The sequence below is a fragment of the Bradyrhizobium sp. STM 3561 genome (genome assembly GCF_045571455.1).
Taxonomy (GTDB): Bacteria; Pseudomonadota; Alphaproteobacteria; order Rhizobiales; family Xanthobacteraceae; genus Bradyrhizobium; species Bradyrhizobium vignae.
In genome coordinates, this window is sequence record NZ_CP120695.1 from 6,146,606 (window position 1) to 6,260,092 (window position 113,487).

The 113,487-nt window shown below is 64.8% G+C and carries 103 protein-coding genes, 1 tRNA gene and 2 pseudogenes (2 of these 106 only partly in view); 50 read left to right on the forward strand and 56 right to left on the reverse strand.

Features of this window, described 5'->3' with window-relative positions; genetic code table 11:
- The 7 genes from P6U28_RS29225 to coxB form a co-directional block, all read right to left on the reverse strand.
- A protein-coding gene (locus P6U28_RS29225) for a DUF983 domain-containing protein (protein WP_122400703.1) crosses the window boundary here: on the reverse strand, positions 1-24 show its 5' portion. Its footprint begins 378 nt before the window's first position; the window shows 24 of its 402 coding nt (coding positions 1-24); its start codon is at positions 22-24; the stop codon falls past the left edge of the window.
- A 196-nt stretch (positions 25-220) separates the two neighbouring features.
- On the reverse strand, positions 221-1,117 hold the full coding sequence (locus tag P6U28_RS29230) for a cytochrome c oxidase subunit 3 (RefSeq protein ID WP_407120313.1): 897 nt from the start codon (positions 1,115-1,117) through the stop codon (positions 221-223).
- A 78-nt stretch (positions 1,118-1,195) separates the two neighbouring features.
- Positions 1,196-1,852: a cytochrome c oxidase assembly protein gene (locus P6U28_RS29235; RefSeq protein WP_407120314.1), complete on the reverse strand. Its 657-nt coding sequence runs from the start codon at positions 1,850-1,852 to the stop codon at positions 1,196-1,198.
- A gap of 5 nt (positions 1,853-1,857) precedes the next feature.
- The gene (locus tag P6U28_RS29240; RefSeq protein WP_122400700.1) at positions 1,858-2,022 is read right to left on the reverse strand and encodes a CoxF protein; all 165 of its coding nucleotides are present in this window, start codon (positions 2,020-2,022) and stop codon (positions 1,858-1,860) included.
- A gap of 7 nt (positions 2,023-2,029) precedes the next feature.
- Positions 2,030-2,974: a heme o synthase gene (locus P6U28_RS29245; protein WP_407120315.1), complete on the reverse strand. Its 945-nt coding sequence runs from the start codon at positions 2,972-2,974 to the stop codon at positions 2,030-2,032.
- 61 nt (positions 2,975-3,035) lie between these two features.
- Positions 3,036-4,661 (reverse strand): cytochrome c oxidase subunit I, encoded by a 1,626-nt coding sequence (gene ctaD / locus P6U28_RS29250; RefSeq protein WP_122400698.1) that lies wholly within the window; start codon positions 4,659-4,661, stop codon positions 3,036-3,038.
- An 86-nt stretch (positions 4,662-4,747) separates the two neighbouring features.
- Positions 4,748-5,602 (reverse strand): cytochrome c oxidase subunit II, encoded by an 855-nt coding sequence (gene coxB / locus P6U28_RS29255; RefSeq protein ID WP_122400697.1) that lies wholly within the window; start codon positions 5,600-5,602, stop codon positions 4,748-4,750.
- Positions 5,603-6,049: 447 nt separating this feature from the next.
- On the opposite strand from coxB, the gene P6U28_RS29260 reads away from it, so the two are divergent.
- The 4 genes from P6U28_RS29260 (at position 6,050) to P6U28_RS29275 (ending at position 9,473) form a co-directional block, all read left to right on the forward strand.
- On the forward strand, positions 6,050-6,583 hold the full coding sequence (locus tag P6U28_RS29260; protein ID WP_027574305.1) for an invasion associated locus B family protein: 534 nt from the start codon (positions 6,050-6,052) through the stop codon (positions 6,581-6,583).
- Positions 6,584-6,694: 111 nt separating this feature from the next.
- Positions 6,695-8,122, forward strand: a complete 1,428-nt coding sequence (tldD, locus tag P6U28_RS29265; RefSeq protein WP_122400695.1) for a metalloprotease TldD — start codon at positions 6,695-6,697, stop codon at positions 8,120-8,122.
- Positions 8,119-8,895, forward strand: coding sequence for a signal peptidase I (gene lepB / locus P6U28_RS29270; RefSeq protein ID WP_122400694.1), 777 nt, complete (start codon positions 8,119-8,121; stop codon positions 8,893-8,895). The genes tldD and lepB overlap by 4 nt, the downstream gene beginning before the upstream one ends.
- Before the next feature lie 11 nt (positions 8,896-8,906).
- Complete coding sequence (locus P6U28_RS29275) at positions 8,907-9,473, forward strand: nucleotidyltransferase family protein (protein ID WP_407120316.1); 567 nt, start codon at positions 8,907-8,909, stop codon at positions 9,471-9,473.
- Positions 9,474-9,617: 144 nt separating this feature from the next.
- Here the strand turns inward: P6U28_RS29275 and P6U28_RS29280 are convergent, their stop codons facing one another.
- The 3 genes from P6U28_RS29280 to P6U28_RS29290 form a co-directional block, all read right to left on the reverse strand.
- On the reverse strand, positions 9,618-10,184 hold the full coding sequence (locus P6U28_RS29280) for a PAN domain-containing protein (protein WP_122400692.1): 567 nt from the start codon (positions 10,182-10,184) through the stop codon (positions 9,618-9,620).
- A 180-nt stretch (positions 10,185-10,364) separates the two neighbouring features.
- Positions 10,365-11,735: a glutamate--cysteine ligase gene (locus tag P6U28_RS29285; RefSeq protein ID WP_407120317.1), complete on the reverse strand. Its 1,371-nt coding sequence runs from the start codon at positions 11,733-11,735 to the stop codon at positions 10,365-10,367.
- Between the two features lie 100 nt (positions 11,736-11,835).
- Positions 11,836-12,330, reverse strand: a complete 495-nt coding sequence (locus P6U28_RS29290) for a MarR family winged helix-turn-helix transcriptional regulator (RefSeq protein WP_122400690.1) — start codon at positions 12,328-12,330, stop codon at positions 11,836-11,838.
- A gap of 127 nt (positions 12,331-12,457) precedes the next feature.
- On the opposite strand from P6U28_RS29290, the pseudogene P6U28_RS29295 reads away from it, so the two are divergent.
- Positions 12,458-12,687: pseudogene (locus P6U28_RS29295) on the forward strand (glutathione transferase GstA); the annotation flags it as partial.
- 286 nt (positions 12,688-12,973) lie between these two features.
- Entirely contained in the window at positions 12,974-13,282 is a 309-nt protein-coding gene (locus P6U28_RS29300; protein ID WP_407120318.1) for a hypothetical protein, read from the forward strand.
- 378 nt (positions 13,283-13,660) lie between these two features.
- Here the strand turns inward: P6U28_RS29300 and P6U28_RS29305 are convergent, their stop codons facing one another.
- The 4 genes from P6U28_RS29305 to P6U28_RS29320 all read right to left on the reverse strand — a co-directional run bounded on the left by P6U28_RS29305 (position 13,661) and on the right by P6U28_RS29320 (position 19,515).
- Entirely contained in the window at positions 13,661-15,874 is a 2,214-nt protein-coding gene (locus tag P6U28_RS29305; RefSeq protein WP_407120319.1) for an FAD-dependent oxidoreductase, read from the reverse strand.
- Positions 15,875-16,030: 156 nt separating this feature from the next.
- Positions 16,031-17,239, reverse strand: a complete 1,209-nt coding sequence (locus P6U28_RS29310; RefSeq protein WP_407120320.1) for an acetyl-CoA C-acetyltransferase — start codon at positions 17,237-17,239, stop codon at positions 16,031-16,033.
- 57 nt (positions 17,240-17,296) lie between these two features.
- On the reverse strand, positions 17,297-19,087 hold the full coding sequence (locus tag P6U28_RS29315) for an acyl-CoA dehydrogenase C-terminal domain-containing protein (protein WP_122400686.1): 1,791 nt from the start codon (positions 19,085-19,087) through the stop codon (positions 17,297-17,299).
- A gap of 41 nt (positions 19,088-19,128) precedes the next feature.
- Positions 19,129-19,515 (reverse strand): nuclear transport factor 2 family protein, encoded by a 387-nt coding sequence (locus P6U28_RS29320; RefSeq protein ID WP_407120321.1) that lies wholly within the window; start codon positions 19,513-19,515, stop codon positions 19,129-19,131.
- A gap of 198 nt (positions 19,516-19,713) precedes the next feature.
- Between P6U28_RS29320 and P6U28_RS29325 the strand changes: the two genes are divergently transcribed.
- The 4 genes from P6U28_RS29325 (at position 19,714) to P6U28_RS29340 (ending at position 26,081) form a co-directional block, all read left to right on the forward strand.
- Complete coding sequence (locus P6U28_RS29325; protein WP_407120322.1) at positions 19,714-20,304, forward strand: PadR family transcriptional regulator; 591 nt, start codon at positions 19,714-19,716, stop codon at positions 20,302-20,304.
- A 366-nt stretch (positions 20,305-20,670) separates the two neighbouring features.
- Complete coding sequence (locus P6U28_RS29330) at positions 20,671-24,069, forward strand: hypothetical protein (RefSeq protein ID WP_407120323.1); 3,399 nt, start codon at positions 20,671-20,673, stop codon at positions 24,067-24,069.
- Positions 24,070-24,396: 327 nt separating this feature from the next.
- On the forward strand, positions 24,397-25,314 hold the full coding sequence (locus P6U28_RS29335; RefSeq protein WP_122400682.1) for a sulfite exporter TauE/SafE family protein: 918 nt from the start codon (positions 24,397-24,399) through the stop codon (positions 25,312-25,314).
- On the forward strand, positions 25,311-26,081 hold the full coding sequence (locus P6U28_RS29340) for a TIGR02186 family protein (RefSeq protein ID WP_407120324.1): 771 nt from the start codon (positions 25,311-25,313) through the stop codon (positions 26,079-26,081). Before P6U28_RS29335 ends, P6U28_RS29340 begins: the two co-directional genes overlap by 4 nt.
- A gap of 101 nt (positions 26,082-26,182) precedes the next feature.
- Here the strand turns inward: P6U28_RS29340 and P6U28_RS29345 are convergent, their stop codons facing one another.
- Both P6U28_RS29345 and P6U28_RS29350 read right to left on the reverse strand, forming a co-directional pair.
- Positions 26,183-26,956 (reverse strand): MBL fold metallo-hydrolase, encoded by a 774-nt coding sequence (locus P6U28_RS29345; protein ID WP_407120325.1) that lies wholly within the window; start codon positions 26,954-26,956, stop codon positions 26,183-26,185.
- Positions 26,957-26,968: 12 nt separating this feature from the next.
- Positions 26,969-27,880, reverse strand: a complete 912-nt coding sequence (locus P6U28_RS29350) for a DMT family transporter (protein ID WP_407120326.1) — start codon at positions 27,878-27,880, stop codon at positions 26,969-26,971.
- A 110-nt stretch (positions 27,881-27,990) separates the two neighbouring features.
- Here P6U28_RS29350 and P6U28_RS29355 point away from each other — a divergent pair, with 110 nt between their 5' ends.
- The gene (locus P6U28_RS29355; protein WP_162500538.1) at positions 27,991-28,854 is read left to right on the forward strand and encodes a LysR family transcriptional regulator; all 864 of its coding nucleotides are present in this window, start codon (positions 27,991-27,993) and stop codon (positions 28,852-28,854) included.
- 21 nt (positions 28,855-28,875) lie between these two features.
- On the opposite strand, the gene P6U28_RS29360 is transcribed toward P6U28_RS29355, so the two are convergent.
- Entirely contained in the window at positions 28,876-29,121 is a 246-nt protein-coding gene (locus P6U28_RS29360; protein WP_407120327.1) for a hypothetical protein, read from the reverse strand.
- A 203-nt stretch (positions 29,122-29,324) separates the two neighbouring features.
- Between P6U28_RS29360 and P6U28_RS29365 the strand changes: the two genes are divergently transcribed.
- Both P6U28_RS29365 and P6U28_RS29370 read left to right on the forward strand, forming a co-directional pair.
- Entirely contained in the window at positions 29,325-31,841 is a 2,517-nt protein-coding gene (locus P6U28_RS29365; RefSeq protein WP_407120328.1) for a glycogen/starch/alpha-glucan phosphorylase, read from the forward strand.
- Positions 31,842-32,075: 234 nt separating this feature from the next.
- Positions 32,076-32,891 carry an acyl-CoA thioesterase gene (locus tag P6U28_RS29370; RefSeq protein ID WP_407120329.1) on the forward strand — a complete coding sequence of 272 codons (816 nt, stop codon included), beginning with the start codon at positions 32,076-32,078 and terminating at the stop codon, positions 32,889-32,891.
- 157 nt (positions 32,892-33,048) lie between these two features.
- On the opposite strand, the gene P6U28_RS29375 is transcribed toward P6U28_RS29370, so the two are convergent.
- The 3 genes and pseudogenes from P6U28_RS29375 to P6U28_RS29385 all read right to left on the reverse strand — a co-directional run bounded on the left by P6U28_RS29375 (position 33,049) and on the right by P6U28_RS29385 (position 38,363).
- Complete coding sequence (locus tag P6U28_RS29375; RefSeq protein ID WP_129143440.1) at positions 33,049-34,665, reverse strand: phosphoenolpyruvate carboxykinase; 1,617 nt, start codon at positions 34,663-34,665, stop codon at positions 33,049-33,051.
- A gap of 292 nt (positions 34,666-34,957) precedes the next feature.
- Positions 34,958-37,551, reverse strand: a pseudogene (locus P6U28_RS29380) (CHAT domain-containing tetratricopeptide repeat protein).
- Between the two features lie 62 nt (positions 37,552-37,613).
- Positions 37,614-38,363: a HugZ family protein gene (locus tag P6U28_RS29385; protein WP_407120330.1), complete on the reverse strand. Its 750-nt coding sequence runs from the start codon at positions 38,361-38,363 to the stop codon at positions 37,614-37,616.
- A gap of 240 nt (positions 38,364-38,603) precedes the next feature.
- On the opposite strand from P6U28_RS29385, the gene P6U28_RS29390 reads away from it, so the two are divergent.
- From P6U28_RS29390 to P6U28_RS29410, 5 genes are all read left to right on the forward strand, one after another.
- Positions 38,604-39,305: a response regulator transcription factor gene (locus P6U28_RS29390; protein ID WP_008542552.1), complete on the forward strand. Its 702-nt coding sequence runs from the start codon at positions 38,604-38,606 to the stop codon at positions 39,303-39,305.
- 121 nt (positions 39,306-39,426) lie between these two features.
- Entirely contained in the window at positions 39,427-41,223 is a 1,797-nt protein-coding gene (locus P6U28_RS29395) for a sensor histidine kinase (protein WP_122400669.1), read from the forward strand.
- Positions 41,220-41,744 carry an HPr kinase/phosphorylase gene (locus P6U28_RS29400; protein ID WP_407120331.1) on the forward strand — a complete coding sequence of 175 codons (525 nt, stop codon included), beginning with the start codon at positions 41,220-41,222 and terminating at the stop codon, positions 41,742-41,744. The genes P6U28_RS29395 and P6U28_RS29400 overlap by 4 nt, the downstream gene beginning before the upstream one ends.
- A gap of 133 nt (positions 41,745-41,877) precedes the next feature.
- Positions 41,878-42,279, forward strand: a complete 402-nt coding sequence (locus P6U28_RS29405; RefSeq protein WP_007597752.1) for a PTS sugar transporter subunit IIA — start codon at positions 41,878-41,880, stop codon at positions 42,277-42,279.
- Positions 42,276-42,593, forward strand: coding sequence for an HPr family phosphocarrier protein (locus tag P6U28_RS29410; RefSeq protein WP_122400667.1), 318 nt, complete (start codon positions 42,276-42,278; stop codon positions 42,591-42,593). The genes P6U28_RS29405 and P6U28_RS29410 overlap by 4 nt, the downstream gene beginning before the upstream one ends.
- A gap of 117 nt (positions 42,594-42,710) precedes the next feature.
- Here the strand turns inward: P6U28_RS29410 and P6U28_RS29415 are convergent, their stop codons facing one another.
- Entirely contained in the window at positions 42,711-44,336 is a 1,626-nt protein-coding gene (locus tag P6U28_RS29415; protein ID WP_407120332.1) for a glycosyltransferase family 39 protein, read from the reverse strand.
- A 114-nt stretch (positions 44,337-44,450) separates the two neighbouring features.
- Here P6U28_RS29415 and lepA point away from each other — a divergent pair, with 114 nt between their 5' ends.
- A complete protein-coding gene (gene lepA, locus P6U28_RS29420) occupies positions 44,451-46,262 on the forward strand; it encodes a translation elongation factor 4 (RefSeq protein WP_407120333.1) in 1,812 nt (603 codons plus the stop codon).
- Between the two features lie 396 nt (positions 46,263-46,658).
- On the opposite strand, the gene P6U28_RS29425 is transcribed toward lepA, so the two are convergent.
- The 4 genes from P6U28_RS29425 to P6U28_RS29440 all read right to left on the reverse strand — a co-directional run bounded on the left by P6U28_RS29425 (position 46,659) and on the right by P6U28_RS29440 (position 51,861).
- A complete protein-coding gene (locus tag P6U28_RS29425; RefSeq protein WP_122400664.1) occupies positions 46,659-47,075 on the reverse strand; it encodes an SRPBCC family protein in 417 nt (138 codons plus the stop codon).
- Positions 47,076-47,370: 295 nt separating this feature from the next.
- Entirely contained in the window at positions 47,371-47,889 is a 519-nt protein-coding gene (locus P6U28_RS29430; RefSeq protein WP_407120334.1) for a hypothetical protein, read from the reverse strand.
- Between the two features lie 6 nt (positions 47,890-47,895).
- Entirely contained in the window at positions 47,896-48,123 is a 228-nt protein-coding gene (locus P6U28_RS29435; RefSeq protein WP_407120335.1) for a tetratricopeptide repeat protein, read from the reverse strand.
- Between the two features lie 1,572 nt (positions 48,124-49,695).
- The gene (locus tag P6U28_RS29440) at positions 49,696-51,861 is read right to left on the reverse strand and encodes an EAL domain-containing protein (RefSeq protein WP_407120336.1); all 2,166 of its coding nucleotides are present in this window, start codon (positions 51,859-51,861) and stop codon (positions 49,696-49,698) included.
- A 451-nt stretch (positions 51,862-52,312) separates the two neighbouring features.
- Between P6U28_RS29440 and mepA the strand changes: the two genes are divergently transcribed.
- From mepA to modC, 4 genes are all read left to right on the forward strand, one after another.
- The gene (gene mepA / locus P6U28_RS29445; protein ID WP_129143436.1) at positions 52,313-53,257 is read left to right on the forward strand and encodes a penicillin-insensitive murein endopeptidase; all 945 of its coding nucleotides are present in this window, start codon (positions 52,313-52,315) and stop codon (positions 53,255-53,257) included.
- Between the two features lie 403 nt (positions 53,258-53,660).
- Positions 53,661-54,446 (forward strand): molybdate ABC transporter substrate-binding protein, encoded by a 786-nt coding sequence (modA, locus tag P6U28_RS29450; RefSeq protein WP_122400659.1) that lies wholly within the window; start codon positions 53,661-53,663, stop codon positions 54,444-54,446.
- Between the two features lie 13 nt (positions 54,447-54,459).
- The gene (modB, locus tag P6U28_RS29455; RefSeq protein ID WP_122400658.1) at positions 54,460-55,155 is read left to right on the forward strand and encodes a molybdate ABC transporter permease subunit; all 696 of its coding nucleotides are present in this window, start codon (positions 54,460-54,462) and stop codon (positions 55,153-55,155) included.
- A gap of 2 nt (positions 55,156-55,157) precedes the next feature.
- A complete protein-coding gene (gene modC / locus P6U28_RS29460) occupies positions 55,158-55,820 on the forward strand; it encodes a molybdenum ABC transporter ATP-binding protein (RefSeq protein WP_407120337.1) in 663 nt (220 codons plus the stop codon).
- A 48-nt stretch (positions 55,821-55,868) separates the two neighbouring features.
- Here the strand turns inward: modC and P6U28_RS29465 are convergent, their stop codons facing one another.
- Together P6U28_RS29465 and P6U28_RS29470 are read right to left on the reverse strand one after the other, a co-directional pair.
- Positions 55,869-56,129: a PepSY domain-containing protein gene (locus P6U28_RS29465; protein ID WP_260387703.1), complete on the reverse strand. Its 261-nt coding sequence runs from the start codon at positions 56,127-56,129 to the stop codon at positions 55,869-55,871.
- A gap of 234 nt (positions 56,130-56,363) precedes the next feature.
- Positions 56,364-58,157: a potassium/proton antiporter gene (locus P6U28_RS29470; protein ID WP_407120338.1), complete on the reverse strand. Its 1,794-nt coding sequence runs from the start codon at positions 58,155-58,157 to the stop codon at positions 56,364-56,366.
- A gap of 207 nt (positions 58,158-58,364) precedes the next feature.
- Here P6U28_RS29470 and P6U28_RS29475 point away from each other — a divergent pair, with 207 nt between their 5' ends.
- Positions 58,365-59,681, forward strand: a complete 1,317-nt coding sequence (locus P6U28_RS29475) for a mechanosensitive ion channel family protein (protein ID WP_122400654.1) — start codon at positions 58,365-58,367, stop codon at positions 59,679-59,681.
- 186 nt (positions 59,682-59,867) lie between these two features.
- Positions 59,868-60,689 (forward strand): type I methionyl aminopeptidase, encoded by an 822-nt coding sequence (gene map, locus P6U28_RS29480; protein WP_122400653.1) that lies wholly within the window; start codon positions 59,868-59,870, stop codon positions 60,687-60,689.
- Here map and P6U28_RS29485 read toward each other — a convergent pair.
- Positions 60,646-61,296, reverse strand: coding sequence for a bifunctional transcriptional activator/DNA repair enzyme AdaA (locus P6U28_RS29485; RefSeq protein ID WP_407120339.1), 651 nt, complete (start codon positions 61,294-61,296; stop codon positions 60,646-60,648). The genes map and P6U28_RS29485 overlap by 44 nt on opposite strands.
- Positions 61,297-61,428: 132 nt before the next feature.
- Between P6U28_RS29485 and P6U28_RS29490 the strand changes: the two genes are divergently transcribed.
- From P6U28_RS29490 to P6U28_RS29500, 3 genes are all read left to right on the forward strand, one after another.
- Positions 61,429-62,349, forward strand: coding sequence for a DMT family transporter (locus P6U28_RS29490; RefSeq protein ID WP_407120340.1), 921 nt, complete (start codon positions 61,429-61,431; stop codon positions 62,347-62,349).
- 412 nt (positions 62,350-62,761) lie between these two features.
- Positions 62,762-63,475 carry a DNA repair protein RadC gene (gene radC / locus P6U28_RS29495; RefSeq protein ID WP_122400649.1) on the forward strand — a complete coding sequence of 238 codons (714 nt, stop codon included), beginning with the start codon at positions 62,762-62,764 and terminating at the stop codon, positions 63,473-63,475.
- A 112-nt stretch (positions 63,476-63,587) separates the two neighbouring features.
- Positions 63,588-63,812, forward strand: a complete 225-nt coding sequence (locus tag P6U28_RS29500; protein ID WP_122400648.1) for a DUF4926 domain-containing protein — start codon at positions 63,588-63,590, stop codon at positions 63,810-63,812.
- 61 nt (positions 63,813-63,873) lie between these two features.
- On the opposite strand, the gene P6U28_RS29505 is transcribed toward P6U28_RS29500, so the two are convergent.
- A complete protein-coding gene (locus P6U28_RS29505) occupies positions 63,874-64,248 on the reverse strand; it encodes a hypothetical protein (RefSeq protein WP_122400647.1) in 375 nt (124 codons plus the stop codon).
- Between the two features lie 247 nt (positions 64,249-64,495).
- Between P6U28_RS29505 and P6U28_RS29510 the strand changes: the two genes are divergently transcribed.
- On the forward strand, positions 64,496-65,890 hold the full coding sequence (locus P6U28_RS29510) for a peptidoglycan-binding protein (RefSeq protein WP_407120341.1): 1,395 nt from the start codon (positions 64,496-64,498) through the stop codon (positions 65,888-65,890).
- On the opposite strand, the gene P6U28_RS29515 is transcribed toward P6U28_RS29510, so the two are convergent.
- From P6U28_RS29515 to P6U28_RS29545, 7 genes are all read right to left on the reverse strand, one after another.
- Positions 65,887-67,167, reverse strand: coding sequence for an RNA polymerase sigma factor (locus tag P6U28_RS29515; protein ID WP_407120342.1), 1,281 nt, complete (start codon positions 67,165-67,167; stop codon positions 65,887-65,889). The genes P6U28_RS29510 and P6U28_RS29515 overlap by 4 nt on opposite strands.
- A 31-nt stretch (positions 67,168-67,198) precedes the next feature.
- The gene (locus tag P6U28_RS29520) at positions 67,199-67,600 is read right to left on the reverse strand and encodes a YciI family protein (protein WP_122400644.1); all 402 of its coding nucleotides are present in this window, start codon (positions 67,598-67,600) and stop codon (positions 67,199-67,201) included.
- A 125-nt stretch (positions 67,601-67,725) separates the two neighbouring features.
- A complete protein-coding gene (locus P6U28_RS29525) occupies positions 67,726-68,418 on the reverse strand; it encodes an AprI/Inh family metalloprotease inhibitor (protein ID WP_122400643.1) in 693 nt (230 codons plus the stop codon).
- Positions 68,418-69,407: a 2-hydroxyacid dehydrogenase gene (locus P6U28_RS29530; protein ID WP_407120343.1), complete on the reverse strand. Its 990-nt coding sequence runs from the start codon at positions 69,405-69,407 to the stop codon at positions 68,418-68,420. The genes P6U28_RS29525 and P6U28_RS29530 overlap by 1 nt, the downstream gene beginning before the upstream one ends.
- Complete coding sequence (locus P6U28_RS29535) at positions 69,407-70,225, reverse strand: ABC transporter permease (protein WP_407120344.1); 819 nt, start codon at positions 70,223-70,225, stop codon at positions 69,407-69,409. Before P6U28_RS29535 ends, P6U28_RS29530 begins: the two co-directional genes overlap by 1 nt.
- Complete coding sequence (locus P6U28_RS29540; RefSeq protein ID WP_407120345.1) at positions 70,222-71,037, reverse strand: ABC transporter ATP-binding protein; 816 nt, start codon at positions 71,035-71,037, stop codon at positions 70,222-70,224. The genes P6U28_RS29535 and P6U28_RS29540 overlap by 4 nt, the downstream gene beginning before the upstream one ends.
- A gap of 209 nt (positions 71,038-71,246) precedes the next feature.
- Positions 71,247-72,269: an ABC transporter substrate-binding protein gene (locus tag P6U28_RS29545; RefSeq protein WP_122400639.1), complete on the reverse strand. Its 1,023-nt coding sequence runs from the start codon at positions 72,267-72,269 to the stop codon at positions 71,247-71,249.
- Positions 72,270-72,407: 138 nt separating this feature from the next.
- Here P6U28_RS29545 and P6U28_RS29550 point away from each other — a divergent pair, with 138 nt between their 5' ends.
- The 3 genes from P6U28_RS29550 (at position 72,408) to P6U28_RS29560 (ending at position 75,978) form a co-directional block, all read left to right on the forward strand.
- Positions 72,408-73,214, forward strand: a complete 807-nt coding sequence (locus P6U28_RS29550; protein WP_129143428.1) for a creatininase family protein — start codon at positions 72,408-72,410, stop codon at positions 73,212-73,214.
- Positions 73,215-73,354: 140 nt separating this feature from the next.
- Positions 73,355-73,618 (forward strand): hypothetical protein, encoded by a 264-nt coding sequence (locus P6U28_RS29555; protein WP_407120346.1) that lies wholly within the window; start codon positions 73,355-73,357, stop codon positions 73,616-73,618.
- Positions 73,619-74,049: 431 nt separating this feature from the next.
- Entirely contained in the window at positions 74,050-75,978 is a 1,929-nt protein-coding gene (locus P6U28_RS29560; protein WP_407123123.1) for a carbohydrate porin, read from the forward strand.
- A gap of 8 nt (positions 75,979-75,986) precedes the next feature.
- Here the strand turns inward: P6U28_RS29560 and P6U28_RS29565 are convergent, their stop codons facing one another.
- Positions 75,987-76,718, reverse strand: a complete 732-nt coding sequence (locus P6U28_RS29565) for a sulfite exporter TauE/SafE family protein (protein WP_407120347.1) — start codon at positions 76,716-76,718, stop codon at positions 75,987-75,989.
- Positions 76,719-76,801: 83 nt separating this feature from the next.
- Positions 76,802-77,203 carry a hypothetical protein gene (locus tag P6U28_RS29570; protein ID WP_407120348.1) on the reverse strand — a complete coding sequence of 134 codons (402 nt, stop codon included), beginning with the start codon at positions 77,201-77,203 and terminating at the stop codon, positions 76,802-76,804.
- Positions 77,204-77,388: 185 nt separating this feature from the next.
- Here P6U28_RS29570 and P6U28_RS29575 point away from each other — a divergent pair, with 185 nt between their 5' ends.
- Positions 77,389-78,672, forward strand: coding sequence for a hemolysin family protein (locus P6U28_RS29575; RefSeq protein WP_407120349.1), 1,284 nt, complete (start codon positions 77,389-77,391; stop codon positions 78,670-78,672).
- A 27-nt stretch (positions 78,673-78,699) separates the two neighbouring features.
- Here the strand turns inward: P6U28_RS29575 and P6U28_RS29580 are convergent, their stop codons facing one another.
- The 3 genes from P6U28_RS29580 to P6U28_RS29590 form a co-directional block, all read right to left on the reverse strand.
- A complete protein-coding gene (locus P6U28_RS29580) occupies positions 78,700-78,951 on the reverse strand; it encodes a PilZ domain-containing protein (protein WP_122400634.1) in 252 nt (83 codons plus the stop codon).
- Positions 78,952-79,052: 101 nt separating this feature from the next.
- Positions 79,053-80,750, reverse strand: coding sequence for an FMN-binding glutamate synthase family protein (locus tag P6U28_RS29585; RefSeq protein ID WP_407120350.1), 1,698 nt, complete (start codon positions 80,748-80,750; stop codon positions 79,053-79,055).
- Between the two features lie 302 nt (positions 80,751-81,052).
- Complete coding sequence (locus P6U28_RS29590) at positions 81,053-81,826, reverse strand: ferredoxin--NADP reductase (protein ID WP_129143424.1); 774 nt, start codon at positions 81,824-81,826, stop codon at positions 81,053-81,055.
- A gap of 372 nt (positions 81,827-82,198) precedes the next feature.
- On the opposite strand from P6U28_RS29590, the gene P6U28_RS29595 reads away from it, so the two are divergent.
- Positions 82,199-83,002: a RimK family alpha-L-glutamate ligase gene (locus P6U28_RS29595; protein ID WP_407120351.1), complete on the forward strand. Its 804-nt coding sequence runs from the start codon at positions 82,199-82,201 to the stop codon at positions 83,000-83,002.
- Between the two features lie 95 nt (positions 83,003-83,097).
- Here the strand turns inward: P6U28_RS29595 and P6U28_RS29600 are convergent, their stop codons facing one another.
- Together P6U28_RS29600 and P6U28_RS29605 are read right to left on the reverse strand one after the other, a co-directional pair.
- Positions 83,098-84,027: an amino acid ABC transporter substrate-binding protein gene (locus P6U28_RS29600; protein ID WP_129143422.1), complete on the reverse strand. Its 930-nt coding sequence runs from the start codon at positions 84,025-84,027 to the stop codon at positions 83,098-83,100.
- A gap of 9 nt (positions 84,028-84,036) precedes the next feature.
- The gene (locus P6U28_RS29605; protein ID WP_407120352.1) at positions 84,037-85,335 is read right to left on the reverse strand and encodes a dicarboxylate/amino acid:cation symporter; all 1,299 of its coding nucleotides are present in this window, start codon (positions 85,333-85,335) and stop codon (positions 84,037-84,039) included.
- Between the two features lie 212 nt (positions 85,336-85,547).
- Between P6U28_RS29605 and P6U28_RS29610 the strand changes: the two genes are divergently transcribed.
- The 5 genes from P6U28_RS29610 (at position 85,548) to P6U28_RS29630 (ending at position 90,801) form a co-directional block, all read left to right on the forward strand.
- Positions 85,548-86,549, forward strand: coding sequence for an NADP-dependent oxidoreductase (locus P6U28_RS29610; RefSeq protein ID WP_407120353.1), 1,002 nt, complete (start codon positions 85,548-85,550; stop codon positions 86,547-86,549).
- Positions 86,550-86,717: 168 nt separating this feature from the next.
- Entirely contained in the window at positions 86,718-87,560 is an 843-nt protein-coding gene (locus P6U28_RS29615; RefSeq protein ID WP_407120354.1) for a cysteine rich repeat-containing protein, read from the forward strand.
- A gap of 85 nt (positions 87,561-87,645) precedes the next feature.
- The gene (locus P6U28_RS29620; protein WP_129143418.1) at positions 87,646-87,861 is read left to right on the forward strand and encodes a hypothetical protein; all 216 of its coding nucleotides are present in this window, start codon (positions 87,646-87,648) and stop codon (positions 87,859-87,861) included.
- Positions 87,862-88,051: 190 nt separating this feature from the next.
- Positions 88,052-89,191 (forward strand): FAD-dependent monooxygenase, encoded by a 1,140-nt coding sequence (locus P6U28_RS29625; protein WP_162500088.1) that lies wholly within the window; start codon positions 88,052-88,054, stop codon positions 89,189-89,191.
- Positions 89,188-90,801, forward strand: a complete 1,614-nt coding sequence (locus tag P6U28_RS29630) for a benzoate-CoA ligase family protein (protein ID WP_407120355.1) — start codon at positions 89,188-89,190, stop codon at positions 90,799-90,801. The genes P6U28_RS29625 and P6U28_RS29630 overlap by 4 nt, the downstream gene beginning before the upstream one ends.
- A 274-nt stretch (positions 90,802-91,075) precedes the next feature.
- Here the strand turns inward: P6U28_RS29630 and P6U28_RS29635 are convergent, their stop codons facing one another.
- Positions 91,076-91,588 (reverse strand): MarR family winged helix-turn-helix transcriptional regulator, encoded by a 513-nt coding sequence (locus tag P6U28_RS29635; RefSeq protein WP_162500087.1) that lies wholly within the window; start codon positions 91,586-91,588, stop codon positions 91,076-91,078.
- Complete coding sequence (maiA, locus tag P6U28_RS29640; protein WP_129143415.1) at positions 91,578-92,210, reverse strand: maleylacetoacetate isomerase; 633 nt, start codon at positions 92,208-92,210, stop codon at positions 91,578-91,580. Before maiA ends, P6U28_RS29635 begins: the two co-directional genes overlap by 11 nt.
- A 176-nt stretch (positions 92,211-92,386) precedes the next feature.
- On the opposite strand from maiA, the gene gtdA reads away from it, so the two are divergent.
- On the forward strand, positions 92,387-93,427 hold the full coding sequence (gene gtdA, locus P6U28_RS29645) for a gentisate 1,2-dioxygenase (RefSeq protein WP_407120356.1): 1,041 nt from the start codon (positions 92,387-92,389) through the stop codon (positions 93,425-93,427).
- 113 nt (positions 93,428-93,540) lie between these two features.
- Here the strand turns inward: gtdA and P6U28_RS29650 are convergent, their stop codons facing one another.
- From P6U28_RS29650 to P6U28_RS29665, 4 genes are all read right to left on the reverse strand, one after another.
- Positions 93,541-94,359 (reverse strand): ABC transporter permease, encoded by an 819-nt coding sequence (locus P6U28_RS29650; RefSeq protein ID WP_407120357.1) that lies wholly within the window; start codon positions 94,357-94,359, stop codon positions 93,541-93,543.
- A complete protein-coding gene (locus P6U28_RS29655; RefSeq protein ID WP_407120358.1) occupies positions 94,352-95,125 on the reverse strand; it encodes an ABC transporter ATP-binding protein in 774 nt (257 codons plus the stop codon). The genes P6U28_RS29650 and P6U28_RS29655 overlap by 8 nt, the downstream gene beginning before the upstream one ends.
- 109 nt (positions 95,126-95,234) lie before the next feature.
- Entirely contained in the window at positions 95,235-96,239 is a 1,005-nt protein-coding gene (locus tag P6U28_RS29660) for an ABC transporter substrate-binding protein (RefSeq protein WP_407120359.1), read from the reverse strand.
- A 34-nt stretch (positions 96,240-96,273) separates the two neighbouring features.
- Positions 96,274-97,638 (reverse strand): FAD-dependent oxidoreductase, encoded by a 1,365-nt coding sequence (locus P6U28_RS29665; protein WP_407120360.1) that lies wholly within the window; start codon positions 97,636-97,638, stop codon positions 96,274-96,276.
- Between the two features lie 110 nt (positions 97,639-97,748).
- Here P6U28_RS29665 and P6U28_RS29670 point away from each other — a divergent pair, with 110 nt between their 5' ends.
- Together P6U28_RS29670 and P6U28_RS29675 are read left to right on the forward strand one after the other, a co-directional pair.
- Positions 97,749-98,633 carry a LysR family transcriptional regulator gene (locus tag P6U28_RS29670; RefSeq protein WP_407120361.1) on the forward strand — a complete coding sequence of 295 codons (885 nt, stop codon included), beginning with the start codon at positions 97,749-97,751 and terminating at the stop codon, positions 98,631-98,633.
- 177 nt (positions 98,634-98,810) lie between these two features.
- Positions 98,811-99,083 (forward strand): hypothetical protein, encoded by a 273-nt coding sequence (locus P6U28_RS29675; RefSeq protein WP_407120362.1) that lies wholly within the window; start codon positions 98,811-98,813, stop codon positions 99,081-99,083.
- A 3-nt stretch (positions 99,084-99,086) separates the two neighbouring features.
- Here P6U28_RS29675 and P6U28_RS29680 read toward each other — a convergent pair whose 3' ends face one another.
- Positions 99,087-99,890, reverse strand: a complete 804-nt coding sequence (locus P6U28_RS29680; RefSeq protein WP_407120363.1) for an enoyl-CoA hydratase-related protein — start codon at positions 99,888-99,890, stop codon at positions 99,087-99,089.
- A 155-nt stretch (positions 99,891-100,045) separates the two neighbouring features.
- On the opposite strand from P6U28_RS29680, the gene P6U28_RS29685 reads away from it, so the two are divergent.
- Entirely contained in the window at positions 100,046-101,020 is a 975-nt protein-coding gene (locus P6U28_RS29685; protein ID WP_407120364.1) for a ketopantoate reductase family protein, read from the forward strand.
- Between the two features lie 3 nt (positions 101,021-101,023).
- Here P6U28_RS29685 and P6U28_RS29690 read toward each other — a convergent pair whose 3' ends face one another.
- Positions 101,024-101,701, reverse strand: coding sequence for an alpha/beta family hydrolase (locus tag P6U28_RS29690; protein WP_407120365.1), 678 nt, complete (start codon positions 101,699-101,701; stop codon positions 101,024-101,026).
- A gap of 19 nt (positions 101,702-101,720) precedes the next feature.
- Positions 101,721-102,389, reverse strand: coding sequence for a TetR/AcrR family transcriptional regulator (locus P6U28_RS29695; protein ID WP_145986947.1), 669 nt, complete (start codon positions 102,387-102,389; stop codon positions 101,721-101,723).
- A gap of 59 nt (positions 102,390-102,448) precedes the next feature.
- On the opposite strand from P6U28_RS29695, the gene P6U28_RS29700 reads away from it, so the two are divergent.
- Entirely contained in the window at positions 102,449-103,393 is a 945-nt protein-coding gene (locus P6U28_RS29700; RefSeq protein ID WP_407120366.1) for an SDR family NAD(P)-dependent oxidoreductase, read from the forward strand.
- A gap of 148 nt (positions 103,394-103,541) precedes the next feature.
- The gene (locus tag P6U28_RS29705) at positions 103,542-104,687 is read left to right on the forward strand and encodes an acyl-CoA dehydrogenase family protein (RefSeq protein ID WP_407120367.1); all 1,146 of its coding nucleotides are present in this window, start codon (positions 103,542-103,544) and stop codon (positions 104,685-104,687) included.
- 11 nt (positions 104,688-104,698) lie between these two features.
- Here the strand turns inward: P6U28_RS29705 and P6U28_RS29710 are convergent, their stop codons facing one another.
- The 4 genes from P6U28_RS29710 to P6U28_RS29725 form a co-directional block, all read right to left on the reverse strand.
- Complete coding sequence (locus tag P6U28_RS29710) at positions 104,699-105,838, reverse strand: amidohydrolase/deacetylase family metallohydrolase (protein ID WP_407120368.1); 1,140 nt, start codon at positions 105,836-105,838, stop codon at positions 104,699-104,701.
- A gap of 124 nt (positions 105,839-105,962) precedes the next feature.
- Positions 105,963-106,030 (reverse strand) — tRNA-Ser (locus P6U28_RS29715).
- A 246-nt stretch (positions 106,031-106,276) separates the two neighbouring features.
- Positions 106,277-107,302, reverse strand: coding sequence for a histone deacetylase family protein (locus P6U28_RS29720; RefSeq protein ID WP_122400611.1), 1,026 nt, complete (start codon positions 107,300-107,302; stop codon positions 106,277-106,279).
- A 70-nt stretch (positions 107,303-107,372) separates the two neighbouring features.
- Positions 107,373-108,077 (reverse strand): GntR family transcriptional regulator, encoded by a 705-nt coding sequence (locus P6U28_RS29725; RefSeq protein ID WP_407120369.1) that lies wholly within the window; start codon positions 108,075-108,077, stop codon positions 107,373-107,375.
- 146 nt (positions 108,078-108,223) lie between these two features.
- On the opposite strand from P6U28_RS29725, the gene P6U28_RS29730 reads away from it, so the two are divergent.
- The 5 genes from P6U28_RS29730 to P6U28_RS29750 all read left to right on the forward strand — a co-directional run.
- Positions 108,224-108,997 (forward strand): class II aldolase/adducin family protein, encoded by a 774-nt coding sequence (locus tag P6U28_RS29730; protein WP_122400609.1) that lies wholly within the window; start codon positions 108,224-108,226, stop codon positions 108,995-108,997.
- Between the two features lie 59 nt (positions 108,998-109,056).
- Complete coding sequence (locus tag P6U28_RS29735; protein ID WP_122400608.1) at positions 109,057-110,607, forward strand: ABC transporter substrate-binding protein; 1,551 nt, start codon at positions 109,057-109,059, stop codon at positions 110,605-110,607.
- Positions 110,608-110,685: 78 nt separating this feature from the next.
- On the forward strand, positions 110,686-111,657 hold the full coding sequence (locus tag P6U28_RS29740) for an ABC transporter permease (RefSeq protein ID WP_122400607.1): 972 nt from the start codon (positions 110,686-110,688) through the stop codon (positions 111,655-111,657).
- The gene (locus tag P6U28_RS29745) at positions 111,654-112,493 is read left to right on the forward strand and encodes an ABC transporter permease (RefSeq protein ID WP_162500086.1); all 840 of its coding nucleotides are present in this window, start codon (positions 111,654-111,656) and stop codon (positions 112,491-112,493) included. Before P6U28_RS29740 ends, P6U28_RS29745 begins: the two co-directional genes overlap by 4 nt.
- Before the next feature lies 1 nt (position 112,494).
- Positions 112,495-113,487, forward strand: the 5' portion of a protein-coding gene (locus P6U28_RS29750; protein ID WP_129143402.1) for an ABC transporter ATP-binding protein. 630 nt of this gene lie beyond the right edge of the window; the window shows 993 of its 1,623 coding nt (coding positions 1-993); the start codon lies at positions 112,495-112,497; its stop codon lies off the right edge, out of view.

A 113,487-nucleotide genomic window follows, 5' to 3' on the forward strand; every position in this document is an offset into this window, starting at 1 on the left:
GGGTGTGCCGGCGCTGTCGTTCATGATGGCGGACTCTATCACAGTTTCCGCCGAAACATCCGGCGGCCGGAAAGCGAAAGGGCGGCCCTGCGGCCGCCCTTTCTGATCAGTTCGATACGGCTGAAGCGCGATGAGATTTGGAGACTCGTCATCGCGCTTTAGCTTGTTGTTTACGCATGATCTTTCCGGAAAACCGCTTCGCACTTTTCCGGATCATGCTTTAGTGCGCGCCGTGGGCCATGGTCTCGGCGCCGTGTCCCCAGACGTAGATGCAGAGGAACAGGAACAGCCAGACCACGTCGACGAAGTGCCAGTACCAGGCGGCGAACTCGAAACCGAGATGCTGCTTCGGCGTGAAGTGGCCGGCATAGGCGCGGGCAAGGCACACGATCAGGAAGATGGTGCCGACCAGCACGTGGAAGCCGTGGAAGCCGGTCGCCATGAAGAAGGTCGCGCCGTAGACGTTGCCGGCGAAGGAAAACGCCGCGTGACTGTATTCATAGGCCTGCACACAGGTGAAGGCGGCGCCCAGGAGGACGGTGAGGATCAGCCCGTATTTCAGGCCCTGGCGGTCGTTCTCGAGCAGCGCGTGGTGCGCCCAGGTCACGGTGGTGCCCGACGTGAGCAGGATCAGCGTGTTCAGCAGCGGCAGATGCCAGGGATCGAAGGTCTCGATGCCCTTCGGCGGCCAGGTGCCGGGGACGGAGCAGGCACCGGGCTGGGTGCCGAGACCACAGCCGAACACCGCATCGCGGGTGGCGTGGACGGCGTCGGCCGGAAACAGCGCCGCGTTGAAATAAGCCCAGAACCAGGCGACGAAGAACATCACCTCGGAGGCGATGAACAGGATCATGCCGTAGCGGTGATGCAGCTGCACGACGCGGGTGTGGTCGCCCTTGTACTGGGCTTCCTTGATCACGTCGGCCCACCAGCTCGTCATGGTGTAGAGCACGCCCACGGTGCCGACACCGAACACGATCGGCGCCGCGGAGAACATTTGGTGCATCCAGGCGATCGCGCCGACCGCCATGATGAATGCCGAGAGCGAGCCGACAGCCGGCCAGGGCGAGGGATCGACCAGGTGATAGTCGTGATGCTTGGTATGCGCCGTGGCCATTTCCGTCTCTCTCCTCAATCCCGTGCCTATCAGGCACTTATCCCCTTGTTTCCGACCGCCCGAGCGTGAGCCCGGCGGTCAAAGATTTCCCTTGCGTTTGTCGTTCTCGCCGGCGGCGAGCGGCTTCACCACCGGATCCTTCACCGGGTAGAACGTGTAGGACAGCGTGATCGTATTCAGCCCGTCATTCTCGTGGTCCTCGGCGATCGAGGGATCGACGTAGAACACGACCGGCATCTCGCGCTTCTCGCCGGGCGCCATGGTCTGCTCGGTGAAGCAGAAGCAGTTGATCTTCTGGAAGTAGGAGCCGACCGTCAGCGGCGCGACGTTGTAGGCGGCCTGGCCCGCAGTGGTGCGCGCGGCCTGATTGGTCACGGTGTAGAAGACGGTCACGACCTGGCCGATATTGACTTCGATCTCGCTCTGCTCCGGCTCGAACTTCCAGGGCAGGCCGGGCGCGACGTTGGAATCGAAGCGCACCGAGATCTTCCGCGCGATCGGGCCATTGGCCGGCGCCGCGGTCGCAACCTGCGTCGTGCCGTTGAAGCCGGTGGCGCGGCAGAACCAGTTGTAGAACGGCACCGCCGCGTAGGAAGCTCCGACCATCAGCGCGACCACGCCGCCGCAGATCGAGGCGACCAACGCGTCGCGGCCAAGACCACTGAACCGGCCGCCGCGGCGGCCTTTGGCGGCTGTCCGGCTCTGATCCCGCGATATGGTCGGCTCGTGACCCATCTTCCCTACATCGGCCGCACTAGTACTGCCGGCCCCTTGACCATGGTGACGGCGAAGAACAGCACCACGAGCACGCCCAGCGCGAGCGCGATTGCGATCGAACGCTGACGACGGCTCTTCTGCTGCGCCTCGGTGAGGACGATTCCATTTGGCTCGGGTTTGTCAGCCATTCCTGCCTCATGCGCCCCCAACCATCGGAGCAAGCGCCCGATACACGACCTCGGCCAGCAGGGTCGCGAACAGCGCGAACAGATACAGGATCGAGAAGGCAAACAGCTTGCGGGTCGCGCGCAGCGACTGGCTGCGTTCGCGCCGCATATAGACGTTGATCGCGAGCACCAGCATGCCGGCGCCGAGGATCAGCGAGACGATGCCGTAGACGGCGTCGAAATAGCCGAGCGCCCAGGGCGTCGCGGCCACCGCGATCAGCACGATCGTGTAGAGCAGGATCTGGAGGCGGGTCGCGTCGGGACCGGCGACGTTGGGCAGCATCGGAATGCCGGCGCGCGCATAGTCGTCGGAGCGGAACAGCGCCAGCGCCCAGAAATGCGGCGGCGTCCAGAAGAAGATGATGGCGAACAGCAGCAGCGGCTCGACATCGACCGTGCCCGTCACCGAGGCCCACGCCACCACCGGCGGCAGCGCGCCGGCGGCGCCGCCGATCACGATGTTCTGCGCGGTCCAGCGCTTCAGCCAGAGAGTGTAAATCACGACGTAGAAGAAGATGGTGAAGGCGAGCAGCGCGCCCGCGATCCAGTTGACGAGGATGCCGAGCGTCATCACCGAGAAGAAGGCGAGCGTCATGCCGAAAGCCATGGCCTCGGGACGGGTGATGCGTCCGCGCGGAATCGGCCGGTTCGCCGTGCGCGACATCTTGGCGTCGATGTCGCCTTCGAGCGCCATGTTGAGTGCCCCGGAGGCGCCGGCACCGACAGCGATGCAGAGCAGCGAGGTGATCGCCAACACGGGATGGAAATGCCCGGGCGCCATCGCCATTCCGACCAGCGCGGTGAAGATCACCAGCGACATCACCCGCGGCTTGAGCAGCGCGATGTAGTCGCCGACCTCCGCTTCGGAGATGCGGGGATTGATGTCGATGGCATTATGGTCGAGGACGGACACTTAGATCTACTCGTTTCGTTATAGCGCCGCGGCGCCCGTCACGGGCGCCGCGGGAGATTGCTTACTGCACGCGGGGCAGCACTTCGAATTGGTGGAACGGTGGCGGCGAGGACAGCGTCCACTCCAGCGTGGTCGCGCCGGCACCCCAGGGGTTGTCGCCCGCCGGCACCTTGCGGGCGAAGGCGTCGATCACGCAATACAGGAAGATCAGCACGCCGAAGCCGGAGATGTAGGAGCCGACCGACGAGACCAGATTCCAGCCCGCGAAGGCATCGGGATAGTCGACGTAACGGCGCGGCATGCCCGACAGGCCGAGGAAGTGCTGCGGGAAGAACACCAGGTTGACACCGATGAAGGTGACCCAGAAGTGCAGCTTGGCGAGGCTCTCATTGTACATGTAACCCGACATCTTCGGGAACCAGTAGTACCAGCCGGCGAAGATCGCGAACACCGCACCGAGCGACAGCACGTAGTGGAAGTGCGCGACGACGTAGTAGGTCTCCTGGAGCACGCGATCGACACCCGCGTTCGCCAGCACGACGCCGGTGACGCCGCCGATCGTGAACAGGAAGATGAAGCCCACCGCCCAGATCATCGGGGCGCGGAATTCGATCGAGCCGCCCCACATCGTTGCGACCCAGGAGAAGATCTTCACGCCGGTCGGAACGGCGATGACCATCGTGGCCGCGACGAAGTAGGCCTGCGTCGCCGAGGACATGCCGACCGTGTACATGTGGTGCGCCCACACCACGAAGCCGATGCCGCCGATCGCGACCATGGCGTAGGCCATGCCGAGATAACCGAACACGGGCTTGCGCGAGAAGGTCGAGACGATCTGGCTGATCATGCCGAAGCCCGGCAGGATCAGGATGTACACCTCGGGGTGACCGAAGAACCAGAACAGATGCTGGAACAGCACGGGGTCGCCGCCGCCGTCGGGCGCGAAGAACGTCGTGCCGAAATTGCGGTCGGTGAGCAGCATGGTGATCGCACCGGCGAGCACCGGCAGCGACAACAGCAGCAGGAACACCGTCACCAGGATCGACCACACGAACAGCGGCATCTTGTGCAGGGTCATGCCCGGCGCGCGCATGTTGAAGATGGTCGTGATGAAGTTGATGGCACCGAGGATCGACGAGGCGCCCGCCAGATGCAGCGACAGGATGGCGAAGTCGACGGCCGGGCCCGGATGGCCGGAGCTCGACAGCGGCACGTACATGGTCCAGCCGGCGCCGACGCCGTTGGCGCCCGGCTCGCCCTCGACGAAGGTCGACATCAGCAGCAGCGCGAAGGACGCCGGCAGCAGCCAGAACGAGATGTTGTTCATGCGCGGGAACGCCATGTCGGGCGCGCCGATCATCAGCGGCACGAACCAGTTGCCGAAGCCGCCGATCATCGCGGGCATAACCATGAAGAAGATCATGATCAGGCCGTGAGAGGTCACGAACACATTATAGGTGTGCGTCTCATGGAAGATCTGCACGCCCGGATACATCAGCTCGGCCCGGATCGCGATCGACATCGCGGCACCGATGATGCCGGCGATGACCGCGAAGATCAGGTACATCGTGCCGATGTCCTTGTGGTTGGTCGAATAGACGTAGCGCCGCCATCCGGTCGGATGGGCGTGCTCGTCATGTCCGTGGGCTTGCGCGTGATCGCCGTGTGCCGCTGCGCTCGTTGCCATTTTCAAATCCTGCCTTGCGTCCCATTCGGACCTCTGGAGGTCCCGCCCTTTTGTCGCTTTCAGTCCCTCAAGCCGTCATCCGACGCTTACTGCGTCGGGCCGGCCGCGGAGGCGTAGGTGCTGGTGCCGCCGCTCGCAAACTTCTTCTTCGCCGTCTCGATCCAGGAGGCGAACTCCTGGTCGCTCACCACGCGCACGGCGATCGGCATGAAGGCGTGATCCTTGCCGCACAGTTCCGAGCACTGACCGTAGTACATGCCGGTCTTGGTGGCCTTGAACCAGGTCTCGTTCAGACGGCCCGGAATGGCGTCGATCTTGATGCCGAAAGCCGGCACCGCAAAGGCATGGATGACGTCGGCGCCGGTGGTCTGGACGCGAATCACCTTGTTGACCGGCACCACCATCTCGTTGTCGACGCCGAGCAGACGGGGCTGCTTGTCCTGCGCCATCAGCGAGTCGAACTCGAACTTGCCGTTATCGGGATAGGCATACGACCAGTACCACTGCTTGCCGGTCGCCTTGATGGTCAGATCCGCCTTCGGCACGTCGAGCTCCAGGAACAGAAGCCGGAACGACGGCACCGAGATTCCGACCAGGATCAGCACCGGAACGAGCGTCCAGGCCACCTCGATCAGCGTGTTGTGGGTGGTCCGCGACGGCACCGGATTGGCCTTCGCGTTGAACTTGACGACCACGATCACGAGCAGCGCCAGGACGAACAGCGTGATCAGGGTGATCAGCACGAACAGGAAATTGTGGAACCAGACGATGTTGTCCATCACCGGGGAACCGGACTGCTGGAGCGTCCACTCCCACGGAGCCGGCTGCCCGAGCTCGGCGAATGCCGCACCACCCGTCGCCAGCGTGACGCCAGCCGCCACCAAGGCGATGGTGGCCAATCCCAGCAATTGCCGGCCCACCCGACCCATCGACATCCTCATGCCGTTCGCGCTCCCCTTACGAAATCACCCCAAGTGCGTTCCCCTGTTTCCGGGAAACGCTTATTCGATCCGCCAGTCCGACAAACCGCCACGCAAGAATACCTCTAAGAGGAATCGGGGCCAGATCGCTAGAACGCGAAATCAAGCCTCTCAAACCATAATTCTTGATCTATCGCAATGCAGTCTTGAGCCTGGTCTGCCAGCCATCACCGGCAGGATATTTCCCAGCAACATCAGACAAAAATACCGCTTCCCGGGAAGCTGCGGCTTGACAGCGGAATTGCCCGCGTTAGGCACTGGCAGGCAGCCGCGCAGGAGCCTGATTCGAGCGGGCGATGGCGGTGTGGGCGGCGCGGAATTTGCTTGGGAATCGCCTTCAAGACGCCGTCATTCCCGTATCAGTCCGCCAGGGTGCGAGTGACCCAGGCGAGCAGAGGGACCGACCCGATGGGGCTTTCGAGATCGATGGCAAGGCCGGCGAACGGCCTCCCGGCGCTGGCCGCCCTCGTGGCTGCGATCGTCCTCCTCGCGCTGCCGGGCCTTGCCCATGCGCAGGGCGCGGTACGCTCCGTCCATGGCGACTGGCAGATCCGCTGCGACACCCCGCCGGGCGCCCAGACCGAGCAGTGCGCCCTGATCCAGAGCGTGGTGGCGGAAGACCGCTCCAATGCCGGCCTGACCGTGATCGTGCTCAAGACCGCCGACCAGAAGAGCCGCCTGATGCGCGTGGTCGCCCCGCTCGGGGTCCTGTTGCCCTCCGGCCTCGGCCTCAAGCTCGACAACCAGGACGTCGGTCGCGCCGGCTTCGTCCGCTGCCTCCCCAACGGCTGCGTCGCCGAGGTCGTCCTGGAGGACAAGCTGCTCGGCCAGCTCCGCAGCGCCAAGACCGCGACCTTCATCATCTTCGAGACCCCGGAAGAAGGCATCGGCTTCCCGCTCAGCCTGAACGGGCTGGGTGAGGGGTACGACAAGCTGCCGTAGGGGCGGCTGAACTGGCAATCCTATTGTTTCCGTAATGTGAGACCTGGCGCCCTCGCGGAACCGGTCCGAAACCATTATCTTGCCCCACATCTTCCGATAATGGACGGACGAATGACCAACCCTGCCACAACCTCCCTGCTCGACCGTGCCAATCTCGACCGCGACCAGGTTCGCCACGAGATCGCGCGCGGGCTTTCGGGCGCTGACGACGGCGAATTGTTCCTGGAATACAGCCAGACCGAAGCGCTGATGTTCGACAATGGGCGGCTGAAGCAGGCGACCTACGACACCTCGCAGGGGTTCGGCCTGCGCGCCGTCAAGGACGACGCGGTCGGTTACGCGCATTCCTCCGACGTGTCGCTGCCGGCGCTGATTCGCGCCGCGGACGCCGTCGCTGCCGTGCGCGGCGGCTACTCCGGCAGCTTCGCCGCACCGCCGGCGCACACCAATGTGCGGCTCTATGGCGACGACAACCCGCTCGATGCGCCGGGCTTCGAGACCAAGGTCAAGCTGCTGGCCGAGATCGACGCTTACCTGCGCGACAAGGATCCGCGGGTGCGGCAGGTCAGCGTGAGTCTCGGCGCGACCTGGCAGGTCGTCGAGATCCTGCGGCCCGACGGCGAGAGCTATCGCGACATCCGTCCGCTGGTGCGCGTCAACATCTCCGTCGTCGCCGGCCAGGGCGACCGCCAGGAGAGCGGCAGCAAGGGCTATGGCGGCCGCGCCGGCTATGCCGAGTTCATCGCGACCAAGTCCTGGCGCGAGGCCGCCGACGGCGCGCTGCGCGAAGCGCTCGTCAACCTGGAATCGATTCCCGCCCCCGCCGGCGAAATGGACGTCGTGCTCGGCGCCGGCTGGCCCGGCGTGATGTTGCATGAAGCGGTCGGCCATGGCCTCGAAGGCGACTTCAACCGCAAGAAGACGTCGGCATTTGCCGGCTTGATGGGCCAGCAGGTCGCGGCCAAGGGCGTCACCGTGGTCGACGACGGCACCATTGCCTCGCGGCGCGGCTCGCTGTCGATCGACGACGAGGGCACGCCGACCAATCGCACCGTGCTGATCGAGGACGGCATCCTCGTCGGCTACATGCAGGATCGTCAGAACGCACGGCTGATGAACATGAAGCCGACCGGCAACGGCCGTCGCCAGGGTTATGCCCATGTGCCGATGCCGCGCATGACCAACACCTACATGCTCGCGGGCGACCGCGAGCCGGGCGAGATCATCGCCTCGGTGAAGAACGGCGTGTTCGCCGCGAATTTCGGTGGCGGCCAGGTCGACATCACCTCGGGCAAATACGTGTTCCAGTGCACCGAGGCCTACAAGATCGAGAACGGCAAGATCGGTGCGCCTTTGAAGGGCGCCATGCTGATCGGCAACGGGCCGACCGACCTGCATCGCATCCGCATGATCGGCAACGACCTCGCGCTCGACACCGGGATCGGCACCTGCGGCAAGAATGGCCAGGGCGTGCCTGTCGGCGTCGGCCAACCGTCGCTGCTGATGGAACGCATTACGGTAGGTGGAACAGGCGCATGAGTGTTGAGAAAGTAACTGCGCCCGCCAAGCGCAAAAGCAGCGGCTGGGGTGGACAGATCGCTCAGCTCGCCGGCATCGTCGCCGCGGTCTTCATCGCCAAGGGCGCGCTTGCCGAGCCGTTCTACGTGCCGTCGGGCTCGATGGAGCCGACGCTGTTGATCGGTGATGCGCTGCTCGCCTCGAAATTCCCCTATGGCTACGGCACCTCGTCGCTGCCGATCCAGATCAGCCTGCCCGAGAGCGGCCGCGTCTTCGCGGAGACGCCGAAGCTCGGCGACGTCGTGGTCTTCCGCTGGCCCGGCGATCGCTCGCAGGCCTGGGTCAAGCGCGTCGTGGGCCTGCCCGGCGACCGCATCCAGATGCGGCAAGGCCAGCTCTTCATCAACGACCGCCCCGCCGAGCTGAAGCCCGATGGCGTCGGCGCCGCCGAGGACGACCATGGCGGCAGCGAGCCCGCCTATCGCTACGTCGAGACGCTGCCGAACGGCGTCTCGCATCTGATCTTCAAGATGCGCGACAGCGGTCCGCTCGACAACACGCCCGAAGTGACGGTGCCCGCTGGTCACCTCTTCGTGCTCGGCGACAACCGCGACAATTCCGCCGATAGCCGCGTGCCGCTGCGCTCCGGCGGTGTCGGCCTCTTGCCGATCGACAATCTGATCGGCCGTGCCGATGCGGTGCTCGGCTCCTGGGATCTCGGCATGCGCGGCCAGCCGGTGTGGACCTGGCTGTCCGGGTTCAGGCTGGCGCGGTTCTTCACCGCCGTGCATTGACTGGTTATTGGGTGAGAAGAGACGAATTCCTCGCTCTTGCCTTGCGCAATCCGGTCAACGCCACGATTCTAGACGAGCTCCATCGCCTCGCGCTGCCGGATGCGTGGCTGGTTTCGGGATGCCTGGTGCAGACCGTGTGGAACATGCTCACGCGCCGCGCGATCGATCACGGCATCGCCGATTACGACGTGTTCTATTTCGATCCTGATACGTCATGGGAGGCCGAGGACGCGGTGATCCGCACCCTGCACGCGCGGCTCGCGCATCTCGGTGCCAAAATCGAGGCCCGCAACCAGGCGCGCGTGCATCTATGGTACCCCGCCAAGCACGGCCTGCCCTACCTGCCGCTAAGCTGCACGGCAGACGGCATCGATCGCTTCCTGACGCAGAACACGCAAATCGGAGTGAGGCGCGCTGCCGATGGTCACGAGGTCTACGCCCCGCACGGCTTCGACGACGTCGGGAGATTGATCGTGCGGCCCAACCGGGCGCAAAATTTTTCAATCGCCAATTACGAGGCGAAGGCCGCGCGATGGAAGGCGCTCTGGCCCGAGCTTACGGTGATTGCCGCGGAGTGATGCTCGTGTCCCGGACAAGTCGCATCGTGAAACGACGCGGCGCAGAGCCGGGACCCATGGCGCAGCGGATCCCTGTGTGGCGTGGGCCCCGGTTCAGCGGCACATCACTTCGTGCTCCGCCGCGCCCGGGGCACGTGACAACGACTACCGCACCACGCCCGACGTGAATCCCGCCTTCCTTCGCGGCGGCTTGATCTCCTTCTTCAGGAAACAGCGCGCCTCACGCCCGGTATAGCCGGGGCGGGCATAGGTGAAGGCACGGCATTTGTTGTCGGCGGTGCAGGCGGCCTTGCAGGCCTCGACGCTTTCACCGTCCTTGAGCTCGAAATTGCGCAAATCGCCGCCAGGGCGGTCGATCGAGCTCTCGACGCCCTCGACGCGCGGCTCGATCACGCCGGCGCCGCGGACCCCCGAGATACAGCAACTTCCCGGCACGCGCGCCGGCACGCTGTTCTTCAGCCAGCACACCGCCGCGGCACCGTCGACGTCGGGATAACTGAAGCTCCAGGAGCGGCAGCGGCGATCGCGCTCGCACAGCAGCGCGCAATCCTCGGGATCGCCCGAGGTGACCGGCGTGCTGAAATAGTCGCCGCCGGGCCGATCGAACGCCGTCTGGGCAGGCGCCGGCACACTCGCAAATGCGAGCGAAAGCAGCGTGACACATGCCGCGACGCTGGCCATGACGGCCCCGGACAGGCGGCCCTTCCCCATCAGAACAGCTTTCGAGTTATTGACGACGCTCAGGTTTTTCGGCCGGTCATTTGATCGCCGCAAACCTGTATGGGCGATGAACGGCTGAAATCCGGATCGTTGGCCTAACGCATGACCCCAACGGCCGCGTTAGCGCAAAGTGTGACGCGATTATCCGAGAAGATCATACTCAAACAAGGTCTAGAACGCATACTCCGCGTAGGCCGGTTCCACCGAGCCTTTCCAGGGACCGTTGAACTTCTCCAGCATCTCCTCGGCCGGCGTCCGGCCGGAATCGATGATGCGATCGAGCGGCTCGAGGTGCCGGGTCTCATCGCGGCCAAGCTGGTCAATTCGGCCGCGGCGGCGCAGGCCGGCATGAGCCAGAACGAGGCACTCCTTGGCGATCTCGAACAGATAGCGATCCTTGATCCGCGCCTTGAAGCCGAAGCGCGGCACGTCATCGCGCAAGGCCTGACGCTCATGCGCACTCCAGTGCTTCACCATGTCCCAGGCGGCATCGAGCGAAGCCCCATCGTAGAGCAGCCCGACCCAGAATGCCGGCAGCGCCGGCAGACGGCCCCACGGTCCGCCGTCGGAGCCGCGCATCTCGAGATAACGCTTGAGCCGCACTTCCGGGAAGATCGTCGAGAGATGGTTGGCCCAGTCCGACAGCGTCGGACGCTCGCCGGGAAGATTGTTGTTGCGGCCATCGAAGAACGCGCGGAACGAGGAGCCCGACACGTCGATGTACTCCTCGCCGCGCTTGACGAAATACATCGGCACGTCGAGCGCGTAGTCGACATAGCGCTCGAACCCCATGCCGTCCTCGAACGCCCACGGCATCATGCCGGCGCGCGCGTTGTCGGTGTCGCGCCAGATCTCGGACCGGAAAGAGAGGAAGCCATTCGGCTTGCCCTCGGTGAACGGCGAATTGGCGAACAGCGCAGTCGCGACCGGCTGGAGCGCGAGCGAGACGCGCAGCTTCTTGACCATGTCGGCTTCGGAGGAGAAGTCGAGATTGGTCTGCACCGTGCAAGTCCGGTACATCATGTCGAGGCCGTACTGACCGACCTTCGGCATGTAATTGGTCATGATCTTGTAGCGGCCCTTGGGCATCACCGGGATATCGGCGCGCGACCAGGACGGCGTCATGCCGAGCCCGAGGAAGCCGATGCCGAGCGGCGCTGCGATCTCGCGCACCTGCGCAAGATGCGCCATCAACTCGCTCTGGGTCTGGTGCACGTTCTCGACCGGCGCGCCGGAGAGCTCGAACTGTCCGCCGGGCTCGAGCGAGATCGCACCGCCGCCCGTGACATCGTAGAGGCCGATGATGTTGCCCTGCTCCATGATCGGCTCCCAGCCGAGCAGGAGCTTCATGCCTTCGAGCAGCGCACCGATGCCGCGCGCCCCCCCGTAAGGCACCGGAAGGTGGCCGTCGAGCGTGAACGGCGTCTTCTCGTGCTCGGTGCCCATGCGGAATTCGGACGGGTCCTTGCAGCCGGCCTCGAACCACGCGACGAGCTCGTCGCGTGATTGCAGCGGCGTCATATCGATCTGGTCTCGCGCCATATCAAACTCTATTCAAAAAGCGCTTCGACCGAACGCGCGCGGGTGACAGGGATGGCCCGCGAACCCACCGGTTGCGCGGATGAGCGGGTTTGCCGCGCAATCATCGCGACGGCATGCTTTCGTTGACGCCCGCGGGCGGCAGTTTCATCTCGCCGCACGAGCAGCCCAGGCGGTCGAGCAGACTGCTGAGCTTGACGGCATCGGCATCCGACAGTTTCGAACCGACATATTTCTCGATCGCAGCCGAATAGGCGCCCCACATCCGCTTCTGCAGCTCGCGGCCGGCTTCCGTGATCTCGACGAACTGGCCGCGCTTGTCGATCTTGCATTCGCGCCGCGAGGCAAGGCCCTCGTCGACCAGGCGGTCGATCAGCCGCGAGGTAGAATATTGCGGGATCAGCATCTGCCGCTCGAGTTCGACCGGCCGCAGCTCGCCCGAGGGGGCCCGCGACAATTCGAGCAGCGCGTCATACCAGGCCAGGGGTGGGAAGCCGGCCTTCTTCAAGTCCTGCTCGACGCAGTCGAGCACGCGGCTCTGGACCCGCATCAGGCGGATCCAGGCGGCTGTTGCCTCGGTCGATGGTCTGCGTTTCATGGTCCCGCTCAAGCTCGTCGCCCGTCTCTTACTCCATTCGATGCACCTGCATCAATCTTGACTATTTCAAGCAGGTGCATGTAGTCGTCCTTTCGGCCGAACCAAGCTTCAGGCGGAGGAAATTTCCGTGAAACCGTACGCTTCGCCCGGTGCCTGTCCACTATCCCCGGATCGCGGTCCTGGAAGCCCGCCTGGCCGATGAGCTGGTCGAGGTCGAATCGGCGCCAAGAAGCTCGAAAATGGTGAGGATGACCTGAAGCTGAACCCCTTGGGGGCCAGGTCCCTGCGCTGGGCCTCGACTGCGATGAGATCGTGACCGAAGGCCGTGTGATTGTCCAGATGACCGGCGATCCGGCTTGAGCCGAGGCGCTGGCGCCCGCCCGCGCCAGTTCCAAGAAGGTTGGTCCGCCTTTCACGGAGCGGGACGGGCGGGACGCCGAAGAGCCGGACCGACGATCGGGCTCCTGTCGCTTGCGGAATCCGAAATTTCGAGGCGCTCTGACGTCAATTTTACGAGCATTGTCAGGGTTAACAATAACTCTGCGTTGTGCGCTCCGCGGTCGTCACCATCCTTGTGGGAGCAATCCGCTTGGCTCAGCTTCAGCGCGGGACACGACGCAGACCGCTGGACCGGACAGCTATCGTGACGACCGTACTCCTCCTGCTGCTCGCGAGCGCAATCACTGGCTTGGCGACGGGGCTATTCCTCCGAGTCTGGGCTCTGTTGCTGGTCTCGCCGGTGACCGCGATCCTTGCCGCAACGGTGCTTCAGACCTCGGGCTTTGGCTTTTGGACGGGCGTTCCAATCGTCGTCGGCTGCCTGATGGCCGGCCAGGTCGCCTATCTGGCGGCGACGTTCTACGTGCACAGAGGGGAGCTTTCAGTACAGGACGAGACCGACGGCGAACCAGGCAAGCACGGCCAGCGCCATGTCAAAGGCGAGGACGAGTAGGGCCAGGCCGACCCCCGACGGAATCTTTCTGCGCAGCCGGGGCAGCCTGCGGCGCGGCCACGGCCGAACCAGCAGCAATAGGGGAGCGCATCTCACCGCAACGCCGGCTGCGCTGCCTTGAGACACCGGGGGGATCATTGCGGGACACCTTCAATGCCAATGGGTCATCCGGTGGATGATCAGCAAGAGTGGTGCCGAGCGAGCGTGGCCGGAACGACGAAGGCGGCTGGAACGCCAGTCCCGCCGACGAGACGGTATCGGGCCGCGCATTCGCGCCGTTCTGAGATGGAAAATAAAAAATGCCGGATCAATGATCCGGCATTTTTGTTTCTGCGTAACCCGGATTTCGCTCACGCTCCATCGGGCTACAGGCCTCTCTCAGGCCGCCGCCTTCTTGGGCGCGAATCGTCCGTAGAACGTCTCGCCCTTCGCTGCCATCTCTTCCAGGAGTTTCGGCGGCGTGAAGCGCGAGCCGTATTTCGCCTCCAGCTTGTGGCAAAGTTCGAGGAACTTCTTCGTGCCCATGAAGTCGATATAGGACAGCGTGCCACCGGTGAACGGCGCGAAGCCGAAGCCGAGGATCGAGCCGACATCCGCCTCGCGCGGATCGGTGATGACGTGATCCTCCACCGTGCGCGCGGCTTCCACGGCCTGTACGACCAGGAAGCGCTGCTTCAGCTCCTCGATATCGAGCGTATCGGGGTCGAGCTGCTTCGGCTGCAGCGCCGAGAGGCCAGGCCACAGGCTCTTCTGGCCCTTGCCCTTCTCAGGATAGTCGTAGAAGCCCTTGCTGTTCTTGCGGCCGAGCCGGCCCTGCTTCTCGACCATCTCCACCATCAGCTTCTTCTGATCGGGATTGATGGCGTTGGGGCCGAGATCGGCTTCGGTCGCCTTCATGATCTTGAGGCCGAGGTCGAGCGCGACTTCGTCCGACAGCGAGAGCGGGCCGACCGGCATGCCGGCCATCTTGGCGCAGTTCTCGATCATCGCCGGCGGCACGCCTTCGAGGAACATCTCGTTGCCTTCGGCGACATAGCGGCCGACGCAGCGATTGGCGAAGAAGCCGCGAGAGTCGTTCACCACGATCGGCGTCTTGCCGATCTGGCGGACATAGTCGAGCGCGGTCGCCAGCGCGACCTCGCCGGTGTTCTTGCCGAGGATGATCTCGACCAGCATCATCTTCTCGACCGGCGAGAAGAAGTGAATGCCGATGAACTTGCCCTGATCCCTGAAACTCTCGGCCAGCGAGGTGATCGGCAGCGTCGAGGTGTTGGACGCGAAGATCACATCCGGCTTGAGATATTGCTGCGCCTTGGCGAAGGTCTCCGCCTTGACCTTGCGATCCTCGAACACCGCCTCGATGACGAGATCGACATCCTCGAGCGCGGCGTAATCCGCCGTCGCCGTGATGCGCGCGAGCAGCGCTTCAGCGTCGGCCGGCTTGGCGCGGCCCTTCTTGATCTGGTCCTCGATCACCTTCTGCGCATGCGCCTTGCCCTTGTCGGCGCTCTCCTGGTCGCGATCGATCAGGATGACGTCGAGGCCGGCACGGGCCGAGACATAGCCGACGCTGGCGCCCATGAAGCCGGCGCCGATCACGGCGATCTTCTTCACCTTGGTCGGCGGCACGTCCTTCGGGCGGCGCGCGCCCTTGTTGAGCTCCTGCATCGACAGGAACAGGCTGCGGATCATCGCGGCCGCCTCCTTCGAGCGCAGCACCGAGGTGAAGTAGCGCGACTCCACGCGCAAAGCGGCGTCGATCGGCAGCTGCAGGCCCTCATAGACGCAGCTCATGATGGCGCGCGCGGCCGGATAATTGTCGTAGGTCTCGCGGCGATAGATCGCGTTGCCGGCCGGGAACATCATCATGCCGGCCTTGGAGAACACCGGACCTCCCGGCAGCTTGAAGCCCTTCTCGTCCCAGGGCGCGACCGCCTTGCCGCCGCCCTTGATCCAGTCCTTCGCGGCCTTGATGAGGTCGGCGGCAGGAACGATGGCGTGAATCAAATTCAGCGCCTTGGCCTTCTCGACCGTGACGGGGTCGCCCTTGAGCAGGATGGTCATCGCGTCCTGCGGCGGCACCAGGCGCGGCACGCGCTGCGTGCCGCCGGCGCCCGGAAACAGGCCGACCTTGACCTCGGGCAGGCCGAGCCGGGTCTTGGGATTTTCCGCCGCGACGCGATAGTGGCAGCACAGCGTGATCTCGAAACCACCGCCGAGCGCGAGGCCGTTGATCGCGGCGGCCCACGGCTTGCCCAAGATCTCGATCGAGCGCAGCACCTGCGAGAAGCGCCGGCTCTGGTCGAACAGCATCTGGTTCGCGGCGGTTTCGCCCTGCTCCTTGAACACCTTGGCGTAGGCCTGGTTCATGCCCTCTAGCATGGACAAGTCGGCACCGGCGCAGAACGCTTCCTTGGCAGAGGTGATGACGATGCCCTTCACGGCCGCGTCAGCGGTGGTTGCCTTGACGATCGCATCGAGCTCATTGGTCGAGGTCTCGTCGAGCACGTTCATCGAACGGCCCGGGATGTCCCAGGTGACGAGCGCGATGCCGTCGGAATCGGTCTCAACCTTGAAGTTCTTGTAAGACATGGTGGCTGCTCCTCGGTGCCGCAGCCGATCTCAGGCGCGGCGGTTGACTTGAGATCTCGTCGGGTGGGCAAAGGCGCTCTTGCGCCGTGCCCACCCTCATTCGCGAAAGGCAGCAGTGGTGGGCACGCTTCGCTTTGCCCACCCTGCGGCAGCTCGTTACACGCGCTCGATGATGGTCGCGGTGCCCATGCCGCCGCCGATGCACAGCGTCACAAGGGCGGTGGACTTGTTGGTGCGCTCGAGCTCGTCGAGCACGGTGCCGAGAATCATCGCACCGGTCGCCCCTAACGGATGGCCGAGCGCGATCGCGCCGCCGTTGACGTTGATCTTGGCGTTATCGATGTCGAAGGCCTGGATGTAGCGCAGCACGACGGAGGCGAAGGCCTCGTTGAGCTCGAACAGGTCGATGTCCGACTTCTTCATGCCGGAGCGCGCAAAGAGCTTTTCGGTGACGTCGACCGGACCCGTCAGCATCATCGCCGGCTCGGAGCCAATGTTGGCGAAGGCGCGGATCTTCGCACGTGGCTTCATGCCGTATTTCGCGCCTGCCTCTTTGCTGCCGAGCAGCACCGCGCCGGCGCCGTCGACGATACCCGACGAATTGCCGGCGTGGTGCACGTAGTTGACGCGCTCGATCTCGGGGTGCGACTGCACCGCGACGCCGTCGAAGCCGCCCATCTGCGCCATCATCGTGAACGAGGGCTGCAGCTGCGCCAGCGACTGCATCGTCGTGTTGGGGCGCATATGCTCGTCCTTGGCGAGAATGGTGAGGCCGTTGACGTCCTTCACCGGCACGACCGACTTGTCGAAGCGGCCCTCGTCCCAGGCCTTGCCGGCGCGCTGCTGGCTCTGCACGGCGTAGGCATCGACGTCGTCGCGGGAGAAGCCATACTTGGTGGCGATCAGATCGGCCGAGACGCCCTGCGGCATGAAATAGGCCGGCACTGCGATCGAGGGGTCCATCGGCCAGGCGCCGCCGGAGGCGCCGATGCCGACGCGGCTCATGGATTCGGCGCCGCCGCCGATCACCAGATCGTGTTGGCCGCTCATGATCTGCGCGGCGGCGAAGTTCACGGCATCGAGGCCGGAGGCGCAGAAGCGGCTGATCTGCACGCCCGGCACGGCTTCGCCGAGGCCCGCCTTCAGCGCGGCGAAGCGCGCGATGTCGGAGCCGGCTTCGCCGACCGGATCGACCACGCCGAGCACGACGTCGTCGACGGAGTCCTCGGGCAGGTTGTTGCGGTCCTTCAGTGCCTTCAGCGGCACCGTGGCGAGTGCGAGCGCCGTGACTTCGTGCAGCGCGCCATCCGGCTTGCCGCGGCCGCGCGGGGTGCGGACGTGATCGTAGATGAATGCCTCAGGCATGACGCCCTCCTGATGTGATGTTCGAAAGCTGTTGGGAAACGCCGGCGGAAGCAGGCTTCAGAACGCTTCCGCCGGCAATTCCATGATGGTGGCGCAGCCGGCCTGGATGCGCGCGAGATTGGCCGCGGTCTCCGGCAGCATCCGCTCCATGAAGAAGCGGCCGGTGACGAGCTTGGTCGAGAGATAGGGCGTGGCGCCCGACTCGGCAATCTTCGCCTGCGTCACCTTGGCCATCTTCGCCCACATGTAGCCGAGCGCGACGAAGCCGAAGAGGTGCAGGTAGTCGGTCGCGGCTGCTCCCGCATTGTCCGGCTTCGCCATCGCGTTTTGCATCAGCCAGGTGGTGGCTTGCTGGAGATGGCCGAGCGAAGTCGAGAGCGGGGTGATGAAAGGCTTCATCGCCTCGTCGCCGCCGTTCTCCTTGGCGAAAGCCATGACCTCGCCGAAGAACGCCATGATGGCACGCCCACCGTCGCGCGGCAGCTTGCGGCCGACGAGGTCGAGCGCCTGGATGCCGTTGGCGCCTTCATAGATCATCGCAATACGGGCATCGCGCACGAACTGCTCCATGCCCTGCTCGGCGATGTAACCGTGGCCGCCATACATCTGCTGCGCCTGCACCGCGTTGGCGAAGCCGTAATCGGTGAGGAAACCCTTCAGCACCGGCGTCATCAGGCCCATGTGGTCGTCGGCGGCCTGGCGATCCCTGGGGTCTTCGGAACGATGGGCGACGTCGCTCTTCAGTGCGGTCCAGATCACGAATGCGCGCGCGGCTTCGTTGAAGGCACGGATCGAGAGCAGCGTGCGGCGCACGTCGGGATGCACGATGATCGGATCGGCCGGCTTGTCAGGTGCCTTGGCACCGGTGAGGGAACGGCCCTGGATGCGCTCGCGGGCATAGGCGACCGCGTTCTGATAGGCGACCTCCGACTGTGCGAGGCCCTGCACGGCGACGCCGAGCCTGGCTTCGTTCATCATCACGAACATGCCTTGCATGCCCTTGTTCTCTTCGCCGATCAGCCAGCCGGTGGCGTTGTCGTAGTTCATCACACACGTCGAATTACCGTGGATGCCCATCTTGTGCTCGATCGAGCCGCAGACGACGCCGTTCCGTGCCCCGACCGAACCATCGGCATTCACGAGGAATTTCGGCACCACGAACAGCGACACGCCCTTGATGCCGGCGGGCGCGCCCTCGATGCGGGCGAGCACGAGATGGATGATGTTTTCGGCGAGATCGTGCTCGCCGGCCGAGATGAAGATCTTGGTGCCCGTGATCTTGAAGCTGCCGTCGGCCTGACGCACGGCCTTGGTGCGGAGCATGCCGAGATCGGTGCCGCAATGCGGCTCAGTGAGGTTCATGGTGCCGGTCCATTGGCCCGCCACCATCTTCGGCACGTAAGTCTTCTTCTGCTCAGGGCTTCCATGGACGAGCAGCGCCGCGGTCGCGCCCATGGTGAGGCCGCCATACATCGAGAACGCCATGTTGGCGGAGATCTGGAATTCGTTGACGGCTTGCGAGAGCGTCACCGGCAGACCCTGGCCCCCGAACTCGGTCGGCGCCGACAGGCCGAGCCAGCCGCCTTCGGCCACTTGCTTGAAGGCGTCCTTGAACCCCTTCGGCGTGGTGACACTGCCGTCGTCGGCCCGCTTGCAGCCTTCGAGATCGCCCACGCGATTGAGCGGCTGCAGCACTTCTTCGGCGAGCTTGGCGGCTTCGCCCAGGATCGCCTCGCGCACGTCGCTCGACGCATCGGAGAAGCCCGGCAGATTGTCGTAGCGGTCGATCTGGAAGACGTCGTTGAGCAGGAAGTTCACGTCTTCGACAGGGGCTTTATAGATCGGCATGATGGTCTCCCGGCATGGGCCCTGAAGGGATGATGTTGGGCTTATGATTGGGCGGCGGCAAGCTGCTCCGCCATCAGGCGGTGCAGCATGTTGATGGCCTTGAGCGGCCGGACCATCACCTTGAAATGGGTGATGCGTCCCTCGGCATCGAAGCTGATGATGTCGACGCCGTTGATCTCGATGCCGTCGATCATGGCCTTGAATTCGAGCACGGCGCCGCGCTCGTTCGTCCACTCGCCGACATAGGTGAAGCCGGGGCCACCGAGCACCTTCTCGGCGCTGGAGAGGTATTTGAAGGTGATGTCGCGGCCGCGCTGCGGTGTGTGAACGACGGGGCTTTCGAACACCGCGTCGGGATGCAGGAGGTCCCAGAGCGCGGCGCGATCATGAGACTTCATGTAGGAGTACCAGGAATCGAGGCCGGTCATTCTCAGGTGCCTCCCTAGGGCAAGGGCAAAAGTTACGAAAACAACCCCATGCACAGTAGCCAGAAGGTTGATTCCGCTGGATTTTTCAGCCGGGATTTTGGCCCGCCTGCACGCTCCCTCATATGCACATTGACGCATATGCGCCGATGCGCATAAAGTCAAGCAGATTGGTCGGAGATCAAGAACAGGAGGCCGGTGATGGCGCTGGGCGACGCAATCCTCGCATGCCTGACGGAACGTCCGATGACGGGCTACGAGCTCGCCAAGACCTTCGATTCCTCGATCGGCTTCTTCTGGAAGGCCGACCACCAGCAAATCTACCGCGAGCTCTCCAAGCTGCGCGACCGCGGCTACATCCAGGGCCGCGAGGTCGTGCAGACAGGCAAGCCCAACAAACTGATCTATACGCTCACTCCCGAGGGCCGAACAGCGCTGCGGCACTGGGCAGCGCGGCCAAGCACGCCGCCCTCGATCAAGGACGACCTGCTGGTGCGGCTGCATGCGCTCGACAGCGTCGACATCGAGCCCCTGCGCACCGACCTGATGGCCCGCCTGGAGCACCATCGCGACCGCCATGCCAATTACGAGCGCATCCTGAAGAAGCGTTTTCCGGACGGCACGGCGGAAGGCCGGCTCGATCTCGGCAACCTGCTCCTGCTCCGCTTAGGGGCCCGTCACGAGCAGATGGTGGCGGATTTCTGCGAAGAGGCTCTGTCGGCGCTGTCGACGATGAGCGGCAAGGCCGCGGTGGTGCCGATCGAGGATGGCAAGCGCGAGGGGAAGGGCTGAGCCCGACGCGACAGGAGACTGTCACCACACCCACCGGTGTCATGCCCCGCGAAAGAGGGGCATCCCGTACTCCGGGGCGGCGCGGCTGGAATCGAGCCGCCGCGGCGTACTTCGCGGGCGATGACAGCGGAGTATCTGGCGGCAGCAGGCCACCTGGATGCAGTGGCGCCGCTCGGGTGCCCGAGTTCCTCCCGCCCAACTTTAAGACAGCCGCGCCGCATTCCTTAACTCGTTATTTACCGTAACAGGAAAAAGTCGGTTTTCGAGGCAGACGACCCGCGCCAAATTCGATTGTCTTTGCAACCGGCACGCGTGGGGAAGCTGAAGGCGCCGGGTGGGGCGCCGGAGTCGGAACCGGACAGAGTCATGAATTCGCGCGTATCGTGGAGTGTTGACGGCATCGATCCCTCCGTCAGGGAGCGGGCCGAAGCTGCTGCGCGCAGAGCCGGCATGTCACTCAACGACTGGCTGAACTCCACGCTCGGCGAGACGACCCCGCCGAACTTTCGCGGACCCTACGACCAGCGTCCGCACCACATGCCGAGTCAGGAGAGCCGCGAAGTCGCCGACATCCACCAGCGGCTCGACGCGATCACCCAGCAGATCGAACGGATTTCAAAGCCCGCCCCGCGCCAAGACTCTTCTCGTGAACGAGACGTCTCGCGCGAGCAGGGCGTCGCGCGCCAGCTCAATGATGCGATCTCGCGGCTCGATGCGCGCCTGTCGCAAATCTCCCGTCCGCAGCGGCAACCGCAGCAGGCGCCACGCCCCGCCCCGGCCGACACGCGCCAGCGCCAGGCCGATGCGGTCGAGCGCGCGGCCGCGCAGGTCTATCGCAGCTCACCACCCCTGAGCCCGGCGTCGTTCGACGTCGCGGTCGCCGAGATCACGGCGCGCCAGAGCGAGCTCGACGGCTTTACGCCCAGGCAGATGCCGCCGCGTGCCGCCCCGTCGCTTGCGCCCGCGGCTCCTTACGCGCCTCCGATGGCGCCGCCCGCACCTGCCTACGCGCCGCCGCCCCCGCAGCCGGGGCCGGATTTCTCCTCGCTCGAACGCCATCTGCTCAAGATCACCAGCCAGATCGAGTCGCTCCAGCGTCCCGACACTACCGAGCAGGCGATCGCCGCTTTCCGCAGCGAGCTTGCCGAAATCCGTGCCGCCATCACCGAGGCGATGCCGCGGCGCGCGATCGAATCGATCGAGAACGAGATCCGCTCGCTGCACCGTCGTATTGACGAGACCCGCTCCAACGGCACCGACGGCCAGATCCTCGCGGGCATCGAGCGCGCATTGTCCGACACCAAGCAGGTGCTGCGCACGCTGACCCCGGCCGAGCAGCTCACCGGCTACGACGAGGCGATCCGCAATCTCGGCGCCAAGCTCGACCTGATCCTGCGCGCCAATGACGACCCCTCGACCGTGCAGCAGCTCGAAGGCGCGATCTCCGCGCTGCGCGCCATCGTTTCCAACGTCGCGTCCAACGAGGCGCTCGCGCGTCTGTCCGAAGACGTGCAGCTGCTGTCGTCCAAGGTCGACCAGATCACCCGCGCGTCCGGCCACGGCGACAGCTTCGCGGTGCTGGAACAGCGCATTGCGGCGCTCACCGCCGCGCTCGAAACCCGCGAGCGGCCCCAGCCATCCGAGAGCACCGAGCATCTCGAAGCCGCGATCCGCGCGCTGTCGGACCGTTTCGACCGCATGCAGGTCGGCAACGACTCGGCCTCGACCTTCGCCCATCTCGAACAGCGCGTCTCCTATCTGCTGGAGCGGATCGAAGCCGCCTCCGATCCGCGCAACAACAATTTGAGCCGCGTCGAGGACGGGCTGCACGACATCCTCAGGCACCTGGAGCGGCAGCAGGCGACCTATGCCGCGCTGGCCGAGAGTCGCAACTCCGCCCCGCCGCCCGATTCCGGCATGGTCGATCTCGTCAAGCGCGAGCTCTCCGACATCCGTTTCAGCCAGGCCGAGACCAACCGGCACACCCAGGACTCGCTCGAGGCCGTCCACAGTGCGCTCGGCCACGTCGTCGATCGCCTCTCCATGATCGAAGGCGATCTGCGCGCGGTGCGCACCGCGCCGCCGGCCCCCGCCCCTCAGCCGATGCCGATGGCGGCACCGATCGAGCCGGCGCCGATGGCGCGCGAGCCGCGGCCGCAGCCGCAGCCGCCGAAATACGATCCGAAGCCTGAGCTGCCCAATCCCGCTGCCGCGCAGGCTGCACCGGCCGCCTTCGTCGCCGCGCCGCGCGAATTCCACGCTGCCAGTCCGGCCGCCCCACCGCCGGTGCCAGCGGCACCGCCCATTCCGCCGCGCGCGATCAGCGAAATCCTGGAGCCGCATACGGCGCCGGCGCGCGCTGCGATCGTGCCAGAACTGCCGCCGGATCATCCGCTCGAGCCGGGCACGCGGCCGGGCGGGCGCGTCGCCACGCCCTCGGAGCGCATCGCCGCCTCCGAGAGTGCGATCAGCGAAATTCCCGCGGCTCCGAAGGAGCCGGTGTCGTCGTCGAGCTTCATCGCAGCCGCACGCCGCGCCGCGCAAGCTGCCGCCGCGCAGCCACCCGAGAAAGCCGGCCGCGCCGCCAAGACGGCGGCGAGCCGCGGCAAGGACAAGGGCCAGGAAGGTGGCTCGACCATCACCTCGAAGATCCGCTCGCTGCTGGTCGGCGCGAGCGTGGTCGTGATCGTGCTCGGCACCTTCAAGATGGCGATGAACCTGCTCGATGGCGGCAGCGCACCGCCGGCGCCGCAGGCGATGCAGAATGTTCCGAACGAGCCGGCACCGCAGGCCGCGCCATCGCCGGTCGAGACCAAGCCGGCCGTGCCCGAGCAGGTCACGCCGTCGATGACCTCGCCGACGCCGATCGGACGGCAATCGCAGAACAATACTGCGCCGCCTCCCACGCCCAATTCCGGCAGCACCGCCTCGGTCGAAATCCCGCAGGCGCCCGCCGCGACCGTGCCGCCGCCTACTTCCAGCAGCGACGTCACCGGCGCGCTGTCGGGCACCAGCCGCGCCAAGCTCGGCCTCGTCCAGGTGCCGCCGAGCGAGAAGCTCCCTGATGGCATCGGCGGTCCGGCCCTGCGCACCGCTGCGATGAAGGGCGATGCGACCGCGGCCTACGAGATCGGCGTGCGCTTTGCGGAGGGCAAGGGCATCGCCACGAATTATGACGAAGCGGCGAAGTGGTACGACCGCGCGGCGCAGGCCGGCGTCGTCCCTGCGACCTTCCGCCTCGGCACCCTGTACGAAAAGGGCCTAGGGGTGAAGAAGGACGCCGACATCGCGCGCCGCTATTACACGCAAGCCGCCGAGCGCGGCAACGCCAAGGCGATGCACAATCTCGCGGTGCTCGATGCCGATGGCGGCGGCCGCGGCGCCAACTACAAGAGCGCGGCGCAGTGGTTCCGAAAGGCTGCCGATCGCGGCGTCGCCGACAGCCAGTTCAACCTCGGCATCCTCTATGCCCGCGGCATCGGCGTCGAGCAGAACCTCGCCGAATCCTACAAATGGTTCAGCCTGGCCGCCGCGCAGGGCGATGCCGATGCTGCCAGCAAGCGCGACGATGTGGCGAAGCGCCTCGACCCGCAATCGCTCGCCGCTGCCAAGCTCGCGATCCAGACCTTCAGCGCCGAGCCGCAGCCCGACGACGCCGTCAACGTTGCGACCCCGAACGGCGGCTGGGACAGCGCGCCGCAGGCAAGCGCAAAGCCAGCGCCGAAGCCGGTCGCCGCCAAGCGCTCGGCGTCAGCGGCGCATTAAAGCGCGATGGGATCAGGATGAATCACCATCGCGCTTCAGGTTCTTGTTTGAGCATGATCTTTTCGGAAAACCGCTGCACACTTTTCCGGATCATGCTTTAGAACTTACTGCTCGTCGACGGTCTCGGTTCACCTCTCCCCGACGGGGAGAGGTGGACCGAGCGCCTGGCTGGCATCGTCCCCCCAACTGGTCGCGGCGATTCCCCATGCCAAAAATTCCTGATCCGCCTGCCGCCAAATTCCGCTATTGAGGGACGCGGCAATCGTTCCGACCGTCCGGCGAGCATTCCGCGATAATTGATCCGTCTCGCCGGAGCGTGGTCCCTCAATGCAGCTTTACCTCCCGATCGCCGATCTACCAGTCAACGTCTTCCTGGTGCTGGCGATGGGCGCGGCCGTCGGCTTCGTCTCCGGCATGTTCGGCATCGGTGGCGGCTTTCTGATGACGCCGCTGCTGATCTTCATCGGCATCACGCCGGCGGTGGCGGTCGCTTCCGTGGCGAGCCACATCGCGGCCTCCTCTTTTTCCGGAGCGCTCTCTTACTGGCGGCGGCGCGCGATCGATCCGGCGCTGGCGAGTGTATTGTTATGCGGCGGCGTGACCGGGACGGCGCTCGGCGTGTGGACCTTCACGCAGCTGCGCGCGCTCGGCCAGCTCGATCTGATGATCGCGCTCTCCTACGTCGTGCTGCTCAGCACCGTCGGCAGCCTGATGTTCTCCGAGGGCCTGCGCGCATTGATGCGGACCCGGCGCGGCGCGCTGCCGCCGCGCCGCACGCACAACTGGATCCACGGCCTGCCGCTGAAGATGCGGTTCAAGCGCTCGAAGATCTATCTGTCCGTGATCCCAGTCGTGGTCGTCGGCATCATGATCGGCTTCATCGGCGCCATCATGGGCATCGGCGGCGGCTTCATCCTGGTGCCGATCATGATCTATCTGCTGAGGGTACCGACCTCGACGGTGATCGGGACCTCGATGGTGCTCACGCTGGTGACGATGCTGTTCGCGACCCTGCTGCACGCCGTGACCAATCACCTCGTCGACGCCGTGCTGGCGCTGATCCTGATGGTCGGCGGCGTCACCGGGGCGCAGTTCGGCGCACGCGCCGGCCAGAAGATCCGCGGCGAGCAGCTGCGGCTGCTGCTCGGCCTCTTGATCCTCTCGGTCGGCGTCCGCTTCGCGATCGAGCTGGTGATCCAGCCCTCGGATCTCTTCACCATTCGCGAGCTTGGAGTGAACGGATGATGCGCGCGCTTCTCGCCATCGTTCTCGTCCTGCTGCTCGGCGGCGCCGCGCGGGCCGAGCGGCTGATCGTCTCGGTCTCCAACCACCGCGTCACGGTGACGCCGAACTATTCCGGCGAGGAGCTGGTGCTGTTCGGCTCGGTCGAGAGGGATGCGACGACGCCGGCGGACCGCACGGCTTACGATCTCGTGGTCACCGTGATGGGCCCGCGCGCCGACATGGTGACGCGGCGCAAGGAGCGCACCTTCGGCATCTGGATCAACACCGATTACCGGCAGTTCCTGCAGGTGCCGAGCTATCTCGCGCTGTTCGCCAACCGCCCCTTCGACGCCATCACCTCGCCCGAGATCGCGCGGCGGCAGCAGATCGGGCTCAACAACGTGCTGCTGACGCAGCGGGTCGGCGGCGACTACGCCGACGTCGTGCCGAACGATGCGTTCCGCTCGGCCTTCATCCGCCTGCGCACTCAGGGCGGGCTCTATCGCGAAGATGCGAGCGCAGTGACGTTCCTGACTCCGACGCTGTTCCGCACCGGCATTCCACTGCCGGCGGAGGTGCCGATCGGCACCTATGAGATCGAGATCAAGCTGTTCGCGAACGGTGGCTTCATCGGCAAGACCGAGACCGCATTCGAGATCGTCAAGGTCGGCTTCGAGCAGTTCGTCGCGACCACGGCGCGGCAGAACGGCCTGATCTACGGCCTCGCTACCGCGGCCATGGCGCTGATGACGGGCTGGATGGCGTCGATTGTGTTCAGGAAGGATTAGCCGCACACTCCGTCATTGCGAGCGAAGCGAAGCAATCCAGACTGCCGCCGCGGAAAGACTCTGGATTGCTTGGTCGCTCCTCGCAATGACGGGTGGCGCGATCACGGCGCCTCGACCACGGTCGGCACGCCCGGCTCCAGCAGGCGCAGCCGGGGTCCGAAGCCGAGCACGTCGAAGGTCTTGCGCAGGTCCTCGCCGTTCTGGCGGAAATGAGCCCAGCCTTCGGTATGCAGCGGCACGATCATCGCATCGGGAAAGGCGCGCGCGGTCTCGATGGTGTCGTTGGTGTCCATGGTGAGATGGAACGGCCCGCGCGTTTGCGCCGCGCCCGCGAAGGGCAGCACCACGCCGCATTTGAAGCGGCGCGCGACCTCGGCGACGCCATCGAACCAGGTGGTGTCGCCGCTGATATAGACCGGACGCGTGTCCTTCCGGCTCGATGACACCACGAAACCGATGACGTCGCCCGACAGCGGCTCGATGCCGGCGGGGCCGTGACGCGCGGGCGTCGCGGTGATGGTCAGCGTGTTGCCGTCGCTATCCTCCAGACGTGCGGTCGCCCAGGGCGCAAGGCCCTCGACATGGCCGCCGAGGCGCTTTGCGCCCGCCTCGGTCGTCAGCACGCGCTTGACCTTGAACAGATAGTCGCGGCCGGAATTGTCGAGATTGTCGGAGTGCTGGTCGTGGCTGAGCAGCACCGCATCGACCGGGCCGATCGCGTCAGGCCTCACGGCAGGCCCGATCGTCTTCTCCAGCTTCACATGCGGCAGCTGGTACGCGCCGGGCGCGTCGAAGGTCGGGTCGGTGAGCAGGCGGAAGCCGTCGATCTCGATCAGCGCGGTAGGACCGCCGATCAGGGTGATGGAAACGGGCATGATGAACTCCTGTCATGAGGCGGGCTTTGCCGGCCGCGTCACCAGGTAAATGCCGAGCGCGACCGGAATGATCCCGAGCAGGTCGCGGGCCTCCATATGTTCGCCGAGCACCAGGAAGGCGAACAGCATGCCGAGCGGCGGCATCAGGAAATGATAGGCGCTGGCGGCAGTGGCGCCACACACTTTCAAGAGATGAAACCAGAGCCAGTAAGCGAGAATTGAGCCGCCGAGCACGAGGAAGGCGAAGGCGCCGATCAGGCTCGGCGTATAGTCGATCGCGTCGACATCGGCGAAGGTGAGCGCGATCGGCGTCAGCGCTACGCCGGCAGCCAGGTTCTGCACGCCGTTGCCGATCCACAACGACCCCTTCGGCGCCAGCAGCTTGAACAGGATGGTGCCGGCGACGATCGAGGCGAGCGAAGCCAGCGTGAAGACGATGCCATGCAGGGAATCGGTGCCGACCGACAGGCGATGCCAGACGATCGCCGTCACGCCGATGACGCCGAGCAAGAGGCCGCTCGCCTTGCGCCAGGTCATGCCTTCGCCGAGCAGAAGCGCGGCGAGCGCCGCCGTGAACACCGGATTGGCCGACACGATCAGCCCGCCGAGGCCGGCGGAGACCGATTGCAGCCCGGTGTAGCCGAGCCCGAGATAGAGCGCGTTGTTGGCGATGCCGAGCACCGCGAAGACGGCGGCATCGCGCCATGACAGCGACCAAGCCTCGCCGCGGATCAGCGTCGCACCCAGGATCAAGATGCCCGCGAGCGAGAAACGCGCGGCGAGCAGGATCAACGGCGGGCAATGGGTGACGCCGATCTTGCCGGCGACGAAGGCATAACTCCAGAGCAGACAGAACAGGCCGATGGCAAGCGGCAGCGTATTGAAGCGGCTGCGGGGCGCGGGAAGCGAGGTGGCGAGGGACATGAGGGCATTCTCGGATGTTTTTCTTCTGGCCCTCGATCTAGGGGGGCAGCTTGCCATTTGGAAATTAAATGATTAACTCGATACCAGTGGATTTTCGAATGGAGGCGCCGATGCTCGATCTGGAGCTCCTGCGCAGCTTCGTCTCGGTGGTCGAGGCGGGCGGCTTCACCCGCGCCGGCGCGCGCGTTCACCGCACGCAGTCGACCGTGAGCCAGCAGATCAAGCGGCTGGAGGATGATGTCGGTCAGGTGCTGCTGCACCGTGACGGCAAGGACGTCCGCCCGACCGAGGCCGGCGAGCGGCTGCTCTCCTATGCGCGACGGCTGCTCTCGCTCGCCGAGGAGGCGCGCGACGTGCTGCGTCAGCCCGGCGGCGAAGGCGCGATCCGGCTCGGCATTCCCGAGGATTTTGCGGCCTATCGACTGGCCAAATTGCTGGGCGCGTTCTCGCGCTCGCATCCGGGGTTGCGGCTCGACGTGCGCGCCGATCAGAGCAAGCATCTCGCCCGCGATCTCGAACGCGGCGAGCTCGATCTTGCGCTCTACAAGCGCGAGGCCGGCGCGAAGGACGCGATCGCGGTGTGGCCCGAGCGGGTGCACTGGGTCACCAGCAAGAGCCACCCGGTCGACGTCAACGTGTCGTCGGTGCCGCTGATCGGCTTTCCACTCGGCTGCATCTATCGCGCCGGCGCCATCCATGCGCTGGAAAGCGCGGGCCGCGCCTGGCACACCGCCTACACGTCATCGAGTCTGGCCGGCATCCAGGCCGCGGTCGCCGCCGGCATGGGATTGAGCATCCTGTCGGAGATGGCGATCCAGTCCGATCACCGCGTGCTGACGGCAAAGGATGGCTTTGCACCGATCAACAAGACCGAGGTCGCGCTGATGGCTTCGCCGGATGCGAGCCCGGCAACGCTTCGGCTTGCGGATCGTCTCGCCGAATTTTGCGATGCGGTGCAGAGCAAGGCGGCCTGAATTCGCTGGACGTCAGGGCGCTCACCTGGCCGCGGACATCAGCTTGTCGCCGCACGCATTTGCGTAGAACTTGCCGCCGCATTGGCGCTTGATCGCGGCGCAGCGGGCTGCGGGCGACGCATTCTGCGGGACCGTAAAGCCGCAACTGAGGCCGTCGGCGCTGCGAGCGGATCTGCCATCGGCAAACGCCGCGGTGGTGACGCTGATGCAGACGACGAGCAGGGCCGCAGTGGCGAGTTCGATCAGCAGTCGCGTCAGCAGTCTCATGGGGCGTCTCCACACTGATGGCTGAATCTTCCCTAATGTAGCACCGAATCCCGGGTTTCTCCGTGCTCGTCCGGGTTCCCAACTCGGCCCGTTCCTTGCATAAATTTGCGCCAGCGCAGTGCACGACCGCTCGGGCGACAGTTCCGGTGCAAGGGCAGGACGCGTAGATTGGTAAGAGTTCTTCGACCTAGGAAGTGACGGCTTTGCAAGATCAATCGTTCCAGTCCAGTTTTCCGCCCCCCGGGCAGCCCATCGACGAACTCGCGCTGGCTGAGATCAAGGGCGCGATCCTGGCAAAGCTGCGCCTTGCCGTTGGCAAGGACGCGGGGATGGCGACCAGGCACGACTGGTATCAGGCCGCGGCGCTCGCGCTGCGCGACCGCATCGTGCATCGCTGGCTCACGGCCGAGAAGCAAAGCTACGATGCGGGGCGCAAGCGCGTCTATTATCTCTCGCTCGAATTCCTGATCGGCCGGCTCTTCACCGACGCGCTCAACAACATGGGCCTTCTGAAGATCTTCGAGGTCGCGCTCGGCGATCTCGGCGTGTCGCTGCCGGAGCTGCGCAAATGCGAGCCGGACGCGGCGCTCGGCAATGGCGGCCTCGGCCGGCTCGCCGCCTGCTTCATGGAGAGCATGGCGACGTTGTCGATTCCCGCGATCGGCTACGGCATCCGCTACGATTACGGCCTGTTTCGCCAGATCATCAATCAAGGCTGGCAGCAGGAATATCCGGACGAATGGCTGAGCTTCGGCAACCCCTGGGAATTGCAGCGGCCCGAGGTGATCTATCACGTCCATTTCGGCGGCGGCGTCGAGCACATCGACGACAAGGGCCGCGACCGCGCGATCTGGCACCCGGCCGAGACGGTGCAGGCGATCGCCTACGACACGCCGATCGTCGGCTGGCGCGGCCAGCACGTCAACGCGCTGCGGCTGTGGTCGGCGCGCTCGCCCGATCCGCTCAAGCTCGATGCCTTCAACAAGGGCGATTATGTCAGCGCCAGCGCCGAGCAGGCGCGTGCGGAGGCGATCTGCAAATTCCTCTACCCGAACGACGAGAGCCCGGCGGGCCGCGAGCTGCGGCTGCGCCAGGAATATTTCTTCGTCTCCGCCTCGCTCCAGGACCTGGTGAAGCGGCATCTCGCCTCCGACGGCCAGCTGCGCAGCCTCGCCGGCAAGGTCGCGGTGCAGCTCAACGACACCCATCCGAGCCTTGCCGTCACCGAGCTGATGCGGATCCTCGTCGACCTCCACAATTTCCGCTGGGACGAGGCCTGGAAGATCACGGTCGCCACGCTCTCCTACACCAACCACACGCTGCTGCCGGAGGCACTGGAGACCTGGCCGGTCGAGCTGTTCGAGCAGCTGCTGCCGCGGCATCTCGAGATCATCTACCGCATCAACGTGCAGCATCTGGCGCTCGCCGAGGCGCGCTGCCCCGGCGACATCGACTTCCGCGCCTCGGTCTCGCTGATCGACGAGAAGAGCGGCCGCCGCGTGCGGATGGGCCAGCTCGCCTTCGTCGGCTCGCACCGCATCAACGGCGTCTCGGCGATGCATTCCGACCTGATGCGCGAGACCGTGTTCCACGATCTCAACCATCTCTATCCCGGCCGCATCACCAACAAGACCAACGGCATCACCTTCCGGCGCTGGCTGATGCTGGCGAACCCGAAGCTGACCGACCTGTTGCGCGAGACCTGCGGCGATGCCGTGCTCGACGATCCGACCCAGCTCAGCCTGATCGAGGCGCGCGCCAGTGACGTCGCGTTCCAGCAGAAATTCCGCAGCGTCAAGCACCACAACAAGACACAGCTCGCCCGCCTGATCGGCGAGCGGCTCGGCATCAAGGTCGATCCCAGCGCACTGTTCGACGTCCAGATCAAGCGCATCCATGAGTACAAGCGCCAGCTGCTCAACGTCGTCGAGACGGTCGCGCTGTACCAGGCGATCAAGGACGACCCCAACGGCAATTGGGTGCCGCGGGTGAAGATCTTCGCCGGCAAGGCGGCGGCAAGCTACCGCTACGCAAAGCTGATCATCAAGCTGATCAACGACGTCGCCGACATCGTCAACAACGATCCCGCGATCGGCGGCAAGCTCAAGGTCGTGTTCCTCCCCGACTACAATGTCAGCCTCGCCGAAGTGATCATTCCCGCGGCCGATTTGTCCGAGCAGATCTCCACCGCCGGCATGGAGGCTTCCGGCACCGGCAACATGAAGCTGGCGCTGAACGGCGCCATCACCATCGGCACGCTCGACGGCGCCAATATCGAGATCCGCGACCATGTCGGCGCGGAGAACATCGCGATCTTCGGCATGGAAGCCGGCGACGTGATGATCCGGCGCAAGCAGGGGCTGGATGCCTCCGACGTGATCCGCAATTCGCCGAAGCTGCAGCGCGCCATCAATGCGATCGGCGCCGGCGAATTCTCGCCCGGCGATCCCGGCCGCTTCGAATCCATCGCGCACGCGCTGCGCTATCTCGACCATTACATGGTCAGCGCCGATTTCGATTCCTATTACGAGGCGCAGCGCGCGGTCGATGCGCGCTGGCTGGTCGCGCCGGCCTGGACGCGCGCCTCCATCCTCAACGTCGCACGCATGGCCTGGTTCTCCTCCGACCGCACCATCCGCGAATATGCCGAGGAGATCTGGAACGTGCCGGTCAACCCGACCACGCCGCGGCTGCCGGATCTGCGCGACGCCGCGGGCTGATTTTCCGCGGAGCGAAATCCAGCGTTACCTGCGGGGTTATTGCATCCCGCGAAGGGGATGATGATATGACTATCATCATCGCCCAGGGCGGCGTCAGCGATACCGACGCCGTAACCTCAAACACCGTCATTGCGAGCGCAGCGAAGCAATCCAGAAAATGCATCCGCGGCGGCGCCTGGATTGTCGTCGCGAGGGCTCCTCGCAATGACGGCGGGGAGACACCGAGGACCAACAATGCACGCCAGACTCCCGCACCCCTTCGACGACGCCACGCGCGTCACCGCCGGTGATAGCAGCTGGCACGGGCACACCAGCGACGATTACTGGGCCTTTGTCGGCCCGTTCGGCGGCGCCACTGCCGCGACGATTCTGCGCGCGCTGATCGAGCATCCGCAAGCCGCCGGTGATCCGCTCGCACTCACCGTCAATTACTGCGCGCCGATCGCCAAAGGCCCGTTCGATCTCGACGTGCGCCTCGTGAAGGCCAACCGATCCAGCCAGCACTGGAGTGTCGAGCTCAGCCAAGGCGGCGGCGAGGTCGCAACGCTCGCCACCGCCGTGTTCGCCGAACGCCGTCCGTCCTGGGAGCTCAGGGTGGCGAAATGCCCGGACGCCAAGCCGTTCGAGGAGACCCTGCCATTCCCGAAGATCTCGGCGTCCTGGGCCAACCAGTACGAATTCCGCTTCGTCGAGGGCGAGATGCGGATCGGCCCGCCGCAAACCGAGCCCGCCAGCACCTATTCGAAGATCTGGATCAGCGACCGCACCCCGCGCAAGCTCGACATGCTATCGCTGATGTCGATGTCGGACGCCTTCTTCGGCCGCATCTTCCACGCCCGGCGCGAGCTGGTGCCGTTCGGCACGGTGTCGCTGACGACCTATTTCCACACCGATGCCGAGGAACTCGCGACTGAAGACATCACGCGCGTGCTCGCGACGGCGGACGCAAAGATCTTCCACAGGAGCTATGGCGACCAGAACGGCGAGCTGTGGTCGCCGAATGGACGGCTGCTCGCGACCACGACGCAGATCGCGTATTTCAAGGCGTAGGTGCTCCCACGTCATTGCGAGGAGCGTAGCGACGAAGCAATCGCGGATGGATTTCTGGATTGCTTCGCTCCGCTCGCAATGACGAGTGGAGAGGTCGTGCCCACAAACGAAAAGGGCGGCCTTGCGGCCGCCTTTTTGCATTTCATACGATAAAGCCTTACTCCGCCGCCAGCTTCACATCCGGAGCTGCTGCGCGCACTTCGGCGTCGACCTGGGCTTCGAACTTGGCGAAGTTCTTCTGGAACATGCCGACCAGTGCGCGGGCGGTCTTGTCGAACTCGTCCTTGTCCTTCCAGGTGTTCACCGGGTTCAGGATCTCGGCCGGCACGCCCGGCAGCGCGGTCGGGACCGCGAAGCCGAAATACTTGTCGGTGCGGAATTCGACATTGCGAAGCGAACCGTCGAGCGCGGCGGTCAGCAGTGCGCGCGTCACCTTGATCGGCATGCGCGAGCCGACACCATATTTGCCGCCGGTCCACCCCGTGTTGACGAGCCAGCAATCGACATTGTGCTGGGCGATGAGGTCGCGCAGCATGTTGCCGTAGACGGATGGGTCGAGCGGCAGGAAGGGCGAGCCGAAGCAGGTGGAGAATTCCGGCTGCGGCTCGTTGCCGAGGCCGCGCTCGGTGCCGGCGACCTTGGCGGTGTAGCCCGACAGGAAGTGATACATCGCCTGCGCCGGCGACAGCTTTGCGATCGGCGGCAGCACGCCGAAGGCGTCGGCGGCGAGCATCACCACGTTCTTCGGCTGCGGCGCGCGGCCGGTGCGGGAGGCGTTCGGAATGAAGTCGAGCGGATAGGCCGAGCGCGTGTTCTCGGTCTTGGAGCCGTCGTCGAAATCGACCACGCGGGTGTCATCGTCGAGCACGCAGTTCTCGAGTACCGCACCGAAGCGGGTCGATGCCGCATAGATCTCCGGCTCGGCTTCCTTCGAGAGCTTGATGCACTTGGCATAGCAGCCGCCCTCGAAATTGAAGACGCCGTTCGGGCCCCAGCCGTGCTCGTCGTCGCCGATCAGCGTGCGGTTCGGGTCGGCCGACAGCGTGGTCTTGCCGGTGCCTGACAGCCCGAAGAAGATCGCCGTGTCGCCCTTGGAGCCGATATTGGCCGAGCAGTGCATCGGCATCACGCCGCGCTCGGGAAGGTAATAGTTCAGCGTGGTGAAGACCGACTTCTTCATCTCGCCGGCATAATAAGACCCGCCGATCAGGACGATCTTGCGGGCGAAATCGATCGCGACGACGTTCTCCGAACGCACGCCGTGGCGTTTGGGATCGGCGCGGAAGCTCGGCATGTCGATGATGGTGAGCTCCGGCACGAAGGTCGACAGCTCGATCGCCTCGGGGCGGATCAGAAGCGTGCGGATGAACAGCGAGTGCCAGGCGAGCTCGGTGAAGACGCGTGTCTTGATCCGGTAGGCCGGGTCGGCGCCGCCATAGAGGTCCTGCGCGAACAGGCGCTTGCCTTCGGCGTGCTTGAGGAAGTCCTGGTAGAGCGTCTCGAACTGCTCGGAGGTGATCGACTGGTTGCCGGCCCACCACATCTTCTTGTCGGTGGTGGCGTCACGCACCGTGAACTTGTCCTTCGGGCTGCGCCCGGTGAACTCGCCCGTGTCGGCGCAGAGCGCGCCGTCAGCGGAGAGCACCGCCTCACCCGCCGAGAGCGAGTATTGATAGAGTTGTGGCGCACCGAGGTTCCAGTGAACCTGCTTGAGGTTCTTTAAGCCGAATTTGTCGGCGCCGAAGGCACCGTTACGCACGCCCGTCTCTTGCACGAAAAAATCCTCCTAGAACCCGCGACACCCAGCGCGACCAAGTTTGGCGCCATCGCGGTCACCGTGATTAATGGGCCGTTCGTTCGGCCTCGGCTGAACGACGTAATACTGATGAACGCTGGCCTTGCCAAGCTGATCCCGCAGGATTTGGTTTATTCAAGGACCGCGCCAAACGTCGCGCATGTCAGCTCTGAGCAAGCGCATCGAAAAAAAATGCGAATGATCGCGCAACCAAATGCGCGTTGGCGCGTTATGTCCCGTTATTGCGACGCACAATCCGTGTAGCTGCTTCCTATCGTACCTCGCCCTCGCCGATCAGCGCGAACGGTCCCCACATCGCGGGATAAGCGTTGCGTGGTGACGAGGCGTCGTCGAGATAAGTCAACATCGCGCGGCGCAAGGCTTCGGCACGACCGATCTTCGGTTCGTTCTTGAGCAGCTCGAACGTCGATGTGGTCAGGCGGGTCGCAGCTTCGGAATCCACGGCCCAATGCGAAACCAGCAGTGCGCGGGCACCTGCGTAGAAGAACGAGCGCGCCAGTCCCGACAGTGCCTCGGCGCCGGGCTTATCGCCGGCGATGGTGTTGCAGGCGGACAGCACCACCCAATCGGCGTTGAGCTTGAGCTGAGCCACTTCGCTCGCGGTCAGAAGACCGTCATCGAGCTCCGATGGCTGATCGGGAATCGAGAGCGCAAGCGAGGGTTCACCCAGTCCCTTGACGTCGCCGGCGACGAGGCCGTGGGTGGCAAAGTAGATGATGCCGTATTGGGCAAGCGCTGCACGCTTGAGCGTCGTTTCGCTGGCATCGCGTCCGAGATGAATATCGGCATCAGTGGCGCCGACGTTCCTCGCCACCGCGTTCAGCTCATCGGCAGTATCGGGCAGTTGCGGCAATGCCTGCGCCAGCCGCGCGCGATCGACACCTGCGCCGCGCCAGAAGTCGGCATAGGCAATGGTCGCGATGTTGCGCGCGGCGATCTTGCCGCTGGCGGCGCGCCGGTCGGCAGGCGCTTCGGCTGCAGGGTTGAACACGGGATCGCCGAAACCGGTCATCGGCTTGACCCCTTGGTCCCTGCGGGCAAAGGCGCGCAGCGATTTCAGGCCGATCACCGACGGCAGCACCGAGACGGCCTGACGCCGCAGCAGCCAGGCGGCATCGCGATAGCCCTCGAGCCGGTCCGGGATCGCAGCCTGCGGCTTCTCCGTGACCAGCAGATGAAACGGCAATGCGGTCAGCGCCGCCGACGGCACGACCAGCAGGTTGCGCTTGTCCTTCGTCAGCGCCTCGACCGGGCCGAGCAGCGCGACATAGAGCTCGCTCGCGAGCGCGAGATCGAACAGGCCCGATTTGCCGGAAGCGTCGTGCGCCTTGCCGACATCCAGCCCCTTGCGGAAAGCGGCCACCTTCTGCGCCAGCGCATCCGCTCCGAGAGAAATCTCCTTCCAGTCGACGCCCTCGCGCGTGATCGCGACGACATAGCTCTGCTTGTCGACGACGCAATAGATCACCATCGCCTCGTCGGCCGACAGCAGCGGCTGGATGTCCTTCACCGCCAGCGGCAGCGGGTTGGAGAGCGAGGAATAGTCGGGAAACTCGATGGCGAGCGTCTTCTGCAATCCGTCGCGCGCGCTCCCGATCGCCGCGATCCGCGCGCGGCTGCGCTGCTCGGCCGCAACGTCGCGCTGGGCGGATTGCTTCGACACCGCAGCGATGATCGCCTTGTCGAGCGCTTCGGACTCGGCCGCGAGATCCTGATCCTTCCGCACGAGCTCAGCGAGCCGGTCGCTGCCGGCGGCTAGCCGCACCGCGAGCTTGTTCACCGCAGAAGCGGCCGAAGATTGCGTGCCGCGCTGGATCGCACCGAGCGCATCATCGAGTGCCTTGTCGCTCGCCAGCAGCGATTGCTGCCGCGCCGCCAGCAGGATCGGCAGCACGACCCGCAGCTGCGCACGATTGGCAGCGAGCGTCTTCTGCGCGAACGGCAAGGCGTCGGCAGTCCGTCCCGTCGCCTGCAGGAAATGGGCGAGATTGCTCGTCGAGGTCGCGACGTCAGGATGATCTGGTCCGAGTGCACGCTCACGGATCGACAGGGCGCGGCGATAAAGCGGCTCGGCCTCGGCATAGCGCTGCTGGTGCTCGTAGAGCCCGGCGAGATTGTTGAGCGAACGCGCGACATCGGGATGATCTGGCCCGAGCACTTTTCGCGGATGGCGAGCGAGCGCTTGATCGGCGCTTCGGCATCGGCGTCGCGGTTGAGGTCGCGATCGACCTGACCGATGTTGTTCAGGACGGTCGCAACCGCGGGATGCTCGGGCCCGGCGGCTTTCTGATAGATCGCGAGCGCCCGCTGAAACAGCGGCTCCGCCTCGGCAAAGCGCTCCTGCTTCACATAAAGCGTGGCGAGATTGTTGAGGGCCCGGCCGACATCGGGATGCTCGCGCGACAGGCTCCTTTCGCTGACGGTGAGCGCGCGCTTGAACAACGGCTCGGCTTCAGTGAAGCGGCCCTGCCGCTGATATAGCACGGCGAGATTGCTCAGCTCGGGTGCGATCAAGGCGGTGTCGAGGCCGAGCGACTTTTCCAACAGCGCGATGGCCCGCTTGTAGATCGGCTCGGCCAGATCGTCGCGACCCTGGCCGGCATAGACCTGGCCGAGATTGTTGAGCGCGGCGGACAATTCGCGGCCGTCATCGCCCTTCTCCAGGCTCGTGACCATCGCCTGCGCGAGCGGAAGCGCTTCCGCATATTTGCCGGCGCTCATGAGCGCATTGATCCGCGCGCCCTGTGCGGCGGGACTGACCTTCTGGGCGAGAGCAGGCGCAGCAAAGGACGTGGTGATGGCGAGTGCCAGGCCCGCGGCCAGTGCCAAACGACGATGCGTCATGAACCCCCTCGCTGCCGACCCGGACCGGTTACGATCTGGGTCGCAGCGACGGGCGGCGGCGTTCAATCTGTTGCGCTCTGGTCCACCTTCATGCGCGCTTCGCCAGCGAGGCGGACCAGCATCTTCCGCAAGCCCGTGCCATCCGTCACCCGCTCCGGGAACTCCAGCCGCAGTGTCGTTCGGCCGTCCTGCATGTCGAGGCCTTCAGGGTCACAGCCGGTGCAGCGCCAATCCCCCGCGGCGCCGCCGAGGAGCTTTGTTGCATAGAGGTTCATGGCATCGCGATGGTCGGCGTTCATGTGCTCCACGGCGCCCTCTTCCGCGGCCAGCAGGTCCTCGGCGCCGGTGAGGTCCGTCAGGAATTGCTCAGGCTTGAGGTCGATGATCCGGCCGAAACCCGCGACCAGATGAGTTCCCGTGGGCCGGATCAGGAAGAAGGAGAAATCCTTAAAGGAAACAAAGCCCTCTGCCGACGGATGGGCACTGAGATACCGTCGCTGGAGCAGATCCTTGTTCGCGGCGGCCTGTTCCGCGCGGCCTGACAGCATGATCCGGGCACCTTCCAGGGGATCGCCGGCCGCGCGCTCGTCCAGCATCAGCGAGACCCGGCCGTCTGCGAGGATGTTCCGGGTGTGCACGGCGAGGCGCGAGATAAGGAGGATCGGCGAGCCATCGGGGTGGCTGGCGAGATTGACCAGGGAACAATAGGGATCGCCGCTGCCGGCCATCAGCGTCGCCAGCGCGCCCTGCCGGGATCGCCTCAGCAGCGATTTGGCGAGCTTTGCGGGGTCGAAATCCGGGGTCGGTTGCATCGGCTTTCTCGGGTCAGGTGGTTGCATGGGGGGCCTTGTTTCGGGTAAACGGGGGCCCGGTTACGGGTCGAGACGCGGCGAATCTGCCGTGTTTCGTGGAACTTGGTCACACTTCAGCCCAGCTTGCATTGCTCGGTGACAAGGTTCGAATGCCGAGTTCGGCACCCATGTATGCGGCGCATCACTGATTGCTCGCCGTTTCAAGCCACGACCCAAACGGAAAGCAGAAAGCAGAGGCTCATGCCCACAATCGCTTTGGTCGACGACGACCGCAACATTCTCACATCCGTCTCGATCGCGCTGGAAGCCGAAGGCTACCGCATCATGACCTACACCGACGGTGCCTCCGCGCTCGACGGTTTTCGCACCACCCAGCCCGATCTTGCCATCCTCGACATCAAGATGCCGCGCATGGACGGCATGGAGACGCTGCGTCGTCTCAGGCAGAAATCGGACCTGCCGGTGATCTTCCTCACCTCCAAGGACGAAGAGATCGACGAGCTGTTCGGCCTCAAGATGGGCGCCGACGACTTCATCCGTAAACCGTTCTCGCAGCGCCTTCTGGTCGAGCGCGTCAAGGCGGTGCTGCGCCGTTCGGCGCCGAAGGACCCGACCGTCGCGCCCAAGGAGAACGACGCCAAGGCGCTCGACCGCGGCCTTTTGCGCATGGATCCGGAACGCCATACCTGCACCTGGAAGAACGAGCCGGTGACGCTGACCGTCACCGAATTCCTGATCCTGCAGGCGCTCGCGACCCGGCCCGGCGTGGTGAAGAGCCGCAACGCGTTGATGGACGCCGCCTATGACGACCAGGTCTATGTCGACGACCGCACCATCGACAGCCACATCAAGCGGCTGCGCAAGAAGTTCAAGGTGGTCGACAACGAGTTCGAGATGATCGAGACGCTTTACGGTGTCGGCTACCGTTTCAAGGAAGCCTGAGGCGGCGGGGCCCCTCCACGACGATCGAGAGAGCATCTCCGGTTCTCGTTCCATCGGGGCCAGGATCGCTCTAGGATGCCGGGGGACCTTCGCACGGCCTGTCCTAACGCGGGCGTAAGCATTGCTTGACCGAACGCAGCCTGACCCAAACCAGAGCGCCGGGGATCTCGTATCCGACGGCGTTCCGGACCACGTCACCGACGATAAGCCGCAGGGCTGGCGGCCGCTGAACTGGCTGAAGCGCGCCGGGCAGTTCTTCTTTGCGCTGTCCTTCTCGAGCCTGACCCGCCGCATCGTCTCGCTCAACCTCGCCGGCCTCGTCGCACTGGTGGCGAGCATCCTGTACCTGTCGCAATTCCGCGCCGGCCTGATCGACGCGCGCGCGCAGAGCCTGCTGGTCCAGGCCGAGATCATCGCCGGCGCGATCGCGGCCTCCGCCACGGTGCAGACCAACGCCATCACCATCGATCCCGACAGGCTGCTCGACCTCAAGCCGGGCGAGACCTATGGCGGCTCGGACGAATATTCGCCGCTGGACTTCCCGATCAATCCGGAGCGCGTGGCGCCGGTGCTGCGCACGCTGATCTCGCCGACCAAGACGCGCGCCCGCATCTACGATCCGAACGGCAGCCTGCTGCTCGACAGCCGCAACCTCGAAAACGTGCTGCGCTACGACCTGCCGCCGCCGGCCGAGAAGCCCGGCATCGTCGAGCGCGGCATGGTCGCGGTGCGTACCTGGCTGAACCGCGGCGATCTGCCGCTCTATCGCGAGCTCGGGCCCGAGAACGGCAACGGCTATGCGGAGGTGGGCGACGCGCTTCAGGGCCAGAAGCGTTCGATGGTGCGGGTCAATGCGCGCGGCGAGGTGATCGTGTCCGTCGCGGTCCCCGTGCTCCGCTCGCGCGCAATCCACGGCGCGCTGATGCTGTCGACGCAAGGTGACGACATCGACCAGATGGTCACGGCCGAGCGTCTCGCGATCCTGAAGGTCGGCGGCGTCGCCGCCGCCGTCATGATCATGCTGTCGCTCTTGCTGGCGAGCACGATCGCCGGACCCGTGCGCCGGCTCGCCGACAGCGCCGAGCGCGTCCGCCGCCGCATCAAGGCGCGCATCGAGATTCCCGATTTCACCCGCCGCCGCGACGAGATCGGCCACCTCTCCGGCGCGCTGCGCGACATGACTAGCGCGCTCTACAGTCGCATCGAGGCGATCGAGATGTTCGCCGCCGACGTCGCCCATGAATTGAAGAACCCGCTGACCTCGTTGCGCTCGGCGGTCGAGACGCTGCCGCTGGCCCGCAACGAGAGCAGCCGCGCACGCCTGCTCGAGGTGATCGAGCACGACGTCAAGCGGCTCGACCGGCTGATCTCCGACATCTCCGACGCCAGCCGACTCGATGCCGAATTGCAGCGCCAGGACGCCATCCCGGTCGACCTGCGCCGCCTGCTGACGACGCTGGCGTCCGTCGCCAATGAAACCAAGCTCGGCCACGACGTCGCGGTCGAGACGCGCTTCGAGGGCCGCAGCCCGACCGACACTTTCTCCGTGATGGGTCACGATTCTCGGCTCGGGCAAGTGATTTCCAATCTGCTCTCCAATGCACAATCCTTCTCGGAAGCCGGCAGCAAGGTGCGCCTCACCTGCCGCCGCGTGCGCGGCGAGATCGAGATCGTGGTCGACGATGAAGGCCCCGGCATTCGCGACGACGCGCTGGAGCGCATCTTCGAGCGCTTCTACACCGACCGTCCGCATCAGGGCTTTGGCCAGAATTCCGGCCTCGGCCTGTCGATCTCCAAGCAGATCGTCGACGCCCATGGCGGACGCATCTGGGCGGAGAACCGTCCTGGCCCGCTCGATGCCGACGGAGCTCCGACGGTTGCCGGTGCGCGCTTCGTGGTGAGGCTGCCGGCCCTATGAGCGACGGCGGGCCCAGCGTTCACGCCTCCGCCGTCAAGGTCGGGACTTTTGCCGTGCTGATCCGCGGGCCCTCGGGATCCGGCAAGTCGCGCCTTGCCTTCGATTTGATCATGGCAGGACGGTCGGGCGTTGTGGACAGGGCCGTTCTGGTCGGTGATGACCGTGTCAATCTGGCGACAGTCGGCCATGAAATTGAGGTCCGCCCTGTGCCGGCATTGGCTGGCCTGATCGAGATCCGGGGCTTAGGAATCCGCCGCTGCGACTTCGTGGAGCGTGCGACCATCGGCCTCGTGGTCGATCTGAATGCGGCGGATGCGCAGCGCCTGCCTGCGGCCGAATCCCTGAAAACCAGCATTTCTGGTGTCGAAATACCGCGAATCCCGGTCCCCCGCGACTATTCGCCCCTCCCCTTGGTTGTTGCGGCCTTGACCACTACCAAGAGTTCATCTTCGGTTAACCCTTCTGGCGATTGTTTGAAGGGAAATGGTAACCATATGAAGCCCACTATCGCGACCGAATAGACCGGCGCAGCTCCCCTTATCCATCCGTCTATATTCAGGGAGATACGCAACATCCCCTCTTGCGCGGGGGCTCTGGATGGTCAAAGTGGCGCGTTCGTGCGGTGCACCAAAAGCGCCCGCGAGGAGTTTTCCGATGATTGGTCTAGTACTTGTGACCCACGGGCGCCTTGCCGACGAATTCAAGGCAGCGCTTGAACATGTCATGGGCCCACAAAAGCAAATCGAAGCGATCACGATCGGCGCCGAGGATGATTCCGATCTCTGCCGAAGCGACATCATCGAGGCGGTTAACCGCGTCGATTCCGGCGACGGCGTTGCGATCCTCACCGACATGTTCGGCGGCACACCGTCGAACCTCGCAATATCCTGCATGAGCCGGCCCAAGGTCGAAGTGCTCGCGGGCATCAACCTGCCCATGCTGGTGAAGCTCGCCAAGGTGCGCGAGGAACGTCCGCTGCCGGACGCGATCGCGATGGCCCAGGAAGCGGGCCGCAAATACGTCACCATCGCCAGCCGCGTGCTCGCCGGCAAATGAGCGACGAGGCGCCACAAGCGGGGACGGGCGCGCCCGCGGGCGCGATCTCCAAGGAGCTTCTGATCATCAACAAGCGTGGCCTGCATGCGCGCGCCTCGGCGAAGTTCGTCCAGGCGGTCGAGCGCTTCAACGCGCAGGTGTGGGTGACGCGCGGCGGCGAGACCGTCGGCGGCACCTCGATCATGGGCCTGATGATGCTGGCCGCTGGTCCTGGCACGACGATCACGGTGTCGGCGGCAGGTACTGACGCCGAAGCCGCGCTCGCGGCGATCACCGAGCTCGTCGAGAGCAAGTTCAACGAGGAAGGGGTTTAGGACCCCAACGTCATTCCGGGATGGTGCGACAGCACCAGACCTCAGGTGCGCAATTGCGCACCGAGGAATCGCGAGCTTCCGGGTTCACGCTTCGCCTGCCCCGGAACGACGACAGGCTCACTTCCCCGGCGGCGCGATGTAAATGTTCCAGCTCATCGACGGGCCGGCCTTGCCGTGGGTGAAGCGGCGCGTCGACATCACCATGCGCTCGGCGTTCGGCGCGGTCTCGGATATCCATTTCTCGAACTTGGGCAGGCGTTCGTCGGTCGGATCGAACACGCCGATGAATCCATACGTCCTGACGTGGTCGAGTGACGTCAGACCCGAACTCCACGGCTCGTTCGGCGTGAACGCGGACGGATGATCCGGGCTGTAGAACACCATCGGCTGGATCGACTCCATGGTGCCGGCGACGACGGCCCAGCGTGAGGCAAAGCGCATGTGCCACTCCTGCGTCAGTTTGCGCGCCAGCTCGGAGCGCGCGCCATAGGTCGCGGTGTTGCCGGCATTGGCCGCCATCTCGCGCGCGGCGATCCAGGGCGAGGCGGCAAGCGTCGCGACGCTGAGCACGAGCCAGATCGCGGCGATGTTGAACAGCACCGCGCTCTGCACCCGCAGCGCGGGGATCGCGACCAGCGCCAGCGGCACCAGGAAGAACAGCGAGATGCCCCAATCGGTCTTCAAGTAGATGCTGAAGGCGAGCGCGCCGAGCGGCGGGCCGACCGCGACGATGACCTGGACAATCCAGACGTTCAGCGCCTGCGAGAGATCGACGCCTGCATTGGCGCCGCGCGCCCAGGCGCGCGTGACGATGCGCGTGGGCGCGCGCAGCAGCAATTTGACCCAGGGCGGCACCAGCGCCATGGCCAGCGCCGCGAGCGCCACCGGCAGTGCCAGCAGCGCGACGTTATGCAGAGCATAGCCGGCGACGAGCTGATGCACCTGGCTCTTGTCCTGAAGGCTGTAGGTGTCCCCGGCATAGATCAGCGGCACGAAATGCGCATCCGCCAGCCAGACGATGTGCGGGATCATCGCCACGACCATCGTCGCGATCGCGACCCATGGCGCCGGCGACGACAGGAAGCGCAGCCGGTCGGGATGGATCAGCGCGGCAAGGCCGATGGCGCCGATCATGGTCAGCACCCAATATTTGGTCATCAGCGCCAGCGCGCCGGCAAGGCCAAGCAAGACTCCGGATTGCCAGCTCCGCTTCTCGAACGCATTGAGATAAGCGAGCACCAGGAGCGGCAACGTGACGAGCTGGAGCAAGTCCGGATTGTACTTGAAACCCTTGAAATTGAAGATCGGGTAGAGTGCGATCATCATGACGACCAGGAACGCGCGCCGCGCGTCCACCACGCGCAAGCTCACGAGCCAGCAGATCACCATGCCGACGCTCACCGTCGCCATCGCCAGCGCATAGGTCGCCCAATCCGCCGCCGGGAACGCCTTGAACCAGAGGCCGGCGACCCAGCCCGACAGCGGCGGGTGCTTGCCGTAGCCCCACAGGAATTTCTGGCCCCAGCCCCAGGCTTCTGCGACGTCCATGTGAACGTCCTGCGCCGCCTTGAGATTGACCAGGATGAAGGTCCAGAGCACCGCATGCAGGATGGCGAGCTGGATCACCAGCCACAGACGGGCCTCGGGACGGATCGCGCAGGCAACCAGCCAGGCGCGGAAGCGGTTGTAACCCAGGCGGGTCTTCGCCCGCGCTCCGGCAGTGGGAAGAGAGGTCGTGGACATGGGCCGCTTGCTAGCGCGTTTTGGGCGTCCGTGGAATCAGCTTGGCGTGAAGAAAGGCCCTGAAAATACAGCAATATGGTTGCCGCACGGGGATGTGAGTGGTATCCCGCGCCCATGACGACCGTCCCCATTTCCAACATCCGCAACTTCTCCATCGTCGCCCATATCGACCATGGCAAATCGACGCTGGCCGACCGCCTGATCCAGATGACCGGCGGTCTCTCCGACCGCGAGATGGCGGGCAAGGAGCAGGTGCTCGATTCCATGGACATCGAGCGCGAGCGCGGCATCACCATCAAGGCGCAGACGGTGCGCCTGCAGTACCGCGCCAAGGACGGCAAGGATTACATCTTCAACCTGATGGACACGCCCGGCCATGTCGACTTCGCCTACGAGGTCTCGCGGTCGCTGGCGGCCTGCGAGGGTTCCCTGCTCGTCGTCGACGCCAGCCAGGGCGTCGAGGCGCAGACGCTCGCCAATGTCTACCAGGCGCTGGACAACAATCACGAGATCGTCCCGGTCCTGAACAAGGTCGACCTCCCCGCGGCCGAGCCCGAGAAAGTCAAGCAGCAGATCGAGGACGTCATCGGCATCGATGCCTCCGACGCGGTGATGATCTCGGCCAAGACCGGCCTCGGCGTCCCCGACGTGCTGGAAGCCATCGTCACCCGTCTGCCGCCGCCGAAGGGCGACCGCGACGCGACGCTCAAGGCGCTCCTGGTCGACAGCTGGTACGATGTCTATCTCGGCGTCGTCGTGCTGGTGCGCATCGTCGACGGCACGATGAGGAAGGGCCAGCGCGTGCGCATGATGGGCACCGGCGCGGCCTACGATGTCGAGCGCGTCGGCTTCTTCACGCCGAAGATGCAGCAGGTCGACGAACTCGGTCCCGGCGAGATCGGCTTCATCACCGCCGCGATCAAGGAAGTCGCCGACACCCGCGTCGGCGACACCATCACCGACGACAGGAAGCCGGTCGCCGAGATGCTGCCCGGCTTCAAGCCGGCGATCCCCGTGGTGTTCTGCGGCCTGTTCCCGGTCGATGCGGATGACTTCGAGACACTGCGCGCGGCGATGGGCAAGCTGCGCCTCAACGACGCCAGCTTCTCCTTCGAGATGGAGACGTCAGCCGCGCTCGGCTTCGGCTTCCGCTGCGGCTTCCTCGGCTTGCTTCACCTCGAAATCATCCAGGAGCGGCTGTCGCGCGAATTCGATCTCAACCTGATCGCGACCGCGCCGAGCGTCATCTACAAGATGAAGCTCACCGACGGCCGGGAGATCGAGATCCACAATCCCGTCGACATGCCCGACGTGGTCAAGATCGCCGAGATCGACGAGCCCTGGATCGAGGCGACGATCCTCACGCCCGACGAATATCTCGGCAGCGTGCTGAAGCTGTGCCAGGACCGCCGCGGCTCGCAGAAGGAGCTCACTTACGTCGGCTCCCGCGCCATGGTGAAATACGACCTGCCGCTCAACGAGGTCGTGTTCGATTTCTACGACCGCCTGAAATCGGTCTCCAAGGGCTACGCCTCGTTCGACTATCACCTGACCGACTACAAGCCGGCCGATCTCGTCAAGATGCAGATCCTGGTCAATGCCGAGCCGGTCGATGCGCTCTCGATGCTGGTCCACCGCACCCGCGCGGAAGGGCGCGGCCGCGCCATGGTCGAGAAGATGAAGGAGCTGATCCCGCCGCACATGTTCCAGATCCCGATCCAGGCGGCGATCGGCGGCAAGGTGATCGCCCGCGAGACGGTGCGCGCGCTGCGCAAGGACGTCACCGCAAAGTGCTACGGCGGCGACATCACGCGCAAACGAAAACTTCTGGAGAAGCAGAAGGAAGGCAAGAAGAAGATGCGGCAGTTCGGCAAGGTCGACATCCCGCAGGAAGCCTTCATCGCCGCGCTGAAGGTGGATAGCTGAGGCGACGGCCGGCCGCTTTGGACACCGACGAGGTCGGTCCGTCATCGGGGGCCCGCAAACAAAAACCGCGAAAACAACCCCATGCACAGTAGCCGACTCCTTGGTGGCATTGCATTTTTTGATTTTACGAAATCGATTTGACCCGTCGGGCAAAACAGGGGTATGGTGGCATCGTCGCAGCCCGTGTGAGACAGGCACGCAGCATCTGATCTCGACATCCAGGCGCGATAATAGGTGGCGGCTTACGGGGCCTCAATCCAGTTGAGCTCTTGCGAACCCATCGCCAACGCGAGTGCAGCCCGAACCGACATGTGAGAATGAGGTTTGATGGGCTTCGCTTCCGCCTTCGCTCTTCGAGCTACGGCGGACAAGTCGCTCGAACGTCCCTGCACACCCCTACGACGGCTTCTGCTTCGCCTCGACGTACCGTGCAAAATTGTCGAGGATCGCCTGCCAGCCACCTTTCTGCTGCTCGACCGAGTGCATCGTTTCGGCATCGAAGACGACGCGGACGACGACCCCGTTCGGGCCGGGCACGAACTCGACTTCGGCCTTGCGATCGCCGAACGCATATTCGATCAGCTTGTGTTCGACGATCGTCGTGTAGGTGCCGGCGAAGTCGAAGCCCATGCTGCCGTCCTTGGCTTCCATCCGAGACGAGAAAGTGCCGCCTTCCCGCAGGTCGACCGTCGCCTTGGTCGTGTGCCAGTCGTCGGACGCAGCATTCCACTTCACGATGTCGGCAGGCGTCGTATAGGCACGCCAGACCCGATCGATGGGGGCGGCTACGCTGGTTTCGACGGTGATCCTCATGGGCATTTGCTCCAGTTCCGACTTTGACGGCTCGAATCGACGAAATCACGTCGCATGAGTCGGGTCCATCTCACGGCTCATCCGGACGTGTCCACCCAAGGACGATCGAGACCGGCCCAAGCCGACATGGTTCGGCCGTCAGCGCGCAAAAAAGTTGGAAAAGTGTGGCCAGCATGGCTTTTGGCTCGTCCAGCGGGAACGATCGGCCCTTGGCAGATCGGCCGCCAGGACGTCATTTCCGCGTGGGACACTGAGCTTTGAGCCTATCGGGACGCGCCGCGCGCCCCCGGCAAAGCTATCGACGGGGCGCCGAAAGCTCGTAGTTTACGCAATCCATCTTGATATCGTAGGGCCCCTGATAGGTGCCGTCGCTCACCCACCGATAGACCTTGCGGTAGGTGGTGATTTGCTCGGAACGCGGTTGCCTTCCAGCCGGACGGTGAACATCCGAGATCGTCTGTGACGATTTTTCGGTCAGGGTCAGCTTCTCGTCGGGATGATCGTCGCGCGCGAACACCATCTTCGGGACAAGCCCCGAATTGTTATCGGCTGCGCGAAAGCTCGAGCTCAAGAGCTGACCGTTGACCGAACCGAGCAGCGATCCGCGGACCCAGGCCTTCGGCAACATGATGAGCGAGGAGCGATTGAAGATGATGACCGGCTCATCGCCGCTGGGCAGCACGCCCCGACACCCGTAACGCCACTCGCTGGCGACACAAGGCGAGGCAATCGCCGCGAAGGCAAATGCGATCAGGCCGGTGAGAAAGGAGCGAACCGGGCGATTTTCGGCGGCGGCGGGGATCAAGTCGCGCATGGGACGTCAGATCGGTCTTGTCTTCTCTCGGATGGCCATCGACCGTTTCAGGACCTGCCGGGCATCAGCATAGCGGCCCTGATCCTTATAGAGACCGGCGAGGTTGTCCAGGACGCCGGCGAGATCCGGATGGTTGGGGCCGAGGGTTTTCTCGAATGTGGCCACCGAGCGCTTGAACAGCCGCTCGGCCTCGGCGTTACGCCCCTGACGCGCATAGAGCGCCGCCAGAAGCAAGCGCTGTGACTGCAACACGGATCGATGCTTTCACGGCCTTCATCGCGCCTTCCTTCGTCGCTGATATCACGGACCTACGCGCCGTTGGTGCAGGCGGAAGCCGAACAGGTTCAATTCAGGCACGACGATGACGGACCAATCCACCATCCGGTCGCCATGTCCCGGCCAGGAGGACGAGCGCGCCCGCAAGATGGATTGAGCCCTTCGCGAAACCGCTTCGCCCTAGCGGGCGGGACGCAGGTTCGCGTTCTTGCCCGTTCCAATTCGCAAGAATGAAGTTTGATGGGTTTCGCTTCGCTCCGCCAATCCCACCGGCTGGATTGCGCCCGTTGTGCTCGAAGCGCGATTTAAAGCGTAACGAAAATCAAAACGCGCTTCGAGAGGTGAAAATTAGTTTTATGTCATAATCGTAATGACTCCGACGCAAAAAATGAAAATACTGTGCAATCAACAAGAATAATCGACGAGAATAACGGGAGGAGTAGATGGATACTGCGGGTCGCCTGCGCGCGATGGCAGTGTTGTGCCGCCAGACAGCCGCGCGTCATCCTGATCGAAGTTGGAAACTGCTCGCCGAAGCTGAATATTGGGAGCATTTGGCCAGGGATGCGCCGTTCGAGGATTTCGAACGTTGCTCGGTTGGCTCGCCGCCCGATCGAGAGCCCGACATCACGAAACCGGCCGCGGCCCTCACGGGGTGAGTGCGGAATAAAATGATTTGTTAGCTTCCGTGTGTCTAAGCTGAAGAGTGCCGCCCGCCGCCGTGCGGCACATTGGAATGGGAATGCCGGCCCCGGCTGTTACCCCCATCCTGCGGCTGGGGCCGTTTTGAACTTTCGCAGCATCGTTCAAACCCGGTCCACAACCATGCTTAGAGGCATCGCTATAGCGCTATTCGGAATGGGCATCTTTTCTCAGCTCGATCGAGCGCTCTTCTATGGTCGCAATACCGAGGCTGCGCTCAGTCTTATGCGCGACATCGGCCGAGGCTTCGGGCTGTAGAGCCACGTCCGCGCGCCTCCTCGATCAGGCAGCGCCCTACCCGGCGGCTACTTCTTCAACAGTAGTCCCTTCGTTCGTGCCATTCGCCTGACTGATCCGGCGTGGCGACCCAGTTCCGCGGCTATCTTCGATACTCCAACGCCCCGCCGGGCGAGCGCGACCAGCCGCCGAATCTCCTGCTCGGCCCATTGCTTTGGCTTCGGTGTCTTCATGGTGCGGCCCCCAAAGCGGAGATGGACCGAACTGTCGGCTTCCGATGGCGAGCGGCTTACCTGCACCGACATGGCTCACCCGTCTGCGCATTCATGTTCAAACTACAACGGCCGGAGATCAGGAGCCACACCGCGATCGATTGCGGCGAGCGATATCAGCAGGGCGCTCATCAGGCCCAGCCCTGCGAAAGTGAGCAGCGTCTAGGATGCCAGGCTGTTCCAGCATGCTGAGCAGTGCATGAGCCGCGAAGGACAGCAAGACACTGCGCAATCGCGCAGCAGATCCAACCGCGCGACACGCATTATGAGACGTGGGGAAGGTGATTTTGGCGGGAGGCAACAAGCGGCCAGCGCCGACTCACGCCACCAGCGCAGCGTCCTCGTCGCCATCGATGCCGCGCTGTGCGGCGAGCAGGCTGATGATCTCGGCATTCGGCCGGGCCTTGCTGAACAGAAAGCCCTGCCCCTCATGGCAGCCTTCGGCGCGGAGACAGCTCAGCTCGGCTTCGGTCTCGACGCCTTCGGCGGTGATGGTGACGCCAAGGCCCTTGCCGAGGCTGACGATGGAGCGGATGATCGCCTGGGCTTCGCGGTTGGCCGCCAAATCGCGCACGAACGACTGGTCGATCTTGATCTTGTCGAAGGGAAAGCTGCGTAGGTAGCTGAGACTGGAATAGCCGGTGCCGAAATCGTCCATGGAGATGCGCACCCCCAGTGCGCGAAGCGCGTGCAGCGTCGCCAGCACCTGCGCGCTCTTCTCCAGGAGCAGCGTCTCGGTGATCTCGAGCTCGAGCCGGCGCGGCGGCAGGCCGGAATGTTTCAGCGCGTCCATCACCATCGAGAGCAGATTGCCGCTGCGGAACTGCAGCGGCGACAGGTTGACGGCGACGCGGACGTCGTCGGGCCAGGCCGCGGCATCGAGGCAGGCCCGGCGCAGCATCAGCCCGCCGAGCGGATTGATCAGGCCGGTGTCCTCGGCGACCGGGATGAACTCGGCCGGCGAGACCATGCCGCGCTCGGCATGCGGCCAGCGCACCAGCGCCTCGAAGCCGGTGATGCGGCCGCTCTGGAGGTCGATCAGCGGCTGGTAATAGGGACGCAGCACGTCGTTCTGGATCGCATCGCGCAGCTCGACCTCGATCTTGCGGCGGCTCTGCGCCTTCGCATCGAGCGCGGCCTCGAAGAAGGCGAAGGTGCCGCGCGCATCCGCTTTCGCGCGCGACAGCGCCATGTCGGCGCTCTTGAGCAGCTTCTCGGGATCATCGCCATCGCCCGGCGCCATCGCGATGCCGATCGAGGCGCCGATCACCACGGAATGGCCGTCGAGCAGATAGGGATCGGCAATGGCCTCCAGCAGGCGTTTTGCGAGACCCACCGCGTCTTCCGGCCGCGCCAATCCGCTCTGCAGAACCGCGAACTCGTCGGAGTTAAGGCGCGCCAGCGCGTCCTCCTCGCGCAAGGTCGAGCGCAGCCGCTTGGCGACGCCGCGCAGGAGCTTGTCGCCGACCCCATGCCCCAGCGTGTCGTTGACCGCCTTGAAATTGTCGAGCCCGAGGATCAGCAGCGCGACCTTCTCGGCGCTGCGCCGCGTGTGCAGCAGCATCTCGTCCATCTGCTGCCGCAGCAGGCTGCGATTGGGCAGGCCGGTCAGCCCGTCATGCTGGGCCATGAAGGCGAGCCGCGCCTCGGCGCGCTTGCGCTCGGTGATGTCCATCAGCGCGAGCAGCACTGCCGGCCGCTCGGCATAGGTCAATTCGCGGGAATAGATCGCAAGATCGATCAGCGCGCCGTCGGCCTTGACGTGCTTCCAGGTGCGGCCGGCCTGCTCCTCGCCGGTCGGATCAGTGGTCCAGGGCGGCTCGCTGTCGAACGCCTGCAAGGAGCGGATCTTCAGTCGCTCGAACTCGGCCCGGCTATAGCCGTAATGCGCGATTGCGGCCTCGTTGACACCGATGATGCGCTCGTCGTCCAGCGCGCAGATGATCATGGGCACGGGATTGCCGTCGAACAGCAGGCGGAACGAGGCCTCGCGCTGCTTCAATTCGGTGATGTCGACGCGCAGGCCGACGACGCCGCCGTCATCGGTCAAGCGCTCGTCGATCAGGATGACGCGGCCGTCCGACAGCTTCTGCTCGTGGCGCGCGCCGGGCTGATAGAGCTTTTGCAGCCGGTCGGCGATCCACGCGTCCTCGTTGCCGATGGCGTCGGGATAGTCGCCGCGGGCAACGCCGATGCGCAGCGTGTCTTCGAGGCGCGCGCCCTCCTTGAACAGATCGGCGGTCTTGCTGTAGATCTCGGCGTATTTCTTGTTCCAGAGGACGTAGCGGCCTTCGGCATCGAGAAACACGATGCCCTGCGGCAGAATGTCGATGGCCTGACGCAGGCGCTCATGGGATTTGCGCGCTTCGGCGATCGCGGCTTCCGCCTCGGCACGGCTGCGCAGGACTTGGTCGCGTTCGGAAAGGGCACGCGGCGCGCGCGCGAAGCGCGGCTTGCGCGCCTTTTCGCCGGCGCGGGCAAGCACGCTTTGCTTTCGCTTCTTCGTTGTTCGAAACCCCAAACTCAACGTCACTCATCCCAGTCGCGCCCAGCGGCCGCAAGTGTTGGGGCAAGTGTCTGAAAAAAAAGTAATCTTGACCGGCCGCCGTCAGCCCGCGGCGGAGCTTGCTGCCTGTTTGCGCGGCGCGGCCGCGGCGGCAGGCACCGTCAGACTGAGTCCTGCACAGCAATCGATGATCAATCTGGCACAAAATTGCGCGGGCGCTTGAATCAGTTCCGAAATCGCGCGTGATTGCATGCGAGCTGCAGATTTTCCTCACGCCGCGCACGAATTTTGGTCAATGCAGGATAGGGTTATTGCACCGTTAAGAAACCGCGAGCTCGAGACGCGATTTGGGCGAGCTGCGATGAGCCGATAGCCGGCTCACGGCCTCATTCTTAACCCTGATGCAGCATTGGGCTATAAGGACGCCAGCATGAGTCGCCGCTGCATCACCCTCCTCCTGCTCTCGCTCGCCTGCCTGAGCGCCGGCGACGCGCCGGCCCAGGACAAGGGCAGCATCAACCCGAAGCCGCTGCCGCCGCTCGCCAACCCGAACGATCCCGATCTCGCCGCCAAGGAGCTGTTCGCGCGAAAGCTGTTGCCCTCGAAAGGGCCGGCCCATGTCATCGGCTCCTACACCAAGGGCTGCATCGGCGGCGCGGAGCAGATTCCGATCAACGGCGAGTATTGGCAGGTGATGCGGCTGTCGCGCAACCGCAGCTACGGTCACCCCGACATGATCGCGCTGATCAAGCGGCTCGCCGCGAAAGCCCACAAGGACGCGGGCTGGCCCGGCATCCTGGTCGGCGACATCGCCCAGCCGCGCGGCGGGCCGGCGCTGTCAGGCCATTCCAGCCACCAGATCGGTCTCGACGCCGACATCTGGCTGACGCCGATGCCGGACCGCCGGCTCTCGCGCGAGGAGCGCGAGGACATGTCGGCGGTGATGATGGTGCGCCCGGACCGGCTCGATGTCGACCCCAGGGTGTTCACGCCAGGTCACGTGCTGGTGCTGCGCGATGCGGCGCAGGAGCCCGCCGTGCAGCGCATCTTCGTCAACGCCGCAATCAAGAAGGCGTTGTGCCGCGAGGCCAAGGGCGATCGCGCGTGGCTGTCGAAGATCCGCCCCTGGTGGGGCCACGACTACCACTTCCACATCCGCATGCGCTGCCCGGCGGGCGCCGGCGAATGCGAGGGCCAGCCGTCACAGGCCGAGGACGAAGGCTGCAAGCCCGCCGATCTCGCCTATTGGTTCTCCGATGCGGTGCTGCATCCCAAGCCGCCGCCGGAGCCGCCAAAGCCGAAGCCGCCGATGACGCTGGCGCAAATGCCGGCCGCCTGCAAGGCGGTGCTGCACGCGGCGGATGCGCAGCCGTAAACGACGCTAGCGCAATGCCCGTCGTCCCGGACAAGCGCGCGCCGATCCGAGCCCCGTAATCACAGCGGGCGATGTGGCACGGCAAGCCACACCGAGTCCCCGTAACCACACCTGCCTGTGACTATGGATCTCGGATCGGCGCTCCGCTCTGGACAACGCTACGCATTGTCCAGCGCTACGCTTGTCCGGGACGACAGCGGTGATTTAGGCGCACTTGTCCTGGGATGACGAACCAGGTTTGACCTAGCGGCGCGGCCTGCTATCTTCGCTACTGCGATATCCCCGCCGGCCGTAAGCCGTCGCAAGGGACCGTGGAACAGCGCTTCCGCCCGTCGCATCTGACCCATTCGACGCCAGATTTGCGCGTGCTGCCTTGCGCGCGAGCTCGCACGGAGCGCATCCCATGTTTCGTCTATCAGGACTTTTCACTGCCTTCGTCATCCTCGCCGGCGCGGCCCTCTCGCCGGCCGCGGCCGAGGACAAGACCATCACCGTGTTCGCCGCCGCCTCGATGAAGAACGCGCTGGACGAGATCGACGCCGCCTACACCGCCAGGACCGGCGTCAAGTTCATCGTCAGCTATGCCGCAAGCTCTGTGCTCGCCAAGCAGATCGAGCAGGGCGCGCCGGCCGACGTGTTCGTCTCGGCCGACACCGACTGGATGGACTACGCGATCTCCAGGAAGACCATCAACGAGCCTTCCAGAGTCAACCTGCTCGGCAACAGCATCGTGCTGATCGCGCCGAAGGATTCCAGGATCGACGACGTGACGATCGCGCAAGGCTTCGATCTCGCCAAGCTCGCCGGCGACGGCAAGATCGCGACCGGCGACGTCAAAGCTGTGCCGGTCGGCAAATATGCCAAGGCGGCGCTGGAAAAGCTCGGCGCCTGGCAGGCCGCGGAGCCGAAATTCGCGATGGCCGAGAGCGTGCGCGCGGCGCTGACGCTGGTCGCCCGCGGCGAGGCCGTACTCGGCATCGTCTATTCCACCGACGCCAAGATCGAGCCCGGCGTGAAGATCGTTGGCACCTTCCCGGCGGATTCACATCCCGCGATCATCTATCCGGTCGCTGCGACCACCACCGCCAAGCCGCAGACCAATGACTATCTCGCCTTCCTGCGCTCGACGGCGGCCAAGACCATTCTGGAAAAGTACGGCTTCAAGTTCCTGGTCACCCCGACGACGTGATATTTGCGGCTTGATGTCTGAGATTTCCCCCGCCGAATGGACGGCGATCCTGCTTTCGCTCAGGGTCGCCATCGTCGCAACGCTGGTCGCGACGCCATTCGGTATTGCGCTGGCATGGCTGCTCGCGCGACGTGACTTCTGGGGCAAGTCGATGCTCGACGCCGTCGTGCATCTGCCGCTGGTGCTGCCGCCTGTCGTCACCGGCTATCTCCTGCTTCTCACCTTCGGCCGCCGCGGCCTCGTCGGCGGCTTTCTCGCCGACCATCTCGGCATCGTCTTCGCATTCCGCTGGACTGGCGCGGCGCTCGCCTGCGGCGTGATGTCGTTTCCGCTGCTGGTGCGCCCGATGCGGCTGTCGATCGAGGCGATCGACCGCCGGCTCGAGCAGGCCGCCGAGACGCTTGGCGCGGCGCCGTGGAAGGTGTTCTTCACGGTGACGCTGCCGCTGGCGCTGCCCGGCGTGCTCGCCGGCATGGTGCTGGGCTTTGCCAAGGCGATCGGCGAGTTCGGCGCGACGATCACCTTCGTCTCCAACATTCCCGGCGAGACCCAGACGATTTCCTCCGCGATCTATTCGCTGATCCAGACGCCGGACGGTGATGCCGCTGCGGGACGGCTGGTGATCGTCTCGATCGCGCTGGCGCTGGGCGCATTGATTGCCGCCGAATGGTTCGCCCGCCGCGCCACCGCGCGGCTGCACGGAAACTGACCATGCTGCGGGTCGACATCGAAAAGCAGCTTGGCGAATTCTCGCTGCATGCATCCTTCAGCAGCGAAGGCCGCGTCATTGGCCTGTTCGGCGCCTCGGGCGCCGGCAAGACGTCGCTGGTGAACATGATCGCCGGGCTGTTGCGGCCCGACCGCGGCACCATCGTGATTGACGGCGAGACCGTCGACGATACCGCGGCAGGCATCCATGTCCCGGCCTGGCGCCGTCGCATCGGCTATGTGTTCCAGGACGCGCGGCTGTTCCCGCATCTCGACGTCGCGCAGAACCTCGATTACGGACGGCGGATGAACCGCCTGCCGTCCGATCCTGTCCAGCACAGGCGCATCATCGAGCTGCTCGACATCGGTGCCCTGCTCGGCCGCCGCCCCGGACGACTCTCCGGCGGCGAGCGCCAGCGCGTCGCGCTCGGACGCGCGCTGTTGTCGAAGCCGAGGCTGCTGCTGCTCGACGAGCCGCTCGGCGCGCTCGACGAGGGGCGCAAGCTCGAGATCCTGCCCTATCTGGTGCGGCTGCGGGATGAAGCCAACGTACCCATGGTCTATGTCAGCCACGACGCCGCCGAACTGCGCCAGCTCGCGACGCAGATCGTGACGCTGAAGCAGGGCCGCGTGACGAGTCTCGGTGGGGTGAAGGTGCTGATGTGAGGCACTTGCAGCCCGGCTTGCGCGAAGCGCCATCCGGGCTAAGAATAGCTACCAGCCGCGATCGACGTTGCGCACCTCGCCCGTCCTCGCATCGACATCGACTTCCATCCAGCGCCCGGTGCGATCGCGGCCTTCGATCTGCCATTCATCGCCGAGGAAGTTCGTGTGCGAGACCGTGGCGACGCCAAGATCACTGGCAACGTCGAGCGCGACTTGCATGGAAATCTGGTCGCCGGTGTCATAGGCCATCGCCGGCGCGGCCGATCCGAGGCCGATCGCGACGATGGCAGGCAGGATGAAACTTCGCATGGAACTGCTCCTGTCAAAGACGTTGCTCGGGCTAAGAACGGGCGGAACGGCGCAGCGTTCCGGCTATCAACTTGGCGGAACAGCGGAAACTTTCGGCGGTTGCGGCGATTTGGCGACGGCTGCCTGGTGTTCCGTTCCCGCAAATTGCGACGCCATCTTTGAGCTCGCGCCGTGCCCTCCGTCTTTCTGTTGGTGGGCACGGCGCAAGGGCGCCTTTGCCTCCCTACGGCAGCGTCAGACCCCCGCGACCGAGGTCCACAGCTCCGCAAGTCTCTTGCGCAGCGCCTGCGCGCGCGTCAGCGGCGCGGGCGTCTCGTCTTCTTCGGGCAGACGGAGGCCGACGACGTTGACGCGGCCCCCGGAGATCGAGCGCGCGACAAGCACGATCTCGTCCAACGCGAGCTCGGCACCCTCCTTCGGCGCTCGGTCGAGATGGACGTCGAAATAATCGGCGAGCGTGAGCTTGCCCTCGTCCTCGCTCACCTTCACGCCGTAGATCTCCGCGAGCTCGGCGAGGGTGTGCTCGCCGGAGACCATGAAGTCGCCGAGCAGATGCGGATCGGGCGCCGAGCTCGGCTGCATGTCGACGAAAAAGCGGTCGAGCGACTCGGCCTTTTCCGGCGGGGCCAGCAGGTAGATGTAGTCCCCGGGCGCGATCGGGTCGGCTTCGGTCGGCGTCAGGATGTTCTCGTTGCGGATGACGAGTGTCGGCTTGGACCAGGACGGGATCAGGCCGCGGCGGAAATACAGGCTCTTGGGCCGCACCGGATAGCCGACCAGTTGCTGTTCGAGCTGGCCGGGCAGATCCAGTTCGACGCGGCGCGGGCCGCGCTCGGCGCGCGGCAGTGCCACATGCAGCTTGCGCGCCGCGGGCGCCAGGGTCCAGCCTTGCAGCAAGAGCGAGATGATGACGACGACGAAGGCGACGTCGAAATAGAGATAGGCCTTGGACAGCCCGACCAGCATTGGGATCGAGGCCAGGAAGATCGCGACCGCGCCGCGCAAGCCGGTCCAGGCGATGAAGATCTTTTCGCGCCAGTTGAAGCGGAATGGCATAAGGCACGCAAACACCGCGAGGGGCCGCGCGATCAGCATCAGGACGAGCGCGACGGCGACCGCCGGCAATATGCTCGCGCCGAGCCGGCTCGGCGAGACCAGAAGGCCGAGCAGCACGAACATCACGATCTGCGCCAGCCAGGTCGCGGCATCGAGGAACGTCACCACCGAATTATGCGCGCGGGTCGGCCGGTTGCCGATGATGATGCCGGCGAGATAGACCGCGAGGAAGCCGGAGGCGTGCATGATCTGCGAGCCGCCGAAGATCACGAGCGCGCCCGTGGTCACGAACGGAGCGTGCAGGCCCTGCGGCAGCGCCACCTGGTTGAGGGCGATCACGACGAGGCGGCCGCCGATGACGCCGACGATGGCGCCCAGCGCCGCCTCCAGGAGGAACTCCATCAGCACATGCCCGGGCGAGCTCGAGCCGACCGAGATGTATTCCACCAGCATCAGCGTGAGGAAGATCGCGAACGGATCGTTGGTGCCGGATTCCGCCTCCAGCGTCGCGCCGACGCGCGGGCGCAGGCGCAGGCCTTGGGTATGCACCAGCAGGAACACGGCGGCCGCGTCGGTCGAGGCCACCACGGCACCGACCAGCAGCGACTCCGCCCAGTTGAGGTCGAGCGCGTATTTCGCGAACGGCGCCGTGACCACGGCGGTCAGCAGCACGCCGACGGTCGCGAGCACCACGGAGGGCGCGAGCACCGTGCGGATGCTGGCAAAGCGCGTGCGCAAGCCGCCGTCGAACAGGATCAAGGCGAGCGCGACGGAGCCGACCAGATAGGTGGTGCGGACGTCGTCGAACTGCAGATGCCCGGGGCCGGACTCGCCGGCGACCATGCCGATGGCAAGGAAGACGAGCAGCAGCGGCGCGCCGAAGCGCAGCGCAAGCAGGCTCGACAGGATACCGGCCATGACGAGGACGGCGCCGAGCAATATGGCGAGACTGACGGAGTCGAGGGAGGCCATCCACCTTCCGGGTACAAATCGCTGGAATTTCATCCTTATCGTCGGCAGACTCGCGCGCCAACCCATTTCCGCTCCTCGCGGCAATCTGCCGGCATTTTACGGCCTTAACGCGCTTCACTTGGCGGTGTATCGATGGCCGGGCCGTGCCCTTTGTGGGATTCTGCGGCTCCCTCGAATCAATTCCTCCCCGCTTTGCCGACGAGACCGATGGACATGGACCTCAAAGACTTCATGGAGTTCGTGCAGACGACCGCGCGCAGCGTCGGGGCGGAAATCTCCTCGCCCTGGTTCTACCTGCAATTCGGTCTCATCCTGGCCGCGGCCGGCATCGCCTATGCCGCGGAGGCCGCCATTCGCAGCCGCGTCGACATGACGTCACTGGCGATGCGCTGGCCGCTGCCGCTCCGGCACTTCGTCCGGGTGATGGTCTCCAGCGCCTCGACGGCGGTGTTCACGCTGCTCGTGATCATCTCGCGCGTGGTGATGTACCACGCGACCTGGCCGAGCCGCAGCTATCTCCTGATGGTCGCAGCCAAGCTCGGCTTCGCCTGGCTCGTGATCCGGCTCGTGACCTCGGTGCTCCGCAACGCCTTCATCGTCAAGCTGGTGTCGATCACGGCGTGGTTCGTCGCCGCGCTCTCCATCGTCGGCCAGCTCGATGCGACGGTCGACCTGCTGGATTCGTTCGCGATCGTGCTCGGCGGTCTCAGGTTGACCCCGCTCTTGGCGCTCAAGGCCGGCGCGCTGCTGCTGATCGCGCTCTGGCTGACCAACATCGCGAGCAATTTCGCCGAGAGCCGGATCAACGCCACCACCGACCTGACGCCGTCGGTGCAGGTGCTGCTGGTGAAGATCATCCGCATCGGGCTGCTTGCCGTCGCAATCGTCATTGCGCTCGGCGCAGTCGGCATCGACCTGTCGGCGCTCGCGGTGTTCTCCGGCGCGGTCGGCGTCGGCATCGGTATCGGCCTGCAGAAGATCGTGGCCAATTTCATCTCGGGCATCATCCTGCTCGCCGACAAATCGGTGAAGCCCGGCGATCTCGTCACCATCGGCGACAATACCGGGCGGATCAGCGCGATGAAGACGCGCTATATTTCCGTCGCCGCCGGCGACGGGCGCGAATTCCTGGTGCCGAACGAGGACCTGGTGACGCAGAAGGTCGTCAACTGGACCTATACCGACAAGAACACACTGGTGAAGATCGCCTTCGGCACCAATTACGACGCCGATCCCCGCCTGGTCTGCACGCTCGCTGCCGAGACCGCTGCTGCCCATCCGCGCGCCCAGAAGGGCAAGCCGCCGACCTGCATTTTGACCGAGTTCGCAGAGGCCGGCATGAAGTTCTCGCTGACCTTCTGGATCGCCGATCCCGACGGCATGGACAGGGTTAAGAGCGACGTGATGCTGGCGCTGTGGGACGCGTTCAAGCGCGAGGGCATCCGGGTTCCCTACCCCGTCCGCGAAATCCGCATCCGCGGCGGCGCCCTGCCGGTGGAAACCACCGTAGAAGTCCCGAATTAGGGCACTTTCCCATCCAAGGCTGGCAAGCCTCTTGTTTTTGACGCGTTTTCTTCACGCGAACCGGTAGCCACTTCGCTCGAAAACGCTCTGCCTCGGCTTGCATGAAGGCTGCCAATCATTAAATTAGGGCGTGAAATCAAGCCTTTCCGCCGATATCGAGATCAGCCCCGAGAAGATTTGACACGCATGAGCTACGTCGAAGCCACCGATACCTCCCTGCGCAAGACCGGACAGATCAAGCTGCATGGGCCGAATGCCTTTGCCGGCATGCGCAAGGCGGGGGCGCTGGTGGCGAAATGCCTCGACGAGCTCACCGACATCGTCGCCCCCGGCGTGCCGACCTCGAAGATCGACGAATTCGTCCGCGATTTCGCCTTCAGCCATGGCGCCTATCCGGCGACGCTGATGTATCGCGGCTATCGATATTCGACCTGCACCTCGCTCAACCACGTGGTCTGCCACGGCATGCCGGGCGACCGTCCGCTGAAGGAGGGCGACATCGTCAACATCGACGTCACCTTCATCGTCGACGGCTGGTATGGCGATTCCAGCCGGATGTATGCGGTGGGCCCGATCGCCCGCAAGGCCGAGCGGCTGATCGAAGTCACTTATGAGGCGATGATGCGCGGCATCGCCGCGGTGAAGCCCGGCGCCACCACCGGCGACATCGGCCACGCCATTCAGAGCTTCGTCGAGCCGCAGGGCATGAGCGTGGTGCGCGATTTCTGCGGCCATGGCCTCGGGCGCATGTTCCACGACGAGCCCAACATCATCCATATCGGCCGGCCCGGCGAGGGCGTGCAGCTCAAGCCCGGCATGTTCTTCACCATCGAGCCGATGATCAATCTCGGCAAGCCGCACGTCAAAATCCTCTCCGACGGCTGGACCGCGGTCACCCGCGACCGCTCACTGTCGGCGCAGTTCGAGCACTCCGTCGGCGTCACCGCGACGGGCGTGGAGATCTTCACACTGTCGGAACGGCACGGCGAGAAGCAGATCGGCGCCTGATCGCGTTGTCCTGGCGCCGGCGGCGGAATGACGAAGGCGTCCTCTTGTAAGTCGCGGCAAAAGCGTCGTTGAACCTGCGAACGCTGCCGAAGCCGGCCGCAAACGCAATCTCTGCCAATGTCATCTCGGTCTGGTCGATAAGCCGCTTGGCTTCCTGTACGCGGCGCGTCGCGGCGATCTCACTCGGGCTTGCGCCGGCATGACGCATGAACAGGCGGAGCAGGTGACGCGGCCCCACGCCCAGGGTTTCCGCAAGCTCGGTCATGGTCGCGCGATCGAGAAAGCCGTCATTGATCAGGCGCATCCCGCGCGCGACGGTGGTCGCCGTCCCCATCCAGGCCGGCGAGCCCGGCGCGGTTTCCGGCCGGCAGCGCAGGCACGGGCGAAAGCCGGCTCGCTCGGCGGCCGCCGCGGTCGCATAGAAGGTGACGTTCTCAGAGCGGGCCGGACGCACCGGACAGACCGGCCGGCAATAGATGCCCGTCGAGCGAACGCCGGAGAAGAACAGGCCGTCGAAAGCGCGCGCACGCGCGAGGCGCGCCCGATCGCAGGTTTCCCAGTCGAGATGCGGCGGCAGCGTCTGCCGATGCGCCGAGCCTGTCGTCATGGCCAAATCATAGTTTCAAGCCGCCCTTCCGAGTAGCTGAAATCGGACTCGACCGGGCGATGAGGTCCGAATCCAGCCAGCCTGCAGCGCCGCTCCTGTTCATGGTCTCGATGGATTTCCGGAGCAGATCGCATGAGCACACAGGCACAACAGACGACACCAAGACAAACCCGTCTCGCGTTCGAGATCGGACTCCTGCTGCTTCTCTCCCTGATCTGGGGCAGCTCATTCACGCTCATCAAGGTCGCGCTTCCGACGATCCCGCCCTTCACGATGGTCGCGGCGCGGGTGACGATCGCGGCCGTTCTCCTGATCCTGGTCGCCCTCGCGCAGGGGCATGCCCTGCCGCGCCAAGGGCCGGTCTGGGCGGCTTTCGTCGTGCAAGGGCTGCTGCAAAGCGCGCTGCCCTTCACCCTGATCAGCTGGGGCGAAACGCATATCACGAGCGGTCTCGCCGGCGTGCTCAATGCGACCCCGCCGATGTTCGTGCTAGCGATCGCGCTGTCGACCGGACGCGGGCGAGAGGCGATCAGCGGCCGCAAGATCATCGGCGTTGCGCTGGGCCTGGCCGGCGTCGCCCTCACCATGCGAGTTGACGCGCGCTCGGGGTTCGGCACCACCGCGCCGCTGGCGCAGGCCGCCGTCCTGGCGGCGAGCTTCTGCTACGCGCTGGCACCGATCTGGGGGCAGCGGTTCGCGAACCTTCCCGCGATCGTCACGGCCGCCGGCGCGATGAGCTGCGCCGCGGCCCTGATGCTGCCCATCGCCGCCGTGCTCGATCGGCCCTGGACACTGGCGCCGACGATGCAGGCGATCATGGCAGTGCTCGGCCTGGCGAGCGTCTGCACCGCGCTCGCCATGGTGATCTATTTCCGCCTGATCCATACGCTTGGTCCGCTCGGAACGACGAGCGGTAGCTACCTGCGCGCCGGCTTCGCCGTGGCGCTTGGGACCACGCTCCTTGGCGAGAGCTTCACGTGGTCGATGCTGGCCGGCATGACGTTTATCGTCGTCGGCGTCATGGCGGTAACCGGCCCCATGCGGAAGCGATGAGGGGACTTGCAATTGTCGTTTGAGAAATTCCGTCGACCAGAATGCGCTTGATCTGGAGCTCGCTTGCGCCAGCCAAGGTGCCGACCTCAATCCCCGAGGCAGTCTCAATGCACCAATGTGGTGCCGCCAGTCATCGCACGCGCAACGGTCCCACCCAGGGCAATCCTGAGCCCCTGAGAACGTAGGCGCGAGCAACACATCAATTGAGGCGGTGTCGCTGATTCAACACCTGATGAGCTTCCACGATGCAGATAGCGACCTCGGACGCATCAACCGCTCGGCGATCGGTGTCCCCGTAACCATCCATCCCTGGACCGCGCGCGTTCTGCGCCACGCCCAAGCCGATGCGGCAGTCACGAGGACTACAATTCTCGATTGAAAATTTTTCTCGACAAGGCAATGCTGGCGGCCCATGCCAGCCAGATCCGACCACGACAAGAGCAAGCCTGAGGACGCGCCGCACTATCTCGGCCATCGCGAGCGGCTGCGCGAGCGCTTCTATAGCGCAGGCGCGGATGCGCTCAGCGATTACGAGCTGCTGGAGATGGCGCTGTTTCCGGCGCTGCCGCGGCGCGACACCAAGCCGCTGGCGAAGACGCTGATCAAGACGTTCGGCTCGTTCGCCGAGGTCGTGCATGCGCCGGTGGCGCGCCTACGCGAGGTCGACGGGGTCGGCGAGTCCGCGATCAACCAGCTCAAGCTGATCGCCGCGGCGGCGCACCGCGTCGCCAAGGGCGGGGTCAACGGCCGCAACGCGCTGTCATCCTGGAACGAGGTGATCGACTACTGCCGCACCAGCATGGCATTCGCCGACAAGGAGCAGTTTCGCCTGCTCTTCCTCGACAAGCGCAACCAGCTGATCGCCGACGAGGTGCAGCAGACCGGCACCGTCGACCACACCCCGGTCTATCCGCGCGAGGTGATCAAGCGCGCGCTCGAGCTGTCGGCGACCGCGCTGATCCTGGTGCACAACCACCCCTCCGGCGATCCCTCGCCGTCACAGGCCGACATCCAGATGACGAAAGCGATCATCGACATCGCCAAGCCGCTGGGGATCGCCGTGCACGATCACATCATCGTCGGCAGGAGCGGGCATGCCAGCCTGCGCGGGATGCGGCTGATCTAGGCGCGAGATCCAACGTCCGTCACGGAATACACCGGCCACGAATAGCATCCTTGGGACACGTTTGAGAAACAGACATGCCACGTGACCTTGGTACCGAGGAGGATTAGTACTGATGATTAATGAATTGGACCTTGTCGTATTGAAGCGAGATGTGCCTTCGGAACGGCTAACCGCCGGTGACGTGGGCACCGTCGTCCTGGTGCATCAAGAAGGCGAAGCCTTCGAAGTCGAATTCACGACCCTGTCGGGGGACACGGTTGCCGTTGTGACTCTCGACGCGTCCGACGTGCGCCCGGTCGGGGCGCGCGAGATCGTCCATGCGCGCGCAGTCAACTGATCCAATGCCGACGTGCATCCGATGACCGCTCGGCACCAATACCGCTGACAATTGCCGGCTTTCACGGCTCGACCCACCGCTGCACCGCCTCCGCGGTGTCGGCAGGCGTGGTGTTGAAGCAGATCGCGGCGTCAGGCGCCAGGCGATGGACGAGGTTCAGCACCCTCTCGAACAGCAGCAGGCGCTCCCTCGGCTCGCGCAGGCCGGCGCCGATCACGATGCAATCGAAGCGCTCGTCGCGCAAGGCCGCCGTGACTCCGGCTTCGGCCGTCGCATCGAGATCGATCAGGCAGCTCGTGACCTCGAAGCCGAGATCGCGCAGGCGCAGGAGCTGCGCCTCGATGTAGTCGCGCACGAGCTCCGGCGTCAGCTGCGGAAATGCGCTGTAGTCGGCATTGCCGGGTTCGATTCCGATCGCCAGGACGCGCTTGGGCATGCAGGACTCCTTGCCGGACCGTCTCGCCTTGTTAATGGATCGACGGCCGCGCCGGTTCCCTGAGCGGTGCGTTGCAGGATTCTACCAATGATTTCATGTCGACGCTGTAAGCCATTTCACATGCGCCGGACCGGCGGACTGCCAGATTTTCCAGAGATCACGCTGCAGTCACGCGTCGATCACGGCAGCCGGTTCACTTTGGCTTGCACGGAGACTCGATAATTCAGTCAATTTGCGGGAGCGGAAAATGATCTCATTCGAGAGCTTGAAAAGCGAATATGAGCGGAATTGGGCCGGTCTCGAAATCCGAGCGGGACGCCTCACTGAGGCGAATGCCGTCGCCCGCAAGGCCCTCAACGGCAAGGCGACCTATCAGCAGATCGAGCGATTGACGGGCGTTCCCTGGTACTTCACCGCGCTCTGTCACTACCGCGAGTCCAACTTCGATTTCGACACGTATCTCGGCAACGGCGAGTCGCTGCATCGTGTCACCACCATCGTTCCGAAAGGGCGCGGTCCATTCGCCACCTTCGTGGACGGCGCCGTGGACGCGTTCAGGATCGAGAACTTCATCGGCGCGCAGGACTGGAGCATCGCGCGGATGCTGTTCCGGCTCGAGGCGTTCAACGGCTTCGGCTATCACGCCAAGGGCGTCAATTCGCCCTATCTCTACGGCGGCTCGACGCTGTACGGCCCGCCAGAGGCAAGGGCCGGAAAATTCGTCCGCGACCACGTGTTCGATTCCAGTCACGTCGATTCCCAGCTCGGCACCGCGGTGATCCTGCATGCGATGATGTCACAGGATTCCTCGATCACGCTCGACAGCGTCCCGCAATTCGCCGGCCGCACCGAGCCGGAGGACGATGTGGCCTCGACGGTCATCCTCATGCAGCAGGCGCTCAACAAGCTCGGCGCCAATCCGCCGCTCGCCGAGGACGGCATCAGCGGACCGAAGACCAGGACCGCCGTCTCGCAGTTTCAGCAGCAGCACGGCCTGAGGGATACCGGGCTGCTCGATGGCGCCACTGTCGCCGCGATCACGCGCGCGATGCAGCAGCCGGGCCCCGCCGCGCAGAACGGCGATCTGTCGCAAATCCTGAAGCGGCTGGAGGACCTCGCGCAAGTGCTGCGACCGTCGGCCGGCGGCGTGACGCTGCCAGCGACTGTGCCGGGCAACACATTGCCTGCCACCAACGACCCGGTCAGCCTGTTCGAGCGGCTTTTCGCCCTCATCAACAAGACGGCGCCCGTGCCAGGACCAGTGAGCCCGACCAGTCCCGCCCCGGTCGATCAGCTGAAGCAGGTCGTCGACCTGCTCGGCACCCTGCTCAACAACGGCGGTGGCAAGCCCATGCTCGGCCAGGTCAACGGCGCACTCGGCGAGACCATCGGCAAGCTGCTCGACGGCAAGAAGACCGCGCTCGGGATCGGCGGCTCGCTGCTCACCGCGCTGCTCTCCTCGGTGACGGCGAGCCCCGATGCGGGCGGTCTTGCCGGTCTGCTCGGAACGATCGTGTCGGCCGTGCCCGGCCTTGGCCAGTTCGCGATGCCGATCTCGCTCGCGCTCACCGTCTGGGGCGTGCTCGGCAAGATGGAGAAATGGGCGCAAGGCACCGCACCGCCGCCGAAGGTGACGACCTAGATATTCTGAGCGTCGAGTGCCGCGGCGCGACGCTGCATCAGCGCGCGTTCGCGCCCGTTCGTCGCAAGATGCGCGGCGGCCTCAAACGCCTGTCGCGCCTCCGCGAGCCGCCCGAGCTTTTGCAGAAAGTCGCCACGAACCGCCGGCAGATGATGATAGGTCGCCAGCGCTGGCGCGCCGGCGACAGCGTCCAGCACGTCGAGCCCGGCTTGCGGTCCCCAGGCCATGCCGACCGCGACCGCGCGATTGAGCTCGATGACCGGCGAGCGCACCAGCTGCGCCAATTCGGCGTAGAGCTGCGCGATGCGATGCCAATCGGTCTCGACGGCAGTCGCCGCTCTGACGTGACATGCCGCAATTGCAGCCTGAAGCACGTAAAATCCTCCGGAGCCACCGAGCTCGGCGGCACATTCGAGCGAGCGGAGGCCGCGGCGGATCTGCACCCAATCCCAGAGCGCGCGATCCTGGTCCATCAGCAGAATGGGATCCCCATTCGCGTCGGTGCGCGCGCGTGTCCGCGCGGCATTCAAATCCATCAGCGCAACGAGGCCGTGAACCTCGGGCTCGTTCGGCGCCAGGCCTGCAAGCACGCGGCCCATACGCAGCGCCTCGTCGCAGAGCTGCGGCCGCAGCCATTCCTCGCCGCGCGCCGCGAGATAGCCCTCGTTGAAGATGAGGTAGACGACCTCCAGCACCGAGGCCAGGCGCTCCGACAGAGCCTCACCACTCGGCGTCTCATAGGCGAGGCCGGAATTCGACAGCGTCCGCTTGGCGCGTACGATGCGCTGGGAGATGGTGGCTTCCGGCACGAGATAGGCGCGTGCGATCTCCGAGGTGGTGAGGCCGCAGATCATGCGCAGTGCCAGCGCCGCGCGAGCTTCGCGCGACAGGATGGGATGACAGGCGGTGAAGACCAGCCGAAGCAATTCATCGCCGATATCATCGTCGAGCGCGGCATCAAAATCGGGCACGATCTCCTGCTCCTGCAACAGGTCGCGCGCCAGCATGTCGTGCTTGTCCAACAGCATCCTGCCGCGGCGCAAGACATCGAGCGCGCGGCGCTTCGCGGTGGTCATGAGCCATGCGCCGGGATTGTCGGGAATGCCGAGGCTCGGCCAGGCCTCGAGCGCCGCGACGAGCGCGTCCTGGGTCAACTCTTCCGCAAGCGGCACGTCGCGCAGCATCCGCGACAGCGTCGCGATGAGCCGCGGCTGCACGATGCGCCAGGTTGCGTGAATCGTGGCACGGATGGCTTGATCGGTGTCGGCGACTGTCATCGCCGCCGACCGTTGCGCGCGGTGCCGTCCATCAGGCGTGCGCAGCCGCCTTCGCATTCACCTCGCAAGCGCCGTCGACGCCCGGCGTGGCGAAGGCCCGCAACTCGCAGGTGCCATCCCAGCCCGGCATGTGGTCGAGGTGCAGCTGCATGAACTCCTTGGCCATGGCCAACGCTTCCGCCTTGTCGCGCAGCTCGAAGATGGCATAGCCGCCGACCACTTCTTTGGCCTCGATGAAGGGACCGTCGACGACGCTCAGTTCCCCGTCGACGATCCGCACCCGTGCGCCGGTCGCAAGTGGCATCAGGCCGCCATTGTCGATCATCCGGCCCGCCTTGATTTCCCGCTCGGAAATCTTCTGCATGGCCTCCATCAGCGCGGGGGTCGGACCTTTCATCGGCTGGCTGGAGGTGACGATGTACATGAAGCGCATGCAAAACTCCTGATAGGGCGAGACACGGCCGGTTCGGCCGCGCGATCAGCTCGCTATTGGGATGACGATCCAGCTGGTGCCGGATCGACATCGGCGCAGGAAAAATTGCAAGAACCGAAAGGCGCCTATTGACGCAGCATGATCAGGGGATCGGCGGTGTCGGGGACGCGCCGCCACTGCGCGTTGTCGTCGGCCTCGAACTGCCAGGCTTCGCCTGCTTTCGACATCAGGATGATCTGGCCGCGCTCGAGCCGCCATTGCGTCGGATTGAACTGCGCGATGGCGGGATCGCATTTCGGCTTGAGGAAGACCTGGAAATTGTCCGGGCCCGCTTCGGTGTTGGTCAGCGTCAACCCGCACACCGGCTGGCCGTTGCCGCGCACCATCGACCAGTCGCCGATCATCTGGTCCATCGATTTGGCCATCGAACGCGCGGCGGCGAGGTCCTGCAGGATGTAGACGCCCTCACCCTGGCGCAGGCCCTCGAAGATGCCGGCCTCGACCTCGGTGAAGTCGATCACGGCTTCACCGGTCGCACCCTGCAAGCGAACGATGTCGAGGCCCTTCACGCTCCAGGCGACGATGTCCTTGGTGAAGGGCAGCGCCGTCTTGCAGGCCGGCTCCAGTTCCAGCTTGAATCCCTGGCCTGCGGCGTCACCTTTGAGCGTGACGACGCAGGTCTTGCTGCGCTCGGTGGTCGAGAGCTCCCACTGCCCGGGCATCTGCTTCTTCAGGGTCGTCGCATCCTGCGCATGCGCGATGCCGATCGCGGCCAAGCTGGTCGCGACGGCGAATGCGACGGCCCGAAGACTTCTCATCAGCGCCCCTTGAACGGCGTTTCGGCAACCGGCGTCAACGGCGCCTTGCCGGCGAACCAGGACTTGAGATTGTCGACGACGAGCTGGTCCATGGCGTTGCGGGTCACCACCGAGGCCGAGCCGATATGCGGCAGCAGCACGACGTTCTGCATGGTCTTGAGCTCGTCCGGCACGTTCGGCTCGGCCGCGAACACGTCGAGGCCGGCGGCGAGGATGGTGCCCGACTTCAGCGCCTGGATCAGCGCCGGCTCGTCGACCACGGAGCCGCGCGCGACGTTGATCAGCACGCCGCGCGGGCCGAGCGCCTTGAGCACCTCGGCATCGATCATCTTGTTGGTGGAGGCGCCGCCCGGCACGATCACCATCAGGGTGTCCACCGCCTTCGCCATCTCGATCAGATCGGGGTAGTGCTCGTAGGAGACGTCCTTGGACGGATTGCGCGAGTGGTAGACCACCGGCACCAGCGAGGCGTCGAGCCGGCGCGCGATGGCCTGCCCGATCCGGCCCATGCCGACGATGCCGACCTTGCGGTCGCGCAGCGAGCCGACGCTGAGCGGATAGTTCTGCGTCTGCCACAGCCCGGAGCGCACATAGCGATCAGCCTTGATGAACTCGCGCAAGGTGGCGATGAGAAGACCCATCGCGACGTCGGCGACCTCCTCGGTCAGCACGTCGGGCGTGTTGGTGACGACGATGTTGTTCTCGGCCGCGTATTTGGCGTCGATGTGGTCGTAACCGACGCCAAAGCTCGCCACCATCTCCAGCTTCGGCAGCTGCGACAGCGAATCCCTGTCGGCACGCACGGTGTGATAGGTCACGGCGACGCCGCGGATCTTGTCGCGGACCGCCGGCGTCAGCCGCTCGAGGTCGCCGCGCGTCTCCGCCTTGTGCACGACGAAATGATCGGAAAAGCCATTCTCGAGGATCGGCCGCACCGGTCCATAAATCAAAAGATCGATCTTTTCGGACGAAATCGAACCGGCAGCCATCAGTTTTCCTTTCCAAGCGCGCTCTCATGCCAGCGCCGTAAAACGAGGTGCGAAACTAGCGCCAGCACCCCATAGATGACAATCCCGGCCAGCGACAACAAAAGCAGCGCGGCGAACATGCGGGGTATGTTCAAGCGGTAGCCTGACTCGGCGATCCTGTAGGCGAGCCCGGAGCCGGCGCCGGCCGTTCCGGCCGCGATCTCGGCCACGACCGCACCGATCAGCGACAGGCCGCCCGCGATGCGCAAACCGCCGAGGATGTAGGGCAGCGCCGCCGGCAGCTTGAGATAGCGCAGCGCTTGCTGTGGCGAGGCGCCGTAGAGCTGGAACAGCCCGGCGAGGTTGCGGTCGACCGAATTCAAGCCCAGCGTGGTGTTCGACAGCACCGGGAAGAAGGCGACGATGAAGGCGCAGACGACGACCGCGGTCTGCTGCTCCAGATAGATCAGCAGCAGCGGCGCGATCGCGATGACCGGCGTCACCTGGAGCACGACGGCATAGGGGAACAGCGAATATTCCAGCCATTTCGACTGGTTGAACACGAGCGCCAGCGCGATGCCGCCGATGCTGGCGGCGACGAAACCTTCGAGCGTGGTCAGAAGCGTGGTGGCGAGCGATTGTGACAGCACCGCCCAGTCCTTGATCAGCGTCAGGACGATGATGGACGGCGCCGGCAGCACGTAAGGCGGGATCTCCTTGATGCGGACCACGAGTTCCCAAGCGAGGAGGCCGGCTGCGAACACGATGACGGGAAGCACGATGCGCATCGCGCTTTGCAAGGCGGACGATCTCGGGGGCACGGGAGCTTGCGCGCTCATAGCGTCGACTGTCCCGAATAGGACGGCGCCAGCGCGGCCGACACCCTGCGGCAATAATCGGAATAGGCGGCCGAGGTGCGAAACTCCTCGCCGCGCGGCTCGACCGTCTCGATGCGGATGTCGGCCTGGATGCGGCCCGGCCGCGCGGTCATGACGACGACGCGCTGCGACAGATAGACGGATTCGAACACGGAATGGGTGACGAAGACGACGGTCTTTCGCAAGGACCGCCACAGCGCGAGCAGATCATTGTTGAGACGGAAGCGCGTGATCTCGTCGAGCGCCGCGAACGGCTCGTCCATCAAGAGAATATCGGGATCGGTGACGAGTGCGCGCGCCAGCGACACCCGCATCTTCATGCCGCCGGATAGTTCGCGCGGAAACGCGCCGGCGAAATCGGCGAGGCCGACGCTGGCCAGCGCCGCGTCGGCACGCGCGCGCCCCTCCGCCTTCGGCACGCCTGCGAGCTTCAAGGGCAGCCGCACGTTCTCACGCACGTTGGTCCAGGGCATCAGGGTCGGCTCCTGGAATACGAAGCCAATGCCGTGACCCGGCAACACCTCACCCTCGTGCCGGGCCAGCCGCACCGTACCTGACGACGGCGCGCTGAGCTCGGCGATCAGCCGCAACACCGTCGACTTGCCGCAGCCGGACGGCCCCAGCAGCGAGATGAACTCGCCCTTGCGGACAGTGAGGTCGAACGGGCCAAGCGCCATGACGCCGTTGTCGTAGACCTTCGTCACGCCACGCAGGCTGACGGCGAGCGCGGTCAGGCTGGCCTCGACGGCGGGCGAGGTTCTGCTCTCTACCATCGATCGCAGGCTGTTGTGGGGCTCGGTCGCGCCGCGTCTCGCACCTCTCCCCAACGGGGAGAGGTCGCGCCGAAGGCGCGTGTGAGGGGGCGCCGTTCCCACGCGTGAGCGTAACCGCTCACCCGCATCGCACCTAGCGATGCGATGCGACCTCTCCCTTCGGGAGAGGTGAACGATGCGGCTACGCCTCGGTTTGATCTCGGCATGCGCTACGGCTTGTTCGGGCGGAGCTCGACGCCGACGCCCTTGTTGACGAAGCGCAGCGTGTAGGATTTGCGGAAGTCGAGATCCGCCTTCACGACGCCGGCCTTGACCATCTTGTTGAAGAAGGAGGCATAGCGCTCGTCGCTCATGGCGCCGATGCCGTTCTTCAAGGAATCCCCGGAATCGACGATGCCGTGCTCCTTCATCTTGGCCACGGAATAGGCCAAAAGATCGTCGGTCATTTCCGGGTTGAGCTGCTTGATCAGGGCATTGCCGGCGGAATTGTCGCGGTAGATGTAATTGTACCAGCCGATCATGGAGGCATCGACGAAGCGCTGGACCAGGTCGGGCTTCTTCTCGACGATCTCGCGGCGGGTCTCGATCAGCGTCGAATAGGTGTTGAAGCCGTGATCGGCGAGCAGCAGCACGTTGGGCTTGAAGCCGGCGGCCTTTTCCACGGCAAACGGCTCGGAGGTGACGTAACCCTGCATCGCGCTCTTGGGATTGGCGATGAAGGGCTGCGGATTGAAATTATAGGGACGGACGTTCTTCTCGCTGAAGCCGTATTCGGACTTCAGCCATTGGAAGTAGCTGGTCATGCCCTCCTTGGAGACGAACAGCGTCAGCGGCTTGAGATCCTCGATCTTGCCGATCTTCGCGTCCGGATGGGTCAGCATCACCTGTGGATCCTTCTGGAAGATCGCGGCGATGGTGACGACGGGGACGTTGCTGGCGACCGCATCGAATGACATCAGCGTGTTCGCGGCCATGAAGAAGTCGATCTTGCCCGCGATCAGCAGCATCCGGTTGTTCTCGTTGGGACCACCGGGGACGATGGTGACGTCGAGCCCATACTTCTTGTAGGTGCCGTCGGCGACCGCCTGGAAGAAGCCGCCATGCTCGGCCTCCGCGACCCAATTGGTGCCGAAGGTGACCTTGTCGAGCGTCTCGGCCAGCGCGGGTGCAAAGGAGGCGAGAGCGGCCAACAAGCCCGCAATTAACGCTCGCCGCAGATGAAAGGGGGTCATGATGGCACTCCGTCGATCGTGGCTGGCCGATGTGAACGCAACGCGATAAAACCGCATGACATCAGGGGACGCGAGCCGGCCAGGCCCGCGTCCCCTCATACCCCAAATTACGTGACAAATTCGGGCAAGGAAACCTCGATGACGCCGCCCCGTGACTGGATCGACATCGACTGGGCTCATGCAGGCCCAGCGGAAGTGTCGCGCTGGATCGCGGTGCTGCCGCTGGCGGCGACCGAGCAGCATGGCCCGCATCTGCCTCTTACGACTGACGTGCTGATCGCGGACGCTTATCTGGCGCGTGTGCGCGAACTGCTGCCCGAAAGCGTTCCAGCCAGTTTCCTCCCCGTCGAGCCAATCGGGATTTCCACCGAGCATATCGACTATCCGGGCACGCAGACGCTGCCGACTGAAATTGCGCTGAAGAAATGGACCGGGATCGGCGAGGAGGTTGCACGCCGCGGCGTGAAGAAGCTCGTCCTCATCACCAGCCATGGCGGCAACAGCGCGGCGATGATGCTGGTCGCGCAGGATCTGCGCGCGCATCACAAGCTGTTCGTGGTGACGACCTCGTGGTCGCGGCTCTCTGCGGCGGAGAAATTGTTCCCGGCCGATGAAGTGCGCCACGGCATTCACGGCGGCGCGGTCGAGACCTCGATCATGCTGGCGCGCTATCCGGATCAAGTGCGCATGAATGCGATCGCGGATTTTCCCGCGAGCAGCATCGCGATGGAGCAGCAGTATCGCTGGCTGTCGACGCAGCGGCCGGCGCCATTCGCCTGGCAGGCGCAGGATCTCAACCCCAGCGGCGCCGTCGGGAATGCGACGCTGGCCCTGCCTGAGAAGGGCGAGCAGCTGCTCGATCAGGGCGCGCGCGCCTTTTGCGAGCTGCTGCGTGAGGTCGATAACTTCGACGTGAACAGGCTCGCCAGGGGCCCTCTCGGTTAGCGGACATCCTCCTGGATTCATTCAGGAAAGATCTGTTCTCGGCGGCCAAATCTCCGCTCTTCGAACCGGCCGCGAAGAGCCTCCGTCCAACTGAGCACGCGGGCCACAACGGACCGCCTCAACCCCGGATGGAGTTTCACATGTCGATCAAGACCAAGATTGCCGCCGCAGCTCTCGCTGCCCTCGCTGTGACCGGCAGCATCGTGTCCACCACCTCCTCGGCCGAAGCGAAGCAGCCCGGCTGGGTTTGGGGTGTCGGCGCCGGCATCGCCACCGCCGCCGTCGTCGGCTCCGCGATCGCTGCCAGCAACGACCCCTATTATTACGGCTATCACCGCTGCCGCTGGGTCGCCCAGTACAACGCCTTCGGCCAGTACGTCGGCCGCGTTCGTACCTGCTACTGATTCGAGTACCTGAGGCCGATCTCACACGTGGATCCCGCGTCCGACACGGGCGCCTCATCCACCCCGTGTCGTGCCCCCGACCCGCCCGGCTGTCCCCCCGGGCGGGTCATCCTTTTTGCGCTGGGGAATTTGTTGCAGCCCCGTCACACAAGGGTGCGAACCATCACCTGCGGCAATCCGCGCTAATTGCTATTGCGAATTAATTGCAATAAGGTTCGCTGCACATGCAGGGACTTGGGAAGAAAGCGCGTCGAAACCGGATCATCTTGGCCGACGCGCGAAAGCACCGGGCCTGATGACAGGGCCGCCGCGAATCGGCAGGGATGTCGCGGCGGGTGGACGACATTCGCGTTTTGGGGGCGTGCGTTTTGACGTTGAGAGGTCACCGTTACAGGTATTTGCGGACAGCCGCGGCAGTCGCCTCGGGCGTGATGGTTTTTCCCGCCGTCAGCCGCGCGGCCGATCTGCCGCTGAAGGCGCCGCTGAAAGCGGTCTATGACTGGACCGGCCTCTATATCGGCGCGCATGTCGGCGTCACCCGCGGCACGTCCTCGGCAACGCTGACCGATCCCACGCTTGCGACCGACAACAATGTGTTCACCGGCGCGACCGGCGGCGTCCAGGCCGGCTACAATTGGCATTTCAATTCGGGCCTGCTGCTCGGCGTCGAAGGAGACATCTCGTTTCCGAACTATCTGCCCTCCAACCACGTCGTGTCATCGGCGGCGACTGCGCTGTCGGGTGCGGAGGAACGCTGGGACTATGTCGCGAGCCTGCGCGCGCGGCTCGGCTACGCCAATGGCAATTGGCTGTTCTACGCCACCGGCGGCGCGGCCTTCGCCGGCGAGCGTTTTCTTTCGACGCCGACCGGCGGCGTCGAAGAAAAAGTGCTGCACACGCGGTTCGGCTGGACCGCGGGTGGCGGCGTCGAATACGCCTTCGCGCCGCATTGGAGCGCGCGGCTCGAATATCTCTACAGCAAGTTCGAGAACGTGGGCGTCACCTTCCCCTCCGCCGCGCAATATTCGTCGTCGATGGATTTTCACAGCCTGCGGATCGGCCTCAATCGCAAGATCGACTGGCCGGGCGTGCCGACCTACAATCCAAAGTCGGATATCACCGATACCGAGTCGAATCGCTGGGAGATTCACGGCCAGTCGACCGCGCTGGGACAGGGCTATCCCGCGTTCCGCGCACCCTATACCGGTCCGAACAGCCTGATCCCGTCGCCGGATTTTCAGCAGACCTGGAGCAACTCGCTCTATCTGAATGCACGGCTGTGGGACGGTGGCGAAGTCTATTTCAATCCCGAGCTGCTGCAGGGCTTCGGCTTCAACAACACGACGGGTGCCGCCGGCTTCCCCAATGGTGAAGCGCAGAAGTCCGGCTTCCCCTATCCGCATTTCAACGCCTCCCGGCTGTTCGTGCGCCAGACCTTCGGCTTCGGCGGCGAGCAGGAGGAGCTGGCGAGCGGCCAGCTGCAGCTTGCCGGCAAGGTCGACGTCTCGCGCCTGACCTTGCAGGTCGGCAAGTTCTCCGTGGTGGACGTGTTCGACGGCAATTCCTACGCGCATGATCCGCGCAAGGATTTCATGAACTGGTCGATCTGGGCCTCCGGCGCCTTCGACTATGCCGCCGACAAGCTCGGCCTCGGCTATGGCGCCACGGCCGAATTGAACCAGAAGCAATGGGCGTTGCGCGCGGGCTATTTCCTGATCGGCGCGGAGTCGAACTCCAACAATTTCGACATGAACGTTGGCCGGCGCGGCGAATATGTGATGGAGCTGGAGACGCGCTATTCGCTGTTCGGCCAGCCGGGCAAGCTGCGCACGCTAGGTTTCGTCAACAGCGCTTTCGCCGGCAGCTATCGCGAGACGCTGGACAATCCCGCGTTCGGCGTGGATATCAGCCAGACTCGCCGCGGCCGTATCAAATATGGATACGCGTTCAACCTCGAACAGGCCATCACCGACGACATCGGCATGTTCGGCCGCTGGAGCTGGAATGACGGCCGCAACGAGATCATGACCTTCACCGACATCGATAGCAGCCTATCCGGCGGCGTCTCGGTCAAAGGCACCAAATGGGGCCGGCCCGACGACGTCGTCGGCATCGCCGGCGCCATCAATGCGCTGTCGCAGGACCATCGCGACTTCATCGCCGCCGGCGGTCTCGGGCCGCTGATCGGCGACGGCCGCCTCAACTATCGCCGCGAACGCGTGCTGGAGACCTACTACGCCTACGCGCTGAACAAGGCGCTGACCTTCACTGCCGACTACCAGCTCATCGTCAATCCCGCCTATAACGCGGACCGCGGCCCGGTATCGGTGTTTTCAGGACGGCTGCACGGGGAGTTCTGAGCGGCGGCTCAGAACAGCACCGCGGCGCCCGAGACGAACAGCAGCGCCAGCACGATCTTGCGGAACGTGGCCTCGTCGATCCGGCCGAACAGCTTCAGCCCAAGCCACGTTCCGGCGAACAGGAACGGCAGGCCGAGCGCAAACAGCTTCGCCGTGTCGAGTGAGAGCGCCCCCTTGGCGCCCAGCCAGAGCGCCGCCATGACGAACACCACGACTGCGACCGGCTGGAATGTGGCACGCTGCACGTCCTTGGGCAGACCGCGCAGATTGCACCAGATGGTGACGACGATGCCGGCAAGACCTGTCAGCCCGCCAAGCAGGCCGTTGACGAAGCCGACCGCGATGTCGGCGGCCGGCGTCACGGTGCCCACGAGCTTGAGCTGCGGCCGGAAGAATGCATAGAGACTATAGGCGATCAGAATTGCGCCAACCGCGATGCGGACACTCTTCGGATCAGCCCAGGTCAGAAGCGACACCCCGGCCGGCACGCCGATGACTGCACCGGCGATGAAAGGCCAGAGTCGGCGCCAGTCGAGCGCAGCGCGCAGCTTCCAGACCGAATAGCCCTGGACGAGAAGACCGAAGCCGACGATCAGGCTGGCGCTCTGAAGCGGCGTCAGCACGTAGAGCCATAGCGAAGCCGCGATGAGACCGAAGGCGAAGCCGGAAAGGCCGGCAACGAAGGCGCCGGCGAAGGTGGCAAGCAGGAAAAGCGGAAGCTCGGTGGCGATCCCGTCCATTGCTCGCTCCATGAATCAGCGAGCAGCGCTTGCGTGGGATCACCACTTCACGGGGAGGCTGCGACATCCCCGGGGCTGCGAGCCTAGATGAAATCGCCTCCGCTCACAACGGACTCTACGCCGCCCGGATCGCGTCCAGGAATTTTCCGACCTCGCTCTTGAGACGCGTGCTCTCGCCGGACAGCGATCTGGCCGACGCGGGCACGTTGGGGGAGGCCGATCCGGTCTGGCTCGTGCCGCGCAGCGTCGCGCACGCCATAGAAGATCTGGATCGCTGGCACGATCACGGTCGCCAATTCGTCGGCGTTGGTGCCGTACTTGCCGTCGCTTCGGGCTGCGGGAATCTCCTTGTCCACGGCAGCCGCGGCCTTACCGAAATAGGATTCGGTTGCCGCCTTCATAGCGGTCGCGATCCGGGGCGGATTTCCGAGCTGGTCGATGCCGGCCTCGATGCGCTTGCGGCCGGCCTCCACGCGCCCCTGCATGCGATCCATCAGCGAGAGTTCGGCCGCGGTGAGCGGGCGGCGTGATCGTGAAGGACGGTGAAAACGCCCCCGCGCGGGGTTCCCCGAGGGCCGGATGCGCAGAATTGCCGGCACCTCCCCACCGAATACCTATATCAATGGCGTGCGCCGCCATCCGGCCACTCTTACTTACCTCCGGAATGTCAATGCTCTCGCTGGAACTCGTCATCGTCGTCGTCCTGATCGTCATCAACGGCCTGCTCTCCATGTCCGAACTGGCGGTGGTGTCGTCGCGTCCGGCGCGGCTGTCGCTGCTCGCGGCCAAGGGCGTGCGCGGCGCCGAGCGGGCGCTGACGCTGGCGGCTGATCCCGGCAAGTTCCTGTCGACAGTGCAGATCGGCATCACGCTGGTCGGCGTGCTCTCCGGCGCGTTCTCGGGCGCGACACTCGGGCAGCGGCTGACGCAATGGCTGCTCGAGCTCGGCCTCTCCTCAGGGCTTGCCGACATCGTCGGGGTCGGCATCGTGGTCACGCTGATCACCTACGCCACCTTGATCGTCGGCGAGCTGGTGCCGAAGCAGGTCGCGCTGCGCGACCCCGAAAGCATCGCAGTCCGGGTCGCGCCCGCCATGCACGTGCTGGCGAAGATATCGCTGCCGCTCGTCTTTCTGCTCGACGTCTCCGGCAAGCTGATCCTCACGCTGCTCGGCCGCGGCGGCAAGGCCGAGGAGAAGGTCTCGGAGGACGAGATCCATCATCTCGTCAGCGAGGCCGAGAGCGCGGGCGTGCTCGAGCCCGGCGAGAAGGAGATGATCGCCGGCGTGATGCGGCTCGGCGACCGGCCGGTCGGCGCGGTCATGACGCCGCGCACGGAGGTCGACGAGATCGACCTGAACGACGATCCGGCCGCCATCCGCGAGATCATCGCCAAGAGCCCGCATTCGCGCTTCCCCGTCTCTGACGGCGACCGCGACAGGCCGATCGGCGTGCTCCAGGCCAAGGACCTGCTGGTTGCCTATATGAACGAACGTAATCCGGACCTGCGCGGGCTCGTGCGCGAGGCGCCCGGCATCCCGGTGTCGGCGGATGCGCGCGACGTGCTGACCATCCTGAAAGCGGCTCCGGTTCACGTCGGTTTCGTCTATGACGAATACGGCGCCTTCGAAGGCATGGTGACGGCCGCCGACATCCTCGAGTCGATCGTCGGCGCCTTCCATTCCGAGGAAGGACCGCCCGAGCCGGCCTTCATCAGGCGCGCCGACGGCTCACTGCTGATCTCCGGCTGGATGCCGGTCGACGAATTCGGCGAGCTGCTCGGCGTCGAATTGCCGCCGCACCGCTACAACACGGTCGCAGGCCTCGTGCTGCAACAGTTCAATGCGCTGCCCAATGTCGGCGACGCCTTTGATTTTTCCGGCTGGCACATCGAGGTGGTCGATCTCGACGGGCGGAGGATCGACAAGATCCTGGCGAGCCGGCGCGGCGAGTAGGCGGCGACGTGGGCAAACTCGCTCCGGCTAACTCGACCCTCGCCCGAAGCTCACGCCGATCCGCTTTTCCTTGCGCCAGATTACGGTGCAGGGCAGATGTCGTCCGTCGGACTGGACGAACAGGGTGAACTGCTCGGGGATACCGACGGGGCTCGTCACGTCGAGCGCAGCGCCCCCGCTCGAAAAGTTACGGACGGTGCAATCGATCGCGCCGCCGCCGAATTCGATCGTTGCGGCCTTCAGCACGCGTTGCCTGCCATCGTTGCGTCGCTCGTTCATGCCCCCAATTTGCACGCAAAGCTGACACAAACGTTAAGATCTCATCGCTCCGGGTAAATTTGCACGGGGATAGCCGGCGGAATCATGCGGCGGAGCTGCGCTCACAGCGCGGGCTGGAACGTCTCGGCACGCGCCATCCGCCAACCGTCGTGGAAGCGCGGATCTTCCGTACCCTCGAGCAGCTCGCCCGGGCGCAGCGCGGGATACAGCTGGGCGAAGGACTTCACCTGGGTCGTCGACGTCCGTTGGCTGAAATGGATCGGCCGCAACTGCTGCGGATGTTCGAGGCCGGCCGCGGCGATCAGCTCGGTCAGCGATTGCAGGGTCGCATGGTGATAATTGTGCACGCGGTCGATCTTGAGCGGCACGTAGAGCGCGCGCGCCCGCGTCGGGTCCTGCGTCGCCACCCCGGTCGGGCAGCGGTCGGTGTGGCAGCTCAGCGACTGGATGCAGCCGAGCGAGAACATGAATCCGCGCGCCGAATTGCACCAATCGGCACCGATCGCCATCGCGCGCGCCATGTCGAACGCGGTGGCGATCTTGCCGGAGGCGCCGATCTTGATGCGGTCGCGTGCATTGATGCCGACCAGCGCGTTGTGGACGAAATTGACGCCCTCGCGCATCGGCATGCCCAGATGATCCATGAACTCCAGCGGAGCGGCGCCGGTGCCGCCCTCATTGCCGTCGACGACGATGAAGTCGGGATAGATCCCGGTCTCGATCATCGCCTTGCAGATCGCCAGGAATTCCCAGGGATGGCCGATGCACAGCTTGAAGCCGGCCGGCTTGCCGCCGGAGAGGCGGCGCATCTCCGCGATGAACTGCATCATGCCGATAGGCGTGGAGAAGACCCGGTGCGAGGCCGGCGAGATGCAGTCCTCGCCCATCGCCACGCCGCGGATTTTCGAGATCTCCTCCGAGACCTTGGCCGCCGGCAGCACGCCGCCATGGCCGGGCTTGGCGCCCTGGCTGATCTTGAGCTCGACCATCTTGATCTGGTCGTCGCTGGCGACGCGCGCGAACGCCTCGGGGTCGAAGGAGCCGTCGAGGTGACGGCAGCCGAAATAGCCTGAGCCGATCTCCCAGATGATGTCGCCGCCCATCTCGCGGTGATAGGGGCTGACGCCGCCCTCGCCGGTGTCGTGCGCGAAGCCGCCCTTCTTGGCGCCGGCGTTCAGGGCCCGCACCGCATTCGGGCTGAGCGCGCCGAAGCTCATCGCCGAGATGTTGAACACCGAGGCCGAATAGGGCTTTGCGCAATCCGGCCCACCGATCACGACACGGAATTTTTCCTTGGCATGCGGCTTCGGCGAGACCGAGTGATGCATCCACTCGTAACCCTCGCGATAGACGTCCTCCTGGGTGCCGAACGGACGCTTGTCGAGCTCCATCTTGGCGCGCTGATAGACCACCGCGCGGGTGTCGCGCGAGAACGGCATGCCGTCCTTCTCGCTCTCGAAGAAGTACTGCCGCATCTCGGGCCGGATTTCTTCGAGCAGGAAGCGGATGTGCGCGGAGATCGGGTAGTTGCGCAGCACCGCGTGGCTCTTCTGCAAGAGATCGCGGATGCCGAGCAGCGTCAGCCCGCCGAAGATCAGGATCGGGACCAGCAGAATGTCGAAGATCTTGCGGTCGACGATGCCGATGCCGATCAAGAGCGCGGTGACCACCGCGCAGATCGTCAGCACGATGAAGCGCGGCGAGAAGGGCAGCAGCAGGGTTTCCAGGATCCCCTCTTCCACCAGCGGCAGACGTTTCGGAGCTTCCTGCGTCTTGTTGTCGTCGGCCACGATTCCCATCCTCTCGCCAGCATAAGGCGGTACGATACGCCTTTGCCTGTCATACGGATATGACGCGGCCCCTGTTTCAGGCTAGCGAATTCGGCCGAGACAAATCAATCAGCCCGATGGACGGGTTTTGCGGTGCAGCAGAGGGACGGGGCTGGGTTAGCCTGCAAGCGGCCGCAAGCCAGGCGGTGTCCCGGGCAAGCGTAAGCGCAGACCCGGGATCCAGAATACAACACCATACGATGCGCGAGATGGGCCCCGGCTCTGCAGCGCAGCGCTGAAAGGCGCTGCGTCCGGGGCACGAGGCGTGGCGCTTACCGCTCGACGAAGGCCTTCTCGATCACGAAATGGCCGGGCTTGTTGCCGCTTCCTTCGACGAAATCGCGGCTCTCGAACATCGCCTTCAGCTCTTCGAGCATCGCCGGGCTGCCGCACATCATGATGCGGTCGGTTGCGATGTCGAGCGGGCCTTGGCCGATATCGTTGAAGATCTGCTCGGAGTTGATGAGGTCGGTGATGCGGCCGCGGTTCCTGAACGGCTCGCGGGTCACGGTCGGGTAGTAGACGAGCTTGTCCGCGAGCAGCTCGCCGAACAGCTCATCCTCGCGCAAGGTCGCGACGAGCTTCTCGCCATAGGCGAGCTCGGAGACTTGGCGGCAGCCATGCACCAGCACGATCGACTCGAACTGGTCGTAGACCTCGGGGTCCTTGATCAGGCTGGCGAAGGGCGCGAGGCCCGTGCCGGTCGAGAGCAGCATCAGCCGCTTGCCGGGAAGCAAATTGTCGGTGATCAGCGTGCCGGTCGCCTTGCGGCCGACCAGGATGGTGTCGCCTTCCTTGATCTTCTGCAGGCGCGAGGTCAGCGGGCCGTCCTGCACCTTGATCGAGAAGAACTCGAGCTGTTCCTCGTGATTGGCGCTCGCCATGCTGTAGGCGCGCAGCAGCGGGCGGCCATCGATCTCCAGGCCGATCATGGCGAACTGGCCGTTCTGGAACCGGAAGCCGGTATCGCGCGTGGCCCGGAAGCTGAACAGCGTGTCGGTCCAGTGGTGGACGGAAAGAACCTTCTCTCGGTAAAACGCGCTCATGATTTTCGATATTCCGAATAACTGCGGTTTTAGGGCAAAAGCGTTGCCCGGCCCTGAAAACGGGCGGTCACCATTGCCATGGCGGAGGATTTCGCGTGTGTGATCTACGCCATTGAGACCAATAATCAACCTCGTTTCGGATGCAATTGATGCCGATCAAACCGGCATTTGCGGCAGAACTGGCCACATCATCAATGAATCTGCTGCCGGACAGGCGCGGAGGGCAATTTCTTTCCTCCCTGATGCGTGGTCGGAGCACTTAATTTCCGTCGCGCTCGCGAGAATTTCATTAAGAATAGCTCTGATTTTCATCCCGATTGGCGCCGCTTCCCGCATTTTTGCGGCTTTTGGCGACAGGAGCGACGAAGGACAATGGCAAGCGGCGAGCGAATCTTCGTTCAGGCGATCAGGCACTATTGCGCGGACCGCGGCATTGCAGTCGATGTCCGCTCCGGCGGCTGGCTGATCGCGATGCGGCGGGGACCGAAGCGCCACTTCGCCTTCGGCTATGACATCGGCCTCAACAGCGCCATCGCGCACCGCCTCGCCAACGACAAATCGGCCACCGCGGAGGCGCTGGCGCTGGCGGACGTGCCCTGCGTTCCCCATCGACTCTTCCTCAACCCGAGGCTGGGCAAGGATGTCGTTGGTGCCGCCTGGCGAGAGGCAATGGTTGGGCTGCTTCAGAACCATCCGCACGGCGTGGTGGTGAAGCCGAACGAGGGGACATCGGGGCGCTCGGTGTTCAAGGTGACAACGGAGGCGGAGCTGGACCACGCCGCCAGCGAGGTCTTTTCGATGAGCACAGGGCTCGTGATCTCGCCCTACATCGCCATCGAGGAGGAGGTCCGCGTGGTGCTGCTCGATGATGTTCCCCAAGTCGTCTACAGCAAGCAGCGTGGCTCGGATTGGCGGCACAATCTCGATGCCGGCGCAAAGCCGGTGCTGCTCGCGGACGGCGAGCTTCGCGCGGCTTGCGTGAAGCTCGCGAGCGATGCCGCGCGCGCCATTGGTATTGCCTTCGCGTCAATCGACGTGGTCCGTGCCGGCGGCAAATGGAAAGTGCTCGAGATCAATTCCGGCGTGATGATGGAGGCGCTGGGCAAACTGCATCCGGAGCTGGTGCAGGCGACGTATGACGCGGCGCTTGATCGGGTGTTTGGGGGAAGCCGCTGAGCGCCACGTGCACGCTGCAATCCCTTCTCCCCTCGTGGGCCGACGAGGGGGATAGGTGAACCGAGATCGCCGCGCGAGCGTTACAACAACTCCCCCTAATTATTGCCGCTGGGCGAATCGTCCATGGCCTTGAAGGCCTCTTCCAGTTGCAGCGAGATCGGCACGTTCAGGCGTTCGCCCGTGGGCAGCCTCGCAGTGAACCATTTGTTGTAGAGCGGGACGAGGTCGCGGTTGGAGCCGAGCTTGCGGAAGGCGCGCTCGACCACGGCGGAAAGTTGCGGCTCGCCTTTCCTGAACATGATGCCGTAGGGGTCGTAGGACAGATAGTCCCCGACCACGCGAAAATATTCCTGCGCCTTGTGGCGGGCGATCAGGCCGTAGAGCAGGATGTCGTCGGTCGCGAACGCATCCGCCTTGCCGTCGGCTACCATCCGGAACGACTGCTCGTGATCCGGCGCGGTGACGATGTTGAGGCCGAGCGAGAGCTTCTTGTCGACGGCGTGCATCGCCTGCTCGTTGGTCGTGCCCTTGGTCACCACCACGGTCCTGCCCTTCAAATCTGCGACACCGGAAACAGCCGCTCCCTTCGGCACCATCAGCTTGGTTCCGGCGACGAACATCAGCGGCGAGAAGGCGACGCGCTTGCCGCGCTCGGCATTGGCGGTGGTCGAGCCGCATTCGAGGTCGATCTTGTTCTGGAGCACGGCGTCGATCCGGTCGTCCGAGGTGACCTTGACGTACTCGATTCTGAGATTGGGATCGTCGACCTCGACGCCGATCTCCTCGACAATGGCCTCGCAGAGCTCGAGGCTATAGCCGATCGGACGGCCGGACTGATCGAGGAAGGAGAACGGCGGTGAGCTCTCGCGATAGCCGAGCCGCACGGCGTGCGCTGTCTTGATGGCCGACAGCGTGGGGCTCAGCCCTTCGCTGCCGGTCTGGGCGGACGCCGCAGTCGCGAGCAGCAATGCTGCCGCGAGCCACAGGATGCCGCCGATCACTGACCTCGCCAGTGCCTGGCCCATGGTTCACCCCTAACCATGGCCGGCCATGGCAGGCACTTCGCCCGGCACCATGTCGTCGGGCACGGCGTCGTCCGGCCCCATCGCATGCTCGGGCCCAAGCTCGCCTTCCCACTTCGCCACGACCGAGGTCGCCAGCGTGTTGCCGATCACGTTGGTGGCGCTGCGACCCATGTCGAGGAAGGTGTCGATGCCCATGATCATCAAGAGGCCCGCCTCGGGGATGTTGAACTGCGCCAGGGTCGAGGCGATCACCACGAGGGAGGCGCGCGGAACGCCGGCGACGCCCTTCGAGGTGATCATCAGCGTCGCCAGCATCGCGAGCTGGGTGCCGAGCGGCATGTCGATGTGATAGCTCTGCGCGATGAAGACGGCCGCGAAAGTGCAGTACATCATCGTGCCGTCGAGATTGAAGGAATAGCCGAGCGGCAGCACGAAGCTCGAGATTCGCGACGAGGCGCCGAAGCGGTTGAGCGCCTCGAGCGTCTTCGGATAGGCTGCCTCGGAGCTCGCGGTCGAGAACGCGATCATCAACGGCTCACGAACCAGCTTCAAGAGATGGCTGTAGCGCGGACCGATGACGATGAAGCCGACGATGACCAGGATGGTCCACAGGATCGCCAGCGAGAGATAGAAGCCGCCCATGAACACGACGAGCTTCCAGAGCACCAGGAGGCCGTTCTTGGCCACTGTTGCGGTGATCGCGGCCCACACTGCGAGCGGGGCGAACAGCATGACGTAGGCTGTCACCTTCAGCATGATGTGGCCGACGTCGTCGATCATCGCCAGGATCGGCTTTGAACGTTCGGGCATGGAGCCCATCGCCACCGAGAAGAACACGGCGAAGATCACGATCTGCAGGATCTCGTTCTGCGCCATCGCGTCCGCGATCGAGGTCGGGATCAGATGGGTGAGGAATTTCTCGATCGAGAAGGCCGAGACCGGCAGGCCGGTCGATTGACCCGCCTGCGGCAGCGTGCCGGGGAAGTTGGCGCCGGGCTGCAGCAGATTGACCATGATCAGGCCGAGCAGCAGCGAGATGAAGGAAGCGCTGATGAACCAGCCCATGGTCTTGGCGAAGATGCGGCCGAGCTTGGAGCCCGAGCCCATATGGGCGATGCCGCCGACCAGGGTCGCGAACACCAGGGGCGCGATGATCATCTTGATCAGGCGCAGGAACATCATGGCGATCAGGTTGATGGAGGACGCCCAGTCGGCGCGCGTGTCGGGCAGGAAATTGTAGATCGCCGAACCCATGATGATGCCGAGCACCATCGCCGTCAGAATGTATTGCGTGAACCTGTTGGACATCGCTTACCCCCACATACGCCGACGCTTCATGATGTCGCAGATATCCGAGCGACGCAACACGCTTTGCGTCCGACCGCGTTTTCAGGATGTTCCCGTTGTGAAACGGGATGCGGCGATCTAGCCTTCATGCAGCGCACAACACATGCGGCCTGCACGTTTTGTTTGCGGCGACTGCATCAGTGATCGGCAGGACAATCAAAGAGGGAAACGCCATGAGCGGACATATCAATCGCCAGATTCTGCTGGTGGAAAAACCCAGCGGCAAGCTCGGCCCCGAGCATTTCAAGATGCTGGAGAGCACAGTGCCGGAACCGAAGGACGGCGAGGCCCTGCTGCGCGTGCGTTACATCTCGCTCGACGCCGCCAACCGCGCGTGGATGCACGGCGCGACCTATCGCTCCGCCGTCGAGGCCAACAGCGTGATGGCCGGCGGCGCCATCGCGGAGGTCGTGAGCTCGAAGGCCGAGGGGCTGGCGCCCGGCGACATCGTGTTCGGTGACACCGGCTGGCAGGAATTTGCCGCGGTGCCGGCAAAGCATCTCACCAAGATGCCGAAGCTCGAGCCGATGACCCATCTGCTCAGCGTGTTCGGCATCGCCGGCCTCACCGCCTATTTCGGTCTCCTGGAGATCGGCAAGCCCAGGGAAGGCGAGGCGGTCGTGGTTTCTGCGGCCGCGGGTTCGGTCGGCTCGATCGTCGGGCAGATCGCGAAGATCAAGGGATGTCGCGTGGTCGGCATCGCCGGTGGCATTGATAAGTGCAACTGGCTGACCTCCGAGCTCGGCTTCGATGCTGCCGTGGACTATAAGGACGGCGCGGTGTTCAAGGCGCTGCGCGCCGCCGCCCCTCACGGCATCGACGTCTATTTCGACAATGTCGGCGGCGACATTCTGGAAGCCTGCCTGCCGCAGATGAACAATTACGGCCGCATCGCCTGCTGCGGCGCGATCTCGCAATATGACGGCACGCCCGCCGCGCACGGCCCGCGCGGCGTGCCCGGGCTGATCGTGGTGAAGCGGCTCGTCATGCAGGGCTTCATCGTGATGGATTACATGAAGGAGAGCCAGCGCGCGCTCGCCGACCTGCAAGCCTGGGTCAAGTCCGGCAAGCTGAAGGTGCAGGAGGACATCATCGATGGGCTCGAGAATACGCCGAAAGCGCTGATCGGGCTCCTCGCGGGCGAGAACCGCGGCAAGCGCATGGTGAAACTGTAGCGTCGCCCCACAGCGCCGTCCTTCGACACAATCTGCTTGCGGTCGCGGACAAAGCGGCCAATGATGCCGTGTATCGCAAGGCTCCCGACGATTGCAATCGCATCACTTTTTTTTAGAGCGCCGAACGGTCATTAGAGCGCTCCAGCTATAGGGCAGGAACTCATACCGATGTTCGGGAAATTGAAGCATGGCTCCACGCGCAGCGCATTGCTGGCAGCAGCAGTGCTGTTCGCAACTGCAACGGTCGCCGTCGCGCAAGCGCCGACCGAAGCCCAGAAGAGCGCTATCCGCTCGGCATGCCGGTCGGACTTCATGGCACGTTGTTCGAGCGTGACGCCGGGCGGCGCGGAAGCGTTTCAATGCCTGCAGAAGAACATGTCCAGCCTGTCATCGGGATGCCAGACCGCCTTTCGCGCGCTCGAGCCCCCAGCGGCACCGAAGGCTGAAGCCGCTCCGGCCGCGCCGAAGACTGAAGCTGCGCCGGCGGCCCCCGCCGTACCGAAGGCCCAGGCGGCGCCTAGCACGCCGCCCGCTGAACCGGCCAGGCCGGCCGCGCCAGCGGCGGCGGCAAAGGCTGCCCCCGCCAAGCAGCCGAGCAGCGCGCAGGTCGCCGCCATCAAGAGCGCCTGCCGGTCCGACTATCCAAAAGTCTGCGCGAGCGTGACGCCGGGCGGCGCGGCTGCGCTCGAATGCCTGGAGAAGAACAAGGCAAGAGTCTCACCCTCCTGCCAAGGCGCGCTGAGCGCGGCATCCGGTCCAGCGGCTACGGCGGCACCTGCAGGTGCGGCTCCCGCGACTGCGCCCGCCGCGGCGCCGGCCACGATCGTGCTGCGGCCATTGCTGCCGCGCGAGGAGCTGTTCATCGCCAGATCGGCCTGCGGCGCCGATATCCGCACGCTCTGCGCCGGCGTGGCGCCCGGCGGCGGCCGGATCATACAATGCATTTCCAATCGGGCGGCATCGCTCTCGCCGGCCTGCAGAGAGGTACTCGCACCTTTCGCCGCGAGATAAGACGAAGCGGACTATGCACGTCCGCAGCACTGAATTGCGGCGGGTGGAGACTCAGTTTCGATCACGACAAGACCGGGAGGACAACATGCGTTCATTGCTGCTCGTTGCTTCTGCTCTGTTCGCCTTCGCCGCAACCATGACGTTCGAGACCACCGATGCCAATGCGGTGGTGTGCGCCCGCGGCGTCTATCGCGCCGGCTGCGCCGGTCCGAACGCGGCCGTCGCGGTCCGCAAGCCGGTGCCCGCGGTCCGTTGCACCAGGGTGCTGGTGAACGGGGTCTATGTGAGGCGCTGCGTCTGACGCGCCCGGGTGGCCAATCCGGCCCGGTTTCGCTATGATTCGCATCTGACGTTTTCGGGCACCCGCAAACGTGGGCCTGAAGGCGAGCTATGGCGTGCCGGCCACGCCGATAATTCCGCTGGCGCCGGGCGCTGGAGCACATTAGTCTATCCCTAGATAGTAAGTATACTGTCAATTAGGGAGGCAGACGTTGCGGATCGCCGTGATCGGCGGGGGGCCCGGTGGGCTCTACTTCGCCTATCTCTGGAAGAAGCGCCACCCCGAGGATCAGGTCGACCTGTTCGAACAGAACCCGGCCGACGCGACCTGGGGCTTTGGCGTCGTGTTCTCTGACCAGGCCCTTGAGTTCCTGCGCGCCGACGACCCCGAGACGGTCGATGCGATCGCCCCGCATATGGAGAGCTGGGAGAACATCACGCTGAACCTGCACGGCGACAGCGTCGCCATCGACGGCGTCGGCTTCTCCTCGATCGGACGGCTCGAGCTCCTCAAGTTCCTGCAACAGCGCGCGCTCGACGCCGGCATCACGCCGCGGTTTGACACGCAGATTCAGGCTATCGACCAGCTCAATGGCCACGACCTGATCGTCGCCGCCGACGGGCTGAACTCGCTGGTGCGCCGGGCCTATGAGGGCGATTTCGGCACCTCATTGTCCTACTCCTCCAACAAGTTCGTCTGGTACGGCACCTCGAAACGTTTCGACACGCTGTCGCAGACTTTCGTGAAGACCGACCGCGGCACCTTCAACGCCCATCACTACCGCTATTCGCCGACCATGAGCACCTTCCTGGTCGAATGCGATCACGCGACATGGCAGGCCTATGGCTTCGCCTACAAGGACGTCGAGCAGTCCAAGGGCATCTGCGAGGAGGTGTTTGCCGACACGCTCGGCGGTCATTGCCTCGTCTCCAACAAATCAGTCTGGCGCAACTTTCCCTGGGTCTGGAACGAGCACTGGTCGTTCAAGAACATGGTGCTGCTCGGCGACGCGCTGCATTCCGCACATTTCTCGATCGGCTCGGGCACGCGGCTCGCGATCGAGGACGCCATCGCGCTGGTCAAGGCGCTGGAGTCGGATGTGCATCTTGCGACCGCGCTGCATCGCTACCAGGCTACGCGCAAGCCGATCGTGCAGAAGCTCGTCGATGCCGCGCGCACGAGTGCGTCCTGGTACGAACACTTCGCCGAGCACATGAAGCTTCCCCTGATGGACTTTGCCTATAGCTATATCACCCGCTCCGGCCGCATCGACGATTCCCGGCTGCGCGCGATGTCGCCGGCCTTCATGGCCCGCTACGAGGCGGCCAAGAACGGCGGAGATGCGCCATGAGCAACGAGATCAGAGACCAGGTGCCCGCAGACAGCCCCGGCGCGCGCGAGATCGGCTTTGCCATTCCTGAGATTTACAATGCCAGCCGCGTGCTGTTCGACAATCTCGGCAAAGGCCGCGGCGACAAGCTCGCGCTGATGGGGCCGGCAGGCACGCGGACCTATGGCGAGCTCTGCGGCGAAGCCTGCCGCTGGGGCAACGGTTTCGCCTCGCTTGGGCTGAAGCGCGGCGACCGCGTGCTCTTGTTCCTCGACGACACGCCGGCCTATCCGGCCGCGTTCTTCGGCGCCGTGCGTGCCGGATTCGTGCCGCTCCTGATCAACACGCTGACGCCGCCGGATCTCCTGCAATTCTATCTCGCCGATTCCGGCGCGACTGTCGCGGTCGTCGAGTCCGAATTCTGCGCGCGCTTCAATGCAGAGGCCTGCAAGGACACGGGCCTGCGGACGCTGATCGTCACCAATGGCGGGGTGGGCGATCACGCGGCGCCGCGGGCAGCCGCCGCGGCAAGCTGGCTCGCGCAGTTCCCGACTGAGCTGGCGGAAGCGCCGACTCATCGCAACGAAATGGCGTTCTGGATGTACTCATCCGGCTCGACCGGGCGCCCCAAGGGCATCGTGCATCTGCAGCACGACATGGCCTACAGCGAAGCCGCCTTTGCGCGGAATGTGCTGAGACTGACGCCCGATGACGTCTGCTTCTCGGTGCCGAAGATCTTCTTCGCCTACGGCTTCGGCAATTCCGTCACCTTCCCGTTCTCGGCCGGCGCCGCGACGCTGCTGCTGCCGGGCCAGCCGAAGCCTGCGTCGATCTTCGCGGCGATCGAGCAATACAGGCCGACGGTCTTCTTCGGCCTGCCGACGCTCTACACGTCGCTGACAAAAGCCGAAGGCGCGGACAAAACCGACTTCTCGTCGCTGCGACTGTCGCTCTCCGCCGCCGAGGTGCTCTCGGCCGAGGTCTTCAACGGCTGGAAGACACTCACCGGCCTCGAGATCGTCGAAGGTCTCGGCTCGACCGAGGTGCTGCACATCTATCTCTCCAACCGCCCCGAGCAGAAGAAGCTCGGTGCCGCCGGCTTGCGCGTGCCCGGCTACGAGGTCGCGCTGCGCGACACGGATGGAAACGAGGTCGGCGACAACGAGGAAGGCATCTTGTGGGTCCGCGGCGATTCCAACACGCCGCTGTACTGGAACCGGCCAGACAAATCGGCCGAAACCATTCGCGAGGGCGGCTGGATCTACACCGGCGACCGCTTCGTCCGCGATGCCGACGGCTTTCACTTCTTCCGCGGCCGCGCCGACGATCTCATCAAGATCTCCGGCCAGTGGGTCTATCCGCTCGAAGTCGAGCTCTGTCTCGCCGACCACCCCGACATCCGCGAATGCGCGGTGTTCGCCGCCGAGTTACCGGATCGCCGCATGACGCTAAAGGCGGTGGTGGTGATGAACGACCGCGCTGCCGATCAGGTCGAAGCGACGCGCAGGCTGCAGGATTACATGAAGGGCAAGCTATTGCCCTACAAATACCCGCGCGAGGTGATTTTCATCGACGAGCTGCCGAAGACGGGCACGGGGAAGATCGACCGGCAGGCGTTGCTGCGGATGTGAGGGCGAGGACAGTCAGGAGCGCACTCGCGCCGCTACACAACCGCTGTCATCGTCCGCGCAGGCGGGCGATCCAGTATTCCAGAGACGGCGCGGCTAGAATCGAGGAGCCGCGGCGTACTGGATTCCCCGCCTGCGCGGGGAATGACAGCGGAGTTAGAGCATGATCCCGAAAAGTGTGCAGCGGTTTTCCGAAAAGATCATGCTCAAACAATAACCCAAAGCGCGATGGTGATTCATCCTGATCCCATCGCGCTTTAGAGGCTGCAGCAGGGCCTCACCCGCCCTTCCCCAGATGTTCCAGAGCATCCTCGGCCCGCAGCGGGACGCGCGAGGCCTCGTTGTTGAGATCCACCAGTTGCGCCAAGAGCCCCATCAGGGTCTTGCGGTCTGCGGGCTTCAGCGGCTCCAGCATCCGCGCCTGGGCCCGCTCGACGGCGGGGATGATCTCGCGCAGGATCGCCGCGCCTGACTTCGTCAGATACAGCAGCTTGATCCGCTTGTCCTCGGGTGCCGGCTTGCGCTCGATAAAATCCTTGGCCAGCAGCCGCTCGATCACGCTGCCGAGCGTGGAGCGGTCGAAGGCGATCACGGCCGAGAGCCGCGTCGCGTCGATGCCGGGATGAGTATGGATCGCGACCAACGCGGCATATTGCACCGGCGTGAGATCGAACGCCTTGCACTCCTCCATGAAGATCGAGACCGCGATCTGCTGCATGCGCCGGAACAGGTAGCCCGGCGCGGCATAGACGGCGTCCATCGTGATCGGAGCGGCAGGCTTATTCGGCATCGGGCTGCTTCTCCGGTGCGGCATCGGCAAACGCCGGCAGCGCCCTGGCGGCGGCCTCGGCCTTGAGCAGGCGCGGATAGGCCGAGACATCGACGCCGAAGCGGCGGGCATTGGCGAGCTGCGGCACCAGGCAGAGGTCGGCGAGCGTCGGCGCATCGCCGAAGCAGAACGGGACCGGCTCGTCCTTGATCAGCGTCTCGCAAGCCGCAAGGCCCTCGCGATTGACCCAGGCGGCCCAGTCCTGGACCTTCTCCTCGGGCAGGCCGAGCTCGCGCAACCGCGCCAGCACTTTCAGGTTCTGCACCGGATGGGTGTCGCAAGCGATCGCGAGCGCGAACGCGCGCACCTTGGCGCGCCGCAGCGGATCTTTCGGCAGCAGCGGCGGATTAGGGTGAGTCTCGTCGAGCCACTCGATAATCGCGACCGATTGGGTCAGCACTGCACCTGCATCGTTCTCCAGGGCCGGCACCAGGCCCTGCGGGTTGATGGCAAGATAAGCGGGCGCACATTGCTCGCCCTTGCGAAGGTGATGCGGCAGATGCTCGGCGCCAAGTCCCTTCAGGTTCAGCGCGATCCGCACGCGGTAAGCGGCGCTGGAGCGGAAATAGCCGTGCAGCTTCATTGGAACCCTCCCGTTTGTCATTCCGGGGCGATGCGTCAGCATAGAACCCGGAATCTCGAGATTCAGGGTTCACGCTTCGCGTGCCCCGGAATGACTGTCTTGTAGTTCACTCGTCGCATTGACGCTACATAGATCGTAAGTATACTGTCAATTTAGAAACGAACAGGAGGCGCGCCATGGAAGCCGTGACCAAGACGCCGGAACGCGAGGCGTTCTACAAGAAGATCGACGGCGAGAATCTCACCGCGCTCTGGACGGTGATGAGCGACCTGATCACGCCGGAGCCGAAGAGCGCGTGCCGCCCTCACCTCTGGAAGTTCGACGTCATCCGCGACTACATGACGGAGGCCGGCAAGCTGATCACCGCCAAGGAGGCCGAACGGCGCGTTCTGGTGCTGGAGAATCCGGGCCTGCGCGGGCAATCCAAGATCACGACCTCGCTCTATGCCGGCGTGCAGATGGTGGTGCCCGGCGACGTCGCGCCTGCGCACCGTCACAGCCAGTCGGCGCTGCGCTTCGTGCTCGAAGGCAAGGGGGCCCACACCGCCGTCGACGGCGAACGTACCGCGATGGAGCCCGGCGACTTCATCATCACGCCGTCGATGACCTGGCACGATCATTCCAACGAGACGAATGAGCCGATGTTCTGGCTGGATGGCCTCGATATTCCTTTGGTGCAGTTCTTCGACTGCTCCTTCGCCGAAGGCTCGAAAGAGGACCAGCAGAGAATTACAAAACCTGCCGGCGACAGCTTTGCCCGCTACGGCCACAACCTCTTGCCGGTCGACGTCAAGCGGAGCTCGAAGACATCGCCCATCTTCAGCTATCCCTACGCTTATACCCGAGAGGCCCTCGAGAAGGCCCGCGCGAGCCAGGACTGGGACGCATGTCACGGACTGAAGCTGAAGTTCAGCAACCCCGAGACCGGCGACTTCGCGATGCCGACGATCGGCACGTTCATTCAATTGCTGCCGAAGGGTTTTGGCACCGCGCGCTATCGTTCGACCGATGCGACGGTGTTCTGCCCGATCGAGGGCAAGGGACGCAGCCGCATTGGCGACACCGTTTTCGAGTGGGGCCCGCGCGACCTGTTCGTCGTCCCGAGCTGGCACTGGGTGACGCACGAGGCGGATGAGGACGCCGTGCTATTCAGCTTCTCGGATCGGCCCGTGCAGCAGAAGCTGGATTTGTTCAGGGAAGATCGCGGGAACGCGTGAGGCACTGGGGCTAACCACCCCGTCATTGCGAGCGAAGCGAAGCAATCCAGAATCCCTCCGCGGAGAGAATCTGGATTGCTTCGTCGCTTCGCTCCTCGCGATGACGGACGTGGCTACCGCCAGTGCAACAGCCGCATCTCCAGCCAGCCGATCACCTTTCCCACCGCCAGCCCGAATACCGAAAGGATCACCACGCCGGCGAGCAGCTGATCGGTCTGCATCAGATTGCCGGCCTGCAGCACGAAGGCGCCGATGCCGTATTGCGCGCCGATCATCTCGGCGCTGACGACGAGCAGCAGGGCCACCGAAGCCGTAATGCGGAAGCCGGCGAGGATGGCGGGCAGCGCGCCCGGCCAGATCACCTTGCGCACGATGGTGACGAAGGGCACGTTGAAACTCTGCGCCATCCGGATCAGGTTGCGCGGCACCGCATCGACGCCGCTATAGACCGAGATCGCGGTCGAGAAGAACACCCCGAGCGCAATGGTCGCGATCTTCGGCTCTTCGCCGATCCCGAGCCAGAGGATCAACAGCGGCAGCAGCGCGATCTTCGGGATCGGAAATAGCGCCGAGATGAAAGTGATGCCGACGCTGCGCGCGAGCCGCGACAGGCCGATGGCAAAGCCGACGGCGACGCCGGCCGCTGTCCCAAGCAGCCAGCCGATGCCGATGCGCAAGAGCGAAGCGGACACATGCTGCCAGAGCGCGCCTGAGACCGCGAGCTGGTAGATCGCGCGCGCGATCGCCGAGGGCGCCGGCAGGAACAGCGGGTTGACGAGCTTGGTGCTGCCCGCCGCCTGCCATATCGCGATGACCAGCGCGAGCGCAATCCAGCCGCCGAAACGGCTCGAGGCAGGCACGAAGCCGGCGCCGCGGAAGTGGACGCGGCGCGTCGTCTCATCCTTCGCAGGCAGGCCGGCGCGATCAAGCATGCTGGACCTCGCGCTCGGCGTCGATGGCTTCGTTGCGGATCAGCGACCAGATCTGGTTCTGCAAGTCCAGCAGCTTTTCACGCGCAGTGATCTCGCCGCGCGCCGCCCGCGTCATCGGCACAGGCACGACTTCGCGGATGCGCCCCGGTCGCCGCGACAGCACAACGATGCGGTCGGCGAGCCGCGCGGCCTCTTCGAGATTGTGGGTGACGTAGACCGCGCCCATGCCGCCATCGGCGAGCAGACGGACGAAATCCTCCATCAGGAGCTCGCGCGTCTGCGAATCCAGCGCCGACAGCGGCTCGTCCATCAGCAGGATGGCGGGCTTCACCGCAAGCGCGCGCGAGATGCCGACGCGCTGGCGCATGCCGCCGGACAGCTGCTTTGGATAAGTCTGGCGGAAATCGGTCAGGCCGGTGCGGCGCAGGGCGTCCTCGACCAGCGCGCGGCGCTGGGTTGCCGAGAGCTGGGTGTGCAGCAACGGAAATTCGACGTTCTCCTCCACAGTTGCCCAGGGCAGCAGCGCAAAATCCTGGAACACGAACGTCAGCGGATTGAGGCTGTCCGCCGGCGGCGCGCCGCGCAGCTCGGGCGCGCCGGAGGTCGGCTGCAGCAGCCCGCCGAGAATCGACAGCAGCGTGCTCTTGCCGCAGCCGGAGGGCCCCACGATTGCCACCACCTCGCCCGCGCTAACGGTGAAAGAGATGTCGTCGAGCACGGCGAGATCGCCGAAGCGATGGGTGATGTGGCTGGCGATCAGGTCCATGCGGCACCTTCGATTCGCGCCGCGTCATCCCGAGGTGCGAGCATTGCGGTGCAAATGCACCGCGATGGGAGCCTCGAAGGAAGACGGGTTTGGAATGGCGCTCGCCGCATCAATCCACCTTCACATAGTCCTTGGCGATGATCCCGTTCGCGTCAAAACCCTTGTCCGCGAATCCCTGCTCCTGCAGCCATTTGATCTGGTTGTCGACGTTCTTCACATCCAGCTTGCCCTCGGGATCGATATAGGCGCAATTGCCGACGACCTGCTCGACCGGCAGATTGGTGTACTTGGCGATGATCTCCAGCAGCGGCTTTGTCTGCTCATTGATCGGCGCAACGCCGTCTTTCATCGCGGCGAGGATGACGTCGTGGTACCCGCGGTCGGCCTTCGTCAAAGCGCCGAGCAGCTTGGTCACCAGCGCCTTGTTGGTCAGCGTCTTCGGCGAGGCGAACACCGCCCCTAACTGCCACGGCGTCTCGTCGCCGACCCAGCCCAGAAACTTCGCGCCGCCCTCGTCCATCAGCTTTCGCGCAGTGGAGACGGGTAGAAGCGCGGCATCGACGGTTTCGCCTTTCAGCGCGGCGGCCGCATTCGACAGCGATTGCAGCGGCACGATCTTCACATCCGCGAGCTTGAAGCCGTATTTGTCGGCGAGCAGGCCGAGCGAATAGTGAAAGCTCGATCCGACCTGCGTGACCGCAACGCGCTTGCCCGCGAGATCCTTCGCCGTCTTCAAGCCCGCGGCGAAGGCATTGTTGCTGGCGAAATAGCCGATCAGGGGATAGCCGGGCTTCTCGCGGCTCATGCCGCCGATCACCTTCAGCACGCCCTTGCCGGCGAGATTGTAGAGGCCCGCAGTGAAGGCGGTGACGCCGAAATCAACGTCGCCGGAGGTGGTGGCCACCGCGATCGGCTGCGCCGCGTCGAAGAATTTCAGTTCGACCTCCAAGCCGGCGTCGCGGAAGTAGCCCTTGTCCTGCGCGATGAAGACCGGCGCGGAGGATGACAGGCGGAGCACGCCGATCTTGGCCTTCAGCGCGTCCTCGGCCCGCGCGGTGCCGATCGCCATGATCGCCACCAGGCCTGCCAGCGCAAGCCGCACTATCCCGATCATCCCGTTCCCTCCACCGTCGTTGTCTTGCAGTCCGTTAAAGGCCTTCGGGCACAGCCTGATCTCGCCCGACGAAAGCGCCCTGTTGTTTCAACGTTTCCTGCAATTTTTCAACGGGGATGTCACGCGGGATCCTGTTTCCGGACAACGCCAGCGCCGCCGCGGAACCGGCGGCCTCACCCATCACGAAACAGGCACCGGAGACCCGCGCCGCCGACTGACCCTCATGGGTCATCGAGGCACAGCGGCCGGCGACCAGGAGATTGTCGACGCGGTCAGGCACCAGCAGCCGGTAAGGCAGTTCGTTGTAGCCGCGGGATTCCGGGATCGGCGGGAAGGTGAAGACGACGTCGCCGGGAACATGGGCTTCGATCGGCCAGCCGTTGACGCCGATGGAATCCGCGAAAGAGGCGCAGCCGAGCACGTCCTCGCCGCTGAGCTGATAGCCGCCCTTGATGCGGCGGGTCTCGCGGATGCCGAGCTGCGGCGGCAGATCGACGATGTAGGATTTTTCAAAGCCCGGCACGGTGCGCAGGAATTCGAACGCGGCGAGCGCCTGCTTGCGGCCTTCGATTTCGCCGCGGGTGAGATCGTCGGGATCAATACCGTTGATGGCGTGGCCGTCCTCGCGTGCGACTTGCGTGAAGTTCACCCGCCACTCGATGCCGGACTTTTGCGGCCGCACGATCGCGCTCTTGCGCGGGAATGCGTGGGTGCCGGCGGCCGCGGCCTTTTCCATCAATTGCGGAATGGTGCGCCAGGCCTCGCCGGCCTTTGCGGGATCGATGCCGTTGAGGCGGAGCATCATCGAGGGATAGAGCGGATGGCCGTGCGCGTCGCCGATTTCGAATGGCGCACCGGCCCAGACCGCGAGATCGCCGTCGCCGGAGCAGTCGATGAAGATCTCCGCGCGCACGGCCTGCCGACCTGCCTTGGTCTCGACCAGCAACACGTCGATGCGGCGCTCATCAGCCATGACGACGCCGGCGCCGAGCGCGTGGAAGAGGATATTCACCTTGTGGCTGGCGAGCAGTTCGTCGGCCGCGATCTTGTAGGCCGCGGTGTCGTAAGCTTGCGCGAAGACCTTGCCGAGGATCAGATGCGGCGCATTGAGGCCGTTGAGATGATCGATCCGCGCCAGCAGCTCCGACGCCATGCCCTGCACCAGCCGCCGGTGCTCACCATGGACGTTGCCGTGCAGGCCGCAAAAGTTGGTGACACCGGCTGCGGTGCCCATGCCGCCCAGAAAGCCGTAGCGTTCGATCAGTAAGGTCCGCCGTCCGGCCCGCGCCGCGGACGCCGCCGCCATGATGCCGGCCGGACCACCGCCGAGGACGACGACTTCATATTCGCCATAGAGCGGCACTCGTCGTGCCGGTTCTTCGATCATCGTGGCCCGCATGGCGCGTCCGCTCCCGGAATCTCTTGCTTGGGGCGACTATGAATTAACGCGAGCAAGCGTACAATCCACCAAAATACGCGATCAGCTTTCGCGAATCGAGAAAGATCGACATGGATATCCTGGTGAACCTTCAGGCCTTCCTCGCCACCGCGGATGCCGCCGGCTTCTCTGCCGCCGCGCGAAAGCTCAACGTCTCGACGTCGGTGGTCGCCAAGCGCGTCACGCAGCTGGAGACACGGATCGGCACGCCGCTGTTTCACCGCTCGACCCGGCAATTGCGGCTCACCGAAGCCGGGCAGCGCTATGTGCATCGCGCGCGCGGCGTCGTGGCCGATGCGACCGATCTGCTCTCGCGCATGGGCGAGAAGGGCCACGATCTCGTCGATCACTTGCGCATCAAGGCGCCGACCTCGCTGACCGTGGCACGGCTCGCCGATGCCTTCAGCGCCTTCCAGACCCAGAATCCGCGACTGAAGCTCGAGATCGTGTTGATCGATCGTCCCGTCGATCCCGTCACCGAAGGTTTTGACATCGCCATCGGCGCCTTCCCGCATTCGTTCGGCGGTGTGATCGACGAGCCGCTGTGTCCGCTGAAGCGGCTGCTCTGCGCCTCGCCGGCTTACTTGAAGAAACATGGCACGCCAAGACATCCGCGCGATCTGGTCGAGCATCGCTGCCTCAGCTTCATGCCGACCGGGCCGGAATGGGTCTTCGACGGACCGCGCGGCCGCATCAGCATCCAGGTCAGCCCACTGCTGTCCTCCAACGAAGCACACGTGCTGGCGCGCAGCGCGATCGCCGGCAACGGCATCGCACTGATCTCGCATTATCTCGTCGCGGATGCGTTGCGCGAGGGCAGGCTGAAGCCCGTGCTGCGCGACTTTCCGATTCCGGAACTGTGGGTGAAAGCTGCAATTCCCGAGCGGCGCCGCAACGCGGCCGCGGTGCAGGCGCTGCTGACGCTGCTGAAAACGTCACTGGCGCCGTCGCTGTGAGCAGCATCGGGTGGACAAAATGGCGATTGCCCTCAGACGACGGACCTGAGAGAAGAGCCGTCGCGCCCCACTGTCATCGCGATCCAGTATTCCAGAGGCGTCAAACGTGTACGGAGAGGCGGCGGCGTACTGGGTCGCCCGGTCAAGCCGGGCGACGACCAGCACCTTGGTTCACAGATGGATTCGACGCTTTTGAAATTCGCCCTGCCCGGCCTGGTCGTTCTCGCGATCTCAACCTGCCCCGCCGTGGCCGTGGAGCAGAACTGCCGCTTCATCCAGGCCAAGCCCGAGCGCGAAGCCTGCTACAAGCGGCAGGAGGACGAGCTCGCGGCGAAGCGCAAGCGGGCGCCAGCAATCGCCGAGAGCAACACGCTCGGAACGCTGCGCCAGATGCGGCAGGACGACGACGCGGTCCACCGCAGCATCAACAACATCTGCCGCGGCTGCTGACGTTCAGGCTATTCCGCCGCCCCACTTCGCCGCCCGCTTCTCGGCAAATGACGCCAGCCCCTCCGCCGCCTCCGTGCTCTGGCGCTTGAGCGAATGCAGCTGCACCAGCCGCTTGTAGACCGCATCGTCCACCGCCATGCCGCCGAACGAGCTCTCCAGCGCGAGCTTCTTGGTCTCGGCCATCGCCTCGGGTCCGTTGGCGAGCAGCTGCTCGACCACCTTGGCGCCTGCGGCTTCGAGATCTGCGAGCGCCACCACCTCGTGCACGAGGCCGATGCGGCGGGCGTCCTCTGCGCCGAAGCGTTCGCCGGTCAGCGCGTAGCGGCGCACTTGTCGGACACCGATCGCGTCGCAGAGCTGCGGGATGATGATGGCCGCCGTCAGGCCCCATCGCACCTCGGTGATCGAGAACAGCGCGTTGTCCGCGGCAATCACGACATCGCAAGCCGCGATGACGCCGGTGCCGCCGCCGAAACAGCCGCCCTGCACCAACGCGACCGTCGGGACGGCCACGGTGTTGAGCCGCTGCACGGCCTCGAAGGTCGCCCGCGAGGCCGCCTCGTTGGCCTCGGCCGATTGCGGCCGCACGCCATTGATCCATTTGAGGTCCGCGCCGGCCTGGAAATGCTTGCCGTTGCCCCTGAGAACGACCACCCGCAGGTTCGGCTTCTTAGCCAGCTCGTCCATGGCCGCGAGCACGCCTGATATCAGCGCGCCGTCATAGGCGTTGTTCACCTCCGGCCGGTTCAACGTGACGGTCGCAACCCCACGCTGATCGAGGCTCCACAGGACGGGGCTGGCAGTCATCGGCGATCCTCCGGTCGTTTATTTGCCCTGCACTATGGCCGAGGCTGCATGTCCCGATCCATATCTTTCCGGCGTAGGGCGGCCGCGTCCATCGCATGGCGGCTTGTGTCATGCTGCTGCCGGACGGCACCAAGGGATAGGTTCGGGATATCATCATGCGCATCTGCATTTTCGGCGCGGGCGCCGTCGGCAGCCACATTGCGGTTCGGCTGGCGCGCGCCGGCCACGAGGTCTCGTGCGTGATGCGCGGGGCGCATCTGGAGGCGGCGCGCGCCAATGGACTCAAGCTGCGCGTCGGCGATTCCGAGGCCGGGGCCAAGGTGGACGCGTCAGGCGATCCGGCCCAGCTCGGCCCGCAGGACGTCGTGATCTCCACGCTGAAGGCAACCGCACTGCCGGGACTGGTGTCCAGCATCAAGCCGTTGCTGCAAGACGATACCGCGATCGTGTTCGCCCAGAACGGCATTCCCTGGTGGTACGGCATCGGCCTGCCGCCGCGGCACCCGACGCCGCCGGACATTTCCTTCCTCGATCCCGGCGGGCGCCTGCGCGCCTGCATCCCCAAGGAGCGGATCATCGGCGGCGTAATCTTCTCCTCCAACGAGGTCATCGCGCCCGGGGTGGTGCAGAACCTGACGCCGGACCGCAATCGCCTTCTGATCGGCGAGTGCGACGACCGCAATTGCGAGCGCATCACCAGGCTGCGCGGGGTCTTCAACGACGCGCGGCTGGAATCGCCGCCGGTGGCCGAGATCCGCGAGGCGATCTGGTCAAAGCTGCTGACCAACATGTCGCTCTCGGTGCTGTGCCTGCTCACCGGCCAGACCGCGCGCGGCGTGCGCGACGACCCCGCCTTCGCGGAGGTGATCCCGCGCATGCTGAACGAAGCCAACGAGATCGCCCAGCATTTCATTCCCGAGGTCAAGCGCGTCACCCGCAGCGGCCCCGCCCCCAATCACAAGCCGTCGCTGCTGCAGGACTTCGAGCTCGGCCGCGCCATGGAGATCGACGTGCTGGTGAAGGCGCCCCAAGCCTTCGCACGCACCGCCGGCCTGTCGACACCGACGCTCGACCTGATCGCCGCGCTGGCGATCCAGAAGGCGCGCGACAAGGGGCTTTATTCGGCGTGAGGCTCAGGCGAGCACATCGATCCAGGCCGCGAGCGTATCCATCACCTCGGTGAGCGCCTCGTCATTGCTACGGCCGGACTTCTTCAGCACCGCAAACGAATGATCGCCGCCTTCGACCTGATGCAGCATCGCCTTCGGGCCGAGCTTCTCGACGACAGGCTTGAAATAGCTCAGATCGGCAAGCGCATCGCGCGTGCCCTGCAGGAACAGCATGGGGATGGCGATGTCGGAGAGGTGCTCGGCGCGCTCCGACGACGGCTTCTTCGCGGCATGCAGAGGAAAGCCGAGGAAGGCGAGGCCTTTGACGTCAGGCAAAGGTGCCTTCGCCTGCGCCTGCGAGGTCATGCGTCCGCCGAAAGATTTGCCACCCGCAATGAGCTTCACGCCGGGACACAGCCGCGCCGCCTCCCCGACCGCCGCGCGGATGGCGGCGTGCGCGACCGCCGGCTGGTCTGGACGCCCCTTCTTCTCTTCCATGTAAGGGAAATTGAAGCGGAACGTCGCGATGCCGCGCTCCGCGAGCCCAGCCGCGACCTTCTCCATGAAGGAATGCCGCATATCGGCGCCCGCGCCGTGCGCCAGCACGTAGCAGGCGCGCGCATGATCCGGCCGCGTCAGCATCGCCGAGACCGTGCCGATGCGCTCGATGTCGAGCTTGAGCTCCGTCGTCTTGCTCGTCATGACGTCATCCAGGCCTCGCTCAACGGCGCGCGCCACTCGCCGGCCATAGATAGTTCAGGACCTGATCAAGCGTCATCATGATCTCGCGGCGTCCGCCCTCGTTCCTCACAGAGCCGAATTTCTCTTCGAGTGCAAGCTTGGCAAAGCCGTGAACGGTCGACCAGGCCGCCGCAGCCGCCGTCTTCGCCTCCTTCGCGGTGCCGCCGACCAGCTCGGCCACGACGGTCTCGAAGGCGTGGCCGGCGGCCCGGCTCGCTTGCTTCAAGCGTGCATCGTCAGCAACGAGTCGCTTGTTCGCAAACATCATCTGGAAGCGGCCGGGATGTCTCAGCGCAAAATCGACATAGGCAAGTCCCTGGGCCCGGAGTTTTTCGCGCGCGCCCTGCTTGCCGGAGGCCGCCGCGCGCAAGGCTTCGGCCAGCGCGTCGTAACCGCGGATCGCGACCTCGGTCAGAAGGCCCTGCGCATTGCCGAAATGGTGCGACGGGGCAGCCGGCGAGACCCCGGCGCGGCGGGCGGCCTCGCGCAGCGTGAAACCCTCGGCACCCTGCTCCGCCAGAATGGCTTCGCTGGCGGCGATCAGCGCCTCCTGCAATTCGCCGTGATGATAGCCGGGCTCCGGCTTCGACCGGGTCAAACCGGCGCTGCGTTTGCCTGAGGAGGCCTGCTTCTTCATGTAACTTGACACTGTTTAGATCGCGGTCTACCAATCTTAACACTGTTCAGATTGAGCGACCGGAGTTCGAAATGACCGAAATGCAGGATATCACCCAAAGCAGCCCGGTAAAGCGCCGTCATCTGGTCGGGGGCGCGGTCCTGGGTGTGCTCGCCGGGGCCGCCGGCGGCCTTGCCGGCGGCGTGGCGCTCGGCCAGGCCGCGACGCTGCCTCAGCAGAAGCCGAGCGGCAAACGCCGATTCGAGGGCAAGGTCATCATCGTCACGGGGGGCACCTCGGGCATCGGTCGCGCCGCGACGCTGATGTTCGCGGCCGAAGGCGGCCGGGTCGCCTTCTGCGGCCGCAACGTCGAGCGCGGCAAGCAGGTAGAGAACGAGGTGCGCGAGGCCGGCGGCGAGGCCGTTTTCATTCGCGCCGATCTCCGCAACGAGGCCGAGGTGAAGGCGCTGGTCGACAAGACCATCGAACGCTACGTCCGGCTCGACGTCGCCTTCAACAATGCCGGCATCTCGGTCGAGAAACCCCTGCACGAGTACAGCGCGGCCGAGTTCGACGACGTGCTGGGCACCGACCTGCGCGGCGTGTTCCTGTCGATGAAATATCAGATCCCGCACATGTTACAGAAGGGCGGATCGATCGTCGGCACCTCCTCATCCAACGCCATCGCGACCACGGCCAACCGCTCCGCCTATTCGGCGGCCAAGCGCGGGCTGGTCGGCCTGGTTCAGGCCGCCGCGCTCGACTACGCAAGATACGGCATCCGCATCAACACGCTGATCCCGGGCACGACGGATACGCCCTTCATCCGCCGCCTGTCGGGCATGGAGAATCTGCCTGACGCCGCCTGGCATGTCGCCATCGCGCAATGGGCCAAGTCGCATGTTCCAGGCCTGCAACGCGTGGCAACACCGGAGGAGATCGCAGCTTTCGCCCTGGTGCTGGCCTCGGACGATCATCCCTACACGACCGGCGGTCAGTTCGTCATCGATGGCGGCAAGACGGCGCAGGCCGGATAACGCCTGGCGGCGACACTGCGCCGGCAGCCTGAAAACACAATCATCCCTACTCTTGGTTGGCCTACCAGAAGCGGGCAGGCTTGCGTCGGCCCCGACTGCTGTGGCACGCGTGATGCGCACGCGCCGTCCACGCCAAGATGAGGTAATCATGTCCTATCGCTCCTCCTGGATGACCGAAGAGCTCGACGTCTTCCGCGACCAGTTCCGGAAATATCTCGCCAAGGACCTGGCGCCGCACGCCGAAAAATGGCGCGGGCAGAAGATGGTCGACCGCTTCGCCTGGCGCGGGCTCGGCGAGATGGGCGCGCTGCTGGCGAGCGTACCCGAGGAATATGGCGGCTTAGGTGCGACCTTCGCTTATGATGCTGCCGTGTTGGACGATCTCGAAAGCACGGTGCCGGAGCTGACGACCGGCGTCTCCGTGCACAGCGCCATCGTCGCGCACTACATCCTCAATTACGGCTCGGAGGAGCAGAAGAAGCGCTGGCTGCCGAAGATGGCCTCCGGGGAGATGGTCGGCGCCATCGCCATGACCGAGCCCGGCACCGGGTCTGATCTTCAAGCCGTCAAGACCACGGCGAAGAAGCAGGGCAATTCCTATGTCATCAACGGCCAGAAGACGTTCATCACCAATGGCCAGGCCGCCGATCTCGTCATCGTGGTCGCGCGCACCGGCGAAGCGGGCGCCAAGGGCATCTCGCTAATCGTGGTCGAGACCGAGGGCGCGGACGGCTACAAGCGCGGACGCAACCTCGACAAGATCGGCCTGCACGCCTCCGACACCTCGGAGCTGTTTTTCGACAACGTGACGGTGCCGCCGGAAAACCTGCTCGGCAATGAGGAAGGCCAGGGTTTTGTCCAGCTGATGCAGCAATTGCCGCAGGAGCGGCTTGCGCTCGCGGTCGGCGCCGTCGCCTCGATGGAGCGCGCCGTCAAGCTCACCACTGAGTACACCAAGGAGCGGAAGGCGTTCGGCAAGCCGCTGCTGGACTTCCAGAACACCGCGTTCACGCTCGCCGAGCGCAAGACCGAGGCGATGATCGCGCGCGTCTTCGTCGACTGGTGCATCGAGCGCTTGATCGCAAAAGACCTCGACACCGTCACGGCATCGATGGCGAAATATTGGTGCTCGGAGAAGCAGGTCGAGACCGCCGACGAATGCCTGCAGCTGTTCGGCGGCTACGGCTACATGCAGGAATACCCGATCTCGCGCATCTTCATCGACTCCCGCATCCAGAAGATCTACGGCGGCACCAACGAGATCATGAAGCTCTTGATCGCGAGGTCGCTGTAGGGGCCGCCGTCTCAATCCGGATGCCACCAGCGGCCGCCGATGACGACCCCCTCCGAGACGATCTTGCTGTTACCGATCAGGTGCTCGCCGACGACGTCTTCATAGTCGAACTGGCCTTGCCTGACCGTAACAAGCGTGGCGTCGCCGACGCTGCCCGGTTTGAGGCTGCCGAGTTCGGGGCGGCGCAGCGCCATCGCCGCGTTCACCGTCGAGGCCGCGATGACGTCGGAGAGCTCCATGCCCATGCACAGGAACTTCGACATGGTCGTGACCTGATCGTAGGCCGGGCCGTCGATGCAGAGCTGATGGATGTCGGAGGAGATGGTGTCGGGATAGAAGCCGTTTGCGAGCATGGCGCGCGCGGTCTTGAACGCGAACGAGCCCTTTCCGTGGCCGATATCGAACAGCACGCCGCGCTCGCGCGCCTCCAGCACCGCCTTCTTCACCGTGCCTTGCGCGGTCGCGGGCGTGTTGGGAAAGGGGCGGAACGCATGGGTGAGAACGTCGCCGGGACGCAGACGGGCGAGCACGTCCTCGTAGCTCGGCGGCGGATGGTCGATATGCGCCATCAGGGGCATGCCGACCTCGTTCGCGACCTCGAGCGCGATGTCGAGCGGCACAGCCCCCGAGGTGCCCGAGGAGTGCAATCCGACGCGCACCTTGATGCCGACGATGAGATCGCGGTTGGCATCCGCCACCTTGGCTGCCTCGATCGGATTCATCAGCCGCAGTTCCTCGCTCTCTCCGACCATGATCCGGTGCGAGAAGCCGAAGATGCCGGCATGCGAGACGTGCAGGTAGGCGAGGATGCGAACCTGGCTCGGCTCGATCACATGCTTGCGGAAGCCGGCGAAATTGCCGGGCCCGGCGCTGCCGGTGTCGACGGAGGTGGTGACGCCGGAGGTGCGGCAGAATTCCTCGGCATCGATGCCGAGCGAGGTGCCGCCCCAGTAAACGTGGGTGTGCAGATCGATCAGCCCCGGCGTGACGATGAACCGCGAGACGTCGCGTACCTCTGTCGCAGGGTTCGCCTTGAGCCCGCTGCCGATCGCGGCGACCTTGCCGCCGGCAAAGGCGACATCGGTCACGGCATCGAGCTTCTGGGACGGGTCGATCACCCGCCCCCCGCGCAGGATCAAGTCGAAAGGCATCGTTGTCTCCGGATGTGTGGCAGTGAGGCGACTGGCGGCAGTCAGCCGAGGAAGGAAGTCTCCTGCCTTTAGCAATTTTCGCGCCGGAGAGCTTGTCGAGCGGGGCCGACGAGCCATGCCGAATTGGCGATCCCGGGAAGACTCGAACTTCCGACCTACGGTTTAGGAAACCGTTTTGAGGCACATGAAATCAGTCACTCAGCCGCCTGATGTTGCACATCTGTTGCGGCCATAAAAGGGGCGTAGCGCCAGCGCCGATGTCGAACGCGGCGGGAAGCGGCGCGGGCTGCTCCCGTTTAAGGTCTGGTTCCTGGGAAGAGGTCAACACGCGCGGCTCGGCAAACGAGCGGAGGGCGGCTAGACGGGAGCCAGCAACTCGATCTGGAGGTCATCAAGCGCAAGCCTGGATCCATTTCGAGCGAGAAGCCACGACGGCTACTAGCGCGCGGCTTCGAATCCGCCGAGCACCGCGGTCAGATTGGCGCCGAGGATGTCGGAAAGATAGCCGCCTTCCTGCACCAGCACCGTCGGCAGTCCAAACCGGGCCAGCCCCTCGCCGATCCGGCGGAAGCCATCGGTGGTGACGGCGAGACCGGCGAGCGGATCCTTCTCGGAGGCGTCGAGGCCGAGCGCGACCACGAGCGCGGTCGGCGCGAAGGAGCGGATCGCCCTCTCCGCCGCCGCGAGCGCCTTCATGTAGTCGTCGTCGCCGGTACCCTTGGCCAGGGGAATGTTGAGATTGGCGCCGAGGCCGGGTCCGGCGCCGCGCTCATGCGCGTAGCCCCAGACGAACGGATAGAAGAACGACGGGTCGGCGTGGATCGAGACGGTGAACACATCCTGCCGCTCGTAGAAGATGCCCTGCGTGCCGTTGCCGTGATGCACGTCGACGTCGAGGATGACGACGCGCTCATGCTTCTGGCGCAGATGCTCGGCCGCGATCGCGCTGTTGTTGAGGAAGCAGAAACCGCCGGCCATATCGCGATAGGCATGGTGGCCGGGCGGACGGCACAGCGCATAAACCGCATCCTCACCGTCAAGCACCATCTGCGCAGCGGTGACCGCCACGTCGCTCGAGGCGCAGGCGCCGGCCCAGGTGCCCGCGCCGATCGGGGCCGCAGTGTCCGCCGTGTGCCAGCCGAGCTTGCCTACGATATGAGTGGGATAGGTGGCGGCGTTGCGCACCGGGTGGATGTTCGCGATCATCTCCGGCCCGGCATCGCCGAGCGCGGACCATGCATCCCAAGCCTCGGCGAGAAAGCTCAGATATTCCGGACTGTGCACGCGCGCCCGCGGCCCCTGCCCGAATTTGGTCGGCTCGATCAGCGTGTGCTTGCCCGCCTTCAGGCCTGCCAGCAGGCGATCGGCACGCTCGGGCTGCTCGGTGGTGCGCTGGACCACGCCGCGGACCAGGAAGAACTGCGGATCATGGCTGCGGTGTAGATCACTATAGACGGCCTTCACGGGACACTCCTGTCGGATGAATAAGTGAGATGGATCGCACGACATTGCGCCTGAGCAAGATCACGCGCGTCTATTTCGCCGCCAGCGGCAAAGGAGGAATCTCGCGCACCAGCCGTCCGACTTCGCGCCAGGCAACACCGATGTGGTAGTCGATAATGGCGACGATACGTTCGGGATGACCGGCTTCGATCGCAGCGAGCACCGGCTCATGCGTACGCGCGACCTCGTGCGGATCGTCATAGAGGCGGCCGATCAGGCCGATCACCATGCGCAGCTCCGAGGCGAGATCGTCGAACACCCGCAGCATCCGCCGGTTACCGCCGATCTCGCAGATCAGGCGATGGAAGCGGTAGTCCTCTTCGACCTGCCGCGCCGGATCGTCGAGATCGGCGGTCTCGTGCAGCACGTCGATTTGCCGGCGCAGCTTGTCGCGCGTCTCCGGCGTCAGGTTGCGCGCGGCAAGCACCGCGGCATGACGCTCGACGCAGAGACGCAAGTCGTAGATCTCGTCGATATCATCGGCGGCAAACTGCCGGACGAAGAAGCCGCGGCGCGGATTGGCGACGAGCAAGCCCTGTTGCTCGAGCAGCCGCGCGGCCTCGCGCACCGGCGCCCGGCTCACCCCCAGTTCGCGCGCGATTCCGGCTTCGACGACCTTTGATCCCGGCGGCAGCCGCCCTTGGACGATGGCTTCAGTCAGGCGGCGGGCGACCTGGCGGACAAGGTCGGTCTCGTTGAGGGCCGGCAAGCCGACCGGAGGGGAAATCGTGCGCATTAAAGGTCCATTTTCGACCCTTGTATATTATTTAATCGCCGATTGTCGACAGTTTAGTCTTGATCAAACCTTAGATTGTCGACAGTTTAGTGACGCGGGCATTGCAACTCAACAGAACGGCCCGCGGAGAGGGACAAGCAGCAACGATGACGACGCATGTGCGGCCCGACGGTGTGAAGGACCAGAACCAGCAATTCCGCATCGACCTCGCCGCGGCCTACCGACTGATCCACCGGCTCGGGCTCGATGACAGCATCTATACCCACATCTCGGCGCGACTTCCGGGCCAGCACGACCGCTTCCTGATCAATCCCTACGGCATGCGCTTCGAGGAGGTGACGGCATCGAACCTCGTCACTGTCGATCTCGACGGCAACATCATCGACGACCCGCTTGGTCTTGGCATCAATCCGGCCGGCTTCACCATCCACAGCGCAGTGCACGCCGCGCGTCATGACGCAATATGCGTGCTGCACACCCACACCGTTGCCGGCGTCGCAGTGTCCTGCCAGAAGCAGGGCCTGCTGCCGCTCAATCAATGGTCGATGCAGTTCACCGGTTGCCTCGCCTACCACGACTATGAGGGCATCGCCCTCGACCTCGACGAGCGGCTACGCCTGGTCGCCGATCTCGGCGACAAGTATGTGATGATCCTGCGCAATCACGGCATGCTGACCTGCGGCCGCTCGATCGCAGAGGCCTTCAAGCTAATGCACAATCTGGAACGTTCCTGCCGCGCGCAGCTCGCGATCCAGGCCGCAGGCGCCGAGATCGCACCGCTCTCCGATGCCGTCGCACACAAGACCGCGGGCCAATACGCCACCTTCTACGACAGCATCGAACTGAACGGCATGCCCGACACGGAATGGGCCGCCTTCAAGCGCATGCTGGAGCGGACCGATCCTGATTTCGTGAGCTAGTCGTAAGTCCTTGTCCCGGAGCCGCGCCCGGGAACATCCAACCAGAAGAGAGATTGGACATGTTGAAGCGAGTATTGCTGAGCCTGATGGTAGCGAGTGCGCTGAGCACTGCGGCGTACGCGCAAGAGCCGAAAACCGGTGGCGTGATCAACGCGGTGATCCAGCCCGAACCGCCGGGCCTGATGATGGGCCTGGTACAGAACGGCCCGACCCAGATGGTCTCCGGCAATATCTATGAAGGCCTGCTCCGCTACAGCCCGAAACTCGAGCCGCTGCCGGGCCTCGCCGAGAGCTGGAATGTCAGCGAGGACGGCAAGACCTACACCTTCAAGCTCCGCAAGGGCGTCACCTGGCATGACGGCAAGCCCTTCACCTCTGCCGACGTCGTGTTCTCGATCGAGTTCCTCAAACAGACCCATCCCCGCGCGCGCAGCAATTTCGCGCAGGTCGACAAGATCGAGACGCCTGACGACAGCACCGTGATCTTCAACCTTAAGGAGCCGTTCGGGCCGTTCCTCGGAGTCTTCGAGGTCGGCTCGCTGCCGATGATCCCGAAGCACCTCTATGAGGGCACTGATTTCAAGACCAATCCGGCCAACAACACGCCTGTTGGCACCGGCCCCTTCATGTTCAAGGAATGGCAGAAGGGTTCGTTCATTCGCCTGGTCAAGAACCCGAACTACTACATCAAGGGCAAGCCGAACCTCGACGAGATCTACTGGCACGTGATCCCGGATGCGGCCGCGCGCGCGGTGGCGTTCGAGACCGGCAAGGTCGACGTGCTGCCGGGCGGCTCGGTCGAGAATTTCGACGTGCCGCGCCTCTCCAAGCTGAAGAATGTCTGCGTCACCGGCGCCGGCTGGGAATTCTTCAGCCCGCATTCCTGGCTGTGGCTGAACAATCGCCAGGGCCCGACCGCGAACAAGAAATTCCGCCAGGCCGTGATGTACGCGCTCGATCGCAATTTCGCGAAAGACGTGATCTGGAACGGCCTCGGCAACGTCGCAACCGGTCCGTCGGGCTCATCGATCAAGTACTACAGCAGCGACGTGCCGAAATATGACTACGACCCGGCCAAGGCCAAGGCTCTGCTGAAGGAAGCCGGCTACAACGGCGAGAAGGTCCGCCTGCTGCCGTTGCCCTATGGCGAAACCTGGCAGCGTTGGGCCGAGGCGGTGCGGCAGAACCTGCAGGATGTCGGCATCAATGTCGACATGGTCGCGACCGATGTCGCCGGGTGGAATCAGCGGACCTCGGAATGGGACTACGATATCGCCTTCACCTATGTCTATCAGTACGGCGATCCCGCGCTCGGCGTCGGCCGCACCTATGTCTCCAGCCAGATCCTCAAGGGCAATCCGTTCAACAACGTCGAAGGTTATTCGAACCCGGAAATCGACAAGTTGTTTGCCGACGGCGCGGTCGCCTTCTCCGACTCGGCACGCAAACCATTTTACGACAAGGCGCAGAAGATCCTTGTCGACGATGTGCCGGTGGCCTGGCTGCTTGAACTGCAGTTCCCGACCATCACACGCTGCAACGTCAAGAACCTCATCACCACCGCGATCGGCGTCAACGACGGCTTCCGCGACGCCTGGCTCGACAAGTAGACGATCCCACGAAGCCGCCGCGCTTTCAAGGCGCCGCGGCTTCCTCCTGTCCCCTCTCGAACGCAACCGAGATCACCGATGCTCGCATTCATTGCCCAGAGACTTGCAAAGGCCATTGTCGTTCTGTTCGCGATCGTGGTGCTCAATTTCATGCTGATCCGCATGGCACCGGGCGATCCGGCTGTCGTGATGGCGGGCGAAGCCGGCGCCAGCGACCAGATGTTCGTCAATCAGTTGCGGGAAAAATTCGGCCTGGACAAGCCGCTGCCTGAGCAGCTCTTCATCTATGTCAAGGGCATCGCGACCCTCGACCTCGGCTTCTCCTTCCGGCAGCAGGCGCCGGTGTCGCAACTGATCGTGGAGCGGCTACCGGCGACGCTGTTGCTGACACTGACGGCGTTTGCGATATCGCTTCTGCTCGGCATCCTCTTCGGCACGCTCGCCGCACGCTTCGCCGGCACCTGGCTCGATACCGCCGTCACGATATTCTCGCTGATCTTCTACGCAACGCCGCTGTTCTGGGTGGCACTGATGGCGATCCTGCTGTTCTCGGTCGCGGTGGATTGGCTGCCCAGCTTTGGCTACGAAACGGTCGGCGCAAACTACACTGGTCTTGCCCACGTGCTCGACGTCGGCGCCCATCTGATCCTGCCGGCGACGACGATCGGTCTGTTCTTCATGGCGACCTATTCCCGCATGACCCGCGCCTCGATGCTCGAGGTGCAGCGGCATGACTTCGTCAAGACCGCGCGGGCCAAGGGCCTGCGCAATGCCGTGATCCAGCGCCGCCACGTGCTGCGCAACGCGCTGTTGCCGGTGGTGACGCTTGCCGGCTTGCAAGCCGGAACGCTGGTCGGCGGCGCCGTGCTGACGGAGACGGTGTTCGCGTGGCCCGGCATCGGCAGACTGATGTACGAGGCGCTCTTGCAGCGCGACTACAATCTCCTGCTCGGCGTCTTCGTCGTCTGCTCGGCGATGGTGCTTGCCTTCAACCTGATCACCGACCTGATCTACCGCTCGGTCGATCCGCGCATCGAGTTCGCGTCATGATGAATTTCTGGCGCACGATGCTGCGCAATCCAGGCGGCGTGATTGGCCTCATGATCCTCATCCTGGCGGTCGCTGTTGCGGTCTTCGGTCCCCTGCTGTTTCCGACCTCGCCCTGGCGCATGGTGCAGCGTCCCTTCTTGCCGCCGTTCACGGCGCCGGGCCTGCCGCTCGGCACCGACGCGCTCGGCCGCGACGTGCTGGCCGGCATCGTCCATGGCGCCCGCGTCTCGCTGCTGGTCGGCCTGGTCTCGACCATGGCCGCGCTGGCGGTCGGCATTCCCGTCGGCGCCATGGCCGGCTATTTCGGCGGCCGGATCGGCGACGCCCTGATGCGCTTCACGGAGTTCTTCCAGACCGTGCCGAGCTTCGCACTCGCGATCGTGCTGGTCGCGATCCTGCAGCCCTCGATCGTCTCGATCGTGCTGGCGATCGCGATCGTGAGCTGGCCGCCGGTGGCGCGCCTCGTCCGCGGCGAGGTGCTGTCGCTCCGCACCCGCGAATATGTCCAGGCCGCCGTGGTCACCGGTCAGAGCCACAGCTGGATCATCTGGCGCGAGATCCTGCCCAACGCGCTGTCGCCGGTCATCGTGCTGGCCTCACTGATGGTCGCAACGGCGATCCTGCTGGAATCCTCGCTCTCCTTCCTCGGCCTCGGCGATCCCAATTTGATGTCCTGGGGCTACATGGTCGGCGCCGGGCGCACGGTGATCCGACAAGCCTGGTGGATCACGGTGTTTCCCGGCATCGCGATCCTGATCTCGGTGCTCGCGCTGAACCTGATCGGCGAAGGTCTCAACGACGCGCTCAATCCGCGCCTCAACAAGGAGGGACGCTGACATGTCCGCCGCAACGGCCGTCGTCTCGATCAAGAACCTGAAGCTCGCGCTGCCGCCCGGCGCGGACCGCCGCTACGCCGTCGACGACGTCTCCCTCGATCTCACACCCGGGAAAATCCTTTGCGTGGTCGGCGAGTCCGGCTCCGGCAAATCGATGTGCGCGCACGCGCTGATGGGACTGTTGCCCGACACGATCGGCCGCGAGGCCGGCGAGATCGTCTATGACGGCCACAACCTGCTCGCCCTCGACGAGACCGGCTGGCTCGCGCTGCGCGGCCGCCACATCGCGATGGTGTTCCAGGAGCCGATGACCGCGCTCAATCCGTTGATGCGGATCGGCGAGCAGATCGCCGAAATGTTCGAGGCGCACAATTTGCTGACGCCGAAGGAACGGACGCAGAAGGCGCTGCAGCTGCTGCGCGAGGTCGGCCTGCCCGACCCCGAACGTTCGATGCGCGCCTATCCGCACCAGCTTTCCGGCGGCCAGCGCCAACGCGCCATGATCGCGATGGCGCTTGCGCTGGAGCCGGCCGTGCTGGTCGCGGATGAGCCGACCACGGCGCTCGACGTCACCACGCAGGCGCAGATCCTCAAGCTCATCCGCGACCTTCAGCGCAGCCGCAACATGGCGGTCATGTTCATCACCCATGATTTCGGCGTCGTCGCCGATATCGCGGACCGTGTCATCGTGCTCCAGCACGGCAAGGTGGTCGAGCAAGGCGCGGCCGACGATGTGCTGCTGCGCCCGCAACACAGCTATACTCGCGCCCTTCTTGCGGCTGTGCCATCGATGCAGCCGCCGCAGCGCGCGCCGCTCGCGGGCCGTGCCAAGGCGGTCGAAGTCGTCGGCCTCGACAAGACCTATGTCTCCGGCGGTGGCTGGTTTCAGCCGGAGCGCCGCGTGCGCGCCGCCAACGAGGTCAATTTCGATATCCTCAAGGGCGAGACGCTCGGACTGGTCGGCGAATCCGGCTCCGGCAAATCCTCGGTGGCG

Bases quoted from the DNA above. Each gene is read 5' to 3' on its own strand.
- P6U28_RS29230 (WP_407120313.1), bottom strand. From the start codon at position 1,117: ATGGCCACGGCGCATACCAAGCATCACGACTATCACCTGGTCGATCCC.
- P6U28_RS29235 (WP_407120314.1), bottom strand. From the start codon at position 1,852: ATGGGTCACGAGCCGACCATATCGCGGGATCAGAGCCGGACAGCCGCC.
- P6U28_RS29240 (WP_122400700.1), bottom strand. From the start codon at position 2,022: ATGGCTGACAAACCCGAGCCAAATGGAATCGTCCTCACCGAGGCGCAG.
- ctaD (WP_122400698.1), bottom strand. From the start codon at position 4,661: ATGGCAACGAGCGCAGCGGCACACGGCGATCACGCGCAAGCCCACGGA.
- coxB (WP_122400697.1), bottom strand. From the start codon at position 5,602: ATGAGGATGTCGATGGGTCGGGTGGGCCGGCAATTGCTGGGATTGGCC.
- P6U28_RS29260 (WP_027574305.1), top strand. From the start codon at position 6,050: ATGGGGCTTTCGAGATCGATGGCAAGGCCGGCGAACGGCCTCCCGGCG.
- tldD (WP_122400695.1), top strand. From the start codon at position 6,695: ATGACCAACCCTGCCACAACCTCCCTGCTCGACCGTGCCAATCTCGAC.
- lepB (WP_122400694.1), top strand. From the start codon at position 8,119: ATGAGTGTTGAGAAAGTAACTGCGCCCGCCAAGCGCAAAAGCAGCGGC.
- P6U28_RS29280 (WP_122400692.1), bottom strand. From the start codon at position 10,184: ATGGGGAAGGGCCGCCTGTCCGGGGCCGTCATGGCCAGCGTCGCGGCA.
- P6U28_RS29285 (WP_407120317.1), bottom strand. From the start codon at position 11,735: ATGGCGCGAGACCAGATCGATATGACGCCGCTGCAATCACGCGACGAG.
- P6U28_RS29290 (WP_122400690.1), bottom strand. From the start codon at position 12,330: ATGAAACGCAGACCATCGACCGAGGCAACAGCCGCCTGGATCCGCCTG.
- P6U28_RS29305 (WP_407120319.1), bottom strand. From the start codon at position 15,874: ATGTCTTACAAGAACTTCAAGGTTGAGACCGATTCCGACGGCATCGCG.
- P6U28_RS29310 (WP_407120320.1), bottom strand. From the start codon at position 17,239: ATGCCTGAGGCATTCATCTACGATCACGTCCGCACCCCGCGCGGCCGC.
- P6U28_RS29315 (WP_122400686.1), bottom strand. From the start codon at position 19,087: ATGCCGATCTATAAAGCCCCTGTCGAAGACGTGAACTTCCTGCTCAAC.
- P6U28_RS29320 (WP_407120321.1), bottom strand. From the start codon at position 19,515: ATGACCGGCCTCGATTCCTGGTACTCCTACATGAAGTCTCATGATCGC.
- P6U28_RS29325 (WP_407120322.1), top strand. From the start codon at position 19,714: ATGGCGCTGGGCGACGCAATCCTCGCATGCCTGACGGAACGTCCGATG.
- P6U28_RS29330 (WP_407120323.1), top strand. From the start codon at position 20,671: ATGAATTCGCGCGTATCGTGGAGTGTTGACGGCATCGATCCCTCCGTC.
- P6U28_RS29335 (WP_122400682.1), top strand. From the start codon at position 24,397: ATGCAGCTTTACCTCCCGATCGCCGATCTACCAGTCAACGTCTTCCTG.
- P6U28_RS29340 (WP_407120324.1), top strand. From the start codon at position 25,311: ATGATGCGCGCGCTTCTCGCCATCGTTCTCGTCCTGCTGCTCGGCGGC.
- P6U28_RS29345 (WP_407120325.1), bottom strand. From the start codon at position 26,956: ATGCCCGTTTCCATCACCCTGATCGGCGGTCCTACCGCGCTGATCGAG.
- P6U28_RS29350 (WP_407120326.1), bottom strand. From the start codon at position 27,880: ATGTCCCTCGCCACCTCGCTTCCCGCGCCCCGCAGCCGCTTCAATACG.
- P6U28_RS29355 (WP_162500538.1), top strand. From the start codon at position 27,991: ATGCTCGATCTGGAGCTCCTGCGCAGCTTCGTCTCGGTGGTCGAGGCG.
- P6U28_RS29360 (WP_407120327.1), bottom strand. From the start codon at position 29,121: ATGAGACTGCTGACGCGACTGCTGATCGAACTCGCCACTGCGGCCCTG.
- P6U28_RS29370 (WP_407120329.1), top strand. From the start codon at position 32,076: ATGCACGCCAGACTCCCGCACCCCTTCGACGACGCCACGCGCGTCACC.
- P6U28_RS29385 (WP_407120330.1), bottom strand. From the start codon at position 38,363: ATGCAACCGACCCCGGATTTCGACCCCGCAAAGCTCGCCAAATCGCTG.
- P6U28_RS29390 (WP_008542552.1), top strand. From the start codon at position 38,604: ATGCCCACAATCGCTTTGGTCGACGACGACCGCAACATTCTCACATCC.
- P6U28_RS29400 (WP_407120331.1), top strand. From the start codon at position 41,220: ATGAGCGACGGCGGGCCCAGCGTTCACGCCTCCGCCGTCAAGGTCGGG.
- P6U28_RS29405 (WP_007597752.1), top strand. From the start codon at position 41,878: ATGATTGGTCTAGTACTTGTGACCCACGGGCGCCTTGCCGACGAATTC.
- P6U28_RS29410 (WP_122400667.1), top strand. From the start codon at position 42,276: ATGAGCGACGAGGCGCCACAAGCGGGGACGGGCGCGCCCGCGGGCGCG.
- P6U28_RS29415 (WP_407120332.1), bottom strand. From the start codon at position 44,336: ATGTCCACGACCTCTCTTCCCACTGCCGGAGCGCGGGCGAAGACCCGC.
- lepA (WP_407120333.1), top strand. From the start codon at position 44,451: ATGACGACCGTCCCCATTTCCAACATCCGCAACTTCTCCATCGTCGCC.
- P6U28_RS29425 (WP_122400664.1), bottom strand. From the start codon at position 47,075: ATGAGGATCACCGTCGAAACCAGCGTAGCCGCCCCCATCGATCGGGTC.
- P6U28_RS29430 (WP_407120334.1), bottom strand. From the start codon at position 47,889: ATGCGCGACTTGATCCCCGCCGCCGCCGAAAATCGCCCGGTTCGCTCC.
- mepA (WP_129143436.1), top strand. From the start codon at position 52,313: ATGAGTCGCCGCTGCATCACCCTCCTCCTGCTCTCGCTCGCCTGCCTG.
- modA (WP_122400659.1), top strand. From the start codon at position 53,661: ATGTTTCGTCTATCAGGACTTTTCACTGCCTTCGTCATCCTCGCCGGC.
- modB (WP_122400658.1), top strand. From the start codon at position 54,460: ATGTCTGAGATTTCCCCCGCCGAATGGACGGCGATCCTGCTTTCGCTC.
- modC (WP_407120337.1), top strand. From the start codon at position 55,158: ATGCTGCGGGTCGACATCGAAAAGCAGCTTGGCGAATTCTCGCTGCAT.
- P6U28_RS29465 (WP_260387703.1), bottom strand. From the start codon at position 56,129: ATGCGAAGTTTCATCCTGCCTGCCATCGTCGCGATCGGCCTCGGATCG.
- P6U28_RS29470 (WP_407120338.1), bottom strand. From the start codon at position 58,157: ATGGCCTCCCTCGACTCCGTCAGTCTCGCCATATTGCTCGGCGCCGTC.
- P6U28_RS29475 (WP_122400654.1), top strand. From the start codon at position 58,365: ATGGACATGGACCTCAAAGACTTCATGGAGTTCGTGCAGACGACCGCG.
- map (WP_122400653.1), top strand. From the start codon at position 59,868: ATGAGCTACGTCGAAGCCACCGATACCTCCCTGCGCAAGACCGGACAG.
- P6U28_RS29485 (WP_407120339.1), bottom strand. From the start codon at position 61,296: ATGACGACAGGCTCGGCGCATCGGCAGACGCTGCCGCCGCATCTCGAC.
- P6U28_RS29490 (WP_407120340.1), top strand. From the start codon at position 61,429: ATGAGCACACAGGCACAACAGACGACACCAAGACAAACCCGTCTCGCG.
- radC (WP_122400649.1), top strand. From the start codon at position 62,762: ATGCCAGCCAGATCCGACCACGACAAGAGCAAGCCTGAGGACGCGCCG.
- P6U28_RS29500 (WP_122400648.1), top strand. From the start codon at position 63,588: ATGATTAATGAATTGGACCTTGTCGTATTGAAGCGAGATGTGCCTTCG.
- P6U28_RS29505 (WP_122400647.1), bottom strand. From the start codon at position 64,248: ATGCCCAAGCGCGTCCTGGCGATCGGAATCGAACCCGGCAATGCCGAC.
- P6U28_RS29510 (WP_407120341.1), top strand. From the start codon at position 64,496: ATGATCTCATTCGAGAGCTTGAAAAGCGAATATGAGCGGAATTGGGCC.
- P6U28_RS29515 (WP_407120342.1), bottom strand. From the start codon at position 67,167: ATGACAGTCGCCGACACCGATCAAGCCATCCGTGCCACGATTCACGCA.
- P6U28_RS29520 (WP_122400644.1), bottom strand. From the start codon at position 67,600: ATGCGCTTCATGTACATCGTCACCTCCAGCCAGCCGATGAAAGGTCCG.
- P6U28_RS29525 (WP_122400643.1), bottom strand. From the start codon at position 68,418: ATGAGAAGTCTTCGGGCCGTCGCATTCGCCGTCGCGACCAGCTTGGCC.
- P6U28_RS29530 (WP_407120343.1), bottom strand. From the start codon at position 69,407: ATGGCTGCCGGTTCGATTTCGTCCGAAAAGATCGATCTTTTGATTTAT.
- P6U28_RS29535 (WP_407120344.1), bottom strand. From the start codon at position 70,225: ATGAGCGCGCAAGCTCCCGTGCCCCCGAGATCGTCCGCCTTGCAAAGC.
- P6U28_RS29540 (WP_407120345.1), bottom strand. From the start codon at position 71,037: ATGGTAGAGAGCAGAACCTCGCCCGCCGTCGAGGCCAGCCTGACCGCG.
- P6U28_RS29545 (WP_122400639.1), bottom strand. From the start codon at position 72,269: ATGACCCCCTTTCATCTGCGGCGAGCGTTAATTGCGGGCTTGTTGGCC.
- P6U28_RS29550 (WP_129143428.1), top strand. From the start codon at position 72,408: ATGACGCCGCCCCGTGACTGGATCGACATCGACTGGGCTCATGCAGGC.
- P6U28_RS29555 (WP_407120346.1), top strand. From the start codon at position 73,355: ATGTCGATCAAGACCAAGATTGCCGCCGCAGCTCTCGCTGCCCTCGCT.
- P6U28_RS29560 (WP_407123123.1), top strand. From the start codon at position 74,050: ATGGTTTTTCCCGCCGTCAGCCGCGCGGCCGATCTGCCGCTGAAGGCG.
- P6U28_RS29565 (WP_407120347.1), bottom strand. From the start codon at position 76,718: ATGGACGGGATCGCCACCGAGCTTCCGCTTTTCCTGCTTGCCACCTTC.
- P6U28_RS29570 (WP_407120348.1), bottom strand. From the start codon at position 77,203: ATGCAGGGGCGCGTGGAGGCCGGCCGCAAGCGCATCGAGGCCGGCATC.
- P6U28_RS29575 (WP_407120349.1), top strand. From the start codon at position 77,389: ATGCTCTCGCTGGAACTCGTCATCGTCGTCGTCCTGATCGTCATCAAC.
- P6U28_RS29580 (WP_122400634.1), bottom strand. From the start codon at position 78,951: ATGAACGAGCGACGCAACGATGGCAGGCAACGCGTGCTGAAGGCCGCA.
- P6U28_RS29585 (WP_407120350.1), bottom strand. From the start codon at position 80,750: ATGGGAATCGTGGCCGACGACAACAAGACGCAGGAAGCTCCGAAACGT.
- P6U28_RS29590 (WP_129143424.1), bottom strand. From the start codon at position 81,826: ATGAGCGCGTTTTACCGAGAGAAGGTTCTTTCCGTCCACCACTGGACC.
- P6U28_RS29595 (WP_407120351.1), top strand. From the start codon at position 82,199: ATGGCAAGCGGCGAGCGAATCTTCGTTCAGGCGATCAGGCACTATTGC.
- P6U28_RS29600 (WP_129143422.1), bottom strand. From the start codon at position 84,027: ATGGGCCAGGCACTGGCGAGGTCAGTGATCGGCGGCATCCTGTGGCTC.
- P6U28_RS29605 (WP_407120352.1), bottom strand. From the start codon at position 85,335: ATGTCCAACAGGTTCACGCAATACATTCTGACGGCGATGGTGCTCGGC.
- P6U28_RS29610 (WP_407120353.1), top strand. From the start codon at position 85,548: ATGAGCGGACATATCAATCGCCAGATTCTGCTGGTGGAAAAACCCAGC.
- P6U28_RS29615 (WP_407120354.1), top strand. From the start codon at position 86,718: ATGTTCGGGAAATTGAAGCATGGCTCCACGCGCAGCGCATTGCTGGCA.
- P6U28_RS29620 (WP_129143418.1), top strand. From the start codon at position 87,646: ATGCGTTCATTGCTGCTCGTTGCTTCTGCTCTGTTCGCCTTCGCCGCA.
- P6U28_RS29630 (WP_407120355.1), top strand. From the start codon at position 89,188: ATGAGCAACGAGATCAGAGACCAGGTGCCCGCAGACAGCCCCGGCGCG.
- P6U28_RS29635 (WP_162500087.1), bottom strand. From the start codon at position 91,588: ATGCCGAATAAGCCTGCCGCTCCGATCACGATGGACGCCGTCTATGCC.
- maiA (WP_129143415.1), bottom strand. From the start codon at position 92,210: ATGAAGCTGCACGGCTATTTCCGCTCCAGCGCCGCTTACCGCGTGCGG.
- gtdA (WP_407120356.1), top strand. From the start codon at position 92,387: ATGGAAGCCGTGACCAAGACGCCGGAACGCGAGGCGTTCTACAAGAAG.
- P6U28_RS29650 (WP_407120357.1), bottom strand. From the start codon at position 94,359: ATGCTTGATCGCGCCGGCCTGCCTGCGAAGGATGAGACGACGCGCCGC.
- P6U28_RS29655 (WP_407120358.1), bottom strand. From the start codon at position 95,125: ATGGACCTGATCGCCAGCCACATCACCCATCGCTTCGGCGATCTCGCC.
- P6U28_RS29660 (WP_407120359.1), bottom strand. From the start codon at position 96,239: ATGATCGGGATAGTGCGGCTTGCGCTGGCAGGCCTGGTGGCGATCATG.
- P6U28_RS29665 (WP_407120360.1), bottom strand. From the start codon at position 97,638: ATGCGGGCCACGATGATCGAAGAACCGGCACGACGAGTGCCGCTCTAT.
- P6U28_RS29670 (WP_407120361.1), top strand. From the start codon at position 97,749: ATGGATATCCTGGTGAACCTTCAGGCCTTCCTCGCCACCGCGGATGCC.
- P6U28_RS29675 (WP_407120362.1), top strand. From the start codon at position 98,811: ATGGATTCGACGCTTTTGAAATTCGCCCTGCCCGGCCTGGTCGTTCTC.
- P6U28_RS29680 (WP_407120363.1), bottom strand. From the start codon at position 99,890: ATGACTGCCAGCCCCGTCCTGTGGAGCCTCGATCAGCGTGGGGTTGCG.
- P6U28_RS29685 (WP_407120364.1), top strand. From the start codon at position 100,046: ATGCGCATCTGCATTTTCGGCGCGGGCGCCGTCGGCAGCCACATTGCG.
- P6U28_RS29690 (WP_407120365.1), bottom strand. From the start codon at position 101,701: ATGACGAGCAAGACGACGGAGCTCAAGCTCGACATCGAGCGCATCGGC.
- P6U28_RS29700 (WP_407120366.1), top strand. From the start codon at position 102,449: ATGACCGAAATGCAGGATATCACCCAAAGCAGCCCGGTAAAGCGCCGT.
- P6U28_RS29705 (WP_407120367.1), top strand. From the start codon at position 103,542: ATGTCCTATCGCTCCTCCTGGATGACCGAAGAGCTCGACGTCTTCCGC.
- P6U28_RS29710 (WP_407120368.1), bottom strand. From the start codon at position 105,838: ATGCCTTTCGACTTGATCCTGCGCGGGGGGCGGGTGATCGACCCGTCC.
- P6U28_RS29725 (WP_407120369.1), bottom strand. From the start codon at position 108,077: ATGCGCACGATTTCCCCTCCGGTCGGCTTGCCGGCCCTCAACGAGACC.
- P6U28_RS29730 (WP_122400609.1), top strand. From the start codon at position 108,224: ATGACGACGCATGTGCGGCCCGACGGTGTGAAGGACCAGAACCAGCAA.
- P6U28_RS29735 (WP_122400608.1), top strand. From the start codon at position 109,057: ATGTTGAAGCGAGTATTGCTGAGCCTGATGGTAGCGAGTGCGCTGAGC.
- P6U28_RS29740 (WP_122400607.1), top strand. From the start codon at position 110,686: ATGCTCGCATTCATTGCCCAGAGACTTGCAAAGGCCATTGTCGTTCTG.
- P6U28_RS29745 (WP_162500086.1), top strand. From the start codon at position 111,654: ATGATGAATTTCTGGCGCACGATGCTGCGCAATCCAGGCGGCGTGATT.